Below are 88,454 nucleotides of genomic sequence, written 5' to 3'. Positions count from 1 at the left end.
ACCGACTAGTGACCAAAAAATTTTTAGTGGACACTAGTGATAATACTTTAAAAATTTAACTTCACCTACGTTTTTTAAAAGCTTTTGGTTTTCAATGAAGTTTTGTCCGTATTTTAGCCAACGTTTGGTAAATCTTTTGAATTTAGTACATGGGAAATCAGAACACTGGAAACAATGTGTTATTCTTTTTTCCAAGCAACATAAATGGAATGTTTTACATTTTTCACAGCGAGAACCATTCTGTTCTGCTCCTTTGCAGGGACTTTTTTCTCTTGTGTATATGGGACAACCACCACAAAAGACACCACAAGCAGGAATACGTCCGTTATACGATTTCATTCAGCCAGCCTTTTCGCCATCCAAAAATTGGTGAGATAAAGTTGGTTGGCTTTGCGTTTCTGTTCCACTTCTACTATATAGCCTCTTTTCTCAAAGAATGGACGGGCTGTCAGGCTTACTTCTGATGTAATTCGCATGATTCCTCTTGCGGTTGCATACCGTTCTATCTCATTTAGAAGTATGGTAGCAATGCCTTTACCTTGAAAATCTTTATGAATAAACATAGAATGCAAATATCCTTGGTGGGTAATGGATGAAAAGCCGACAATCTGTGACTGTTGATTGGTTGCCACAATAAAATAATGTGTCTTAATCATGTCTTTTATGTGGGAGAGGTCGTTTCCGCACGATGCCCAATCTGCCACTTCTGCTTCTGAATAGTCACGTTTGTTTATATGGAGGACTGTCTCTTGAAACAAACTCATAAGTTCAAGGGCATCAGACTGTTGGGCAATTCTAATTGTAAAATCTGTATTCATGTTTTTAAGTGCTAAAATGTATGCTTTTAGATGTTCCATGTTCTAACAGAAAGTCTTTCAATGTATTTATTGTGTTTGCAAAGATAATTTTTTCATTTCTAATTTATTGGTTTAGGAAACCAAGTTGTTGATTCTCTGCTTCGAATATAAAAAGTATGCGAATTTTTTATGAAGCATGGGAATCTGCTTTCAATCGCCAGCCAATGGCTGATGAATTTAACCGGGTAGATTTCTTGTCAATCGGTTTCAGACCTGCTTATAAGAACAATTTATAACAAAGTACTCCCAATAAAAGCAAGACTAAAGCACATGCTGCAAGAATCGTCTTTGCCCTGAATAGATGTTCTTTATCTGATAATTCCTTTTCAGTAGTATTTCTTCGGATTTCTTCTATTTCCTCAATGGTTACATCGGCTCTCTCAGGACCTTTCCTTTTTACAAGGTATTTGTAGTGCTCCCGCATCCGTCCTCTGCTCAACTTGCGGAGAGCACGGTTCTCTTTATCCCTTTGTAGCATGTCATTGATGCAGCCTAATGTTCCCATAAGCAGATTTTTATCATGTGTAAGCAAAATGGTCTGCTTGCACGTGTACTAAGATACGGCATTTATGTCGCTTTCGCAAGCGATTTTGTGTTTTTTGATATAAACTGATGTGACGATACGATTTTGATAGTTATGTTAACTCATTGTCTGCCAGAGAGTAATTTTGCCAACCCATTGTCATGCTTTTGGCAAACTTTTGCCATGCCTATGGCAAAGTCTTGCCAATAGGGTGGCAAAATCTTGCCAACTTGTCGGCAAGAAAGACACACACTGTTCCCTATACCTTTATTATAGTGTGATAGTGTGAGAAGTGTTTTTCCTTTTTAAAACTTTTGTGTAGAATGATGATGGGCTTCTTTTATTCTGTTTTGCCGGACGGCATCAGCAGTTCTTCTTCATTGTAGCGCGGTCGGTCCTTCACCTCAATGTATATTTTGCCGATGTATTCGCCTACAATCCCCAGCGACACAAGTATCACACCTCCTACCAGCCAGACGGAAATCATCAGTGATGACCATCCGGGGACGGCGTTATGCTGTGTGTAAGAGTGAAGTGTCCATCCGGTGACACACAGTGCCACAAGAATAAAGATGCAGCCTATCCAAAAAATCATACGGACCGGTTTGACGGAAAAGGAAGTGATACCGTCGATGGCAAAATTAAGCATCTTCCGGAAAGGATACTTTGATTCTCCGGCAAAACGCTTGTCACGATTGTAGTACACGCTGTCCGTCTGGTAGCCGATGAGGGGAACCAGTCCCCGAAGAAAAAGGTTGCGCTCGCGGAAGCGGCATAGGTGTTGTACAGCCCGCTGGCTCATCAGGCGGTAGTCGGCATGATTGTAGACGGATTTTACCCCCATTGCCTTCATCAGCCGATAAAAGACCAAAGCGGTGTTGCGTTTGAAGAAAGTGTCGGTCTTCCGTTCTTTACGTACGCCATAAACGATGTCATTGCCCGCTTTATAGCTGTTTATCATGTCCGGAATCACCTGGATGTCATCTTGCAAGTCTGCATCAATGGAAATGGCTATCTCGCAACGGTCTTTTACTGCATTGAGTCCTGCCAGCAGGGCATTCTGGTGTCCTACGTTTCCTGCCAGGTTCAGTCCGCAGGCATAGGCCGTATTTTGGTGCAGTTCTTTGATGATAGCCCATGTCTGGTCGGTGCTTCCGTCGTTTACATATAATATATAGCTTTCCGGGGAAATTTGCCGGGCTTGTATCAGCCGGTCGAATAATTGGCTCAATCGTTTATGGGTTTCATGCAGCACTGCCTCTTCTTTGTAGCAAGGTACGACAACGGCGAGTATGGGAGAGTTTTCCATCATAGAACAAATCTTTTTGCAATATTCGTAAGAAATCGGGAGAAAAACAAATTATCACTCTTTTCTTTTGAAAACGAAACGTACGAGTAAGAAGTTGACCGGAATGGCGATGGCGAAAACCGGAATGGGGGCCAGAGGTTTGGGGATGCCCATCCAGAGAGAGAGGTTCAGCAACCCCATGTGTAGCAGATAGCTGCATAAGTGTGCTCCTCCAAATCCGAAGGCTTTTCTCCATGAGGGCTTTCGGCCGAAGGTAAAGTAAGCGGTCAGATAGAAATTGGCGATGAAGCTGAGAGCATATCCCAGTGTATAGGCTATGTTTACATTGATAACCCGTTGTAATACAAAATACAATCCGTAGTGCAGAGCTGTCGCAAAGATGCCCACCATTACGAAGCGTACAAATTCCGGTAGTTGTTTCAGCCGCTTCATCTTAACATTAAATATCTACTCTCTGTTGCCATTATCATTGGGGCGGCAAAGTTAGGCATTGTTTCAGAATTATTTGTAATTTTGCTTTGCGAAATTAAGCTGCATCTCAGCAAATTGCAAATAAATTTGCATCTGCTTTCGGTTTGCGCTATCTTTGCGTCCAGAAAACATAAAAAACAAATAAGGTATGTCGGACAGAAAGAAGGCGTTCTGGTTTATTGCGCTGCTGAGTGTGCTTGTGGTTGTTCCCTTTCTGGGAGAAACCATTTTTTATTCCAAGGGGGAACCGCGGGAGGCGATTGTTGCCCTTTCTATGCTGGAAAGTGGAAACTGGATACTTCCGGTGAACTATGGTACTGATATTGCTTATAAACCCCCTTTCTTCTACTGGTCAATAGCCGCCGTCTCTTCCCTTTTTGGAGAGGTGACGGAGTTTTCTGCCCGTTTCCCGTCTGCATTGGCTTTTTTAGCCATGCAGTTAATGTTCTTTGCCTTTGTGGCAAAACGTAAAAACGTTCAAACGGCGTTTCTGGCCTCTATTCTTCTTTTGTCTTCTTTCGAGGTGCATCGGGCGGCTGTCGCTTGTCGGGTCGATATGGTTCAGGTTGCCTTTATCGTTATTTCCCTTTGTCTGCTGTTCCGCTGGGATGAGAAGGGATGCCGCGGAGTGCCTTGGCTTGCGGTGTTGCTGATGGGATGTGCCACGTTGACCAAAGGGCCGGTAGGCTCCATATTCCCTTGCGCGTGTATCGGTGTGTATCAGTTGTTGCGCGGACGTTCTTTCTGGAAAGCGTTTTTCTCGTTGGTAGGTATCGGCTTGCTTTCTTTTGTTCCTTATTTAGCTTGGGTATACGTAGCTTACAGACAAGGTGGACAACCGTTCCTCGATTTGGTTCTGGAGGAGAATACCAGGCGGTTTATGGGCAAAATGTCCTACGAGTCCCATGAAAATCCTATATGGTATAATTTCCTGACTTTGATTTGGGGATGGATTCCCTGGACGTTGGTTCTGGTAGTTTCCTTGTTTGGCTTGAAGTGGAAAAACATGCGTTGTCTGCCGGAAGGGGAGACCCTGCTGTTGCGGTTGAAGAAGGGCTGGACTGCTTTCCGCAACCAGTCTCCGGTACAATTGTTCACGTGGCTGGTCATTCTGATAATCTTTGTCTTCTACTGCATCCCCAAGAGTAAGCGGAGCGTTTATCTGCTTCCCATCTATCCGTTTATGGCAGTGCTGATAGCTGAGTATCTGTTGGCTTTGGTACAAAAGGGGGCACGAGTTTTCAGGATTTGTGCAATCATCTTTGCTTCTTTGGGCTTGTTGCTTACGCTTGTTTTTGTCGTAGTTCGTCTCGGCCTGGTTCCCGACAGCGTTTTTGGAAGTGGACGCCATGCCGCTGAGAATGTAGCCTTTATGCATGCGTTGGAGGATGTGGCTTTGTCTGTTCCCAAGTGGCTCCTGGTAGCGCTTCCCGTAGTAGCCGCTGTCTGCACATTATGTATGGTGGTAAAGCGTGCGGATAGCCGGTCATTATTATATGGTATAGCAGGATGTATGCTTTGTCTTTTCGTATCATTGGATTCGGTTTATCAGCCCACGGTGCTGGCTGTGAAATCAGATAAACATTTGGCTGAAAGGGTCAATACGTATGTTCCGGAAGGTGTGGTCTATTCTTACTCGAAAATGAGTTTCTATGGTGTTAACTTCTATCTGAAAGACCGCATGCGGCACATTGAAAAGGAACGTCCGTCCAGCGGGGAGGGCTATTTGTTGGTTCCCGTAAAGGAGGAGGAGAATATGTTGGGAGAGCTGGAACAGACGTATCATCTGGAAAAGATATTCCGTACAGACAGACGCAGTTGTGATATGCGTAATGAAATCTGCATGTATAAATTTAGGGCGATTGACATTCATAACCCATAATTTATAACTCATAACTTAAAATGAATCCGATAGATATCATTAACAAATATTATCCGGAAGAGAATGAGTTGCGGCATATACTGTTGACGCACAGCCGTTCCGTAGCCGACAAGTCGTTATGGATTGCCGACCGCCATCCGGAACTTTCATTGGATAAGGATTTTCTGTACGAGGCTGCCATGCTGCACGATATAGGCATTTTTCTTACAGATGCGGCAGGTATCCATTGTTTTGGCGACAAGCCTTATATCTGTCACGGTTATTTGGGAGCCGACCTGATACGCGGCGAAGGCTATCCCCGCCATGCTTTGGTTTGTGAACGCCATACGGGTGCCGGACTTTCATTGGAGGGAATCATTGCGCAGGATTTGCCCGTACCGCATCGTGAAATGGTTCCGGTCAGCTTGGAAGAACAAGCTATCTGTTTTGCCGATAAGTTTTATTCAAAAACTCATTTGGAAAAGGAGAAAAGTGTAGAAAAAGCCCGAAAAAGTTTGGAACGTTATGGTGAAGAAGGGGTACGGCGCTTTGATAATTGGTGCGAACAGTTCTTGTAGCAATCTAAATTTCTTTAAAAAGGGAGATTATCCGTATAAATTATGTACTTTTGCCCCTCCAAGCGTAAACTATTAGTTAATGACGCCATTGAAAGCAAATACATTCATATCATTCATACTACTATTCGTCTTGCTTCTTCTCTCCGGTGGGGCTGCTTCTCAGCGCCGTAGAGCGAAGGTTGCGCCTCCGAATATTCAGCGGACAGACACGTTGCAGGTAGGGGATAGTTTGCAGATGGGAGACTCCCTGCAAGGGGGAAAGGGGCTTCCTGCCGATTCGTTGCAACAAGATACGGTAGCGGCTGCGCCTCCCAAGAAGGATGCATTGGATGCTCCCGTAGCCTACGAAGCCAATGACTCCATTGTATTTACGCAGAGTGGCTTTGCCCATCTTTACGGCCAGGGAAAGGTGAGTTATCCGGGTGCTGACCTGGAGGCTGATGTCATCTCTATGGATATGGACAACAGTACGGTTTTTGCCCGTGGCGTGGTCGATTCTGTAGGAACAGCCAAGGGAAGACCGGTCTTCAAAGACGGGGACACCTCCTACGAAACCGATACTATCCGTTATAACTTCAAGAGTAAAAGAGGTCTTATCAGCAATGTTGTCAGCCAGCAGGGCGAGGGATACGTGACCGGTAATAATGCCAAGAAAGGGAATAATGATGAACTCTATATGAGGAGCGGTCGTTACACGACTTGTGACCATCATGACCACCCCCATTTTTATATGCAGATGACTTATGCCAAGGTACGTCCGAAAAAGAACGTGGTGACGGGACCTGCCTATCTGGTAGTAGAGGATGTGCCGCTTCCGCTTGCCGTTCCATTTTTCTTTTTCCCGTTTTCTAGCAGTTACCAGTCCGGTTTTCTGATGCCTACCTATATGGATGACTCCAATCGTGGCTTCGGTCTGACGGACGGTGGATATTACTTCGCCATCAGTGACCAAATGGACTTGAAGCTGCGGGCGGATATCTTCACGAAAGGTTCTTGGGCGCTGAATATGGAGTCGAACTATGTGAAGCGTTACAAATATTCCGGTTTGCTGCAGGCAAGCTATCAGGTGACCAAGACCGGTGACAAAGGCTTGCCCGACTACTCGGTTGCCAAAGACTTCAAGGTGGTGTGGTCTCACCGGCAGGACCCGAAAGCGAGTCCGAATTCTACCTTTTCTGCCAGTGTGAACTTTGCTACCAGTAGTTATGAGCGTACCAATATCGGCAATATGTACAACTCCCAGGCAATGTCGCAGAATACCAAGACTTCCAGTGTCAGCTATTCGCGTAACTTTCCCGACCAGCATCTGAGCATCTCCGCTTCAGGTAATATTGCCCAGACCATGCGCGACTCCTCTATCGCGGTGACTTTACCGGACATGACCATTTCCTTGAGTACCATTTTCCCTTTCAAGCGTAAACATGCAGTGGGAGATGAAAAGTGGTATGAGAAGATTTCCGTTCGCTATACTGGCCGTGTGAAGAACAGTATCAAGACGAAGGACAATCTGTTGTTCAAGAAGAACCTGATACGCGATTGGGAGAACGGTATGCAGCATGAGATTCCGGTAAGTGCCACGTTTACTTTGTTCAAGTACTTCAATGTGACGCCTACCGTAAACTATACGGAGCGTTGGTACACCCGCAAGGTGAAGAAGGACTGGGACGATGAGCAAGGCAAGGAGGTGAATGATACGACCTACGGTTTTCACCGTGTATACGACTACAGTGCCAGTCTGGGTATCAATACCAAAGTTTATGGTATGTACAAGCCATTGTTTATGAAGAAGAAGGAGATACAGATACGTCACGTCATCACTCCCTCCATCAGTTTCAGCGCTGCACCCGATTTCACTTCGTCCCGTTTTGGCTATTATGACTCTTATATAAAAGACCAGAACGGCATTCGCGATACCGTGCAGTATTCCTATTATGCCGGTCAGGTGTTCAGTCCGCCAAGTGGAGGAAAGCAGGGGCTTATCAGTTTCAATATCTCCAATAACCTTGAAATGAAGTTCAAGGATAAGAATGACTCTATCCGCAAGGTGAGCCTGATTGACGATTTGAGTATGGGTATCAGTTACAACACGGCTGCCCAGGTGCGTCCTTGGAGTGACTTGAGCTTTAATCTCCGTCTGAAGTTGAGCAAGAGTTATACGTTGAGTATGAGCTCTACCTTTGCCACTTATGCTTACGAGTTTGATGAGAACGGAAGGGTGGTGCCCGGTAACCGTACGGAATGGTCGTATGGCCGTTTCGGTCGTTGGTCGGGATATGGTACGTCGTTCAGTTGGACCGTGAACAATGATTCGTGGAAGAAAATAAGGAACTTCTTCACCGGTCAGAAGGATGACGAGGAGCAGGGCCAAGACCAGAATGCCTCGACGGAGGAAGACGGTGACATGGAGGGGGAAACTACCGAGGACGGCACTCCGAAGAAGAAGAAGGAAAAGGCTGCTGCCGATGCTGACGGCTATCAGGTATTCAAGATGCCTTGGTCTATCAACTTCAGTACCGGTTTCAATATTACGGAAGACACCAGTAAGCCCATTAATCGTAAGAACATGCGCTATCCGTACAAATTCAGCCTGAATTCCCTTAATATAAACGGTAACGTCAAGCTTACCAATAAATGGGCTGTCAGCTTCAATTCCGGTTATGACTTCAATGCGAAGGAGATAACGCAGACCGCTTTCAACATCACACGTGACCTGCACTGTTTCAGCATGACGGCTGCCATATCACCTTTCGGACGCTGGAAATACTATAACTTTACCATCCGTGCCAATGCAAGTATCCTGCAAGACTTGAAATGGGAACAGAGAAGCCAGACTCAGAGTAATATTCAGTGGTATTGATGTTTACCAAATTATTTCCGTCTCTCCATGTTCCCGCAAATACTCGTTTGTTTTGCTGAAATGCTTGTTCCCGAAGAAGCCGTTATAAGCGGATAGGGGAGATGGATGTGCCGAGGTGAGTACCAGATGTCGGCTACGGTCGATGAATGCCCCTTTACGTTGGGCGTAGGCTCCCCAAAGAATAAATACAAGATGCTCTTTTTCTTCGGCGAGAATGCGGATAGCCGCATCTGTAAATGTTTCCCAACCTCGGTTTTGGTGAGAACCGGCTTGGTGTGCACGTACGGTGAGGGTAGCATTGAGCAGCAATATGCCTTGCTCTGCCCAGCGTGTCAGATTGCCGGTAGTGGGGGCATCAGTGCCAATGTCATTTTTTATTTCCTTGAAAATATTAAGTAAGGAAGGAGGGAAAGGAACACCGTCATTTACGGAGAAACAAAGTCCGTGTGCTTGTCCCGGACCATGATAGGGGTCTTGACCGATTATCACGACTTTTACTTTGTCAAAAGGGCATAGGTTGAATGCATTGAATATCAGCTTTCCCGGAGGATATATTGCATATTTCCCATATTCGTCCCGTACAAAATCAGTCAATGTACGGAAATAATCTTTCTCAAATTCAGGTTGCAGATGTGCTTTCCAGCTTTCTTCTATTTGAACATTCATAATTGGATCTGTTAGTAGTTTCGGATGCTAAAGTACAAAATAAAAAATAAAGTCCAACCTTTTGAGGGGGTGAACTTTATATTATATGACGGGATAAATGTATATCAAATCAGGTGTATATTGTGTTCCTTGCACTCTTTGCGCATATCTTCCGGCCAGATACTGGCTTGTATCTCACCGATATGCGCCTTGCGCAGATAGAACATACAGAGGCGGGACTGCCCTATACCGCCACCGATGGAAAGCGGCAGTGTATCATTCATCAAGCGTTTGTGGAAGTAAAGTTCCAGGCGTTCCTCTTCGCCTTCCTCTTTGAGCTGGCGAAGCAGGGCTTCCTTGTCTACGCGGATACCCATGGAGGAAAGTTCGATGCTGCGTTGCAGGATGTGGTCCCATAGCAGGAGGTCACCGTTCAGTCCGGGGAGGTCGTTCAGCCCTTTGCTGGTATAGTCGTCGTAGTCCGGGGCGCGTCCGTCGTGCTTCTTGCCGTCGCTCAGCTTGCATCCGATACCGATGATGAACACTGCACCGTATTTCTTGCAAATGGCATGTTCGCGGCATTTGGGTTCCAAGTCCGGATACAGTTGGCGCAATTCTTCGGCATGGATAAAGTGAAGTTTCTGGGGCAGGCAAGGCTTGATTTGCGGATACATCTCATATACCATATATTCTGTGCGCACCATAGCTGCATAGATACGGGTTACTATCTCCTTGAGGAATTCCACATTGCGGTCTTCGGCAGTAATGACGCGTTCCCAGTCCCACTGGTCTACATAAAGGGAATGCAGATTGCCCAGTTCTTCATCGGCACGGATGGCATTCATGTCTGTGTAGATGCCATATCCCGGTTCGATATGGTATTCGGCAAGCGTGAGGCGTTTCCATTTGGCGAGGGAGTGCACCACTTCAGCTTTGGCGTCGCCCAAATCTTTGATAGGGAAAGTTACGGCACGTTCCACTCCATTGAGGTCGTCATTGATACCCATTCCTTTCAATACGAACAGTGGAGCTGTCACACGTCGCAGGCGCAGTTCGGAAGAGAGGTTCAATTGGAAGAACTCTTTAATTTGTTTAATCCCTAATTCAGTCTGTTTTAGGTCCAATAAAGGTTTGTAACCTTCAGGTGTTATCAGGTAGCTCATAAATTTATTCAGTATAACTTCTATTAAATTGCTCGGCAAAGATAGGAATAATATTGATACTTGCTTCTGTTTTGTGGGAAAAAAGAACAAAATGTTTGTGTAATTGCGGTTAGTCTTCTCAAAGTAATAATAAAAATATTCCTCGGTTTGATATAAAAAGCGTTTGAATGTTAGGAATCTGCTAATTTTTTTATACTTTTGCATCCACATTTGGCTCCGTAGCTTAGTGAATAGAGCGTCAGATTCCGGTTCTGAAGGTCGTGCGTTTGAATCGCACCGGGGTCACAAAGAAAGGAACTCCCTTTGCATGAATACTTTGCAAAGGGAGTTTCTTTTTATACAATACATCCAGAAAAGTCAACCATACGGTTCTCTTTCTTGTTATAATTTCCATAGAGTTAGAGGTATGAAACAAATAATATTTATTTTTGCAATGTTAATGACTTGTCTGTCCTATGCCGGTAAGCCGGAAGGACGGTCAGAAAGGAGAACAGACATGAAACCAATGAAAGAGATTTATCTGGCAGGAGGATGTTTTTGGGGTACCGAACATTTCCTGAAACAAATAGAAGGTGTGGAGGCTACCCAGGTGGGATATGCCAATGGAAATATAGCCAATCCTACCTATCAGCAGGTATGTACCGGTACCACGGACTTTGCCGAAACCGTAAAAGTACAGTATGATCCCGATGAGGTGGACTTGCCTTTCCTTATCGACCTTTATTTCAAAACGATTGACCCTACCAGCCTCAATAAGCAAGGGGGGGATAGAGGTACACAGTATCGCACGGGTATCTATTATACGGATACCGCCGACCTGCCCGTTATTCGTGAAACCGTTGACCGGCTGGCTGCCAACTACTCCCGTCCGTTGGTTGTAGAGATAGAGCCTTTGAAGAACTTCTATCTCGCCGAAGATTATCATCAAGACTATCTGGACAAAAATCCTGGTGGATATTGCCACATTAACCCCACCTTGTTCGACCTGGCACGTAAAGCGAAGATGAAGAAAGAAGGAGATGGCGAGTATTTAAACCTGGAAAAGTAACGGACAATGGATATACTGTTAATAAGTAATGAAGATACGTGCCGCAGCCGTATCGCGCAGGAACTCCTGCATGCATTTGGCAGGGGAATGAATATCTCTACGGCAGGAATTATGGAGGGGAACTGCGTTCCCGATGCCGTGTGCAATGTGATGGAACAGAATGGTTTCAGCGTGTCTCGCAAGAAACCGTCTGGTGTCGGGACCTATACGCACCGGTCGTGGGACTACGTGATTACCCTATGTAAAGAAGCCGGAGAAGAACTGAAGTTTATCACTCTGGATGCCAAGCAGCAGGTGCATTTTGATTTTGAAGATCCCTTTAAAAATCGTTTTCAAAATGAAAGTGAGCAGGAGAAACAAGTTGCCTCACTCTATGAAACCATGTACCGGCGGCTGTATGAATTTTACCGCGATGAACTGAGTGAGCAGCTGTTGCCTCGTTGTACGTGCGGTGCAAACACCTATTGCCGTTGTGAATAGTGAAATATGTGTTTTTTTTGAAGCAATCTCTTGACTCGTCCCTAAGGGCAGGACCTATCTTTGCTTCATAAACAAAATGCGCATGAGTTTATGAAGAATAAAATGAAGTTTAAAATCGGAGAGTTTTCCAAACTTTGCCAAGTGACCGTTAAGACGCTTCGTCATTATGAAGAGATAGGATTGATGATACCCGTTGAAGTGGATGAGTGGACGGGGTATCGCTATTACGACATCAGCCAGCTCCGGTGTATGAGCCGTATTGTTTACCTCAAGCAATTAGGGTTCAGCCTCGAAGAGATATCCGAGTTGTTTGCCGATGGCAAGGAATTTCCGGATGCTGAATTGTTGAAGGTTAAAATAGAACGTTGCAAAAACGAGATTGAACACTTGATATGGCGGCAGACCGAACTTGCCAAATTGGAAAATTTACTCCATAAACAAGAGAATGTTATGGAAAAAGTGTTTAAGAAATCCCTCCCTTCAAGAATTTTTGCTACCCATCGCCGTAAAATAGACTCTTATCAGGAACTGTTCAATCTTTGTCCGAATATTATCGGGCCTGAAATGTACCGTTTGGGTTGTGAATGTCCTGCCCCGGAATATTGTTTCACGGTGGAATATAATGAGGAATATGGGGTTGATATTGATATCGAGTTTTTTGAAGCGGTGGCTGAACGCAAGGAAGATTCGGAACTGATTAAATTCAAGGAACTTCCGGAAGTACCGGTTGCGCTCTGTGTCAACCATTACGGTGCTTATGAGCATATGCCCGAAACTTTCGCCGAGCTTTTTGCGTATGCCGAGGCAAATGGATACGAGGTCATTGACCGTCCCCGGTTTTGCCATATTGACGGCATTTGGAACAAAGAAACGGTGGATGAATGGATGACGGAAATTCAGTTGCCCATCAAACTTTCTTAATCAGCCTTTGATTTTTGCGGAAAGCTTTCAACCGTGAGAATACCTAAAAATAGGGATAGGTAGTCAACTTATTTTCTGCGAACTTTGCAGACTGAAAAAAGAATTGAAATGAGAAGCCTGCATATTCTGTTTATATTGGTAGTTGTCACTTGGCTCGGTTTTCCGCTGAGAGCGCAAGAAGCTATTTCTATCGGGACTCGCCACACTTTGTTTTCGCATGTCTTGAATGAGGCTAGAGAATATTGGGTGTATGTACCTGCAACCCGCCCGGGTGAAAAAGAGGAAAGTTATCCGGTTCTTTATTTGCTGGACGGTGATTCTTTTTTTCATTCGGTGGTAGGTTTTACTCGCTTGTTTTCCACCTCCAAAGTTTCTTCCTTACCGCCCTGTATCGTTGTGGCTGTCCTGAATACAAACAGAACCAGAGACTTTACGCCAACCTGTTCCGCTGCCCGGCGTGACGGAACTGTCCGTCCGGGCGATAAACCGGAAGGGGGTGGGGCAGGACAATTTTGCCGTTTTCTGACGGAGGAGCTACGCCCCGCAGTGGAACAAGACTTGCCGGTGAATGGACAACACTTGTTGGCCGGACATTCTTATGCCGGGTTGTTCACGCTGCATGTTTTGCTGAATTATCCCGGTGCATTTGATACATACATCGCCATAGACCCCAGTTTATGGTGGGATAAAGGATATTTTCAGAAACAGGTAGAACGGCAGGTGGATAAGGTTGACTTTTCAGGAAAGCAACTGTATGTTGCGTTTGCCACTCAGCCGCGTCTTGATAGGAAGCTGATCCACTTTCCCCTGACAGATGATTTTATAGGGAGTGCAGTTCCTCGTATGGAGAAGCGGCATTTGCGGGTGGTATCAAAAAAGTTCCCGGAAGAGACGCATGGAACGGTTGCTCTTCCGGGATTTTATGACGGACTGAAAACGTTGTTCTTCCGTTCTGCGGTTGGAATTTCTCTGCCGAACAAACCTCTCTGAAAAAAACTTTATTTTTCAGTAAGCTGAATGATATGCGCCATTGTACTAAGGGGACTACCTATACCATGGTGAGGTCTGCCGAAATCCTGAAAGCGTCATAGCCTGAGTCGCCTTCCGGCAGGAAGCGCCGAGAAGCGCCGTTTCCTTATAAATCAGTATTTTCAGCTCCGGAGAAGGTTGAGTGTCCTTCTCCGGACACACTGATTAAAAAACTGCAAAAGTGCAGCCGGGGCTTCGTTGACTCCGGGCAATTGGAATAGTAGTACAACCACTGTTGTACAATGAGCGCAGCACCATATGCCCTGCTACCGTACGGAAGTGCATAAAAAAAACAGTTGCCTGGAGAAACCCTCTCCAAGCAACTGTTTTCAGCTTCTTGATACTTTACTTTATAATCTACATATTCTAAATCTTTCTTGTCATCAATCGTCAATGTCAATCACCCTCATTTTAGAGTCAAATGTAATTTCCCAACGATTAGACAACTTTATCTCATACTCATTGTCATCGTACTCAATCTGAAGAATTCTTGCATCCGGATAATTGGTCTTTACATAGTTACGTATCGCTTCCGGTACAATCTGTGCAGGAACTTCACTTTGTCTGCATCGTACCTCCTTCCATTCTCCCGATTTATCAAATTCTACCTTCTCCCCATTCGTGAACACCACATCATAGCTTTTATAAAACATTCCCGACTCCAATTTAGCCATTGCCACCTTATGGTCTTTAAAATAAGTCTTGATAAATGTCTGCGCCTTCGCCGGCAACTGGCTCACCTCTATCGGCTTATCATTATCTGCCATTACCATTGTGTGCACTGCAAACATACAAACCAACATCATAACTAACTTTTTCATACTTTTCTATTTTTAATAATTAATACTTTATTTGTTTTCTGTATTGCAAAGATGGGAAGGAAATCTGGAAAGAATTGGGAAAAAAACTCTATTTTTGGAAATGAAAAAAAATCTATTTTTGAAAATGGGTGTTGCGGCTCTTCACCTATGAATTTTTGTTTGCAATGAATATTATTTAAAGACACAATAGACTATTATGGCTATGAAAATATTAAATCAGTTTATCGATGATTTTGTAGGTGTTTTCCAATATCGGTTTATGGATACCTTTCAATATTTTAAAGAAAGGAAGAAAAGTAAATATTTAGGAGATAGATTTGAGGAATGGGTTGTGAAGAACTCCAATATTAGTAAAGATGGTTATTCGGATCTATGTGATAAGAAAATATTTTGGCGGCTTTTAGATTGGAGAGGTGATAAATACATTGAGGGGTATAGGCCTCTGTCTTCATCATCTCCGGATTTGTTGATGGAGTGTGTTACCACAACGAGTACCATTCATGAAGTTGGAGATATAATAGCTGTAGAATGTAAATGGCGAAGTAAGATAGGTTTTTATCTCGATATAAAAGACATTGAAAAGTACGAGGGGTATATGAATTCCAATCTGTTGAACCGTCCGATAAAAAACTTGTTTTATGTTTTTGGCTTTGGATGGTGTGGTGACAGTCCGGAATCTGTTTATGTAGTTCCTGCCAGAGAATTGTATGATTATGATAAAGATACCTGTAGAATAACGTTCCCTATTAAAGAAACCGAGAAGGAGAAAATGGGTAGATTGGAGCGCTTTAAGAAGAAAGACAATAGATGTCTTCTGTATATCAAGTAATGGTATTACTTGGTTATATAAGCTCCAATCAACTGTTATATTGTTTGGGTCGCCGTCAATCTTTGTGGCGAAGGCTATTACTGGCATCTAATGCGGTTTGCAACCTTTCCCAGTCGTCACAAAGCGCCTGCATGGACGGAAACAATAAATCTGCTCCGGCATCCAGTAATACCTGCCTGTCCAGCGGACCGGTATTGACTGCCACAGTGAATATGCCGGCTGCTGTTCCGGCTTGTACTCCGATAGGTGCATTTTCTACAACTATAGCTTCGTTGGCTTGTACTCCGGCTTTTTCCAGTCCCATTAGATAAGGCTCAGGATGAGGCTTTCCGTATTTCACATCAAAGGCGGTCACCATGTGGTCGCGCTGAAACATACCAGGGAAGTTGTGGGCAAGGCGGTTCAGCAGGGAGTGTTGGCCCGAACCGGTGACAAGTACCGGAATAAGTCCTGCCGCTTTTACCTTTTGCAGCACTTCCCAAGCACCCGGCATACGTTCCGGTTCCGGGTGGGTACTGAATTCGGCGCTTTTCTCTGCATAGATGCTTTCTATCATCTCGGGAGTGGCATCCTTGCCATACTGGCGTTGATAAACGATGTTGATGGTGGAGGCTCCGGTACGTCCCTCGTGCATGTATGCCTCTTCACGGCTCAAGTGCAGGCCATGACGTTCCATTACTTTATGCCAGGCATCGGCATGGTAGGGCATGGAGTTGAATAACACACCGTCCATGTCAAAAAGAACGGCTTTCAGTTGGATGTAGGGGTGCCCGTGCTTTTCCAGATAACGGGCGATAGAGTTTTCGAACACTTGGTAGATTGGGGATTGAGAATTTAAAAATGCGGGGTAGATAAATAGAGAGTTGAGAATCGGGGAACGGTTCTCTTCGCACTTGTTGTGCAGCCATTTCTCAATTCTCAACTCTCAATTCTTAATTTATCAAAGTCTTGCCTGGATAGCTTTGGACTCTTCTTCGTAGCCGGGCTTGTTCAGCAATGCAAACATATTCTTCTTGTATGCTTCCACACCCGGTTGGTTGAACGGATTGACTCCCAAAATATAACCGCTGATACCGCAAGCTATTTCAAAGAAGTAGAGCAGACCTCCGATGCTTTCTTCATTCAGTGCAGGGATAACGATGCGCATGTTGGGTACGCCGCCGTCAACGTGGGCAAGCTGTGTGCCCAATTCAGCCATCTTGTTCACTTCGTCCACGTGCTTGCCTGCCAGGAAGTTCAGTCCGTCGAGGTTGGCTTCGTCCGAAGGTACTTGCAGGGAGTGCTGTGTCTTCTCCACGGAGATGACAGTTTCGTAGATGGTACGTTCGCCTTCCTGAATCCATTGTCCCATGGAGTGCAGGTCGGTGGAGAAATCTACGGCAGCAGGGAAGATACCCTTGTTTTCCTTACCTTCGGATTCACCATAAAGCTGCTTCCACCATTCGCTTACGTAGTGCAGTTTGGGATTGTAGTTTACGAGGATTTCAATTTTCTTACCGTTCTTGTAGAGCTCGTTACGCGTAGCTGCATAGATGGCAGCAGGATTTTCTGCAAACGGAACATCTTTTCCACAAGCCTTTTCCATGGCAACTGCACCTGCAACCAGTTTCTCAATGTCGAAACCTGCTATTGCGATGGGCAGCAAGCCTACCGGAGTCAGTACGGAGAAACGTCCGCCCACGTTATCGGGGATGATGAAGGATTTGTAGCCTTCGTTGTCGGCCGTTACGCGGGCAGCGCCCTTTTTGGCATCGGTGATGGCAACGATAACCTTCTTTGCCATATCCTTGCCGCGTTGGTCTTCGCATTGCTTTTTCAACAGACGGAACGCCAAGGCCGTTTCAGTGGTAGTACCGGATTTGGAGATGTTGATAACACCGAATTTCTTGTCTTTCAAGTATTCGGTGAGTTCATATAGATAATCTTCACCGATATTGTGTCCTGCATACAGAATGACCGGAGCCGTTTTCTTGTCTTGCAACCAAGTGAAGCTGTTTGACAAAGCCTCTATCACCGCACGTGCACCGAGGTAACTTCCGCCAATACCGGCAACTACTACTACCTCGCAGTTGTCACGCAACGTCTGTGCGGTAGTCTTTAGGTCGGCCAGGTGCTCTTTAGTGATGGAAGAGGGGAGGTGCAGCCAGCCTAAGAAGTCGTTGCCCTTACCGGTACCATTCTCTAATGCTTCCTGTGCAGCCTTTACTTGGGCTTCATAGGCGAAAACGTTTTCTTTGGAGATGAATCCAAGAGTCTTTTCAATGTTCAAACTAATCATAATATTCTAGGTTTTAAATTCAGTATTTCGTTTTATCTTTTTTCGCGCTTACCGGAATGAATCGGTAAGCAGCTTGATTTCAATCGTCGGCGAGATACGCTCATACAGAATGTTGTATACTGCATCTACAATAGGCATGTTGACATGATAATGCTTGTTGATTTCCTTGATACATTTTGTACCGTAATATCCTTCAGCAATCATTTCCATCTCAATCTGCGCGCTTTTCACGGAGTATCCCTTGCCAATCATCGTACCGAATGTGCGGTTGCGGCTGAAATTGGAATATCCCGTCACCAGCAGGTCACCTAAATAAACGGAATCACTTACGTTTCTGTTCAGCGGATGTACCGTTTGCAGGAATCTGTTCATTTCCTGTATGGCATTGGACATGAGCACAGCCTGAAAGTTGTCGCCATATTTCAGACCGCTGCAGATACCGGCTGCAATGGCATATACATTCTTCAGCACCGAACTGTATTCAATGCCGGCAACGTCATTACTGACAGAGGTCTTGATGAATGAACTGGCCAGTTTGCGGGCAATGGTGCAAGCCTTGTCGGTGTCGGGACAAGCAATGGTCAAATAAGAAAGGCGTTCCAGAGCCACTTCTTCCGCATGGCAGGGACCTGCCAATACAGCAATATTCTCAGCTGGGACGCCATATTCCTTAGTGAAATATTCCGAGACAATCAAGTTGTCATCGGGCACAATACCTTTAATGGCAGTGATGATGAATTTATCCTTAATCTTAGTCTTCAGTTTCTTCAGGTGAACCTTCAGATAAGGGGAAGGTGTAACGAAGATGAGCGTATCAGATTCTTTCACGACATCATTGATGTTGGAGTTGAAGTTGATACGCTTGGTATCAAACTTGACGCCCGTCAGGTAGGCAGGGTTATGACCAAGCCGTTTGAAGTCGGCAATACGGTCATCGCGTCGCATGTACCAATTTATAGACTCCGCTTGTGACAGAACCATTTTTGCAATGGCAGTTGCCCAACTTCCTCCGCCCATGATGGCTATCTTACCGGGTAGTTTCATATCGAAATTAATAATTAAAAATTAAAAATTAAAAGAGGGGAAAGGAGTACCTTCCTCCTCCTCTTATCTTTAATCTTGCCTATTTAATTCTTTAATTTTTAATTCTTAATTCTTCCGACCCAGTCAGCAACTTCGTTTACGGTCGGGTTTGCCAGTTCCAATTTATATTTCTTGTTGATACCGCAGATGTCCATGTGGAGTTTTTGCGGATTCACATCTTTCATGTCACTCACCAGGTTGTAGCCGGCTTTCTGGATTACAGCCACCCAGTCTTCGGGGATGCCCAGCTCTGTGTATCGTGCAGGAGCATCTTTGGGGATAACCTTTTCCGGACGCATCTGCGGGAAGAAAAGTACTTCTTGGATAAAGGATTCGCCCGTCATTAACATGGTCAGACGGTCGATGCCGATACCGATGCCCGATGTGGGAGGCATACCGTATTGCAATGCTTTCAGGAAGTCCTGGTCGATGAACATCGCTTCGTCGTCTCCCTTTTCGCTCAAGCGGAGTTGGTCTTTGAAGCGTTCTTCCTGGTCTATCGGGTCGTTCAGCTCGCTGTAAGCGTTGGCAAGTTCCTTGCCGTTCACCATCAGCTCGAAACGTTCGGTCAGTCCCGGCTTGCTGCGGTGCATCTTGGTCAGCGGGCTCATCTCTACGGGATAGTCGGTGATGAAAGTGGGCTGTATGAAAGTACCTTCGCAGAATTCTCCGAAGATTTCATCAATCAGCTTGCCCTTGCCCATGGTGTCGTCAATTTCCATATTCAGTTCCTTGCACACCTGGCGGATTTCGTCCTCGCTCTTGCCTTCGAGGTCGTATCCGGTCTTTTCCTTGATGGCTTCCAGGATGGGCAGACGGCGGTAGGGAGCTTTGAAGCTAATGCTCTTGCCGTCTATCTCGGTTTCTGTGCAGCCGTTTACGGCGATACAGATGCGTTCCAGCAATTTCTCCGTAAAACTCATCATCCAGTTGTAGTCCTTGTACTGCACGTACAGCTCCATACAAGTGAATTCCGGGTTATGGTTCTTGTCCATACCCTCGTTACGGAAGTTCTTGCCTATTTCATATACACCTTCGAATCCGCCCACAATCAGTCGCTTCAAGTAAAGCTCGGTGGCGATACGCAGGTAGAGGTCTATATCCAGAGAGTTATGGTGGGTGATGAACGGACGGGCGCTTGCTCCACCGGGGATGGATTGAAGAATCGGCGTCTCCACTTCCGTGTAGCCGGCTTCATCCAGCACAGCACGCATGGTCTTGATGACGGTGGCGCGCTTCAGGAATTTTTCTTTCACGCCGTCGTTCACGATAAGGTCTACATAACGCTGGCGGTAGCGGAGTTCGGGGTCTTCGAAAGAGTCGTAAGCCACGCCGTCCTTATATTTCACGATAGGCAGGGGCTTGATACTCTTTGCAAGTACGGTCAGCTTCTTGGCATGGATGCTGATTTCGCCCATTTGGGTACGGAATACGAATCCTTCAATGCCGATAAAGTCGCCTAAATCGAGCAAACGTTTGAACACGGTATTGTACATCTCCTTGTCCTCGTCCGGACAGATGTCATCGCGGGTGATATATACCTGGATGCGTCCTTTGGAGTCCTGCAATTCGATGAAAGATGCTTTACCCATGATACGGCGGCTCATGATACGTCCGGCAACGGACACTTGGCGAGGCTCTGCATCGTCGTTGAATTCAGCTTTAATATCGGTAGAGAAAGCATTTGTTACATACTCTGCTGCGGGATAAGGCTCAATGCCCATCGCGCGAAGTTCATTCATACTGTTGCGACGAATGATTTCTTGTTCACTTAGTTCTAATACGTTCATTTCGCTATATTTCACTCAATTTGGGTACAAAAGTACGAAACATTTTTCAGATAGCGAACCTTTTGACGGAAAATACGTACCTTTGCACCCGGTAAAAAGAAATAGGTATATAGTATGACAGCACAAAAGACACCCACAGCGTTGGGTACGGAGAGCATCGGAAAACTCTTGATGCAGTATGCCGTGCCGGCAATCATTGCCATGACGGCATCTTCTTTATATAATATGGTAGATAGTATTTTCATCGGTCACGGTGTGGGGACCATGGCTCTGTCGGCATTGGCACTGACTTTCCCGTTGATGAACCTCGGGGCTGCTTTCGGTGCATTGGTAGGCGTAGGTGCTGCTACACTGATTTCGGTAAAGCTGGGACAGAAGGATTATGATACGGCGCAACGGGTGCTGGGCAATGTGTTTGTACTGAATATTTTGTTGGGTTTGGCGTTTACCGTTATAGTCTTTCCTTTTCTTAATCCTATCCTTTATTTCTTTGGTGGCAGTGATGAGACGGTGGAATATGCGCGGCAGTTTATGGAGATAATCTTGTTGGGCAACGTTGTTACCCATCTCTATCTGGGTCTGAATGCGGTGCTGCGTGCTTCGGGACATCCCAAGCAGGCGATGTATGCCACTATTGCTACGGTGGCTATCAATACGATATTGGCTCCTATTTTTATATTTATGTTCGACTGGGGGATTCGCGGGGCTGCCATTGCTACGGTGTCTGCGCAGGTCATTGCCTTGCTGTGGCAACTCAAGCAGTTCAATAACGCCAATGAATTGCTGCACTTCCGCCGGGGTATCTTCCGTCTGAAGCGTAAGATTGTATTTGATTCACTGGCTATCGGTATGTCTCCTTTTCTGATGAACCTGGCGGCTTGCCTTATTGTAATCCTTATCAATCAGGGATTGAAGAAGTACGGAGGCGACTTGGCTATCGGTGCCTTTGGTATTGTGAACCGCTTGGTGTTTATCGTAGTTATGATTGTGATGGGATTAAACCAGGGAATGCAGCCCATTGCCGGATATAACTTCGGAGCAAAGTTGTACGACCGGGTGAACAAGGTACTGAAACTGACAATAATCTATGCCACCTGTGTGACAACCTTTGGCTTCTTGGTAGGGATGCTGGCACCTAATCTGGTGGTGGGTATCTTTACATCAGACGCAGAATTGACGGAACTTTCGGCTACGGGATTGCGTATTACGGTGATGTTCTTCCCCATTATCGGTTTCCAGATGGTAACCTCCAATTTCTTCCAAAGTATAGGGATGGCGGGCAAGGCGATATTCCTTTCACTTACGCGGCAGATGCTGATTCTGCTTCCTTGTCTGCTTATTCTGCCGCACTTCTTTGGCGTGGCCGGGGTGTGGTATAGTATGCCGGTATCCGATTTGCTTGCAAGCTTGATAGCACTGGTGATGCTGGTTTATCAATTCCGTAAGTTTAAGACTGCTGCAGCACATTAAAATAAAATTTTTCATATGCTTTCTGTAGATATTCCGTAAGAATATTTATATTTGCTATCTGCAAACTAATAGATTAACAAGCATATGGACAATAATTTTATAGTCAATATAGGCCGTCAGTTGGGTAGTGGTGGACGGGAGATAGGCGAGAAGCTGGCTACCCGTCTGGGAATTGATTTTTATGATAAGGAGCTGATTAGGCTGGCTTCCGAAGAGAGTGGACTATGTTGTGAGTTTTTTGAAAAAGCTGATGAGAAAGCTTCACAAGGCATTATTGGAGGGCTCTTCGGCATGCGTTTCCCTTTTGTCAGTGACGGGGCTATCCCTGCTACGAATTGCCTGAGTAATGATGCTCTGTTCAAAGTGCAAAGTGACGTGATACGCCGATTGGCGGAGGAGAAGTCCTGCGTGTTCGTGGGACGTTGTGCTGATTATATTCTTCGGGATAATCCACGCTGTGTCAATGTTTTCATTTCCTGCTCCAATGAAGAGCGCATCAAACGCCTTTGCCGAATGCATTCCATTTCTGAGCGTGAAGCGGAGGAGATGATGAACAAAGCGGATAAGAAACGCGCCGAATACTATAACTACTACAGCTATAAAAAATGGGGGGCTGCCGAGACATATCATTTGTGTATCGATTCCTCTGTATTGGGAGTTGAGAGAACGACGGATTTCATCGAGGAATTTGTGAAACAGAAACTCAATCTTAGGTGAACTGAGTGCTCGGTATGTCACGATTGGGATTCCTCTTACTGCTGTGGGTGTTCTTTCTGCCGGGTATAAAGGTATACGGAAGTTCCGAGACTTCGGCAAGTGTGGACCGGATGTCTTTCAATGCACACTGGAATACTCCTATCGAATCAATGAACGGTACACTAAACCTGGCGGATGACTATTACCTGACGGACGGTACTCCGGTGACCGACCGTAACTACGGGGAAATGAACAATGGAGTATTGGATGTGACGCGCCCCAATGCCGCCCATTTTGCCAACCGTGACCCACGGCTTTACAGCACTTTGTTTGTACGCGGCATGTCGTGGAACGGCAAGGGCGGGGAAGGCAATTGGTACGGTGGCGCAGCCGCTTCTTTGTCCATGGTCTACGTCATGAAATATTTCGACCCTAAGGACACCGGTAACTCCTGGAACAATGGGCAGGACTTCTACGTGGTACGCTATAATATCAGTATCGGCGATGGTATTCGTCCCAAAGAAACCCGTGCAGGGATGTTTTCGCCGAGCATACATGTTGCCGGTCCTGCGAAACATGTGCTGGTAGAACACAATATTATTCATGCCAATGCAAAGCCGGCTGCTAACGTGGACCGTACGATGATTACTTCCGATTCTTGGGATGGTTTTGCTGATGACACGTTTTTCAAACAGAATACTTTCTATGCTGCCGAGGCAAGCAGATTCTCTATGACAAGCTCTACAAACAATCTGTTTGACGGCAATTGGTACATTGGTACTTACCAGCAATTGCCTGCTGACGAAAAGGCGCATACCGTTTCAGAAACCTATCAGAAGGAGGTGCTGGATGTGGACCGGAATGGGTATGAAGGGTTGCTTATGAACAACCGCATGGTATGCGGGGTGAAAGGCTACTTTGTGGATAAGGAGGCGATAGAATCTTTCTTTGATCGTTGCCGTTGATGGATAATCTTCAAAATAAAGCCTCCAGTCTTTTCAAAACTATAATATGAAAAGACCGGAGGTTTTATTTTAAGGAGGTTATTGCATTTCCTATTACATCATTGTCAGCAATATCATCTGCCCCGCCAAAATACGCAGGAACATAGTCAACGGATATACTGTAGAATAGCCTACTGCCGGAGCGTCATTGCCCGATGTCTGGTTGGCATATGCCAATGCAGGAGGGTCTGTGTTACTACCGGCAATCAGACCCATTAACGTGAAGTAGTTCACCTTGCAGTAGAAGCGGGCAATCATACCGATTATCAACAAAGGAATAACGGTTATCAGGAAACCATATCCCACGTACAGCAATCCGCTGCCTTCTACCACGGTCTGCACAAAATGCTCACCGGCTTCTATGCCGACGCTGGCAAGGAAGAGCACGATACCGATTTCACGCAACATCAAGTTGGCACTCATGGTGGTGTATGTCACAAGATGCATTTTGTGACCGAAACGTCCGATGAGGATGGCCACTACCAGCGGACCACCAGCCAAACCTAACTTAACCGGTGTCGGCATACCCGGGAATGCGATAGGCAGACTACCCAGCAGGATTCCCAAAAAGATTCCCACAAAAATAGTTACGATATTCGGAGTGTCCAAACGTTTCAACTGATTACCCAATACGCCGGCTACACGTTCTACGGCATCCTGCTGGCCGACCACCATTACACGGTCACCTACCTGAAGTACCAGATTGGGATCGGCAAACAAGTCCATACCCGAACGGTTGATACGGGTTACATTTACACCGTACATGCTGCGGAAGTGGAGGCTTCCCAACTTCTTGCCATTGATTTCGGACTTGGTGACGAGGATACGGCGGGAAACCATCGGAGTGTCCTGCTTTTCCCAGTCTACGTGTATTTCTTTTCCGATAAAGGCAGCCACCGCTTCGGCATCTTCTTCGGAACATACGATGAAGAGCTGGTCTCCTACGTGGAATATTGTTTCATGATTGGGGATACTGACGTGCCCCTCGTGGCGTATGCGCGAACATACAAACGGACGTCCCAGGAAATCCTTTATCTGGAGCAGGGTCTTTCCGGAAATTGATTCATTGCGTACTTCGAGGTGAAGCATGTGCGGCTGATGCTTAACATCGGCTTCCTGCGTATTGAGTTCCTGTTCCTCTTTCTTGAGGTTCACCCGGCAGATATAGCGGATGGCTATGATGGAACCTATGATACCTACCACACCAAGCGGATAGGCGCAGGCATATCCCAGTGCAATGGGGTCTCCCGTATAGTTTATCTGGTTCAGGGCTTCTTGTGCGGCACCCAGACCCGGAGTATTGGTTACGGCACCATAGAGAATACCTACTATCATTGGCAAGTCTATCCCTCCGTCAATGAAGTAGATGCTCAATGCTACTGCGATATTCAGCAATACGATGCCGACAGCAAGCATGTTCAGCCGCATACCCCCTTTCTTAAAGGAAGAGAAGAAGGAGGGCCCGACTTGCAGACCGATACAGAATACAAATAAAATCAAACCGAATTCGCGGATGAAATGCAAAATGTGTGTTTCGCCCGTGAAGCCAAAATGGCCCATCAGGATACCGGCAAAGAGGACGAATGTAACCCCCAACGATACCCCGAAAATCTTAATCTTACCCAGCAATACGCCCACAGATATTACGAATGCATACAAACAAACGATGTGAGCGACAGATGAAGGGTCCCATAGCAAGCTTTCTAACCAATTCATAGTACCTTATTAATATGTCGTTTTTTAAATTTCGCGCAAAATTACTTAATAAAAAGGAGGTAGCAAAGGCTTTGTGGTACTTTTTGCTATATCAACTTTGCAAAAGTAGAGTATGCTTCCGGTGAATACGCTGAATCCGTATGGACACGGAGTCATCTGTAAGTGCAATTTTCTCTAAAAAAAGATTTTGTTCTAAGTATTTGTTTATATTTGCAAGTCTCTTGATGACAAAAATGAATAGTATTCATCTATTTAAATTTTAAATAAACTATGGCAGACAGTAAAGAAAAACTCTTCTCCGACTTTTCTCCCGTTTCCACTGAGCAGTGGATGGAGAAAGTTACCGCAGACCTGAAAGGGGCGGATTTCGAGAAGAAGCTCGTTTGGAAGACAAACGAAGGATTTAAGGTGAAACCTTTCTACCGTATGGAGGACCTGGAAGGTTTGAAGACGACAGATGCCCTTCCCGGCGAGTTTCCTTATCTCAGAGGTACCAAGAAAGACAACAATGAATGGCTTGTTCGTCAGGAAATCAAAGTGGAATGCCCCAAAGAGGCCAATGCCAAGGCGTTGGATATCTTGAATAAAGGTGTAGATTCACTCTCTTTCCATGTAAAGGCCAAGGAATTGAACGCAGAGTATATTGAAACTTTGTTGAAAGATATCTGCGCGGAATGTGTCGAGTTGAATTTCTCTACCTGCCAGGGGCATGTGGTGGAACTTGCAGAACTTCTTGTCGCTTATTTCCAGAAGAAGGATTATGACTTGACGAAATTGCAGGGCTCCATCAACTATGACTACTTCAACAAAATACTGGCCAAAGGTAAAGAAAAAGGTGATATGGTGGCAACAGCCAAGGCGCTGCTCGAGGCTACCGCTTCCCTTCCGAAATACCGTGTATTGAATGTGAACGCGTTGACATTAAACAATGCAGGTTCTTATATTTTCCAGGAGTTGGGTTATGCTTTGGCTTGGGGTAATGAATATATGAATCAGCTGGTTGATGCCGGTCTGCCGGCTGCAATGGTAGCCAAGAAGATTAAGTTCAATTTCGGTATCAGTTCCAACTACTTCCTTGAAATAGCCAAATTCCGCGCTGCACGTATGCTGTGGGCTAATATTGTGGCTTCTTACAGTCCTGAGTGTCTGCGCGACTGCGACAACAAGGGTAAGGATAACGAGTGTCGCTGTGCAGCCAAGATGAAGATTCATGCGGAAACTTCTTCATTCAACTTGACTTTGTTTGATGCACACGTAAACTTGTTGCGTACGCAGACTGAGGCGATGAGTGCCGCCCTTGCTGGTGTTGACTCAATGACGGTTACTCCGTTCGACAAGACTTATGATGCTCCTAACGAATTCTCTGAGCGTATGGCGCGTAACCAACAATTGCTGTTGAAAGAAGAATCGCACTTCGATAAGGTTATAGACCCGGCTGCAGGTTCTTACTATATCGAGAACTTGACCGTCTCTATTGCCAAGCAGGCTTGGGACCTCTTCCTCACTGTAGAAGAAGACGGTGGTTTCTATGCTTCCGTGAAAGCCGGAAAAGTGCAGGCTGCCGTAAACGAGAGCAACAAGGCACGTCATGCTGCAGTCGCCAAGCGTAAGGAAGTGTTGCTGGGTACCAACCAGTTCCCCAACTTCAATGAAAAGGCCGGGGATAAGAAACCGGTTGAGGCTACTTGCTGTTGCGGCGGCGGACATACGTGCGAGAAAGATGTTCCGACACTGAACTTTGACCGTGCTGCCAGTGAATTTGAAGCGTTGCGTCTCGAAACAGAGGCTTCCGGCAAACGCCCGAAAGCGTTTATGCTGACTATCGGTAATCTGGCCATGCGCCAGGCACGTGCACAGTACTCTTGCAACTTTCTGGCTTGTGCCGGATACGAAGTTGTGGATAACCTCGGTTTCCCCACCGTAGAAGAAGGTATAGAAGCAGCTATGGCTGCCAAGGCCGACATCGTGGTATTGTGTTCAAGTGATGATGAATATGCAGAATATGCTGTTCCTGCCTTCAAGGCTCTGAATGGCCGTGCCATGTTTATCGTAGCCGGTGCTCCTGCTTGCATGGACGACTTGAAGGCTGCCGGTATCGAGAACTTTATCCATGTCCGTGTCAACGTATTAGAGACATTAAAAGAATTCAACGCCAAACTTTTGAAGTAAGCAACTTCAATCGTAAATCGTAAATCGTCAAATCGTAAATAACATGATGCGAAAAGATTTTAAAAACTTAGATATATATGCCGCTTTTCAGCCCGTCAACGGTGCTGAGTGGCAAAAGGCTAACGGCATCCATGCTGATTGGAAAACGCCGGAACACATTGAGGTGAAGCCTGTTTATACAAAAGAAGACCTTGAGGGAATGGAACACTTGGGCTATGCTGCCGGGCTTCCTCCTTATCTGCGTGGTCCGTACTCGGTGATGTATACGTTGCGTCCTTGGACCATCCGCCAGTATGCAGGCTTTTCCACAGCGGAAGAATCAAATGCCTTTTACCGTCGTAATTTGGCTTCCGGACAGAAAGGTTTGTCCGTAGCTTTCGACTTGGCCACTCACCGTGGCTACGACCCCGACCACGAACGTGTAGTGGGTGACGTTGGTAAGGCAGGTGTATCTATCTGTTCCTTGGAGAATATGAAGGTGTTGTTCGATGGAATTCCTTTGAACAAGATGTCCGTCTCTATGACTATGAACGGTGCCGTACTTCCTGTTATGGCATTCTACATCAACGCAGGTCTGGAGCAGGGTGCCAAGTTGGAAGAAATGGCTGGTACTATCCAGAACGATATCTTGAAGGAATTCATGGTGCGTAATACCTATATCTACCCGCCTGCATTCTCTATGAAGATTATCTCTGACATCTTTGAATATACTTCCCAGAAAATGCCTAAGTTCAACTCTATCTCCATCTCCGGCTACCACATGCAGGAAGCGGGTGCTACGGCAGACATCGAGTTGGCTTACACCCTGGCAGACGGTTTGGAATATCTGCGTGCCGGAACGGCTGCGGGTATTGACATCGATGCTTTCGCACCGCGTCTCTCTTTCTTCTGGGCCATCGGAACGAACCACTTTATGGAAATTGCCAAAATGCGTGCCGCACGTATGTTGTGGGCAAAGATTGTGAAGCAGTTCAACCCGAAGAATCCGAAGTCGCTGGCTTTGCGTACGCACTCCCAGACTTCCGGCTGGTCACTGACAGAGCAAGACCCGTTCAACAATGTGGGCCGTACTTGTATCGAGGCGATGGCTGCTGCATTGGGACATACTCAGTCACTGCATACCAACGCTCTTGATGAGGCGATTGCTTTGCCGACGGATTTCTCTGCACGTATTGCACGTAATACGCAGATTTATATTCAGGAAGAAACTTACATTTGCAAGAATGTAGACCCATGGGGTGGCTCTTATTATGTGGAAAGCCTGACTAATGAGTTGGCTCACAAGGCTTGGGAGTTGATTCAGGAAGTAGAGAAACTGGGCGGTATGGCAAAAGCCATCGAAACCGGCATTCCCAAAATGCGTATCGAAGAGGCTGCTGCGCGTACACAAGCTCGTATCGACAGCGGTTCACAGACCATTGTCGGTGTGAACAAGTATCGTCTGGAGAAAGAAGCTCCGATTGATATTCTTGAAATTGACAATACGGCAGTTCGTCAGGAACAGATTGAAAACCTGAAGCGTCTGAAGGAAGGACGTAACCAGGCAGAAGTAGACAAGGCGTTGGGAGCTATCACTGAATGCGTAAAGACTGGTAAGGGCAACTTGCTGGAACTGGCAGTCGAGGCAGCTCGTGTCCGTGCTACTTTGGGAGAAATCTCTTATGCTTGCGAAAAGATTGTAGGACGTTATAAAGCAGTAATTAGAACTATATCAGGCGTGTATTCATCAGAAAGTAAGAATGACAGCGACTTCCACCGTGCTTGTGAATTGGCGGAGAAGTTTGCGAAGAAAGAGGGACGTCAGCCTCGTATCATGGTAGCAAAGATGGGGCAGGACGGCCACGACCGCGGTGCCAAGGTTGTTGCAACCGGATATGCCGACTGTGGTTTTGATGTGGATATGGGACCCTTGTTCCAGACACCGGCCGAGGCTGCCCGCGAAGCGGTTGAGAACGACGTTCATGTAGTGGGAGTTTCTTCATTGGCTGCCGGACACAAGACATTGGTTCCGCAGATTATCGAAGAACTCAAGAAGTTGGGACGTGAGGACATCGTAGTGATTGCCGGTGGTGTAATCCCCGCACAAGACTATGACTTCCTTTACAAGGCAGGCGTAGCTGCTATCTTCGGCCCCGGTACTCCGGTTGCCAAGGCTGCTTGCCAGATATTGGAGATTTTGTTGGATGAAGAATAATCCGACACGTTAAATGTTAAAAAAGGACGGTGTGCGTTTGCATATCCGTCTTTTTTTCTTAATCTGTGTTATAGAACATACTTTTTTAGTTGGATAATTTGCAGATTTATCAGAAGTCCGTATCTTTGCAATGTGTTTTTCATAGTATTAGATTTAAGGTTAACAAAGGTTGGAGTACAGCGGTACTCCTTTTTTTATGTTCATATGTCAGCTTTTGGGGAGAAAAAATTACCAGGTCTATGTTATCGTTCCTTGCTTATCGTTTCGTTCTTGCCCCCTTTTTATTACCTTTGTCCCACTAAATAAAATAGCGAATGATAGTTTGTATTGCCGAAAAGCCCTCTGTGGCGCGTGACATAGCCGATGTATTGGGAGCGAGAGAAAAGAAAGATGGATACATCGAAGGAAATGGATACCAGGTGACCTGGACATTCGGTCATCTTTGTACGCTGAAAGAGCCGCATGAATATACCCCTAATTGGAAGTCATGGAGCTTGGGAAGCCTGCCCATGATACCTCCCCGTTTCGGCATTAAGCTGATTAGTAATCCCACATACGAGCGCCAGTTCCATACGATAGAGAACCTCATGCAACATGCCGATATGATTATAAACTGCGGTGATGCCGGTCAGGAGGGAGAATTGATACAGCGCTGGGTGATGCAGAAGGCCGGGGCGCGTTGCCCGGTGAAACGCCTCTGGATTTCTTCGTTGACGGAGGAGGCTATCCGCGAGGGCTTTGCCAAGCTGCGCGATGCGTCGGATTTCCAGCCTTTGTACGAAGCAGGCTTGTCGCGTGCCATCGGCGACTGGTTGCTGGGGATGAATGCCACCCGTCTTTATACCATAAAATACGGGCAGAACCGGCAGGTGCTTTCTATCGGTCGTGTGCAGACACCGACGCTGGCATTGATTGTAAACCGTCAGCTGGAAATACAGAATTTTGTTCCCAAGCAATACTGGGAGCTGAAGACCGTCTATCGAGATACCACTTTCTCCGCCATCCTCCGGAAAAGTGAGGAGGAACTGGTACTGGAAGCCGAGAAGCAGAAAGAGGCTATAGCTGCCGGGAAGAAACCTAAAAAAGAAGAAGAGAACCGGGGCATCGACCCCATTACCGACCGCGAACGTGGGCTTGTTTTATTGAACCAGATTAAGAATTCTCCTTTTACCGTGACGGATGTCACCAAGAAAGAGGGGAGGGAGGCGCCACTCCGCTTGTTTGACTTGACTTCTTTGCAAGTGGAATGTAATAGGAAGTTTGCCTATTCCGCTGATGAGACGCTGAAAATCATCCAGTCTTTGTATGAGAAGAAAGTGGCTACCTATCCACGTGTAGACACTACCTATTTGAGTGATGACATCTATCCCAAATGCCCTGGCATCTTGAAAGGTCTGCGTGATTACGAGACATTTACAGCCCCTTTGACAGGAACTGCATTGTTGAAGTCCAAAAAGGTTTTCGATAACTCGAAGGTAACAGACCACCACGCCATTATTCCTACCGGCCAGCATCCGCAGAATCTGACGGATATGGAGCGTCGCGTATTCGATTTGATAGCATGCCGTTTCATTGCTGTATTCTATCCCGATTGTAAGTTTGCCACTACCACCGTATTGGGAGAGGTAGAGAGCATAGAGTTCAAGGCCACCGGCAAGCAGATTCTGGAACCGGGTTGGCGTGTTATCTTCGGCACCCCCTCGGCACAATCGCAGGAGGAGAAAGAGGAAAAGGGAGAAGAGGAGAATGTGCTTCCGGCTTTTGTGAAAGGAGAAAGCGGGCCGCACGTTCCCGATTTATATGAGAAGTGGACGCAGCCGCCCCGGCCTTATACGGAAGCCACCCTGCTGCGTGCTATGGAAACGGCGGGCAAGCTGGTGGATAACGACGAACTGCGTGATGCGCTGAAGGAAAACGGTATCGGTCGTCCATCTACCCGTGCAGCCATCATCGAGACGCTGTTCAAGCGAAACTATATCCGCAAGGAAAAGAAGAACTTGATAGCCACCCCTACCGGTGTGGAGCTGATACAGATTATCCATGAGGAGCTGTTGAAGTCGGCGGAACTGACCGGTATTTGGGAGAAGAAACTGCGTGAGATAGAAAAACGGACTTACAATGCCGGACAATTCTTGGAAGAATTGAAGCAGATGGTATCGGAAGTCGTGATGAGTGTACTTTCTGATAACAGCAACCGCCACATCACCATCCAAGCGCCTGCTCCCGAAAAGGGCAGTAAGGCTTCTGCCAAGACAGAGGCTGCCGATAAGCCGAAAAAGGAGCCGAAGAAAAGAGCACCGAGAAAGTCTGCCGCCGCAGGTAAAAAGACGGAACAGGCTTCGGGCGCTGTGGCAGCTTCAAGTGTGGAGGTTCCCGTACAAGCTGACGATTTCGTCGGTCAGCCTTGTCCGATTTGCGGAAAAGGTACCGTTATCAAGGGGAAAATGGCTTATGGTTGTTCCGAATGGAAATCCGGATGCACATTCCGCAAGCCGTTTGAATAAGGGTAATCACATTAAATAATTCTCTCCGCCATGTATTTCCAGAGGGGAGCAGCCATCAGCGCCTGGCGGATGCTTCCTTGCTGCAGCAATTCCTTGACCTCTTGCAAGGAAAGCAGGTGTACGGTCAGGTTTTCCGTATCTTCCAACTGTTGCTCGGAGATTTTCTCCACGTCCGTAGCCAGGAAACAGTAGGTAATGTTGGTGTGGGTACTTGGATTGGGAGAGATTTGCATGAACTCTTTCCATACTCCGTTCCCATAGCCGGTTTCTTCCAAAAGTTCCCGTTGTGCGGAAACCATCGGAGAGCCGTCCTCTTCTTCGCATACCCCTGCACAGAGCTCATAGGACGTTTCTTGTATGCCATGCCGGTATTGGCGGATAAAGACAAATTGTCCATCACGGGTGATGGCAATGGTATTCACCCAGTTTGGATATTCCAATATATAATAGGAGGGGATGTGGTTGCCGTTGGGCAGCACTACATGGTCCTTACGCACAGTGAGCCACGGAGCCCGATGAAGGTATTCGCTGGATAAGACGGTCCAGGTGTCTTTTGATTTTTCCATAATGGTAAAATTGACTATATTTTAAACAGCATCCCTCCGATATTATCTGTCGTGGCTCCCGTCACCGAGGCGAGGCATCCGGGTGTGTCCGCCATATAGAGGGCACCCAGGAAAGCAAAGATTAGGGCTTCCTTGTATTCTATGATTTGCCGGCTGGGAATCACGATTTCACACGGACACAAGGCGTCGATACGTTCTATGAGGAACTTGTTGAATGCACCTCCGCCGGTAATCAGCAGTTTTCCGTTACCATCGGGCAAGGGGCGGGCGGTGATGATGCGTGATATTTGCCAGGCGGCATGCTCGTAAAAGGTACGTAGCATATTCTCCATACTCAAGCCATAACGCTCGAGCATGGGATATACCAGCGTTTCCACCCACTCCCGTCCCAATGACTTCGGTCCGGACTGATGGTAGAAATCCATTCCGTTCAGTTCGTCCAGCAGTTCTTGGCAGATGTTGCCTTGCCGTGCTATCTCGCCGTCACGGTCAAATTCCAATCCTATTTGCCGGCAGTAATGGTTGATGACGTAATTCACCGGACTGATGTCAAAAGCGATGCGCCGCTCGTCCTGCTCGAATGAGATGTTGGAGAAGCCGCCGATATTCAAACAGAAGTCGTAGTCGGCAAAAAGCAACCGGTCGCCAATAGGTACGAGTGGAGCGCCCTGCCCACCCAGCATGATGTCCAGCCGCCGGAAATCCGAAACGGTAGGTATACGGGTTTCAGCGGCAATGGCGGCTCCGTCACCTATTTGGTACATGATTCTCTTTTGAGGCTCATGGAAGATGGTATGCCCGTGGGAGGCGATAATATCGGGGTGGACTCCAAATTCTTGCATGAACTCGTTGACACGTTCACCGAGAAACTTTCCATAGGAGCTGTGGAAAGTGATGAACTCCAAAGCACTCATTGTCTGTGCACCGGTACCCAATATCTGCTTCATGGCGTCGGGGTAGCTATAGCCTTTTGCACAGTCTATGTGGAAAGACCATTTTCCGGCTTGCTGCCGGAAAGTGCAACAACATACGTCCAGCCCGTCAAGGGAAGTGCCGGACATCAGGCCGATGGCTTGAATTTGGAAGTCTTTCATCCTGATTTTCTTGTTTTATTTATAATTGAGGTAGAATTCGACAACAGCTTCTATTCCTTTACGGAAGATGTCCAACGGTATATTCTCATTAGGTGAGTGGATGGCGTTGGATTCGAGCCCGAAGCCCATCAGAACGGTTTTGATGCCCAGTACTTGCTCGAAAGTGGAGATGATGGGGATACTTCCACCCCGACGCACTGCCAGCGGTTTCTTTCCAAAAGCTTTTTCAAAACCTTTTTCGGCGGCTTGGTAGGCGGGTAGGGTGATGGGACATACATATCCTTGGCCTCCATGCATCGGAGTGACTTTTACCTGTACTGAATCCGGCGCTATGTCCAGAATGTAGTCGGCAAAGAGCCGGGATATCTTGTGGTGGTCCTGGTGGGGAACCAACCGGCAGGATACCTTGGCGTATGCCTTGGATGGGAGCACGGTCTTGGACCCTTCACCCGTATATCCGCCCCAGATGCCGCATACGTCGAAAGACGGACGGCAACTGTTACGTTCCAGCGTACTGTAACCTTTCTCTCCGAAAAGTGCTTTTACATGGATAGCCTTTTTGTATTTCTCTTCGTCGAAAGGAATGCGGGCTATCATGTCGCGCTCGGCTTGGGGAACTTCTTCCACATCGTCATAGAAGCCCGGTACGGTGATACGTCCCTCTGCGTCCGTCACTTGGCTGATTATCTGGCAAAGTACATTGATGGGGTTGGCAACAGCACCGCCGAAGTGACCGCTGTGTAGGTCGCGGTTGGGGCCGGTCACTTCTATTTCCCAATAGGCTAGTCCGCGCAGTCCGGTGGTCAGTGAAGGCAGGTCTGCACCAAGCATGCTGGTGTCCGAAACCAGAATGACGTCTGCTTTCAGCAACTCTTTGTGCTCCTGGCAGAAGCTTTCTAAGCTGGGCGAACCGATTTCTTCTTCTCCTTCGAAGATGAATTTTACGTTGGTTTGCAGCAGTTCGTTGCGTACGAGGTATTCAAACGCTTTCACTTGTATGAAAGATTGCCCTTTGTCATCATCAGCACCACGTGCCCAGATATGTCCGTCGCGTATTTCCGGCTCAAAGGGGTCGCTTTTCCAAAGTTCGAGAGGTTCGGCTGGCATCACGTCGTAGTGGGCATATACCAATACGGTCTTGGCGTCCGGGTCTACGATTTTCTGTCCAAAAACAATCGGGTTACCTTTGGAGGGCATTACGAGGGCTTCATCCGCTCCGGCTTCGAGCAGCAACTGTGCCCAGCGTTCGGCGCAGGCAAGCATATCGTCGTGATGCTCGGGTTTGGCACTGATGCTTGGAATGCGAATGAGGCTGAACAAGTCTTCCAGCATTTTAGGCTCGTTCTCGGTGATGTATTTCTTTATTTCCATGGGTGAATATTATAGTTGTGTTGTTCTGTCAATCAGGTAATAATCCAACAATGTCATTGCTGTCATTGCTTCCACGATGGGTACTGCGCGTGGCAATACGCACGGGTCATGGCGTCCTCGGGCTTTCAGGGTGGTGTCTACACCGTCAATGTTCACGGTGTGTTGCTCCATCAGTACGGTTGCCACGGGTTTGAAGGCTACACGGAAATAGATGTCTTGCCCGTTACTGATTCCACCTTGTATACCGCCCGAATGATTGGTGCGGGTCTCGATACGTCCGTTATTGTTGTAGAACACATCATTCTGCTCCGAGCCTTTCTGCTTTAATCCCTTGAAACCGTCTCCATACTCGAATGCTTTTGCTGCATTGATGCTGAGCATGGCTGCTCCAAGTGCTGCATGGAGCTTGCCGAATACGGGTTGTCCCAGTCCGATGGGGCATCCTTTGACGACACAAGTCACCACTCCTCCGATGGTATCTCCTTCTCCCTTTATCTTGAAGATGAGTTCTTCCATTTCTTTTGCCTTCGCCGGGTCGGGGCAGCGGACCGGATTGGTCTCTATCAGGTCGAGGTCGTATGCGGTATAATTTTCTTCAAGGCGGATAGGACCTACTTGTGAAGTGTACGCCGTGATGTGTATACCCAGCTGCTTCAGCGCCAATTTGGCCAGGGCACCCGCTACTACACGCGAGATTGTTTCACGGGCTGATGAACGTCCACCTCCGCGGTGGTCGCGGATGCCATATTTCACTTTATAAGTATAGTCGGCATGTGACGGTCGGTAGACTTCTTTCAGATTATTGTAATCGTCAGAATGTTGGTTTTGGTTCCATACAATGAATCCTATGGGGCAGCCTGTGGATTTTCCTTCGAAGATGCCGGAGAGGAACTCCACTTTATCACCTTCTTTCCGGGCGGTAGTGATACGTGACTGTCCGGGGCGGCGTCGGTCGAGCTCTGCCTGGACGAAATCCATATCAATGACTATTCCTGCAGGGAATCCGTCTATCACTCCTCCCACGCCCTTACCGTGCGATTCCCCAAAACTGGTAAGACGGAGAATATTTCCAAATGAGTTGAACATATCAAATGCTTTAAAGGTTTATATATGAGGTTAATGTGCCAATACGCTTTATAAGAAATGCTTTTGACTTTATAAAGATAACAACTTTTTTTTGGATTCGTTTGAATAGAATGTATTTTTTTGCAAACAATAGGTTCCTTGTGGTGGCTATTTTGCAGTGTAGAGAGGCAAAAGAAGCGGTTCGGTACTAATCATATTAAAGATGAGCTGTGTTAAGTTGTTGAATATCATTTGTATATCGGTCCTAATGCAGTTCAATGTATTGGTACCTTCAGTGTCAATACTTGAAAACTCTACATTGATATAAGATCAACTTATGATTGATAAGAAGCGAACAATTGTTTTTTGTGGAATCCTTCTACTTGGATTAATAAGGGATATCTTAAAAATGGAACATCCTTTTTTTAGAAAAGACCTTGCTCAGTATTTCTAAAAAGTGTTCCTTTGCATTTTCTCTTTAAAATGGAGACAATTATCTCTTGGGAGATTTTTTTATTAACTAAATATGTTTTTTTAAGTATGAAAAAGAATTTGTTTTTTTTATTTGCGTTGATTTGCTCTATGAGTTTGTTCACTGCTTGTAGTGATGACGACGATGATAAGATTAAAGACCCGGTTATTGGTACTTGGAAAGTTCCGGCTGTTGAATTGGATGAAAATAATTCGGTGATCGGAGGTAGTGTTTTTATGACATGGGAGGCACCTGAGGACACATATCTATCATTTTTGCCGGTAAGTGCTATTCCGTCGTTAGCTATACAGATGGGGTCTGTGATATTGCCGCAGGTATTGCAGGATGTTACTTTGAGTGCTGACGGTAATATAGTGGCCACTTATTCTTCTGCAGGGATAGATCTTTCAGGTGAGAAGCCAATAACTCCGGTATGGGAGACTTCACCGGCAGATTATGCAACCTTTAAATTGCAGGGGAATGGTAAAATGTTGCTTTTCCTGAATCTGGAAAAAATAATAGCCGATGCTAATACTAAAGCTGATATAACTACTGTTATATCTCAATTGTTGGAACTTGTGAAGAATGGAATCCCTGTGAATTATGCGTTGTCTAATAATAATGAAGAAGTGAAAATCTTTATTGATAAAGAACTTATGACTACTATTGCTGCTATGGGACCGGCAATTGCAGAATTGATTCCTGATGATCCGGATGCATTAGGTAGTTTTGGTCCTATGATAAAAGCTATATTGGGAGACCTTCCGACTGCAATGTCAAAAACTACAAAGTTTGAATTGGGTTTGAATTTGAAAAAGTAATCTAATTTAGACAGGAAGATAACAACTTAAGATAGGGAATCCCACTATTAAGCAATGTCTTAATAGTGGGATTTATTTTATTCCTTCTATTCCTTCTATTATAGAATAAAATACATTACCTTTGTCTGCATCTAAATTGAATAAATATGACAAAAACGGAAAGACAACAGATTATTGATTTGGTTAAATCCGAGGTCGTTCCTGCTATAGGTTGCACAGAACCTATAGCTGTGGCATTGTGTGTGGCAAAAGCTGCGGAAGTATTGGGCAGACATCCGGAAAAGATAACGGTTCTTTTAAGTGCCAATATCTTGAAGAACGCGATGGGCGTAGGAATTCCCGGTACAGGAATGATTGGGCTGCCTATTGCAGTAGCGCTTGGTGCCTTAATCGGTAAATCGGAATATCAACTGGAGGTATTGAAGGATTGTAATCCCGATGCCATGGAAGAAGGAAGACGTTTTATAGATGAAAAGCGCATCCATATAGCACTGAAAGATGGCATTAAAGAGAAGCTTTATGTTGAAGTTTGTTGTGAGGTCGGGGATGAAAAGTCCACTGCTATCATTGCAGGTGGACACACTTCCTTTGTATACATGGCACGCAATGGGGAAGTGCTGTTGAACAAGCAGGCTGTTGCAAGCACAGAAAAGGAGGAAGGTGCGCTGGATTTAAGCTTGCGGAAAGTCTATGATTTTGCTTTGACGGCTCCGTTGGACGAAATTCGTTTTATCCTCGAAACGGCCCGTCTGAATAAGGCTGCCGCAGAAAGCTCTTTTGAGGGTGATTACGGACATGGCTTGGGAAAAATCCTTCGTGGTACTTACGAGCATAAGGTTATGGGGGACAGTGTTTTTTCCCATATTCTTTCTTATACTTCCGGTGCTTGCGATGCCCGTATGGCAGGAGCCATGATTCCGGTCATGAGTAATTCAGGAAGCGGTAATCAAGGTATATCCGCTACGTTGCCGGTTTTGATTTATGCCGAAGAAAACGGGAAATCAGAAGAAGAATTGATTCGTGCCTTGATGTTGAGCCATTTGACAGTAATCTATATCAAGCAGAGTTTGGGACGGTTATCCGCCTTATGCGGTTGTGTGGTTGCTGCCACTGGTTCCAGTTGCGGTATAACTTGGCTAATGGGGGGTACTTATGAGCAGGTGGCATATGCTGTACAGAACATGATTGCCAATCTTACCGGAATGATTTGTGATGGTGCCAAACCCAGTTGTGCATTGAAAGTAACTACCGGAGTTTCAACCGCAGTGCTTTCAGCCATCATGGCCATGGAAAACCGTTGTGTGACTTCCGTAGAAGGTATTATTGATGAGGATGTGGATCAGAGTATCCGTAATCTGACAAAAATCGGTTCTAAAGGAATGAATGAAACGGATAAATTGGTATTGGAGATAATGACAAGTAAATAATATAGAATTTGAAAATTAAAGAATTAAAAATTAAAGAATTACCATGCGGCATGCTTAATACTGTGTAGTCTGATTCTTTAATTTTTAATTCTTAATTCTTTAGTGGCAGCATCCGCCTCCACATTCATGGTCGCCGCATCCGTCGCCACAGTCACCACAACCGCAGCTGCCGCAACCGCCACCCATCATACGGGCAACTTCAGCAAGCTCTTCGTTCGTAGCCGGACGGCTTTCCACCACTTCTCCGGTAAAGTTCAAATCACAACCTGCGAGTGGATGATTCATGTCCATTACAACTACGTCTTCCTTTACTTCTACTACACTTCCATTGATGCGTTGACCTTCAGAAGTCATCAAGGGGATGACGGCGCCTTCCACTACACGGTCGCTGTCGAATTCTCCTTCTATCATGAAGATTTCTTTGGGGAGGTCAATAACATGGTCGTCGTCATATTCACCATAAGCTTCTGATGCCGGAATGGTAAAGTCGAATTTATCGCCTATCTGCAAGTCTTTTATCTGGGCTTCAAAGGGTTCGAGTGTCATTCCCAGACCTGAGATAAACTGAAAAGGATGCTCTACGGGTGCTTCTTCTTCGAAATCTTTTTCTCCGTTTTCGATTGAGTACAGCTTATATGCTACGGTGATGTACTTGTTTTCTACTGTTTCCATTAATTTTCTATCTTTATTTAATTAGTAAATACTTTTTTTTGAGTATTTGAAGAGACAAAGATACGAATTATTTGTTTCGGGATGTAGAGAGCCTTTGGTAATTTTCAGATTATTAAATGGTTTCAATGATTGGCAATACATTTACATTGGCTGTCTGAATGGTGCTATTTAGAACTGTTAAGTGATAAAATAGGATTTTAGGGCGATATTTTCTTACGATTATTCATATTTATCTTATTTTTTTCTTCAATTTGTTTGGAGATTATAAAAAAGCCCTTACCTTTGCAGCACGTTTGAAACAAAAAAGAAGAATTAAGTTATGAATTTACATACATCTATTAACCTGGCAGTCCTGCATATTATTCGCGTCGTGGTGGTGGCATCAAGAGCGTGAGAAAGGTTATGTATGTATTCGTACGTTAGAAGATAATTTATTAAGCCTTTCTCACTATAGTGGGAGAGGCTTTTTCATTAAAAGGAGATTTGAAAATGAAGCATCAGTTACGCAGCTCGTTCAGCACACAAGGTCGCCGCATGGCGGGAGCCCGTGCATTGTGGACGGCGAATGGTATGAAGAAGGAACAGATGGGTAAGCCCATTATCGCTATAGTCAATTCATTTACACAATTCGTCCCCGGGCATGTACATCTGCACGAAATAGGCCAGTTTGTAAAGGAAGAGATTGAAAAACTGGGGTGTTTTGCTGCGGAGTTCAATACGATTGCCATTGACGACGGTATCGCTATGGGACACGACGGTATGCTTTATTCCCTGCCTTCAAGAGATATCATTGCCGATAGTGTGGAGTATATGGTAAATGCCCATAAGGCAGATGCTATGGTTTGCATCAGTAACTGTGACAAGATTACTCCGGGGATGCTGATGGCGGCTATGAGGCTGAATATACCGACTGTGTTTGTTTCAGGCGGTCCGATGGAAGCCGGGGAATGGAACGGACAGCATTTGGATTTGATTGATGCCATGATTAAATCTGCTGATGAAAGTGTGGGCGATAAAGAGGTGGCACAGATTGAGCAACATGCCTGCCCCACTTGCGGATGCTGCTCAGGCATGTTTACCGCTAATTCCATGAATTGCTTGAATGAAGCGATTGGATTGGCACTGCCCGGTAACGGCACGATTGTAGCCACTCACGAAAATCGCAAGAAACTATTTGAGGATGCAGCCAGGTTGATTGTAGAGAATGCCTTTAGATATTATGAAGAAGGGGATGAGAGTGTACTCCCGCGCAGTATTGCTACCCGCGAGGCATTTTTGAATGCCATGACGCTGGATATTGCGATGGGCGGTTCCACTAATACGGTACTTCATTTGTTGGCTGTGGCTCACGAAGCCGGAGCGGATTTTAAGATGGACGACATTGACATGCTCTCCCGCAAGACCCCCTGCTTATGCAAGGTAGCTCCCAATACCCAAAAGTATCATGTACAAGACGTTAACCGTGCCGGTGGCATCATTGCCATCATGGATGAGCTTGCCAAGGGCGGATTGGTCGATACGAATGTCCACCGTGTGGATGGAATGACGTTGGCAGAGGCAATCGACCGGTATAGTATTACCAGCTCTAATGTATGTAAAGAGGCAATCAAGAAATACTCCAGTGCGGCAGCCGGAAAGTTCAATCTGGTACTCGGCTCACAAAATGCGTCTTATAAGGAACTCGATACGGACCGTGCGACCGGTTGTATCCGTGATTTGGAACATGCATACAGCAAGGATGGCGGTCTGGCGGTTTTGAAGGGAAATATAGCTCAGGACGGTTGCGTTGTCAAGACTGCGGGTGTAGACGAGAGTATCTGGAAATTTACGGGGCCAGCGAAAGTCTTCGACTCACAAGATGCGGCTTGTGACGGTATTCTGGGTGGAAAGGTGGTCAGTGGAGACGTCGTCGTCATCACTCACGAAGGGCCGAAAGGTGGACCGGGTATGCAAGAGATGCTTTATCCTACTTCTTATATCAAATCCCGCCATCTGGGTAAGGAGTGTGCATTGATTACCGACGGGCGTTTCAGTGGTGGTACTTCCGGACTAAGTATCGGACATGTTTCTCCCGAAGCGGCTGCCGGTGGTAATATCGGCAAGATTAAGGATGGGGACATTATCGAAATTGATATACCGAACCGTTCTATCAATGTGAAGTTGACGGATGAAGAGCTTGCAGCACGCCCTATGACTCCGGTAACCCGCAACCGTGAAGTCTCCAAAGCATTGAAAGCATATGCCAGTATGGTGAGTTCCGCTGACAAAGGGGCTGTGAGGCTGATTGATTAAAAGCCCCCCTTTCCGAAAGCGAGGGGAGGAGAGAATGAAACAAATTTTTCAAGCTACTATTGAGCTTTTAAATATAATGAATAGATAAAGTATGGCTGATAATAATAAAAAGAGTAACTTTTCCTCCCTCTCCCAAGGAGAGGGTCGGGGTGAGGCTCTAATAACAGGCGCAGAAGCATTGATGCGTTCTCTGGAGCATCAGGGAGTAAAGACTATTTTCGGTTATCCGGGAGGGAGCATCATGCCGGTATTCGATGCCTTATACGACCACCGGAAGGAATTGAACCACATCTTGGTTCGCCATGAACAAGGAGCAACCCATGCGGCACAAGGCTTTGCACGTGTATCAGGCGAGGTTGGCGTTTGTCTGGTTACCAGTGGACCGGGTGCTACCAATACTATCACGGGCATTGCAGATGCCATGATTGACAGTACGCCTATCGTTGTCATTGCCGGCCAGGTAGGGACGAACTTCTTGGGTACGGATGCATTTCAGGAAGTGGACTTGGTAGGCATTACTCAGCCTATCACGAAATGGAGTTACCAGATTCGTCGTGCAGAAGATGTGGCCTGGGCAGTGGCACGTGCTTTCTATGTGGCAAAGAGCGGACGTCCGGGACCGGTCGTGCTGGATTTTGCTAAAAACGCCCAAGTGGAGAAAACAGAATATGCGCCTACTAAGGTGGACTATGTCCGTAGCTATCTTCCCGTTCCCGAAATGGAGCCGGAGGCCATACGGCAGGCTGCTGAATTAATAAATGGTGCGGAACGGCCTTTGGTGCTGGTAGGACAAGGCGTGGAGCTGGGAGAAGCCCAGCAAGAGCTTCGTGCTTTCATTGAGAAAGCCGGAATGCCTGCCGGATGCACTTTATTGGGACTTTCTGCCTTGCCTACGGACCATCCGTTGAACAAAGGAATGCTTGGTATGCACGGTAACCTGGGGCCCAATATCAATACCAATAAATGTGATGTCCTTATCGCCGTAGGCATGCGCTTTGATGACCGTGTGACGGGTAAATTGGAAACATATGCCAAGCAGGCGAAGATTATCCACTTTGATATTGACCCTGCCGAAATAGATAAGAATGTAAAGACCGATGTTGCTGTCCTGGGAGATTGCAAAGAGACACTGGCTGCCGTTACCCAATTGCTGGAACCCGCCAACCATCAGGAATGGATTGACAGTTTCCGGCAATACGAGGAAGTGGAAGAGGAAAAGGTAATCCGTCCGGAATTACATCCGGCAGGAAAAGCGCTAAGCATGGGTGAGGTGGTGCGTGCTGTGAGTGAGGCTACCCATAACGAGGCGATATTGGTGACTGATGTCGGCCAGAATCAGATGATGTCCGCCCGTTATTTCAAATACAGCAAGGAACGTAGCATTGTTACTTCCGGTGGCCTGGGTACTATGGGCTTCGGCCTTCCGGCAGCTATCGGTGCCACTTTTGGACGTCCGGACCGCACGGTATGCGTATTCATGGGAGACGGCGGCTTGCAGATGAACCTGCAGGAACTGGGTACCATCATGGAACAAAAGGCTCCGGTGAAGATGATTCTGTTGAACAATAACTTCTTGGGCAATGTTCGTCAATGGCAGGCGATGTTTTTCAATCGTCGTTATTCGTTTACTCCGATGATGAATCCGGATTATATGAAGATTGCTTCGGCATATGATATTCCTGCACGCAGGGTAATGACCCGCGAGGAGCTGGCAAAAGCGATTGACGAGATGATAGCAACCGACGGACCGTTCCTGCTCGAAGCTTGTGTGGAGGAAGAAGGAAATGTAATGCCGATGACACCTCCGGGCGGTTCGGTCAATCAGATGTTGTTGGAATGCTGAAGTCATGCGAAATTAAAGAATTTACTCTATCTATGGATAAAAAACTATATACAATCATTGTTCATTCGGAAAACTTTGCCGGTTTGCTGAATCAAGTGACGGCTGTGTTTACCCGTCGGCAGATAAACATCGAAAGTTTAAATGTATCGGCCTCCTCCATCAAGGGGGTACATAAATATACCATTACCGCTTGGACGGACAAGGATACCATTGAAAAGGTGACCAAGCAGATTACCAAGAAAATAGATGTGCTGCAAGCCCATTATTTTACGGATGATGAAATCTATCAGCACGAGATTGCTCTCTATAAAATAACGACCCCTACGCTGGAAGAAAAACCGGAGGTGTCCAAAGTAATCCGTAAGTACAATGCCCGTATTGTGGAGGTGAATGCTGTATTTGCCATTGTTGAGAAGAATGGCATGAGTGAGGAAATAACCAATCTTTATGAGGAGTTGCGCCAGTTGGATTGCGTACTTCAGTTCGTCCGTTCGGGTCGCGTAGCCATTACGACCAGCTGCTTTGAGCGTGTCAATGAATATCTGGCGGACCGTGAAGCAAAATATCGTCAAAGTAAACACCAAGAATCATGATGAGCGAGAACAATAAGATAGGTACCTACAAGTTTGTTGCCGAACCGTTTCATGTCGACTTTACCGGACGGCTGACAATGGGAGTATTGGGCAACCATTTGTTGAATTGTGCGGGTTTCCATGCCAGCGACCGCGGTTTTGGCATCGCGACTCTAAACGAGGACAATTATACTTGGGTATTGTCCCGTCTGGCTGTCGAACTGGATGAAATGCCTTATCAGTACGAAGATTTCTCCATTCAGACTTGGGTGGAGAATGTCTATCGCCTTTTTACAGACCGTAATTTCGCTATCATCGATAAGGAGGGTAAGAAGATTGGGTATGCACGTTCCGTTTGGGCGATGATTAGCATGAATACCCGTAAGCCGGCAGATTTGCTGGCTCTTCATAGTGGCAGCATTGTAGATTATGTTTGCGATGAGCCTTGCCCGATAGAAAAACCTTCGCGGATAAAGGTGGCCTCAAAGGAACCGGTTGCTGCTTTGGTAGCCAAATACAGTGATATTGACATTAACGGGCATGTGAACAGCATCCGTTACATCGAGCATATCCTTGATTTGTTCCCGATAGAGATGTATAAGGAGAAGCGCATCCGTCGTTTTGAAATGGCATATGTAGCCGAAAGCTATTATGGGGATGAGTTGACTTTGTTCATGGATGATGCCGGTGAGGGCGTTTACGATGTGGAGGTGAAAAAGAATGGCAGCGAAGTGGTCTGTCGCTCTAAAGTGATATTTACAGAGAAATAAATAAATTTATCAACGTTGGCGTAAGCCACAAATAAAAATTAAAACAAAAAATGGCACAATTGAATTTTGGCGGTGTTATTGAGAATGTAATGACCCGCGAAGAATTTCCTTTGGAAAAAGCACGTGAGATTTTGAAAGATGAAACAATTGCAGTAATCGGTTATGGCGTACAAGGCCCGGGCCAGGCTTGCAACTTGCGTGATAACGGTTTCAATGTGATTGTAGGACAACGTCCGGGTAAGACATACGAAAAGGCTGTGGCTGACGGATGGGTACCGGGTGAGACTTTGTTCGGCATCGAAGAGGCTTGTCAGAAAGGTACTATCGTCATGTGTCTGTTGTCTGACGCAGCTGTAATGTCTGTATGGCCGACTATCAAACCTTACTTGACTTCCGGAAAGGCTCTTTACTTCTCTCATGGTTTTGCTATTACCTGGAACGACCGTACCGGCGTGGTTCCTCCTAAAGATATTGATGTTATTATGGTTGCTCCCAAAGGTTCCGGTACTTCACTTCGTACCATGTTCCTCGAAGGGCGTGGCTTGAACTCATCATATGCCGTCTATCAAGATGCTACGGGTAAGGCTTTTGACAAGACGATTGCACTGGGTATCGGTATCGGTTCGGGATATTTGTTCGAGACAACTTTCATCCGCGAAGCCACTTCCGACTTGACCGGTGAACGCGGTTCATTGATGGGTGCTATCCAGGGATTGCTGTTGGCTCAGTATGAAGTATTGCGCGAAAACGGCCATACTCCTTCTGAAGCATTCAATGAAACAGTGGAAGAGTTGACTCAATCTTTGATGCCATTGTTTGCCAAGAACGGTATGGACTGGATGTATGCCAACTGTTCTACTACGGCACAGCGTGGTGCGCTGGATTGGATGACCCCGTTCCATGATGCCATCAAGCCGGTTGTACAGAAATTGTATGCAAGTGTGAAGTCGGGCAACGAAGCCCAGATTTCTATCGACAGTAACTCCAAACCCGATTATCGTGAGAAGCTGAATGCAGAATTGAAAGCCTTGCGTGAAAGCGAAATGTGGCAGACAGCTGTTACAGTTCGTAAACTTCGTCCGGAAAACAATTAATCAGCTTTATATAAATAGGTGAAATACCCTCTTCGGTGTTACCGGAGGGGGTATTTCTTTATTATTGATTCCCTATATTTTGAATAAACTCCAATAGCTTCCGGTAAAAACCGTGATGTTTCAGCGTCTCTGCCTCTCCCAATATCACCAGCTTCATACGTGCCCGGGTGATGGCTACATTCATTCTCCTTAAATCATTCAGGAATCCTATCTGTCCTTCTTCGTTGGCACGGACAAGGCTGATGAAGATAACATCGCGCTCTTGCCCTTGGAAGCCATCCACCGTATTTACAGTGAACAAGCTGCGATAAGGCTTGAGTGAAGCGTCTGCCTTTATCTTGTTGCGGAGATATTGCACTTGTGCCTTGTAAGGGGAGATGATGCCGAAGTCTATTTTTTCTTCCAGAATGCGGCTGCCACCGATACGGTTGATGTAGATTTTCAGTTCTGATAGGAGCAGGTCCGCTTCCGCCTTATTAATGCGTCCGAAAGTCTCTCCCACAAATTCTTCTTTGAAATCCATTTCGGAGGTGTCAATCCAGTGGATAGGGGTATCCCAGTCCAGGATGCCCCGGTAACGCACTTCGGAAGCGGCTTCCAACTCGCCATTATAAAACCATTGGGAAGGAAATTTCATGATTTCCTCGTGCATGCGGTATTGCACTTTCAGCAAAGAGACAACGGCAGGTTTGTTGGACACCACTTTCTCCATCAATGTTCGTTCCAGACCTCCACGGGCGGCTTCGTGGCATTTTATGGTGGGCGGAAGTTGGCAGTGGTCACCCGCCAATACCACGCGGTCTGCTTTTCGGATAGCTATCCAGCAGGCAGCTTCTAAGGCCTGGGCTGCTTCATCAATGAAAAGGGTGCCGAAACGGCGTCCGTTCAGCAGCCGGTGATTGCTGCTTACTAGCGTGGAGGCTATGACATGTGCCCCATCAAAAAGCTCTGCATTGATTTGTATTTCCAATGCGGTGGCGCGGTCGCGCAGGCGGCTCATACGGCTGCGTACTCCTTCGCGTTCGTCATAGCTGCCACGGCGGGCACGGCTGCCCAGTTCACGGAGATTTTTCCGGATGCTCCACAGCTCCGGATAAAGCGGATGGTTCTCGAAACGACGCTCGTAGGTAAAGGAAAGCATCTTGTCGTTGACACGGGTCGGATTGCCGATACGCAGGACATTGACGCCACGGTCCACAAGTTTTTCCGAAATCCAGTCGACGGCAGTATTGCTTTGGGCACATACCAGTACCTGCGGTTCCCGATGCAGGGTTTCGTAGATGGCTTCCACTAAGGTGGTCGTTTTTCCGGTTCCCGGAGGACCATGTACAATGGCCACGTCGCGGGCACACAGCACTTTGTTTACAGCTGTCTCCTGCGTGGAGTTCAGCCAGGGAAACCGTACGGGGTAGAGCTCTCGGAAACCGGCTTTCGAGGTTCCCAGCAATATGTCCCGCAATTCGGCCAGGCGGTTGCCTTTGGAGCGTAACGTATCTTCCAAGGCTTCGAACATGGTCCGATAGGATGTTTCGTCGAAATAAAGTTGCACGCCGAGGTTGTCCGTTTCCTGCACTTCCATCACGGCACCGGCTCCGGGCATTATCGCTACCATCCGTGTCTCGTCGGCATAGCTTACGGTAGCGGTGAAGTTCATATAGGTTATTTTTCCATCGGCAGACTGGCGGAAAAAACATACGGGACGGCCGAACTCAAAATTATGTTCTATATCGGTATTTTCTGTGTGTGTAATTTCTATTACTAATTGATTCAGTGAATTATAGTAACTTCGTCCCGGAGTGGCAGGATACCAGCAAAGTCCCCGTTTCACTTTCCGGGCAATCCCCATGTTTTCGGTTTGGCGTTTGAATTCCTCTTTTTCGTATTCGTATTCCATGCGCAGCAAAAGTTGCTGCTGTTGGAGGTGAATAATAGGACTATTTGAATCTTGTTCCTTCATGGTTGCAAAGGTAATCATTCTTCGCTTCCGACGGAAAAAATGCTTTATTTTGTTAAACTATTCAGCCTTTTTATTTGTTTATGATATTAATTTGTAATCTTTACAATAATGAAAAACTAAAAAATAGTGGTTATGGTATATGATTTAACGATGCTCAAAACGTTTTATGCCGCTTATTCGGAGAAGATAGAACGCGTACGGAACGTACTGCGGCGTCCGATGACTTTAGCGGAGAAAATTTTGTATGCTCATTTGTATGATGGGGATAAAGTGAAGAACTACAGACGGGGAGAAGACTATGTGAATTTCCGTCCCGACCGTGTGGCCATGCAGGATGCAACGGCTCAAATGGCCTTATTGCAATTTATGAATGCAGGCCGTGAGCAGGTTGCCGTGCCTTCCACTGTGCATTGTGACCATTTGATTCAAGCATATAAAGGTGCAAAAGAAGATGTTGCGACTGCTACGAAGACCAACGAGGAGGTCTATAATTTTCTCCGTGATGTTTCTTCCCGCTATGGTATAGGTTTTTGGCAGCCGGGGGCAGGCATTATTCACCAGGTGGTATTGGAGAACTACGCATTTCCGGGTGGAATGATGGTAGGCACGGACTCTCATACGCCCAATGCCGGAGGTTTGGGCATGGTGGCCATTGGTGTGGGTGGTGCCGATGCGGTGGATGTGATGACCGGCATGGAATGGGAACTGAAAATGCCGCGTCTGATAGGCGTACACTTGAAGGGTAAATTGAGTGGCTGGGTAGCTCCCAAAGACGTTATTCTGAAGTTGGCGGGTATTCTTACTGTAAAAGGGGGAACCAATGCCATCATTGAATATTTTGGACCGGGAACCGCTTCATTGTCTGCCACTGGAAAGGCTACCATCTGCAATATGGGGGCAGAGGTGGGGGCGACTACCTCCCTTTTCCCTTACGATGAGCGCATGGGTACTTATTTGAAGGCTACCGGACGTGAAGAAGTGGCAAAAATGGCTGCTTCCGTAGCTGTCGACCTTCGCGCCGACGACGAAGTGCTGGCAAATCCGGAAAAATATTACGACCGCATCATTGAAATAGACCTCTCGCTGTTGGAACCGTATATCAACGGGCCCTTTACGCCGGATGCAGCAACACCGATATCGAAATTTGCCGAGGTAGTGATAACCAATAACTATCCCCGCCGGATGGAAGTCGGCCTGATAGGGTCGTGCACCAATTCGTCCTATCAGGATTTGAGCCGTGCGGCCTCCCTTGCCCGGCAGGTAAAGGAAAAGAATTTGAAGGTTGCTTCCCCGCTGATTGTCAATCCCGGCTCGGAGCAGATACGTGCTACTGCTGAACGCGACGGCATGATTGCCGCTTTCGAAGATATTGGCGCAACGATAATGGCGAATGCCTGCGGACCTTGTATTGGCCAGTGGAAGCGCCATACTGATGACCCCGAACGCAAAAATTCCATCGTCACCTCTTTTAACCGTAATTTTGCCAAACGTGCCGACGGCAATCCCAATACTTTTGCTTATGTGGCTTCTCCCGAAATTACCATGGCGCTGACCATTGCAGGCGACCTCTGTTTCGACCCCTTGCGGGATACGCTGGTCAATGCCAAAGGAGAGGTTGTGAAACTGTCCGAACCAGTCGGTGAGGAATTGCCGGCACACGGATTCATCGGAGGACAAAAAGGATATATTGCTCCAAACAAGGGACAGACGGAAATTACGGTCAATCCTCATTCACAGCGCTTGCAACTGCTGACTCCCTTCCCTGCCTGGGATGGCATGGACTTGCTGAATATGCCTTTATTGATTAAAGTGCAAGGGAAATGTACCACCGACCACATCTCTATGGCGGGGCCATGGCTCCGTTTCCGGGGACATTTGGAGAATATTTCGGACAATATGCTGATGGGGGCTGTCAATGCTTTCAATGGAGAGACGAACAAGGTTTGGAACCGCTCCACCAATACCTATGGAACAGTGTCAGGCACTGCGAAGCTGTATAAATCAGAAGGCATCCCTTCCATTGTCGTTGCCGAAGAGAATTATGGTGAAGGTTCCAGCCGTGAGCATGCTGCCATGGAACCACGCTTCCTGAATGTACGCGCCATTTTGGCGAAAAGCTTTGCCCGTATCCATGAGACGAATTTAAAGAAACAAGGCATGTTGGCGCTGACCTTTACGGATAAGGCCGATTATGACAAGATTCGGGAACGCGACCTGATTTCTGTCATGGGGTTGAAAGATTTTGCTTCGGGACGTACGTTGAAGGTGGTTCTTCATCACGAGGACGGGAGTAAAGAAAGTTTTGAAGTACAACATACGTATAACGAACAGCAGATAGCCTGGTTCCGGGCCGGTTCTGCACTTAATGCAAGATAGAATATGGAAAAAATTACTGTACCTTTTATTACCGGCGATGGAGTGGGAGCAGAAGTGACCCCATCCATGCAGGCTGTCGTGAATGCCGCTGTCAAGAAATCCTATGGTGACCGGCGTGGCATTGAATGGAAAGAAGTGCTGGCAGGAGAACGTGCTTTCCACGAAACCGGCTCCTGGTTGCCGGACGAAACCATGGAAGCCTTCCGCACCTATAAGGTGGGCATCAAAGGTCCTTTGACAACTCCCGTCGGTGGAGGTATCCGTTCTTTGAACGTAGCCTTGCGTCAGACGCTCGATTTGTATGTCTGCCAACGTCCGGTACGTTGGTATAAGGGCATTGTTTCTCCACTCAAAGAGCCACAGAAGGTGGATATGTGCGTATTCCGTGAGAATACCGAGGATATTTATGCAGGCATCGAATGGGAAGCCGGAACTCCGGAGGCTGAAAAGTTCTATCGTTTTCTCCGTGATGACATGGGGGTGACAAAAGTCCGTTTTCCCGAAACCTCCTCGTTTGGCGTGAAGCCCGTTTCAAGAGAAGGAACAGAGCGCTTGGTGCGTGCCGCCTGCCAATACGCCCTTGAGCATCATCTGCCTTCCGTGACCTTGGTACACAAAGGAAACATCATGAAATTTACGGAAGGCGGCTTCAAGAAGTGGGGGTACGAACTGGCAGAACGTGAGTTTGGTAAAGAACTGGCAGAAGGGCGTCTGGTCATCAAGGACTGCATTGCCGATGCATTCTTGCAGAACACGTTGCTTATCCCCGAAGAATATTCCGTGATTGCCACGTTGAATCTGAACGGCGATTATGTGTCCGACCAACTGGCTGCCATGGTAGGCGGCATCGGCATTGCACCGGGTGCGAATATCAACTATAAAACGGGGCATGCCATTTTTGAGGCTACTCACGGGACGGCTCCGAACATTGCCGGGAAAGACATTGTGAATCCCTGTTCCATCATCCTTTCCGCTGTGATGATGCTTGAATATCTGGGTTGGAAGGAAGCAGCCTCTCTTATAGAGAACGCCTTGGAGCAAAGTTTCACAGAAGCCCGTGCTACTGCCGACTTGGCCCGTTTTATGCCGGGTGGCGTCTCGCTGTCCACTTCGGCTTTCACCCGGGAGATTGTAAGGAGAATAGAAAATGGGAATAACGAATAAAACGAAACGATTATGAAGAAGGAGTATCTGATTTACAAGCTTTCCGAAGATTTGAAGGAAGCTACCCGGATTGAGAATGAACTGTTCAGGAAGTTTGATGTGAAGCGCGGTTTGCGTAATGAGGACGGCACGGGAGTCTTGGTGGGGTTGACCAAAATAGGCAATGTGGTCGGCTATGAACGCATCCCCGGTGGAGGGCTGAAGCCTATTCCCGGCAAATTGTTCTACCGCGGTTATGATGTGGATGACTTGGCACACGCCATCATCAAAGAGAAGCGTTTCGGTTTTGAGGAAATTGCCTACTTGTTGCTTTCCGGTCGCCTGCCCGACAAGGAAGAACTCTCTTCTTTCCGTGAACTCATCAACGACAACATGCCGCTGGAGCAGAAGACCAAGATGAATATCATTGAACTCGAAGGAAACAACATTATGAACATCCTGGCGCGCAGCGTGCTCGAGATGTATCGTTTTGACCCTGATGCAGATGACACTTCCCGCGATAATCTGATGCGGCAGAGCATTGAGCTTATTTCGAAATTCCCGACCATCATTGCGTATGCCTATAACATGCTTCGCCATGCCACCCATGGCCGTTCACTGCATATCCGCCATCCGCAGGAAAACCTTTCCATTGCCGAGAATTTCCTCTATATGCTGAAGAAGGACTACACGGAGCTGGATGCCCGCACGCTCGACCTGCTGCTGGTTCTTCAGGCCGAGCACGGTGGTGGTAACAACTCCACTTTTACCGTACGTGTCACTTCTTCTACCGGGACGGATACTTACTCTTCGATAGCGGCAGGTATCGGTTCCTTGAAAGGGCCGCTTCATGGAGGTGCCAATATCCAGGTTGCCGATATGTTCCACCATCTGCAGGAAAACATTCAGGACTGGACGAATGTGGATGAGATTGATACTTACTTCACCCGCATGCTCAACAAGGAAGCCTATAACAAGACCGGCTTGATATATGGTATCGGACATGCCGTCTATACCATTTCCGACCCGCGCGCCATTCTGCTGAAAGAGCTTGCCCGCGACCTTGCCCGCGAAAAAGGGAAAGAACGCGAGTTCGCTTTCCTTGAACTGCTCGAGGAGCGCGCCATTGATGTGTTTGGCCGTGTGAAGAATAATGGCAAGACGGTTTCGAGTAATGTGGATTTCTATTCGGGCTTTGTCTACGAGATGATTGGGCTGCCGCAGGAAATCTTCACGCCTTTGTTTGCCATGGCACGTATTGTCGGTTGGTGTGCACATCGCAATGAAGAATTGAACTTTGAAGGTAAGCGTATTATCCGTCCTGCCTATAAGAATGTTTTGGATGAGGTGGCTTATGTGCCCATTAAGAAACGGTAAGGATTAGACTTGTATCTTTTAAATCGTTCCATCACGGGGAAAAAATCGTTCCACCATGGTGGAACGATTTTTTCTCCATGGTGGAATGAAATTTACTCCATGATGGAACGATTAGATTTTCGTATCTCTACTGCTTAATCTTCTCAGTAAAAAACACTGGTTTTTGTATGAAAAAACAATTATCCGGGGAAAACGATTTGTTTGTTGTGAGTTTTCTTTATCTTTGCTTCGCATAAATAAAGAACTATGAATCAGGAAACTTTTCAGATATTTCTGTGGGTAATGAGTGCTGTGGCATTGGTTGTCTTTATTGCGCTCTATTTTGTCAAAGCGGGTTATGGCATGTTCCGTACTGCCTCGTGGGGAATCTCCATCAATAATAAACTGGCGTGGGTGCTTATGGAAGCGCCGGTATTCATCGTCATGTTTGGGTTGTGGGGGAAGAGTGGAGCGGGATTTGCCGTGCCGGTATATTTCTTTTTCCTGCTGTTTCAGTTGCACTATCTTCAGCGGGCCTTTATTTTTCCGTTCCTGCTGAAAGGTAAAAGCCGGATGCCGGTAGCTATTATGGCGATGGGTATCGTCTTCAACCTTTTGAACGGGATGATGCAGGCGGGCGGTTTGTTCTATTTTGCTCCCGAAGGCTTGTATGCCGATGGCTGGGCCTATTTGCTGAAACCTCATGCCTTGTTGGGAATCATTCTGTTTTTTGCGGGTATGTTCGTCAATTTGCATTCCGACTATGTGATACGTCATCTGCGCAGGCCGGGTGATACGAAGCATTATCTTCCCGGAAAAGGGCTTTACCGATACGTCACTTCTGCCAATTACTTCGGTGAGCTGGTGGAATGGACGGGGTTTGCCATACTCACAGCTTCTCCCGCCGCCTGGGTGTTCGTTTGGTGGACGTTTGCCAACCTTGTTCCCCGTGCCGATGCCATTCACCGCCGTTATCGGGAGGAGTTTGGCGATGAGGCGGTAGGAAAGCGCAAACGCATCATTCCATTTCTTTATTAATGGAAAATGGAAAGTTGAAAATGGAAAATGAATAATTCATAACTTATAATTCATAACTCATAACTCATAACTCATAACGATGGAATCCAAGTTATTCACACCCGTCACTTTCGGACCGTTGACCTTGCGTAACCGTACCATCCGTTCGGCTGCTTTCGAGAGCATGTGTCCCGGAAACGCTCCGTCGGACATGTTGCTCGACTATCATCGGTCGGTAGCGGCGGGAGGTATAGGTATGACTACTGTTGCTTATGCGGCAGTTACTCAGAGCGGCCTGTCTTTTGACCGCCAGTTGTGGATGCGTCCCGAGATTATCCCCGGACTCCGTAGGCTGACTGATGCCATACATGCGGAGGGGGCTGCGGCAGGCATCCAGTTGGGACACTGTGGCAATATGTCCCATAAGAGCATTTGCGGTTGTATGCCCGTCGGCGCATCTTCCGGTTTCAATCTTTACTCTCCTACCTTTGTGCGCGGACTGCGTGCCGATGAGCTGCCGGAGATGGCGCGTGCTTATGGGCGTTCGGTGAATCTGGCACGGGAGGCCGGATTTGATTCTGTAGAGATTCATGCAGGGCATGGCTATCTCATCAGCCAGTTCTTGTCCCCGTCCACCAACCATCGGAAAGACGAGTTCGGAGGCTCGTTGCAGAACCGTATGCGGTTTATGGATATGGTGATGGAAGAAGTGATGAAGGCTGCCGGCAGTGATATGGCTGTGCTGGTGAAGATGAACATGCGCGACGGTTTCCGTGGAGGGATGGAGCTGGACGAGACGATGCAGGTGGCGCGCAGGCTGGAGCAGTCGGGAGCACATGCGCTGGTCTTGAGCGGTGGGTTCGTCAGTAAGGCGCCGATGTATGTCATGCGGGGCGAAATGCCTATCCGCAGCATGACGCATTACATGACCTGCTGGTGGTTGAAATACGGTGTACGCATGGTAGGCAAATGGATGATACCGAGCGTACCGTTTAAGGAAGCTTATTTCCTGGAAGATGCCTTGAAATTCCGTGCCGCCTTGAAGATACCGTTGGTTTATGTGGGTGGCCTGGTTTCCAGGGACAAGATAGATGAGGTGCTGGATGACGGCTTCGAGGCTGTGCAAATGGCACGCGCTCTGCTCAATGAGCCGGGGTTTGTCAACCGCATGCGTGCCGAAGAGAATGCACGTTGCAACTGCCGGCATAGTAATTATTGCATTGCCCGGATGTATTCCATCGAGATGGCATGCCATCAGCATTTGAAGGAGGAGCTTCCACCTTGTCTGAAAAGGGAGATAGAGAAAATCGAAGCGAAAGGCTGATTTTTAGTTTTTAATTTTCAATTTTTAATTATTAAAGTGAATTTAGCTGTTATAACCGGGGCAGACGGTGGCATGGGCATGGAAATTACCCGCGCAGTGGCAACTGCCGGCTATCAGGTCATCATGGCATGCCGTGACCCCCAAGCTGCCGAACCCAAGCGGCAACTACTGATGCGTGAAACCGGTAATCCGCGTATTGAGACTGCTCCCATTGATTTGGCATCTCTGGCTTCAGTGGCCGCATTTGCAGAGCATCTGTTGAAGCGGGGAGAGCCGTTGGCGTTGCTGATGAACAATGCCGGAACCATGGAAACGGAACGCCGCATTACCGAAGACGGACTGGAACGGACGGTGAGTGTCAATTATGTAGGCCCTTACCTGCTGACCCGCAAGCTGCTACCATTGATGGGAGAGGGGAGCCGTATTGTGAATATGGTATCTTGTACGTATGCCATCGGTCATCTTGACTTTCCGGATTTTTTCCTCCGGGGAAGGAAGGGTGGCTTTTGGCGCATTCCTATATATAGCAACACGAAGCTGGCATTGACTCTGTTCACCATCGACTTGGCCAGTCGCGTCAAACACAAAGGTATTGTTGTGAATGCGGCCGACCCGGGGATTGTGTCTACCAATATCATCACCATGCATATGTGGTTTGACCCGCTGACAGATATACTTTTCAGGCCTTTTATCCGTACTCCCCGTAAGGGAGCTGCAACGGCTGTCGGCTTATTGCTGGATGAGGATGCCGGTAAACGTACGGGGACATTGAATGCCAGTTGCCGTCCCAAGTCTCTTTCGGAGAAGTACACCCGGCATGTACAGATGGAAGAACTGTGGGAGAGGACGGAAAGTATAGTGAAAAAATGGTTGTAAAAAACAGAGAAGGCGCATATGTCGCCTTCTCTGTTTATGGGGTATCTGAACTGTCTGTCATTAGATAGACAGTTCTCTCAATACATTTACAAGGTCTTTCTTGATGGGTTTGTCATTCTTGATGGCCTTCGTGAAGGGAACGTATACCACTTCATCGTGGTCAATGCCTATCATGACATTGCGCTGTCCTTCCATGATGGCGTCGATGGCGGCTGCGCCCAGACGGCTGGCAAGGATACGGTCGTGTGCCGTAGGGCTACCACCGCGTTGCAAGTGACCGAGGATGGTTACGCGTACGTCATATTGGGGGTATTCGTTCTTTACACGCTCTGCATAGTGCATTGCACCGCCGGTCAGTTCACTCTCGGCTACCAGTACGATACTGCTGTTCTTGGATTTCCGGAAACCGTTCTTGATGAATTCTTCCAGTTGGTCCACTTCCGTACTGAATTCCGGGATAATGGCTGCTTCTGCTCCGGAGGCGATGGCGCCGTTCAGAGCGAGGAAACCGGCATCGCGTCCCATGACTTCTACGAAAAACAAGCGCTCATGGGAAGTGGCTGTATCACGGATTTTGTCCACAGCATCCAGGATCGTGTTCAGCGCGGTGTCGTAGCCGATAGTGGTATCTGTTCCATAAAGGTCATTGTCGATAGTTCCCGGCAGCCCGATACAAGGCACGTCAAACTCTTGTGCAAAGATACGAGCACCGGTCAGCGAACCGTCGCCTCCGATAATCACTAAGGCGTCAATGCCTTCTTTCTTCATGTTGTCGTAAGCAATCTGGCGGCCCTCGGGAGTCGTGAACTCTTTGCAGCGGGCTGTCTTCAGGATTGTACCACCCAGCTGGATGATGTTGCTGACATTCTGGCTTTTGAATTCTTTGATTTCGCCGGTTACCAGACCTTTGTAACCTCTATATATACCTTTAACTGAAAGTCCGTTGTAAATAGCCGAACGTGTCACGGCACGTATGGCTGCGTTCATTCCCGGAGCATCACCTCCTGATGTCAAGATACCAATGCACTTAACTGTTCCCATAACAATCTTTTTGTTTAGTATTAATAATCATGATGAAAAATAGATTTGGACTATTTTTTCATGCCGCAAAGATAGTAAAAAGCTGAGGCGGTGACTAATAAATTACGTTAATTTGCTGTTCCAAAAGGATGACAAACTGTTATTTAAGTTTTGACTTTATGGCTTCTGAAATTTCTTCCATCAGCCATTTGGGGGTGGAAGTGGCTCCGCAGACACCGATGGAATTGGCACCGGCTAACAGAGAACTATCTATTTCTTCGGCACTGTCTATCAAATGTGAATTGGCATTGACTTTTTTACACTCACTGAACAGCATCTTGCCGTTAGAGCTTTTTTTGCCGCTGACAAAGAATATTAAATCATGGGAAGCTGCAAATTTCCGGATATTAGGTATCCGGTTTGCTACTTGTCGGCAGATAGTGTCATAGGACTCGAAAGTGACTTTCGGTGAGATATGTCCCTCTATGTATTTCACAATGTTTTGAAATCCGTCCAGAGACTTTGTGGTCTGGGAGTAGAGACGGATGTCTTTGCTGAAATCCAGTTTCCTTGCCTCTTCCTGCTTTTCGATGACGATGGCCTTTCCGGTGGTTTGTCCTACCAGACCCAGTACTTCGGCGTGTCCATTTTTGCCATAGATGACAATTTGCTTGTCGCGGTTGTCTTCCTGGACGTACTCTTGCTTAATCTTCTTTTGCAGGCGGAGTACGACCGGGCAGGTTGCGTCAATGATTTCTATATTGTTGCGGCGGGCAATGTCATAAGTTTCAGGGGGCTCTCCATGAGCACGCAGCAGCACTTTGGCGTTGTGGAGGTGGTTGAATTCCTCATGGTTGATGGTAATCAGCCCCATTGCCTTCAGGCGTTCCACTTCACGGCTGTTGTGCACGATGTCTCCCAGACAATAGAGGGTTCCTCCTTTCGCCAGTTCCTCTTCTGCCTTGTTTATTGCGGTGACAACTCCGAAACAGAAGCCGGAGCCTTCGTCTATTTCTACTTTTGCCATATCCGGTTCAGTTCTTCTCCTTTATAACCCGTTCGAATTGTTCCGCCAGCCATTCCTTTTGTTGGGAAATGCTCAGGTGGCTGTTGTCCAACAATAAAGCGTCAGAAGCTTTGCGCAGCGGACTTACATCCCGGTTTTGGTCAATATAGTCCCGTTGTTTCACATTTTCCAGAATTTCGTCAAAGCTGGCTTCTTCCCCTTTGGCCTTTAGTTCGTCATAGCGGCGTTGTGCCCGTATCTCGGGGGTGGCGGTTACAAAAATTTTCAGCTCGGCATCCGGAAAAACGGTAGTGCCGATGTCGCGCCCATCCATAACGATACCCTTGGCCTTGCCCATCTCTTGTTGCTGTGCTACCATAGCTTCGCGTACGAAATCCAATGTTGCAATGGGGCTGACACGTGAAGATACTTCCATGGTACGGATTTTGTTTTCTACATTTACTCCGTTCAGGTAGGTATCTGGGCGTCCGGTTTCGGGGTTCAGGCGGAAAGAAATATGTATATCCTTTATTAGACTTTTCAGTTTTTCGGCATCTATGCGGTCACCCTGGAAAATACCATTCTCTATACTATATAATGTTACTGCCCGATACATGGCACCACTATCTATATATATGTAACCGATTTCGCGGGCGAGGTCTTTGGCCATAGTGCTTTTCCCGCAAGAGGAAAAACCGTCGATTGCTATTGTTATCTTTTTCATGACTTTTATGCTATAGTTATATAGGTATAACACCTGCAAAACAGAAAATTTCAATATTTCATTTAAAATTCTTGCCAAAGATACGGTATTTTTAAAATATCTCGTTACATTTGTGGCACAAAAGCACATGGAGGTTTTTGAAGGATTAAAAAAATGAAAATGGAGCGCCTATTGTGTAAAAAAAAACAGCAGAGCGTGAACATTCTTGGGAAAAGTGCTATATTTGCCCCAAATGAGAAACACTAAAATTATATTATAAATTATGGAAATTAAGAAATCACCTAAGGCAGACCTGGAGAGTAAGAAGTCGACTTGGCTGCTTGTCGGTTATGTAATCGTGCTCGCTTTCATGTTTGTTGCGTTCGAGTGGACAAAGCGTGACATCAAGATTGACACGAGCCAGGCTATTACCGACGTATTTTTTGAAGAGGAAATCATCCCTATTACAGAACAGCCGGAGCAGGTTACTCCTCCGCCTCCCGAAGCCCCTTCAATTGCAGAGACGTTGACTATCGTTGAAGACGATGCTGACGTGGAAGAAACGGCCATTGTATCTTCTGAAGAATTGAACCAGGCAGTGGAAATCAAATATGTTCCCGTAGCAGTGGAAGAGGAAGAACCGGAAGAACAGACTATTTTCGAGGTGGTAGAACAGATGCCTGAGTTCCCGAATGGTGGTATGGCTGGTTTGATGCAGTATTTGAGCAAGAATATTAAATATCCTACTATTGCACAGGAAAACGGAACTCAAGGCCGTGTAACTGTACAGTTCGTGGTTAATAAGGACGGTAGTATCGTAGATGCTAAAGTTCTGAGAGGCGTTGACCCGTATTTGGACAAAGAAGCTGTCCGCGTGATTATGGGCATGCCGAAGTGGAAACCCGGTATGCAGCGTGGTAAACCCGTTCGTGTTAAGTATACCGTGCCTGTAATGTTTAGATTGCAGTAATAAAATATCTATAAGTGGGAGAGGCTGCCGGAATGCAGCCTCTTTTCATTATCCGCTATTCCCTAAATTCTGAAAATGCCATGTTTACAGCTTCCGAGCTTTTAGAAAGAATAAATTCTCATATTGCAGAATTGCAGTTTACCCGTACTCCTCAAGGTTTATATGCTCCCGTTACCTATGTGTTGTCCATGGGCGGAAAAAGAATCCGTCCGGTATTGATGTTGATGGCCTACAATCTGTATCAGGAGGATATTACCCGTATTTTTAACCCTGCAACGGGGATTGAAGTGTATCATAATTATACTCTTTTGCATGACGACTTGATGGACCGTGCAGACCGTCGCCGTGGTAAGGAGACGGTACATAAAGTTTGGGATGACAATGCTGCCATCCTTTCGGGGGATGCAATGCTTGTATTAGCTTATCAGTTTATGGCTCAATGCCCGGTTGAACACCTGAAAGAGGTGATGGATATATTTAGCCTGACTGCACTGGAAATCTGTGAAGGACAGCAGCTGGATATGGAGTTTGAACATCGGAAGGATGTGAAGGCAGAGGAGTATCTGGAAATGATTCGTCTGAAAACTTCGGTATTGTTGGCTGCAAGCTTGAAGATTGGCGCTCTTTTGGGAGGGGCTTCTTCTGAAGATGCGGAGCAGTTGTATGATTTTGGCATGAACTTGGGTGTCGCTTTTCAGTTGAAAGATGATTTCCTGGATGTTTATGGCGATGCTGCCGTCTTTGGAAAGAATATTGGAGGTGATATTCTGTGCAATAAAAAGACCTACATGCTGATAAAGGCTTTTGAACATGCGGATGAGGAGCAGTTGACCCGCTTGAATGCTTGGGTGGATGCTGTTGCATTCAACCCGGAGGAGAAAGTTGCTGCGGTGACGGAACTGTATAACCGGATTGGCGTCAAGGAACTGTGTGAGAAAAAGATGGAAGAGTATTGTGAACGCGCAATGGAAAGTCTGTTGGCGGTGAAGGTGGCAGATGAAAAGAAAGAGGAATTGAAGAACCTGATGGCTAACCTGATGCATCGGGAAGTATAACTTTAAATCCGGGAGAAAATGCCTTATAGAAGATTGCCTAATACAGATCAAGCGAGAATACGGGCGCTGAAAGCAGTGGTCGTCAAGGGTGATATATGTAATGTGTATGATTTGGCCGTATCTTTGAAGGCGTTGACTGATGCGCGGAATTTTCTTACAAAGTTTGAAGCTGCGCAAGCTTATTATGCCGACTGTTTTGAGCGGCAGGCTCGGGCGGGACGTAAGCATCAGGCTAATGTAAAGACTGCCCGTCTGTATATTTCTCATTTTATCCAGGTGTTGAATTTAGCTGTCATCCGTTCTGAAGTGCGTATTGCTCATAAGGAATATTACGGTTTGGACACAAGCAACAATAATGTGCCTGATTTATCGACAGAGCCTGCCTTGGCAGAGTGGGGGCGTAAAATCGTGGATGGGGAAAACAAACGTATATCCCAGGGAGGAATTCCCATTTATAACCCTACGATTGCAAAAGTGAGGGTGCATTATGATATTTTCATGGATAGTTATGAGAAGCAAAAGAATCTTCAATCTTTGACAGCCCGCAGTTTGGACACCTTGGCTTCGATGCGTGCAGAGGCGGATGGTTTGATTTTGGATATATGGAACCAGGTTGAAAAGAAATTCGAGGAGGTCACTCCCAATGAGAAACGTTTGGATTTATGCCGTGATTATGGAATAATCTATTATTACCGTACCGGTGAGAAACGCAAAGAGTAAGTTGAAGAATGAGATTGATTGATTCACATTCCCATCTTTTTTTAGAAGAGTTTGCAGAGGATTTGCCTCAAGTGATGGCTCGTGCCCGTGAGGCAGGAGTCACGCATATTTTTATGCCCAATATCGATAGTACCACCATAGGACCTATGCTTCGGGTGTGCCGTGAATATAAAGGGTATTGCTATCCGATGATTGGATTGCACCCTACCTCTGTGGGTGCGGATTATGAAAAGGAGTTGGAAATAGTGGCCCGGGAGCTGGCTTCACCGAATGAATTTGTTGCGGTTGGCGAGATTGGTATGGACTTGTATTGGGATAAGACTTTTCTTAGAGAGCAGCAAAGGGTGTTGGACAAGCAGATTGAGTGGGCTTTGGAATACGGTTTGCCGGTAGTGCTGCATTGTAGGGAAGCGTTTGACCATATATATAATGTGTTGAAACCCTATCAGCAGACTCCTTTGAAAGGAATTTTCCATAGTTTTACGGGAACCTCGGAAGAGGCCTGCAGGATTATGGAATTTGCGGATTTCATGATAGGAATAAATGGTGTGGTGACTTTCAAGAAATCAACTTTGCCCGAAGTCTTGAAGAATATTCCTTTGGAACGCATCGTGCTGGAAACCGATTCCCCTTATCTGACTCCGGTTCCCAATCGAGGCAAGAGGAACGAAAGCGCATATGTTAAGGATACTTTGGTAAAGGTGGCCGGAATCTATGGGAACTCTCCTGAAAAGGTGGCCCAGGTTACTTCTGATAACGCTTTAAAAGTGTTCGGAATGCTCAAATAAGCTCTTTAAGATTTTAAAGTTTATTAATTTTGAGATTTTATTTAATATAAAACGGGGAGAATGAGGCAGAACAACAAAAAAAAGAATACATTTGTAGCTGAAAACGCTGGTGGTTCGCATTTTTTTTGTAATTTGCACCCGATTTCAGAAAAGGCGTCTATTGGAGAGATGCTCGAGTGGTTGAAGAGGCACGCCTGGAAAGCGTGTATACCCCTAAAGGGTATCCGGGGTTCGAATCCCCGTCTCTCCGCAGTGTGATAAAATGGAGATAAAACAACAAATTATAATAAATAAATTAATTAATTAATCTTAAAAATTAGACACACAATGAAAAAGTTATTTGCAATTGTTGCTGTGATGGGAGTCTTAACATTTGGCTCAACTCAACTTGCTCAGGCTCAAGATGCTCCTGCAGCTGAACAAACTGAACAAGCAGCTGTAGCACCTGCTGCTGACGCTGCTGCTCCTGCCGCAATGGAAGCTGCAGAAGGTGGTATCCACAAAGAACTCAAAACTAAGTTTATTGAAGGTACTGCATCTTTCATGAGTTTGGTAGCTATCGCATTGGTTATCGGTCTTGCATTCTGTATTGAACGTATCATTTATTTGAGCTTGGCTGAAATCAACACAAAGAAGTTCTTGGCTGCTATTGAAGCTGCTTTGGAAAAAGGTGACGTTGAAGCTGCTAAAGACATCGCACGTAACACTAGAGGTCCTATCGCTTCTATCTACTATCAAGGTCTGATGAGAATTGACCAAGGTATCGACGTAGTAGAAAAGTCAGTAGTTTCTTACGGTGGTGTACAAGCTGGTTACCTGGAAAAAGGTTGCTCTTGGATTACACTGTTCATCGCTATGGCTCCGTCTTTGGGATTCTTGGGTACTGTAATCGGTATGGTGCAGGCATTTGATAAGATCCAGCAGGTAGGTGATATCTCTCCGACGGTTGTAGCAGGTGGTATGAAGGTTGCCTTGATTACAACTATCTTCGGTTTGATCGTTGCCTTGATTCTGCAGGTATTCTATAACTACATCCTGGCTAAGATTGAAGCTTTGACCAGCGAAATGGAAGATTCTTCTATCTCTCTGTTGGATATGGTTATCAAATATGACTTGAAATACAAAAAATAATTAAGATGGCTAAGTTATCATATAAAGTATCATACTATGCACTGTATGTCATGTTCGCTATCATCTTGGTAGTGTTGGGCATGTTCTTCTTCGGTGGAGATGCTCAGGGCGATGCAGTGTTGGCAAGCGTTGACGCAGAAATGTGGCAACCGGCTCATACAGACGCATTGATTTATTTGATGTACATTCTGTTCTTTGTAGCTATTATTGCTACCGTGGTTGGTGTTTTGTTCCAATTTGGAGCTGCACTGAAAGACAATCCGGGAGCAGCGTTGAAATCTTTGATTGGTTTGGTTATATTGGTTGCAGTTGTTGTTATTTCTTGGACTATGGGTAGTGAAGAACCACTTGTTATTCCGGGTTATAGCGGAACTGAGAACGTACCTTTCTGGTTGAAGCTTACTGACATGTTCCTTTATTCTATCTATATCTTGTTTGCTGGTACAGTCTTGGCAATCATTTTTAGTAGCATTAAGAAAAAATTATCATAATCAATTGAGGTAACTCAATTTAAAGATATAATTACAATGGCTAAAAAGAAAAGAGAAGTTCCTGAAATTAACTCAAGTTCTACTGCGGACATCGCTTTCTTGTTGCTGATTTTCTTCTTGATTACAACATCTATGGATACCGACCGTGGTTTGGCAAGACGTTTGCCGCCTCCACCGGAAAAGGACCAGAAGTTGGACGATGCAAAGAAGAAGGAACGCAACGTATTGCAAGTCTTCTTGAACATGCAGGACCAGTTAATGTGCGGGAATGATTATATTACTGTTGACCAATTGCGTGCAAAAGCAAAAGAATTTATTGCCAATCCGTATAACGAAGATACAAAACCGGAAAAGATTTCTAAGAATGTTCCTTTCTTCGGTACAGTACAAGTGACGGAAGGCCATGTGATTTCTTTGCGTTGTGACCGTGGTTCTTCATACAAAGCATATATGTCTGTACAGAATGAGTTGGTAGCAGCTTATAACGAGTTGCGTGATGAATTGGCTCAGGAAAAGTGGCAGAAGAATTATATGGAGTTGGATCAAGAACAACAAGATGCAATTCGTGAAATTTATTCTCAGAAGATTTCTGAGGCAGAACCTAAAAAGTACGGAGAAAAGAAGTAATGGGAAAATTTAATAAGACTGGTAAACGTGGAATGCCGGCGTTGAACACTTCTTCTCTGCCTGACCTTATCTTCACCTTGTTGTTCTTCTTCATGATTGTAACAACGATGCGTGAGGTAACATTGAAGGTTGAGTTTAAGGTTCCGCAAGCTACAGAATTGGAGAAACTTGAAAAGAAGTCTTTGGTTACGTTTATCTATGTAGGAAAACCTACTGCCGAATTTCGTAAGAAGTTAGGTAATGAGAGCCGTATCCAGTTGAACGACAGCTATGCTGAAGTTGCTGAAATTCAAGATTACATTATTGGTGAACGTGCCAGTATGAAGGAAGAAGATCAGCCGCAGATGACAGTGTCTTTGAAAGTTGACCAAGATACGAAAATGGGTATCGTAACAGATATCAAAGAAGCGCTTCGTAAGGCTTATGCTTTGAAGATTAACTATTCTGCGCAACCGCGTCAGTAAAAGTTAGTTTAATGATATAATAAAGGTCGTTTCATTTGTTGAAACGACCTTTATTGTTTTAAGTATATTGTTTTTTTAAGATTTCACATTATATACTTCGCGGTAGATGTGTTCCTTTACAGAGTCAAAATCCTTTCCACATTCTATATCTCCATAGGCCATGATGAGCATAGGCAGGTAGTTGTCGCCTGTTTTATAGGGTGGTTGTTGGTAGGGCTTTTCCCATAAGGAGAATCCTTGCCGTTGATAGAAGTTAATGCGGCGTTTAGCCATTTCTTCTTCGGGTATTTCCACTTCCAAGACGATGGGATGTTTTAAGAGTTGGCATAAATGGTTTAGTACGCTCTTTCCATATCCGCCGTTACGCTGTGCGGGGTCAATGGCAAAATGCTCTATATAGTAAAAATGTCCGAAATCCCAGTAAGTGATGAGACCTACCGGGGTGTTGTTATGGAAGATGATATTGTTATAGAAGTGCGTTTTGGTATCTGTATACTTGCGCAATTCCTCCAGTTCCCGGTACTCCTCTGAAGGGAATGATTGAGTCATTAATTTCTCCATGTAGCTGTACAAGTCTGTGTCAGCTGTTGTAATACGTTGAAGTCTGATCATAAGTTCTTTTAGTTTAGTTTGTTTTTATTCAGTATAAAATTCAATGACGCGGCAGATGGCCCGTTGGCAGACCGGGCAGAAAGTAGGGTATTCATTGGTGCGCATGCGGCAATTGTCTGCCGGACGGTAGATGCCTTTGGCAGAATAGCCAGCTCCTTCATATACGCCTACGGGATATGTTCCACTTTCAGAAGAGGGAGTAGGAACGGGAGTTCCTTGAGCAAGCATATCTTTCCATTTGGAAGTGAAATCGATTCTTGTGCTGATGTTCTGTTCCCAGGGTTCCACATCTAGTGGATAGGTATCTGTCATCACGTCATTGTCGTAGAAGTATTCATCGGCCAGTCCGCCAAAGCTATGCCCGAACTCATGTACCACAACGGGGCGGAACATGGGATGGTGGGCGGTAGTAAGGGTATAGGAATTATAGATTCCACCGCCTCCGTATTCTTCCGTATTGGCAAGGATGATGATGTGTTCATACGGTATTCCCGCCAGCGCATCGTGTATGGATTTGACACGGGAGGTTGTCAGATACCGGTCTGAATAGAATGTGCTGAAATGAGAGCTGAATGCTGTCCGTTTCCATTCTCCGAGGCGTGGTACGCTTACTCCGCTGTCTTCGGAGGGGCTGGCCACTGCTACAATGTTGAAGTGCTTTTTCATGGACCGGAAGGGTTCGTGGGCAAACAGACTTTCGCAGGCAATGGCTGCGTCTTCGTAGAATACCGGCATCTCTTCGGGAGTATATCCTTCTGCAAGGATGGCTACGTCGATGCATTTGGCCGTATTGCCGCTTTGCAGCAGATATTTATGTGGTGTGATGTGGGCAGTACCTTTCTGATGTATCAGGATGTCGTCGGGACTGACCGTATGTTTCATGCTTGCCCGTACATTTCTACGCGGGTCGAGAAGTGTTATTTCTATTTCTGCAGGACGGAGGGGATAGGGAAGGAGAAAGGTGTTTTCGAATCCTTTGGTCACCGCTTTGGCTTCATCCGTTTCCAGCCACTCCTGGAAGAGCGAAGAAAAGGATGTTTTGTAGATTACGCTGCCATTGGCTGCATCTCGCATAATGATTTGTCCGTTTCCTTGCAGGGGCAACTCAGATAAATGATGCTTCCTTCCTGCCCAAGAGGGGAGACAAGACAATCCGTCCAGGCATATCTCTTGTTTGGCTGCATTTCCGGTAAAGATATAGTCGACACGCAGGGTTTTATCTGCAAAATAATCGGCAAAACTTTGGGCATGCAAGGATATTGCTGCCATCAGGCATAATAGGAATAAGGAATACTTTTTCATAACGGTTCATTATTATTGCTACTACAAAGATAATATCTTTAAAGCTCATCTGCAATTTTCCGGTCGTGCGAGATGGAATTTTGCATATGCACTTTGAAATGCCTGATATGCGGTATTATTCTTTTTTTTGTAAGAAAAGTTATAAACCGTATTTTTATTGGCGAAAAAATAGCTAACTTTGCATGTTGCCGTATAGATATGCGGGAGATATAGTAATTTATTAATCATTAGAATTTGAAATGGGACATCATCAGTTGGATACTTTAGACGAACAGATTTTAAAACTTATAGCCGATAATGCACGCATTCCTTTCCTTGAAGTGGCTAGAGCTTGTAATGTATCGGGAGCAGCCATTCATCAGCGCATTCAAAAGCTGACAAACTTAGGTATATTGAAAGGTTCTGAATATGTGATTGATCCGGAGAAGATAGGATATGAAACATGCGCCTATATCGGTATCTATCTAAAGGATCCTGCTTCTTTTGATGCTGTAACGAGAGCATTGGAAGCTATTCCCGAGATTGTGGAATGCCATTTTACAACGGGCAAGTATGATATGTTCATAAAGCTTTATGCCCGCAACAACCATCATTTGCTGAGCATCATACATGATAAGTTGCAGCCGCTGGGACTGGCGCGTACGGAAACCTTGATTTCTTTCCACGAAGCCATCAAGCGGCAGATGCCTATAACGGTAGAAGAAGAGGAAGATTAATTTTACCGGTGGATATAATCGACGAATGCATAAGGGCAGGGATGCTTCTCATCTGCGGGATGGGACTCCCTGCTTTTTTCTTGCCATACAGTCGGAGCGACTTCGGGAAAGTAGGCGTCCACCTGAGGGGCTTCTGCATCCACTTCGGTCAGGCAGAGGGTATCTGCAAAGGGGAGTGCCTGGCGATAAACGCTTGCACCGCCGATGATGTAGACGTGTTCGTCGGGCTGGCAACTGCTTAGTGCTTCTTCCAATGAGGGAAAAACTTCTGTACCGGGACAGATCAAATCTTTTTGAGTGGACAGAACAACGTTGCGGCGGTTGGGAAGCGCACCTTTGGGGAGAGATTCAAAAGTCTTTCGGCCCATGATGATGGTATTTCCCGTGGTGAGGGCTTTGAAACGCTTCAAATCATTGGGAAGCCAGAATAACAACCGGTTCTGATAGCCGATACCTCTCTTTCTGTCTACTGCAGCAATAATACTAATCATATGTGTGTAAAATTCTTTTCTCTTTCTATCTTTTTATTGTAGGATTTATACTGACACTTTCCCTGCAATATGCGGATGCGGGTTATAGTTGACCAACTCAAAATCCTCGAACTTGAAATCGAAGATGTTTTTCACATCCGGATTGATTCTCATCTGCGGCAAATCCCGCGGTTCACGAGATAGTTGGAGCTTTACCTGCTCCAGATGGTTCAGATAGATGTGGGCGTCTCCTAAGGTATGGATGAAATCTCCGGCTTTCAGTCCGGTGACTTGCGCCATCATCTGCAGGAGCAGGGCATAGGAAGCAATGTTGAAGGGCACTCCTAAAAAAATGTCCGCACTACGCTGGTACAGTTGCAGGCTCAGCCGTCCGTTGGCGACATAGAACTGGAAGAAAGCGTGGCAGGGAGGGAGGTTCATGTTGTCCAAATCGCCTACATTCCATGCGCTGACTATAATCCGGCGTGAGTCGGGATTGTGCTTGATGGTTTCTACAGCTTCGCTGATTTGGTCGATGAATCCACCTTTATAGTTCGGCCAGGAGCGCCATTGATACCCGTAGATATGTCCCAGGTCACCGTTTTCGTCCGCCCATTCGTTCCAGATGCGTACACCGTTGTCCTGAAGATATTTCACATTGGTGTCTCCTTGGAGGAACCATAGCAGTTCGTATATGATTGATTTCAGATGCAGCTTCTTGGTAGTAAGGCAGGGGAAGCCTTCATCCATGTTGAAACGCATCTGGTGGCCGAATACGCTGATGGTGCCGGTACCCGTACGGTCGCTTTTCTCTACGCCTTCGGTCAGTACGCGGTTCAGCAGGTCTAAATATTGTTTCATGATGTAGCTCTGTTTTTATCCGAACGCAAAGGTAGGGGAATTAATTAATAATTAATAATTAATAATTAAAAATTAGAGGAAGGGGGTCATCAAGTTCCCCACCCAGCCTACGAATTTCTTCCATCCGGAACGCTTTTTCCAGACTTCGGGAGTGAGCAGTGTACTGTTTTGCACGTCCCGTTCGAACATGGCATTCAGCTCATTGGTGATCTTGGGGTCGAAGATGAAAGCGTTTGTCTCGTAGTCATAGCGCAGGCTGCGGCTGTTGAGATTGGCAGTACCCACCGTGCAGAAAGTGCTGTCTACCATCATTATCTTGGAATGGTGGAAGCCGCCGTTGAAGAGATATATCTTGGCTCCTTTCTTCATCAGCTTGTGTGCTATGTAGAATGAGGCATCCGGAGTAAAGGCTATGTCCGACACGGCAGGTATCATGATTTCCACTTCAGTACCTTTTTTCAGTGCGTTCTTGATTGCCTTGCGGATTGATTTGGTCGGAACGAAATAAGGATTCACGATTCGGATGCTCTTCTGTGCGGCTTGTATGGAAGCTGCATAGGCATGGCTGATGGAGCGTGGTGTTTCGCGTGGCGTGCGGTCCACGATGGCTATTTCTTCGGCAATACTGTCGGGCAGTTGCTGAGTATCCGGGAAGTAGGCAGGTCCACCTACGTGTTGTCCCGTTTCCCGGTTCCACATGGTCAGGAAGATGCCCTGCAGATAGCGCACGGCATCTCCTTCAAGATGTATGTGCATATCGTGCCATTTACCGATTTTAGGCAATCCGTTGATGTAGTAGTCGGCAATGTTCATGCCGCCGGTATAACCTATCTTTCCGTCAATCACTACTATTTTCCGATGGTCGCGGTGTATGGCATGATTCACCCAGGGAAAAGTGATAGGATCGAACTTAACGATTTCGATGCCTTGGGCGCGGATGGATTTCAGATGGCGTTCTTTCAATGGTTGGTTGTTGGACCAGTTGCCGAAGGCATCGAACATGGCGCGGACTTCAACTCCCTCCTTGACTTTCTCTGCCAGAAGGCTGAACAAGGCATTGGCTATGGAGTCGTTGCGGAAGTTGAAGTATTCCAAATGGATATGATGCCGGGCATGGCGGATATTCTCGAAGAGATCGACGAACTTGTCATGGCCGGTCATCAGCAATTTCACTTCATTGTTATAAGTGACGGGGGCGCCCATTTCCTTCAAGTAATTCATGACAATGGAATCGCTTGTTGCTTGCGCCCCGGCATTCCCAATAGAAAAAACGAATAATATGATGAATAGAATTTTTCTCAAAACTTTCTCCTCTTAGTTAGTTTTATGAGGGGACAAAGATACGATTTATCATTGAAAAACAACTATGCCATAGATGAAATCTTGCGGTAACCGAAATAGAGCAATACCACTCCGGCAATGATTAACGACTTGGGGTCAAGCTCCGAAGCTCCGCTCCGGATGGCAGTATCGAAGGTTTCGCGCAAGGTGTCCAGTATCAGCTGCACTCCGTCGAGGGAGACGAACAGTACGAGGGCCAGAGTAAAGCAGAATGCTGTCCATATCTGCGCCAAGTGGCGGCTACGGTCGGGCAGATGTCGCAGTACGCGGCGGCTGAACCCGTTATCGGCTATTTCCTGCCGGTGTTCGGCAAAGAATGAAGTCAGGAGTTTATCATCATTTTCCATCATAACCATTTTGTTTTAAGTAGGAAGCCATTTTGTCTTTCGCCCGCGAGAGGTGGCTTTTTACCGTTCCCGCCGGACATCCGGTGATACCTGCAATCTTTTCGATGCTTTGGTCTTCCATGTAGAAGAGCGTGATGCAGGTGCGTTCCATTTCCTTCAGTGTGGCCAGGGCACGGTAAATGTCCATGTGCTGTCCCACGTCCTGCTGCAGTGTGCTGCATTGAGCGTCCACTCGGTACGTATCCAAATCGTCCGTTTCTTTCCGGCTGCGAATATAATCATAAAAAACGTTATAGGCAATACGGTAGAGCCAGGTTGAGAAGCTGGACAGATTCTTGAACGAAGCGATGTTTGTATAGGCCTTGATAAACGTATCTTGTGCCAGGTCGTCACTCAACTCGCTGTCGCCGCAGGTCTGGTGCAGGAAGAACCGCCGCACGGGCGACTGGTACTTCTTTACCAACTGGTCGAAGGCCCTGGTGTTGTGAAACACCACGACCTGTGCGACTAACGATATGTCACCCATCTGACTCATTTTTCTTCGTTCTTCTTCTGTTGGCTGTAGAAAATCACCAATTGTCCGAAGCCGGTGAACATGACGAGTAAGCCGATACATCCGAGACCGAATTCTCCGGTAATGGCCCAAAGGAAGATGAACAGGCCGATGCCGACGAATATGTTGTTGATGCCTTTGCTGCGGATATCCGTTGCTGCGGCTTCTTTGAAGAAGTTTTCAGGCAGTTGCTGTCCGCTGGCCAGGGCCTGTTCCGCCAGGCGGTACTTGGCTTTCCGGTTTTTATAGCGGAAGAAGAATACTACGAATATGATGAGTAGCGGCAGTCCGAATACAAAGACGATGGCTGTTACGGCAATCACGGTCTCCGAGGTCTTGCTCCCGAGGTCGAACCCGTTCCAGTCCATACTGCTGTGGTGGGTTCTCCATTTTTCCGGAGCATCGCTACTGCCGGTACCGTTTTCATAAGTCATGATGCTGAGTGTGTCTGTTACGGTTTCTCCATTGATGACAGTGTCTCTCAATTCGATGACTCTTTTCTTGTTCCCCTGACCGTCGTTCTCTGTTACGGTTCTGTTTGCGCCTTGCACCAGTGTGCAGAACATCATGGCGAGCATTAATCCAAAAATGATACGTTTCATAATCTATGGTCTTTTAATTTGTTTCTTTGTTGGTTAGACGTGTCGTCACCTTTATAAAGTTGCAAAGAGAAGATATTTTTTTTAGAAAACCGGAAATAAGGCGATATTTTTCCGTGAAAATGTCTTATTGTCTTTTTTCCGGAATAACAAGAAGTAGGTATTTGCGACTGTAAATAGAGGTAAATATACAAACCGGGTTGTTTCTTATTGTAAATACTGTTATCTTTGCGCATCTGTTTTTATTGGGAAGTCTTGATGAAGTTGAGGAATATAATGAAGTGTTTCCTCCCTCTGCTGTTCATTGCCTATCTGGGAGGAATTACGCTGTTTACCCACTCGCATGTGGTGAATGGTGTTATCATTGTGCATTCCCATCCATTCAAGGGCCAGCATGAGCATACAGAGGTGCAGTTGGAAACCATTTTCTATCTAGCCTCTTTCGTCTCTTCTTCCCTTCCGTTGCTTCCGGTTGCCGCGACGGTTTTCCTTGTTTTGTTGTGTGTACTGAGCATTCTTACCACGGAATGCATCAAGTGTGTAAAGCTTCGTGGCGGTATTTGCCTGCGTGCTCCCCCTTCTTTTTTTCAAATCCGATAGATTAAGGCAATTCCGTTGTGGGATTGCGTCAACCTCATTGATTAACATATTATTTTAGAAGTACATGAAAAAATATATATTTTTTGTGGTGGGAGCAGTATGTCTGTTACTCTCATCAACCGTTTATGCCGAAGATTTGAAGAGTACCGATGCCAATATTGTCGGTCATGTAATAGAAAAAAGTACAAGGGAACATTTGCCTTATATGACAGTTTCGCTGAAAGGCACCACCATCGGGACCATGACCGATGCCACCGGTCACTATTTCCTAAAGAATCTGCCTGAAGGTGAGTTCACGTTGTCCGTCAGTGCCGTAGGTTATAAGTCGCAGGAGCGCAAAGTCGTTCTGAAACGTGGTAAGACCTTGGAAGAGAACTTTGAGTTGGAAGAAGACATGGTGGCACTGGACGGGGTGGTAGTCACAGCCAACCGCAATGAGACTGCCCGGCGCTTGGCACCCACTTTGGTCAAAGTGGTCACTCCTAAACTGTTTGAGCAGACAAACTCGCATACTTTGTCGCAAGGACTGGCCTTTCAGCCAGGTGTGCGGGTGGAGACCGATTGCCAGAATTGCGGTTATTCACAAGTGCGCATCAACGGGCTGGATGGGAAATATACCCAAATATTGATAGACTCACGTCCCATCTTTTCCTCTCTGGCCGGTGTGTATGGGTTGGAACAGATTCCCGCCAACATGATAGAGCGTGTGGAAGTGGTGCGTGGAGGTGGTTCAGCCTTGTTCGGTTCTTCGGCCATTGCCGGGACGGTGAATATCATTACGAAGGAACCGATTCGCAATTCCGGTTCTTTCTCGCATACCATTTCCAATTTCGACGGTTCCGGCTCGTTCGACAACAACACGACCCTGAATCTTTCCTTGGTTTCTTCGGACAGTAAGATGGGGGCTTATGTGTACGGCCAGAGCAGGCATCGTTCGGCATGGGACTCCAACGGAGACGGTTTTTCCGAATTACCGAAGCTGAAGAACCAGACTGTCGGTCTGAATGCTTACTACCGGACAAGTGCCTATTCCAAGCTGAGCCTTGAATACCATCATATGGAGGAATTCCGCCGTGGTGGAAGTGGCTTCAGCCTTCCCCCTCATATAGCCGAGGATGCCGGATTGAACGGTACCGGGGCGCCCGGACTGGTGGAACAGCTGAAACATTCCATCAACACGGGTGGGCTCAAGTTCACGGCTTTCTCCAAAAACCAGAAACATACGTTCAGTACCTATGCTTCGGCTCAGCACATCGTGCGCAATAGTTATTACAGCGCTTATGGAATGACTACGGACTTTACCGGTGTGCTGGGTGCCCAGTATATTTATCATTTTGACAAGTGTCTGTTTATGCCTGCCGATTTGACCGGAGGCATTGAGTTCAATCACGACAATCTGCATGACAAGGCAACGGACGTACAGAAGTATCGTGATGCTGCTTTGGCCGAAGATCCTACGGCAACGGGTGACCGCTTGCAACAACTGATTGAGAAATATACCCCCGCCCCGTTGAACCAAGTGGTGAATATAGCAAGCGTCTATGCCCAGAATGAGTGGAAGAACGAACAGTGGAGTTTCCTGATTGGCGGGCGCGTAGATAAAAACAGCATCATGGACAAGGCTGTTTTCAGTCCCCGTGCCAATATCCGTTACAATCCTACTCAGGATGTGAATATCCGTTTCAGTTATGCTGAGGGATTCCGTGCTCCACAAGCGTTTGATGAAGATCTGCATATCAGTAATGTGGGTGGAGAGTTGGTTTCCATTGTCCGCGCCAAAGGATTGAAGGAAGAGCGTTCGCGCAGCTTCAATGCTTCGGTAGATTGGTACCACTATTTCGGAGATTTCCAGGCAAACCTACTGGTGGAAGGCTTCTACACGAAACTTTCCGACCCGTTTGTCCTGACGCCTCCGGTGAAAGACCCGGATGGTAGCGCTTATCTGATACAGACCCGTATCAATGGTTCGGGAGCTAAAGTGTATGGCGGCACATTGGAAGGAAAGGTTGCCTATAAGGATAAGGTTCAGTTGCAGGCAGGGCTGACGCTTCAACGAAGTATCTATGACTCTCCCGAAGAATGGAGTGCGGATGAGGAGCACTTGTCGGAGAAAGAACGTTACAGCGACAAGATACTGCGTACTCCCGACGTCTACGGCTACTTTACAGCTACCTATATGCCGGTTAAAGCCTTCTCAATAGCTTTGAACGGCAATTATACCGGGCGGATGTACGTTCCCCATTTGCTTTCGGAGGTGAACGGTGAGGCGGATGTATTGGTAAAGAGTCCGGACTTCTTTGAGCTTGGAACAAAGATAGCTTACGACTTTGATTTTCAAGGGTTCTGTTTGCAGCTCAATGCCGGTGTACAGAATATATTCAATTCTTATCAGAAAGATTTTGATAAAGGAGCGAGCCGCGATTCCGGTTATATCTACGGACCGGGTGCACCGCGTTCCTATTTTGCAGGGGTGAAACTCAGTTTTTAAAAAGAGTATTGAACCGTGCTTTTTGTTTAGCCCCGTAGATTGGTGAAACGTATTTTGCACTATCTTTGCTGCCATAAAACAGTTCAAAGCATGAAGCTACCCTCATCTTTCACCGATTATACACGCGCCCTCTTGGGTGTGGAAGAATATGAAAAGCTGGCTGCCGCCCTGGAAGGGGAGCAGCCGGTCAGTATCCGACTGAATGAAGATAAATTACCGGAATCTTCATTCAGTCTTTTTCGTTCCTCTTTTAGGCATGTCCCTTGGTCTACTGCCGGATACTATCTGGACAAGCGGCTGACATTCACTTTTGACCCGCTGTTTCATGCAGGCTGCTACTATGTGCAGGAGGCTTCGTCTATGTTTGTGGAGCAGGCTTTGAGGCGGTATGTGGGCGAAGGACCGGTGGTGATGCTTGACCTCTGTGCGGCTCCCGGCGGGAAATCCACGCATGCCCGTAGCGTGTTGCCCGCAGGCAGTCTGCTGGTGGCCAATGAGGTAATCCGCAACCGCTCGCAGGTATTGGCGGAGAATCTTACGAAGTGGGGGCATTCCGGTGTGGTGGTCACTAATAATGACCCGGCAGATTTTTCTTCCTTGACGGACTTCTTCGACGTCATATTGACGGATGTCCCCTGCTCTGGCGAGGGGATGTTCCGTAAAGACCCCGTTGCGGTAAGTGAGTGGAGTGGGGAGAATGTGGAAATCTGCTGGCAGCGCCAGCGTCGCATCGTTACGGATATCTGGCCTTGCTTGAAGTCCGGAGGCATTCTCATCTACAGTACTTGTACCTATAATACAAAGGAAAACGAAGAGAACATCCGTTGGATACGGGATGAATTCGGGGCGGAGGTATTGCCGTTGGAAATTTCTACTGACTGGAATATTACGGGTAATCTATTGTCGGGAGAGGACTTTCCCGCCTATCGTTTCCTGCCCCATCGGACGAAGGGGGAAGGATTCTTTTTGGCAGTTCTCCGCAAACCGGGCGTGAGCGATGGGAATACCTGGGCCGGGCAGGTGAAATCCTGGGAAAAAGGAAGAAAACCTCAAGGAAAAGGAGCGAAAACTCCGGGTGTTTCCAAAGAACAGCTTTCGGCACTGCATGAGTGGTTTGCGGTTCCGGATAATTACGAATTTATCGTCAATGGCAACAACGTCAGCGCTTTCCCTAAAGCGTATCTCTCCGAACTGTCGGCTTTGCGTTCGTCACTCCGTATCGTGCAGGCTGGGGTAGATGTTGCCGAGTTGAAAGGAAAAGACTGGATGCCTGCTCATGGGCTCGCCATGAGTATAGCACTGAATCCGGATGCCTTTGCCCATGAAGAGATAGGCCGCGAGCAGGCCATCAGCTATCTGCGCAAGGAGGCTGTTGTCCTTTCGGAGACTGCTCCGCGCGGCATTGTCTTGCTCACCTACAAACAGATACCTCTAGGATTTGTCAAGAATATAGGTAACCGTGCCAATAATCTTTATCCCCAGGAATGGCGCATACGCAGCGGATATTTGCCGGAAGGGGTGCTGGAATTGGCAACAATAACCGGGTGAAATCAATCACGTTACTGCAAAGCTGCTGTATATATTTTGCAGTAGCACTGCAGAGCTGTTGCAGTGACACTGCAAATATATATGCAGCGCGACTGCAACACATATGCAGTGGTGCTGCAACACATATGCAGTGCGACTGCAAAAAATATGCAGAACTTTGCAGTATGATAATAGAGTAGGAATGTACTATTTTTTATTGTTTCTTCAATGCAGTATTTTGTTTGTTCAAGCATTTTCTATATATAGATAACTGTTTTAAAACTAATACTATTTGCTTATGCTTAAAAAAACGATTACTGCCTTAAGCCTACTTTGTATCCTTGCAGCCTGCCAGAGTGACGACAACTCTTCACCACAACCCAAGCCTCGCAAAGACATTGCCTTGACCCGTGCCGAGCAGGAGATGATGGATTTAGGAACGGATTTCGCTTTCCGTTTCTTTAATCAGGTTTGTAAAACTGAGGTGGAAAAGCCCAATCTGTTCATCTCTCCTTTGAGCGCTTCGCTCTGTCTGTCTATGATTGCCAATGGAGCGTTGGGAAACACACTATCTGAGATGACAGATGTCCTGGGCTTTTCGGGCTATTCGTTGGAAGAAATGAACAACTATAATAAGAAGCTGGTGGAGGCGTTGCTCGATTTGGACAATACCACACAGTTGGGAATTGCCAATTCCATCTGGATAAAGAAAGGGTTCGGTGTTCATGACGACTTTGTAAGCGTAAACAAAAAGATGTATGACGCGCAAGTGCAGGAGCTGGATTTTGCCTCTCCCAAGGCTCCGGACATTATAAACGGCTGGTGTGCCGGGAAAACGAATAATTGCATCCCCAAAGTCTTGAATGAGATTCCGGAGACGGCGCGTCTTTATCTGTTGAATGCGCTTTATTTCAAGGGGATTTGGAAGAATCAATTCAAAAAATCGGATACGGCAGAAGAGGCTTTTACGAATGCTGACGGAAGCAAATCGACTGTACACATGATGAATCTTCGTGACGAGAGATTCAACTATGCCGAGAATGAGTATTTCTCAATGGCAGAGTTGCCTTACGGCAATGAGGCTTTCAGTATGGTGGTGCTCTTGCCGGCAGAGGGAAAATCGTTGGATGAGTGCCTGCCGCAGCTGAATGACGAGCGCTGGGGGGAATGGAACAGTAGTTTATCAAGCTCTGCCTTGAACCTTAAGTTACCCCGGTTTGAAATGGAATATGATAAAGAACTCATTGACGATATGATGGCAATGGGAATGCAGGAGGCTTTTACTCCATCGGCCGATTTTTCCGGAATGGCGGATGAGGATTTGTTTATCAGTTTGCTGCAACAGTTCACTTATGTGAAAGTGAATGAAGAGGGGACGGAAGCTGCGGCTGTAACTGTCGGAGGAATGGACGTGGCCGCTCCCGGACCAAGTACGGTAATTCCGTTCTATGTGGACCGTCCTTTCATCTTTCTGATAAAGGAGAAGAGTACGGGAGTTATTCTGTTTATGGGTAAAGTCACAAAACTATAACTACAATATATTGAAATAGAAAGAGCTGTCTGTCAACCGCAGACAGCTCTTTCTATTTATAACCGGCTCTTGTATATCTGTGCCATTGCCTTCTGATACTGGTTTTCCAGTTGCAGGAGGTTTGTCTTGCTTTGATAGACAACCGATATTTCAACGAAGTATTCAATCATACTGATTTGTCCTCCCATAAGTGCTTGTTTCAGTAAAGAAAGGTCTTGCTGTTGATGGAAGGTGCGCTCGTATTCCTCCATGGAAGCGTGCAGGTTCTTGGCCTCTTCATAGAGTTGCCACAAGGCAGAGCTGGCTTGCAGTGCGGCGTTCTCCTTTTGGTAGTCAATGTTGAGCGCTTGTGTCTTGGCTATCTTGACCTTATTGCGGTTTTCGAAAAGCGGGAAAGAGAAGCCTACTACTACACCGTTTAGCGGATGCCCCGATTCGGTATTTCTACGGTAACCCAGTTCCAGTTTGGGCAGCCAGCCTTGCTTGCTTGCCGAAATCTGTTTCCGGGCGGCAGAACTTTCACCCTGCAAGGATTGCAGGGTGGGGTCTGAAGCCAGCAGTTCGTCGGCCAGCGGGTGGAAGTCGGCCGGCAACGGCACTGCCGGGTATTCTGTCAATCCGAGTGTTTGGGCGTCGGGTGTGGTATCGGGTCTGGGACGTCCCGGTGTGAGCGGCTGGTTTCCGTTGAGGACAAGCAGCTCTTTCAGTTTATTGTTAAGTGCCGTCTGGTTCATGCGGGCTTCCGTGCGTACATTCAGCAACTCCAGATTAATCTTGTTGGTTTCCAGTGCATTGGCATCTCCCGTTTCCAAACGCCGGGTGTACATGGCCGACAGTTCCTCCGCATTCTTCAACCGTTCGTCGAGCAGGGCTTGCTGGCGTTGCAGCATGATGATGTCCAAGCATACTTCCTTCGCTTGCAACAATATCTGCTGGCGGAAGGCGGTGGCTTGTGCATCCAGTGCATTTGTCTTGAGTCGGTTCATCTTCCCTCGGGTGGCGTAAAGCGTGGGGAAGTCGAAGCTTTGCGAGATGACCATTTCGCCGACTGTCTCGTCACTGTTCTTGGAGTCCCAAAGGTGGGCGTATGACAGTGTAGGGTCGGGGAGGTTGTTGTTTGTCTTGTTCTCCAGTTTTTGTGAGGAAATGAGGTGGGAGTTAGCCTGCAATTCCTTGTTGTTGGCCTCTATCTGCTGGAGCACGGCATCAATGCCGGACGTTTGTGCGCTCATCCCCGCAAAAGCGAGGATGGCGGCGCTGAATATGAAAAATCTTTTATTCATTGTCTGACGTTTTAGGTTGTTGGTTATGGTGCATCATCAGGTAAACAATCGGAATGATGAAACCGTTCAGGAACGTGGATGTTAAAAGGCCGCCCAAGATAACCTTTGCCATCGGGCTTTGTATCTCGTTGCCCGGCAGGTCGCCACTGAGAGCCAGCGGGATAAGTGCCAGTGCACTGGATAGGGCGGTCATCAGGATTGGATTCAGACGGTCGAGCGAACCGCGGATAACGCTGTCGTAGACGCCATAGCCTTCTTCCTGCTGCAAGTGGTTGTAATGGCTGATGAGCAGCATTCCGTTTCGGGTGGCGATACCGAACAGTGAGATGAAACCGATGATGGCGGGGATACTCACTTCTCCCGTTGTGATGAGCAGGGCGAATACACCGCCTATCAATGCCAGCGGCAGATTGATAAGGATGATGGCACTCTCCTTCACACTGCGGAATTCATGGTAGAGGAGCAGGAATATCACCACGATGGACATGAACGAAGTAAGTGCCAGCGTGCGGCTTGCTGCCTGCTCGCTTTCGAATTGTCCGCCGTATTCGATGTGGTATCCTTCCGGCAGTTTGATTTGTGCGTCTACCTGGGCTTGTATATCATTGACTACACTTCGCAGGTCGCGGTCGGCCACGTTGGCGGAGATGACGATTTTACGCTTTACATTCTCGCGGCTGATGGTGTTCGGACCCATGGCCGAGCGGATTTCCGCTACATAGTTCAGTGGAATTTTCTGTCCGTCGCCCGTATCAATCATCAAGTTGCGTATTTTTTCCATTTCGTCGCGTAGGTTGTCTTTCACGCGTACGGTCAGGTCGAAGCTCTTTCCCTTTTCGTAAACTTGGGAAACGGCTTCACCGGCCAGGCAGACATTGACAAACTCCGAAAATTCGGGCAGTGAAATGCCGTATTTGGCAAGCATTTCCCGTTTGGGTGAAATGACAAGTTGCGGACGCTCAATCTGCTGTTCCACGTTCAGGTCAGCAATACCGGGAATACCCTGGATGGCACTCTTGATTTCATTGCCCAGAGTGAACATGCGGTTCAGATCGTCGCCGAACAGTTTGATGGCGATGTTCGCCTTTGTACCGGATAGCATGGCGTCTATACGGTGGCTGATAGGCTGGCCTATTTCCACGTTTGCCCCTACAATGGTACCCAGTTTTTCGCGGACTTCTGCCACGAGCTCGCTGCGTGAGCGGTCTTTCAACTCAAACGGTGCCTCGATCTCAGAGACGTTTACTCCCAGAGCGTGTTCGTCCAGCTCTGCACGTCCCGTTTTACGGGCCACGGTCTGTATTTCGGGGATGGAGAGCAGCAGCTCCTCGGCACGGTGCCCCATCTTGTCGCTTTCTTCCAGGGAGATACCCGGAAGCGAGGAGATATTGATGGTGAACGAACCTTCATTGAAAGGCGGCAGGAACGAGCGGCCCAGGGTGAAGAAACAGCCGAGTGCCACTACAAATAGTCCGATAATACCTCCAAGTACCCCTTTCTTATGCCCCAATACAAAAGTCAGTGCTGAACCATACCATTGCTTCATCTTGCGTGCTACGGCAGAATCGCTGTTTTCGTTATTTTGTTTTTTCGTTTTCTCTTTTCCCAATAGATAGGAGCAAAGTACCGGCGTTACGGTCAGTGCCACAACGGTTGAAGCCGCCAATGCCACGATGAATGCAATGCCTAGTGGTACCAACATCCTACCTTCCATACCACTAAGGAAGAACAGTGGTACGAAGCTGACAATGATGATCAGCGTTGAATTGAGGATAGGCATACGCACTTCTTTCGAAGCATTGAACACCACTTCCAGAATAGGAAGTTGCTCGCCGGCAGGTTTCAGTCGGTTTTCGTGCAAACGCTTGTAGACATTCTCCACGTCCACGATGGCATCATCCACCAGCGAACCGATGGCGATAGCCATACCTCCCAGGCTCATGGTATTTATCGTAAAGCCCATATAGTGCAGGGCAAGGATGGAGGCAATCAGTGACAACGGCAGTGTCACCAGCGAGATGACTGTGGTACGTACGTTGGCAAGGAACAGGAAAAGCACGATGACAACGAAAATACCTCCCTCCAACAACGACTTCTGAACGTTTCCGATGGAACTTTCGATGAAACGGCTTTGACGGAAGATGTCTGTGGAAACCTTTACGTCCGCCGGTAGATTCTTCTGCAGGTCTTGCAGGGAAGCTTCCAGTTTGTCTGTAAGCTCCAGCGTGCTTGTGGCGGGTTGCTTGGTGACTGTCAGCAGTACGGCATGCTTACCGCGTTCCGAGGCGGTACCCAGTTTAGGAAGTTTGGCTCCGATTTGAACGTCGGCAATATCTTCCAGCAGGATAGGGGCGCCGGAGACTCCGTTGCTCCGCACCACGGCCTTGGCTATCTGGTCTACCTTGTCGGTAGAAAGTACGCCGCGTACGATATATTCATTGCCATATTCATAGAGTACTCCACCATTGGCATTCAGGTTCATTTCGCGGGTGATGTTCATCACTTCGCTCAATGTCACGCCGTAATGGCGCATCCGTTCCGGGTCCAGCTGCACTTGATATTCCTTGATGTCGCCACCCAGTACGGCAACTTGTGCCACACCGCCCGTAGAGAGCAGGCGGGGACGTATGGTCCAGTCGGCAATGGTACGCAAATCCAGCATAGAGGTCGAATCTGCTGTCAGACCTACAATCAGCATCTCGCCCAAAATGGACGATTGTGGGCCTAGTGTCGGCTTGCCTACGTTGGCCGGTAAGGATTCGCTGACGACTGCCAGCTTCTCACTGACAATCTGCCGGGCAAGATAGATATCTGTATCCCAGTCGAATTCTACCCAGACTACAGAAAAACCGTTCGTTGAGGAAGAGCGTACACGGCGCACACCCGTTGCACCGTTTACAGCCGTTTCTACGGGAAAAGTGACCAGCTGTTCCACTTCCTCTGCTGCCATACCATTTGCTTCGGTCATGATGACCACGGTCGGCGCATTGAGGTCAGGGAACACATCCACTTCCGTATGCATGGCGGTATAAGTACCGCCAATCAGCAACAGCACCGATGCTACCAGCACCAGGATGCGGTTCTGAAGAGAAAAACCAATTATTTTGTTTAACATCTTTTTATTTACTATTTACAATGTACAATTGGGCTGCGCAATGTCAGCCGCACTTGCTGTTTTATCTAATATTTCTTGTTTATCTGACTTTACACTCCCCATTCGTCACGTAGCCCTTATACTGCATAGCGAAATGGTACTTTGTAAATTGTCAAATTGTACATGAGATTAGTGTTCATGGCTATGTGCCGGAATAGCATTCGTTGCCGATGCCAGCTTCACTTGATAGGCTCCTTGGGTTACGACGCGATCGCCTGCTTTTATGCCGGAAAGGATTTGTACACTTTCGCCATTGTCGGCACCCAGGGTGACAAGCTGTTTTTTGTAGCCCTCTTCATCCAGTTGCAGGTAGACAAAGAAGCTGCCTTGTTCCTCGGTCAGCGCACTGTGAGGAAGAGACAACACGTTCTCCATTGGTGAGGATAATAGGAATACTTCTACAAACGAGCCGGGAATAACGTCTCCCTTATTGTCGAATTCAAAAGTTACGGGTACATAATATCCGTTCTCACCCGAAGCCTTTCCATAAGAAAGCATGCGCCCGCCCAGTTCTTTCAATGTATATACCTTATTATTATAAGGAGTACAGAAGTTGGCAGAACCGATGCTGTTTAGGTAAGGATAGTACTTTTCGGATACATCCGCACGCAGGAAAAGCTTGCGGTTCTGGGTGACGCTTACCAACGGCTGGCCGACGCTGACGTAGTCCCCTTCTTTCACCAACAGATTCTTCACATAACCGCTGATGGGAGAAACAACAGCCTGGCCGCTTGCCGAATGGTTCTTTGCGACTGCCTCGTAACTGATACGGGCATTTTCGTAAATCTGTTCGGCTTGCGCGAATTCCTTTTCAGATACGATTTTGTTGCCTACAAGCGCTTTCATACGCTCGTATTCTTTTTTGGAAACCTCGTAGGCTATCCGGGCTTTCTGCACCGGGTCTCCGTCGGCCATGTTTTTGGATGACAATACCACCAAAGGAGTACCTTTGCTGACACTCATTCCTTCGATAACTTTTCCCTTGAAGGAAACCACGCCTGCTACTGTAGCTACGGCTACGCTCTCGTCTCCCTGGGCTGCCATCACCTGGCCGCTGGTCTTGATGACTTGATGGAAACTACCCGGTTCAACAGTGCTGACTGCTACGCCGGCAGCTTGCGCCTTTGCTGGTGGCAGGATGATTTCATCGCTTCCTCCGGCATGGTTTTCCTGCTCTTCGTGCTCATGGTTGTGTCCCTCATGTTCGTGGTCATGTCCCTCGTGGTCATGTCCGTCATGATTGTGCTCTTCTGTTTCGTGATTATGTCCTTCGTGGCTGTCTCCGGACTTACTGTTACAGGAGCCTAAAAGGAATAATCCCAAGACTCCCATGAAAATAACTTTTTTCATGATGATATTTGTTCTTACTTTTTGATTTTGAATACAAAGTTAGGGCATAGGGCGTGCAACCAAATTGCATTGTTCCTTATGCCGGATAGAAATCTGTCCCGGTGATGTTCCGGTAACAGTTAAGCAAGAAGAGACGGAGGGGCACGAAGTCCCGTAGCACATATGATAAATGTGCTATGAAGAGATTCCAGATAGATATACTCCTGCCTGCTTATGTCAAACTCGGGTAGGATGAGTAACTTGGAAAAAGGTTCAATGAGTAGGGTGACTGCCCACAAGGCATCCGGATGTGCACACACATCATTGGAAGAGCTGGGCGTCTGTTGTACAAAGTGGGTTGTCATGCATCCCGTGTCGCAACAGCAGTGCTCGTTGCCCGGGCTATGACGGTGTCCGCAGCAATCGGCGGTGATATCATTCTTCATGCATATCATTCCGTCGGCATGATGATGGTGGGGAATGACGGGTATCACCAGCATTATCAAGCTGATGAAAAAAAGAATATAGGTTATGTACTGTTTCTTTTTCATTCCTCTATCTTTGGACGGATGCAAAGATAGAGGTTAAGGACTTAATTACCAAATAGAAAATGCTAAAAAGGTTTGAATAACATATTCAATCCCTCATTCATGCTGGGGTGGGTGAAAATGAAGTCCCGCAGGAAATGGTAACGCTGTCCCGTTTTCATGATTGATGCTACGGTATTGATTACTTCTGGTGCATCGGCACAAAGTAGGGTACAACCCAGAATCCGTCCGGTATGGATGTCTACAATAGCTTTGAGCATACCGTCTATGCTGTGTAGCGTACGGGCACGTGGAATCATGGCAGCAGGGATACGTGCCACATGTATGGAATAACCGTTCTTCATCGCTTCCTCTTCCGTCAGTCCTATATGTGCCAGCGGTGGGTCGGTGAAAATGGCAAAGGGGATTGGATACCGGTCTTTTGTACTCCTTTTTTTGTTTTCAAAGAGTTGATTACGGATGATACGGAAATCATCGATGGACAAGTAGTCGAACTGTTCGTCTCCTTTTACGTCCCCCAGGACCCATACGTGTGGGGCTGTAGTCCGTAATTGGTTGTCGACAACGATGGCTCCCCGCTTGTCTGTTTGTATACCCGCTTTTTCCAGATTCAGCTCTGCAGTCATAGGCTTGCGGCCGATGGCTACCAGCAAGGCATCTCCTTTCAGGTAGTAGGGAGTGCCGTTTGCACTGTCCGTATAGGTCAGAGTTATTCCTTCGGCTGTGTCGTACACGGATTGGACACGGGCGTTCAACCGGACATTGATACGTTTTCGGTTCAATGCTTCCAGCATGGAGGCGGCAATGTCGCGGTCCACTTTAGGCAGAAAGCGGTTTCCCGCTTCCAGCAGTGTGACATGGCTTCCAAAGCCTGCATACATAGTGGCAAACTCCAATCCGACAGCACCGCCGCCGATGACGAGCAGGTGTGCGGGCAGTTTGTTCGATTGCAGCAAGGTCTCACTGGTATATACGTACTTGCTCTCCTTGAGTCCGTCGATGGCAGGCAGGATAGGGGTGGACCCGGTGTTGATGAATATCTCTTTTCCCTCAAGAATCGTTTCGTCCTTGCCGGAGACTATACGGATTGTATTTTCGGACAAGAAAGAAGCAGTTCCGTCATAGAGGGTTATATTAGGCTTGTTTTTTACATTTTCATAATTTTTCTCACGCAGGAAGGATACAAGCTTGTCTTTCCGCGCCACGGCAAGTGCATACAGTTTGGACTGGTTCTTATAATCGTCATAGTATCTTTTTTCCGCATATTCCGATTCGTGAATCAGAGCTTTGGTAGGGATACATCCTACGTTTACACATGTTCCTCCGTACATCTGAGGGGAACGTTCCACGATGGCTACTTTCCAATTCCGTTCGGCCAGTTCGGCGGCCAATAACTTGCCGCCCTTGCCGAATCCTATTATGATGGCATCATATTGTTTCATTTTAATATCTCTTAGTTAAGTGTTTAGTAAAATGAAAACAATATGTATCGGCCATTTGTTCGGACGCCGGGTTTAGCAGATGCTTATCGTTCCAGTTCGCGGAGGGAGTCCATTTTCTTCTTTTCAAGGAATTCGTAGATGCCGCTCAAGTGCTCTTTCACTTGTTTGTTGCCGAATTCATATACCTTGCTTACCAGTCCGTCCAGGAAGTCACGGTCGTGGCTGACGAGGATAAGGGTACCGTCAAAATCCAGTAACGCTTGCTTCAGGATATCTTTGGTTTTCATGTCCAGATGGTTGGTCGGTTCGTCCAGTATCAGCAGATTCACCGGTTCGAGCAAAAGCTTTATCATGGCGAGGCGCGTGCGCTCTCCACCGGAAAGCACCTTGACCTTCTTCATGGACTCTTCGGGGCCACCGAACATGAAGGCACCCAGCAGGTCGCGTATCTTGTTGCGGATTTCTCCTTTTGCCACATCGTCGATGGTCTGGAATACGGTCAGGTTCTCATCCAACAATGAGGCCTGGTTTTGTGCGAAATATCCAATCTGCACGTTGTGTCCTATCGTGAGGGTGCCTTCATGTTCTATTTCCTTCATGATGCACTTCACTAACGTTGACTTTCCTTCACCGTTCTTACCAACGAAAGCAACCTTGTCTCCCCGTTCTATGGTGAGGTTGGCATTCTTGAAGACCACATGGTCACCGTAACTTTTCCCTACTCCCTCCATGATGACGGGATAATTGCCTGAGCGGGGAGAAGGAGGGAATTTGAGGCGTAACGCTGAAGTGTCTTCTTCATCCACTTCCAGCAGTTCCAGCTTCTCCAGCATTTTTACGCGGCTTTGCACTTGCAGGGTTTTGGAGTAGGTGCCTTTGAACCGTTCGATGAATTCCTTGGTTTCGGCAATGAACTTCTGCTGGTCGTCGTAGGCTTTCTGTTGCTGTTCGCGGCGTTCCTTGCGGAGTTCCAGGTATTTGGAGTAGTTTACTTTGTAATCGTATATCCGTCCCATGGTCACTTCAATGGTACGGGTGGTGATGTTGTCTACGAATTTACGGTCGTGGCTGATGACGATGACAGCCTTTCCATTGCTGATAAGGAAATCTTCCAGCCATTGTATGGATTCTATGTCCAGATGGTTGGTAGGCTCGTCTAGCAACAGCACGTCAGGTTTTTGCAGCAACAGCTTGGCAAGCTCGATGCGCATGCGCCATCCACCGCTGAAGTCACTGGTCTGGCGGTTGAAGTCTTCGCGTACAAAGCCCAGTCCGAGCAGTGCTTTTTCCACATCCTCTTCGTAATTGGTGGAGTCGATGGCATAGAACTTTTCGCTTAAGGCGGAGACATTATCGATAAGTTCCATGTAGCTGTCGCTTTCGTAGTCGGTACGCGTTTCCAGTTCCTTGTTGAGGCGCTCTATTTCAGCTTCCATTTCATGCAGGTGGGCAAAGGCTTGCGCCGCTTCCTGGAATACGGTACGTCCGTCTTCCGTCATAAGGTGTTGTGGAAGGTAAGCTATGACACTGTCCTTGGGGGCTGAGATTTTTCCACGGGTAGGTTGTCTTACACCTGCCAGGATTTTCAATAATGTACTTTTCCCCGCTCCATTTTTACCCATCAGGGCGATACGGTCTTTTTCGTTGATAACGAAAGATACGTCACTGAATAAAGTAGTTCCGCCGAATTCTACGGCGAGTCCGTCTATAGAAATCATTATATATTTTTTTAAATGAGGTGCAAAGATAGTGCAAATCTATTATTTTTTATATCTTTGCCCCTATATAAACAAAACGCATAGGTCATGGAAATAGAAAAAGTGTCAGGAGATTACCGTCCGCTTATTCTGGTTGCGGAAGATGATGATAGTAACTTTAAACTGATAAAGGCTATCATCGGCAAGAAATGCGAGATACTATGGGCAAAGAATGGTGAGGAGATTGTAAATTTGTTCGAAGAGAACCGGGGTAAAGCGGAAGCTATTCTGATGGATATAAAAATGCCTATTATGAACGGCCTGGATGCTACGGTAATTATACGTAGGGAGGATAAGAATCTTCCCATCATCATGCAGACCGCTTACGCTTTTACTGCCGACCGTGAAAAAGCTTTGGAATGCGGAGCCTCAGAAGTATTGGTGAAACCTATCACTTTGTCTGCTTTGCGTACGTGCTTGAGCCGTTATCTGCCTAAATTGGTTTGGTAAGATTTTACTGATATAAAGAGAATACTGGATGATGAAGCATGTAACTGTTTGTCATTCAGTTCTTTTTTTGTGCATTTGTTTGAATGGGTGATGGCATAAATATTAAAAACGGGGGGAGACAAATAGGTCTGCTACAGTTGTTGCAGAGTCTTTGCGGAACTTGGT

General features: G+C 46.8%; 77 protein-coding genes and 2 tRNA genes. 43 read left to right on the top strand and 36 right to left on the bottom strand.

Annotated elements, in window-relative coordinates:
• Positions 1-33: 33 nt before the first annotated feature.
• The 5 genes from DW096_RS14940 to DW096_RS14920 all read right to left on the bottom strand — a co-directional run bounded on the left by DW096_RS14940 (position 34) and on the right by DW096_RS14920 (position 3,121).
• Positions 34-339, bottom strand: a complete 306-nt coding sequence (locus tag DW096_RS14940; RefSeq protein WP_120028810.1) for a DUF3795 domain-containing protein — start codon at positions 337-339, stop codon at positions 34-36.
• Positions 336-818 carry a GNAT family N-acetyltransferase gene (locus tag DW096_RS14935; protein WP_005833190.1) on the bottom strand — a complete coding sequence of 161 codons (483 nt, stop codon included), beginning with the start codon at positions 816-818 and terminating at the stop codon, positions 336-338. Before DW096_RS14935 ends, DW096_RS14940 begins: the two co-directional genes overlap by 4 nt.
• Before the next feature lie 256 nt (positions 819-1,074).
• A complete protein-coding gene (locus DW096_RS14930) occupies positions 1,075-1,362 on the bottom strand; it encodes a hypothetical protein (RefSeq protein WP_005827260.1) in 288 nt (95 codons plus the stop codon).
• Positions 1,363-1,720: 358 nt separating this feature from the next.
• Positions 1,721-2,692, bottom strand: coding sequence for a glycosyltransferase family 2 protein (locus DW096_RS14925; RefSeq protein ID WP_098032134.1), 972 nt, complete (start codon positions 2,690-2,692; stop codon positions 1,721-1,723).
• A 51-nt stretch (positions 2,693-2,743) separates the two neighbouring features.
• Positions 2,744-3,121, bottom strand: coding sequence for a GtrA family protein (locus tag DW096_RS14920; RefSeq protein WP_005833184.1), 378 nt, complete (start codon positions 3,119-3,121; stop codon positions 2,744-2,746).
• 187 nt (positions 3,122-3,308) lie between these two features.
• On the opposite strand from DW096_RS14920, the gene DW096_RS14915 reads away from it, so the two are divergent.
• From DW096_RS14915 to DW096_RS14905, 3 genes are all read left to right on the top strand, one after another.
• Complete coding sequence (locus tag DW096_RS14915; RefSeq protein ID WP_117589117.1) at positions 3,309-5,042, top strand: glycosyltransferase family 39 protein; 1,734 nt, start codon at positions 3,309-3,311, stop codon at positions 5,040-5,042.
• 20 nt (positions 5,043-5,062) lie between these two features.
• On the top strand, positions 5,063-5,599 hold the full coding sequence (locus DW096_RS14910; RefSeq protein ID WP_005827246.1) for an HD domain-containing protein: 537 nt from the start codon (positions 5,063-5,065) through the stop codon (positions 5,597-5,599).
• A 79-nt stretch (positions 5,600-5,678) separates the two neighbouring features.
• Positions 5,679-8,456, top strand: a complete 2,778-nt coding sequence (locus tag DW096_RS14905) for a putative LPS assembly protein LptD (protein ID WP_005827242.1) — start codon at positions 5,679-5,681, stop codon at positions 8,454-8,456.
• Positions 8,457-8,459: 3 nt separating this feature from the next.
• Here DW096_RS14905 and ung read toward each other — a convergent pair whose 3' ends face one another.
• Together ung and asnA are read right to left on the bottom strand one after the other, a co-directional pair.
• Positions 8,460-9,122, bottom strand: coding sequence for a uracil-DNA glycosylase (gene ung / locus DW096_RS14900; protein WP_005827240.1), 663 nt, complete (start codon positions 9,120-9,122; stop codon positions 8,460-8,462).
• Positions 9,123-9,226: 104 nt separating this feature from the next.
• A complete protein-coding gene (gene asnA / locus DW096_RS14895; RefSeq protein WP_008664075.1) occupies positions 9,227-10,264 on the bottom strand; it encodes an aspartate--ammonia ligase in 1,038 nt (345 codons plus the stop codon).
• A gap of 212 nt (positions 10,265-10,476) precedes the next feature.
• Between asnA and DW096_RS14890 the strand changes: the two genes are divergently transcribed.
• From DW096_RS14890 to DW096_RS14870, 5 genes are all read left to right on the top strand, one after another.
• Positions 10,477-10,549 (top strand) — tRNA-Arg (locus DW096_RS14890).
• A gap of 211 nt (positions 10,550-10,760) precedes the next feature.
• Entirely contained in the window at positions 10,761-11,312 is a 552-nt protein-coding gene (gene msrA, locus DW096_RS14885) for a peptide-methionine (S)-S-oxide reductase MsrA (protein ID WP_225982599.1), read from the top strand.
• A 6-nt stretch (positions 11,313-11,318) separates the two neighbouring features.
• The gene (locus DW096_RS14880) at positions 11,319-11,792 is read left to right on the top strand and encodes a hypothetical protein (RefSeq protein WP_005827232.1); all 474 of its coding nucleotides are present in this window, start codon (positions 11,319-11,321) and stop codon (positions 11,790-11,792) included.
• A 90-nt stretch (positions 11,793-11,882) separates the two neighbouring features.
• On the top strand, positions 11,883-12,713 hold the full coding sequence (locus tag DW096_RS14875) for a MerR family transcriptional regulator (protein ID WP_005827229.1): 831 nt from the start codon (positions 11,883-11,885) through the stop codon (positions 12,711-12,713).
• Between the two features lie 108 nt (positions 12,714-12,821).
• Complete coding sequence (locus tag DW096_RS14870; RefSeq protein WP_117749123.1) at positions 12,822-13,703, top strand: alpha/beta hydrolase; 882 nt, start codon at positions 12,822-12,824, stop codon at positions 13,701-13,703.
• A 422-nt stretch (positions 13,704-14,125) separates the two neighbouring features.
• Here DW096_RS14870 and DW096_RS14865 read toward each other — a convergent pair whose 3' ends face one another.
• The gene (locus tag DW096_RS14865; RefSeq protein WP_005833165.1) at positions 14,126-14,563 is read right to left on the bottom strand and encodes a PepSY-like domain-containing protein; all 438 of its coding nucleotides are present in this window, start codon (positions 14,561-14,563) and stop codon (positions 14,126-14,128) included.
• Between the two features lie 202 nt (positions 14,564-14,765).
• Between DW096_RS14865 and DW096_RS14855 the strand changes: the two genes are divergently transcribed.
• Positions 14,766-15,392 (top strand): hypothetical protein, encoded by a 627-nt coding sequence (locus DW096_RS14855; RefSeq protein ID WP_008664066.1) that lies wholly within the window; start codon positions 14,766-14,768, stop codon positions 15,390-15,392.
• A 55-nt stretch (positions 15,393-15,447) separates the two neighbouring features.
• Here the strand turns inward: DW096_RS14855 and DW096_RS14850 are convergent, their stop codons facing one another.
• The 4 genes from DW096_RS14850 to lysS all read right to left on the bottom strand — a co-directional run bounded on the left by DW096_RS14850 (position 15,448) and on the right by lysS (position 20,543).
• Positions 15,448-16,203, bottom strand: a complete 756-nt coding sequence (locus DW096_RS14850) for an HAD family hydrolase (protein WP_008664065.1) — start codon at positions 16,201-16,203, stop codon at positions 15,448-15,450.
• 129 nt (positions 16,204-16,332) lie between these two features.
• Positions 16,333-17,670 (bottom strand): glucose-6-phosphate isomerase, encoded by a 1,338-nt coding sequence (locus DW096_RS14845; protein ID WP_008664064.1) that lies wholly within the window; start codon positions 17,668-17,670, stop codon positions 16,333-16,335.
• Between the two features lie 48 nt (positions 17,671-17,718).
• Entirely contained in the window at positions 17,719-18,714 is a 996-nt protein-coding gene (locus DW096_RS14840; protein ID WP_009037944.1) for an NAD(P)H-dependent glycerol-3-phosphate dehydrogenase, read from the bottom strand.
• 98 nt (positions 18,715-18,812) lie between these two features.
• On the bottom strand, positions 18,813-20,543 hold the full coding sequence (gene lysS, locus DW096_RS14835) for a lysine--tRNA ligase (RefSeq protein WP_009037945.1): 1,731 nt from the start codon (positions 20,541-20,543) through the stop codon (positions 18,813-18,815).
• 114 nt (positions 20,544-20,657) lie between these two features.
• On the opposite strand from lysS, the gene DW096_RS14830 reads away from it, so the two are divergent.
• The 3 genes from DW096_RS14830 (at position 20,658) to DW096_RS14820 (ending at position 23,674) form a co-directional block, all read left to right on the top strand.
• Positions 20,658-22,013, top strand: coding sequence for an MATE family efflux transporter (locus DW096_RS14830; RefSeq protein WP_009037946.1), 1,356 nt, complete (start codon positions 20,658-20,660; stop codon positions 22,011-22,013).
• 84 nt (positions 22,014-22,097) lie between these two features.
• The gene (locus DW096_RS14825; RefSeq protein ID WP_016273014.1) at positions 22,098-22,730 is read left to right on the top strand and encodes an AAA family ATPase; all 633 of its coding nucleotides are present in this window, start codon (positions 22,098-22,100) and stop codon (positions 22,728-22,730) included.
• A gap of 14 nt (positions 22,731-22,744) precedes the next feature.
• Positions 22,745-23,674, top strand: a complete 930-nt coding sequence (locus DW096_RS14820; protein ID WP_057255860.1) for a RagB/SusD family nutrient uptake outer membrane protein — start codon at positions 22,745-22,747, stop codon at positions 23,672-23,674.
• 93 nt (positions 23,675-23,767) lie between these two features.
• Here DW096_RS14820 and DW096_RS14815 read toward each other — a convergent pair whose 3' ends face one another.
• Complete coding sequence (locus DW096_RS14815) at positions 23,768-25,429, bottom strand: putative transporter (RefSeq protein ID WP_016273012.1); 1,662 nt, start codon at positions 25,427-25,429, stop codon at positions 23,768-23,770.
• A gap of 270 nt (positions 25,430-25,699) precedes the next feature.
• Between DW096_RS14815 and mutA the strand changes: the two genes are divergently transcribed.
• The 3 genes from mutA (at position 25,700) to DW096_RS14795 (ending at position 32,296) form a co-directional block, all read left to right on the top strand.
• Positions 25,700-27,598 (top strand): methylmalonyl-CoA mutase small subunit, encoded by a 1,899-nt coding sequence (gene mutA, locus DW096_RS14810; protein ID WP_118931094.1) that lies wholly within the window; start codon positions 25,700-25,702, stop codon positions 27,596-27,598.
• Positions 27,599-27,644: 46 nt separating this feature from the next.
• Entirely contained in the window at positions 27,645-29,792 is a 2,148-nt protein-coding gene (scpA, locus tag DW096_RS14805; protein WP_117963686.1) for a methylmalonyl-CoA mutase, read from the top strand.
• Positions 29,793-30,106: 314 nt separating this feature from the next.
• Positions 30,107-32,296: a DNA topoisomerase 3 gene (locus DW096_RS14795; RefSeq protein WP_118931093.1), complete on the top strand. Its 2,190-nt coding sequence runs from the start codon at positions 30,107-30,109 to the stop codon at positions 32,294-32,296.
• Between the two features lie 11 nt (positions 32,297-32,307).
• Here the strand turns inward: DW096_RS14795 and DW096_RS14790 are convergent, their stop codons facing one another.
• From DW096_RS14790 to aroC, 4 genes are read right to left on the bottom strand one after another with little or no spacing between them, the layout of a single operon-like run.
• Entirely contained in the window at positions 32,308-32,862 is a 555-nt protein-coding gene (locus tag DW096_RS14790) for an NUDIX hydrolase (protein ID WP_005827192.1), read from the bottom strand.
• Positions 32,863-32,876: 14 nt separating this feature from the next.
• Positions 32,877-33,956, bottom strand: coding sequence for an anhydro-N-acetylmuramic acid kinase (locus DW096_RS14785; protein WP_009037952.1), 1,080 nt, complete (start codon positions 33,954-33,956; stop codon positions 32,877-32,879).
• A 15-nt stretch (positions 33,957-33,971) separates the two neighbouring features.
• Positions 33,972-35,327 (bottom strand): dipeptidase, encoded by a 1,356-nt coding sequence (locus tag DW096_RS14780; RefSeq protein ID WP_008664054.1) that lies wholly within the window; start codon positions 35,325-35,327, stop codon positions 33,972-33,974.
• A 9-nt stretch (positions 35,328-35,336) separates the two neighbouring features.
• Positions 35,337-36,413, bottom strand: a complete 1,077-nt coding sequence (gene aroC, locus DW096_RS14775; RefSeq protein WP_008664052.1) for a chorismate synthase — start codon at positions 36,411-36,413, stop codon at positions 35,337-35,339.
• A gap of 519 nt (positions 36,414-36,932) precedes the next feature.
• On the opposite strand from aroC, the gene DW096_RS14770 reads away from it, so the two are divergent.
• The gene (locus DW096_RS14770; RefSeq protein WP_087331999.1) at positions 36,933-37,685 is read left to right on the top strand and encodes a DUF4925 domain-containing protein; all 753 of its coding nucleotides are present in this window, start codon (positions 36,933-36,935) and stop codon (positions 37,683-37,685) included.
• Positions 37,686-37,831: 146 nt separating this feature from the next.
• Positions 37,832-39,112, top strand: coding sequence for a serine dehydratase subunit alpha family protein (locus DW096_RS14765; RefSeq protein ID WP_118931092.1), 1,281 nt, complete (start codon positions 37,832-37,834; stop codon positions 39,110-39,112).
• Between the two features lie 99 nt (positions 39,113-39,211).
• Here the strand turns inward: DW096_RS14765 and DW096_RS14760 are convergent, their stop codons facing one another.
• Positions 39,212-39,784, bottom strand: coding sequence for a peptidylprolyl isomerase (locus DW096_RS14760; RefSeq protein WP_005833142.1), 573 nt, complete (start codon positions 39,782-39,784; stop codon positions 39,212-39,214).
• Positions 39,785-40,273: 489 nt separating this feature from the next.
• Between DW096_RS14760 and ilvD the strand changes: the two genes are divergently transcribed.
• The 5 genes from ilvD (at position 40,274) to ilvC (ending at position 46,355) form a co-directional block, all read left to right on the top strand.
• The gene (ilvD, locus tag DW096_RS14755; RefSeq protein ID WP_117680589.1) at positions 40,274-42,076 is read left to right on the top strand and encodes a dihydroxy-acid dehydratase; all 1,803 of its coding nucleotides are present in this window, start codon (positions 40,274-40,276) and stop codon (positions 42,074-42,076) included.
• 91 nt (positions 42,077-42,167) lie between these two features.
• Positions 42,168-43,919, top strand: coding sequence for a biosynthetic-type acetolactate synthase large subunit (gene ilvB, locus DW096_RS14750; RefSeq protein ID WP_005827165.1), 1,752 nt, complete (start codon positions 42,168-42,170; stop codon positions 43,917-43,919).
• 32 nt (positions 43,920-43,951) lie between these two features.
• Positions 43,952-44,512 carry an acetolactate synthase small subunit gene (ilvN, locus tag DW096_RS14745; RefSeq protein ID WP_005833135.1) on the top strand — a complete coding sequence of 187 codons (561 nt, stop codon included), beginning with the start codon at positions 43,952-43,954 and terminating at the stop codon, positions 44,510-44,512.
• Positions 44,512-45,261, top strand: coding sequence for an acyl-[acyl-carrier-protein] thioesterase (locus DW096_RS14740; protein ID WP_034523242.1), 750 nt, complete (start codon positions 44,512-44,514; stop codon positions 45,259-45,261). The genes ilvN and DW096_RS14740 overlap by 1 nt, the downstream gene beginning before the upstream one ends.
• Before the next feature lie 50 nt (positions 45,262-45,311).
• Positions 45,312-46,355 (top strand): ketol-acid reductoisomerase, encoded by a 1,044-nt coding sequence (gene ilvC, locus DW096_RS14735; protein WP_118931091.1) that lies wholly within the window; start codon positions 45,312-45,314, stop codon positions 46,353-46,355.
• A gap of 61 nt (positions 46,356-46,416) precedes the next feature.
• Here ilvC and DW096_RS14730 read toward each other — a convergent pair whose 3' ends face one another.
• The gene (locus tag DW096_RS14730) at positions 46,417-48,312 is read right to left on the bottom strand and encodes an AAA domain-containing protein (protein ID WP_117963477.1); all 1,896 of its coding nucleotides are present in this window, start codon (positions 48,310-48,312) and stop codon (positions 46,417-46,419) included.
• A 132-nt stretch (positions 48,313-48,444) separates the two neighbouring features.
• On the opposite strand from DW096_RS14730, the gene DW096_RS14725 reads away from it, so the two are divergent.
• From DW096_RS14725 to DW096_RS14700, 6 genes are all read left to right on the top strand, one after another.
• Complete coding sequence (locus DW096_RS14725; protein ID WP_044468479.1) at positions 48,445-50,688, top strand: aconitate hydratase; 2,244 nt, start codon at positions 48,445-48,447, stop codon at positions 50,686-50,688.
• 3 nt (positions 50,689-50,691) lie between these two features.
• Positions 50,692-51,852, top strand: a complete 1,161-nt coding sequence (gene icd / locus DW096_RS14720; protein WP_117600023.1) for an NADP-dependent isocitrate dehydrogenase — start codon at positions 50,692-50,694, stop codon at positions 51,850-51,852.
• A 12-nt stretch (positions 51,853-51,864) separates the two neighbouring features.
• Positions 51,865-53,208, top strand: a complete 1,344-nt coding sequence (locus tag DW096_RS14715; RefSeq protein ID WP_009037962.1) for a citrate/2-methylcitrate synthase — start codon at positions 51,865-51,867, stop codon at positions 53,206-53,208.
• 246 nt (positions 53,209-53,454) lie between these two features.
• A complete protein-coding gene (locus DW096_RS14710; protein WP_005827144.1) occupies positions 53,455-54,225 on the top strand; it encodes a DUF1295 domain-containing protein in 771 nt (256 codons plus the stop codon).
• A gap of 79 nt (positions 54,226-54,304) precedes the next feature.
• The gene (locus DW096_RS14705; protein ID WP_008664036.1) at positions 54,305-55,528 is read left to right on the top strand and encodes an NADH:flavin oxidoreductase; all 1,224 of its coding nucleotides are present in this window, start codon (positions 54,305-54,307) and stop codon (positions 55,526-55,528) included.
• 36 nt (positions 55,529-55,564) lie between these two features.
• Complete coding sequence (locus DW096_RS14700) at positions 55,565-56,404, top strand: SDR family oxidoreductase (RefSeq protein WP_005827139.1); 840 nt, start codon at positions 55,565-55,567, stop codon at positions 56,402-56,404.
• Between the two features lie 60 nt (positions 56,405-56,464).
• Here DW096_RS14700 and pfkA read toward each other — a convergent pair whose 3' ends face one another.
• The 3 genes from pfkA to cmk all read right to left on the bottom strand — a co-directional run bounded on the left by pfkA (position 56,465) and on the right by cmk (position 59,154).
• Positions 56,465-57,445, bottom strand: coding sequence for a 6-phosphofructokinase (pfkA, locus tag DW096_RS14695; RefSeq protein WP_005827137.1), 981 nt, complete (start codon positions 57,443-57,445; stop codon positions 56,465-56,467).
• A gap of 139 nt (positions 57,446-57,584) precedes the next feature.
• Positions 57,585-58,451 carry a 4-hydroxy-3-methylbut-2-enyl diphosphate reductase gene (locus DW096_RS14690; RefSeq protein WP_005827134.1) on the bottom strand — a complete coding sequence of 289 codons (867 nt, stop codon included), beginning with the start codon at positions 58,449-58,451 and terminating at the stop codon, positions 57,585-57,587.
• 7 nt (positions 58,452-58,458) lie between these two features.
• Entirely contained in the window at positions 58,459-59,154 is a 696-nt protein-coding gene (cmk, locus tag DW096_RS14685) for a (d)CMP kinase (RefSeq protein ID WP_034525522.1), read from the bottom strand.
• 262 nt (positions 59,155-59,416) lie between these two features.
• Between cmk and DW096_RS14680 the strand changes: the two genes are divergently transcribed.
• The 9 genes from DW096_RS14680 to DW096_RS14640 all read left to right on the top strand — a co-directional run bounded on the left by DW096_RS14680 (position 59,417) and on the right by DW096_RS14640 (position 65,379).
• Entirely contained in the window at positions 59,417-60,103 is a 687-nt protein-coding gene (locus DW096_RS14680; protein ID WP_005827130.1) for an energy transducer TonB, read from the top strand.
• An 80-nt stretch (positions 60,104-60,183) separates the two neighbouring features.
• Complete coding sequence (locus DW096_RS14675; RefSeq protein WP_034525526.1) at positions 60,184-61,158, top strand: polyprenyl synthetase family protein; 975 nt, start codon at positions 60,184-60,186, stop codon at positions 61,156-61,158.
• Between the two features lie 18 nt (positions 61,159-61,176).
• On the top strand, positions 61,177-61,878 hold the full coding sequence (locus DW096_RS14670; RefSeq protein WP_005827126.1) for a hypothetical protein: 702 nt from the start codon (positions 61,177-61,179) through the stop codon (positions 61,876-61,878).
• Between the two features lie 8 nt (positions 61,879-61,886).
• Positions 61,887-62,666, top strand: a complete 780-nt coding sequence (locus tag DW096_RS14665; RefSeq protein ID WP_005827124.1) for a TatD family hydrolase — start codon at positions 61,887-61,889, stop codon at positions 62,664-62,666.
• A 162-nt stretch (positions 62,667-62,828) separates the two neighbouring features.
• Positions 62,829-62,916 (top strand) — tRNA-Ser (locus tag DW096_RS14660).
• 77 nt (positions 62,917-62,993) lie between these two features.
• Positions 62,994-63,797, top strand: coding sequence for a MotA/TolQ/ExbB proton channel family protein (locus DW096_RS14655; protein WP_009037966.1), 804 nt, complete (start codon positions 62,994-62,996; stop codon positions 63,795-63,797).
• Positions 63,798-63,802: 5 nt separating this feature from the next.
• Positions 63,803-64,288, top strand: coding sequence for a hypothetical protein (locus DW096_RS14650; RefSeq protein ID WP_005827118.1), 486 nt, complete (start codon positions 63,803-63,805; stop codon positions 64,286-64,288).
• A 36-nt stretch (positions 64,289-64,324) separates the two neighbouring features.
• Positions 64,325-64,915, top strand: coding sequence for a biopolymer transporter ExbD (locus tag DW096_RS14645; protein WP_005827116.1), 591 nt, complete (start codon positions 64,325-64,327; stop codon positions 64,913-64,915).
• Positions 64,915-65,379 carry a biopolymer transporter ExbD gene (locus DW096_RS14640; protein WP_005827114.1) on the top strand — a complete coding sequence of 155 codons (465 nt, stop codon included), beginning with the start codon at positions 64,915-64,917 and terminating at the stop codon, positions 65,377-65,379. The genes DW096_RS14645 and DW096_RS14640 overlap by 1 nt, the downstream gene beginning before the upstream one ends.
• Before the next feature lie 75 nt (positions 65,380-65,454).
• On the opposite strand, the gene DW096_RS14635 is transcribed toward DW096_RS14640, so the two are convergent.
• Both DW096_RS14635 and DW096_RS14630 read right to left on the bottom strand, forming a co-directional pair.
• Positions 65,455-65,991, bottom strand: coding sequence for a GNAT family N-acetyltransferase (locus DW096_RS14635; RefSeq protein ID WP_005827111.1), 537 nt, complete (start codon positions 65,989-65,991; stop codon positions 65,455-65,457).
• Positions 65,992-66,015: 24 nt separating this feature from the next.
• A complete protein-coding gene (locus DW096_RS14630; protein WP_005833095.1) occupies positions 66,016-67,293 on the bottom strand; it encodes an IgA Peptidase M64 in 1,278 nt (425 codons plus the stop codon).
• Positions 67,294-67,532: 239 nt separating this feature from the next.
• Here DW096_RS14630 and DW096_RS14620 point away from each other — a divergent pair, with 239 nt between their 5' ends.
• Positions 67,533-68,009 (top strand): Lrp/AsnC family transcriptional regulator, encoded by a 477-nt coding sequence (locus DW096_RS14620; protein ID WP_005827104.1) that lies wholly within the window; start codon positions 67,533-67,535, stop codon positions 68,007-68,009.
• 2 nt (positions 68,010-68,011) lie between these two features.
• On the opposite strand, the gene DW096_RS14615 is transcribed toward DW096_RS14620, so the two are convergent.
• From DW096_RS14615 to DW096_RS14590, 6 genes are all read right to left on the bottom strand, one after another.
• Positions 68,012-68,500: a dihydrofolate reductase gene (locus tag DW096_RS14615; protein ID WP_008664019.1), complete on the bottom strand. Its 489-nt coding sequence runs from the start codon at positions 68,498-68,500 to the stop codon at positions 68,012-68,014.
• 45 nt (positions 68,501-68,545) lie between these two features.
• Positions 68,546-69,340, bottom strand: a complete 795-nt coding sequence (locus DW096_RS14610) for a thymidylate synthase (protein ID WP_005827101.1) — start codon at positions 69,338-69,340, stop codon at positions 68,546-68,548.
• A 72-nt stretch (positions 69,341-69,412) separates the two neighbouring features.
• On the bottom strand, positions 69,413-70,642 hold the full coding sequence (gene cls, locus DW096_RS14605) for a cardiolipin synthase (RefSeq protein ID WP_005833088.1): 1,230 nt from the start codon (positions 70,640-70,642) through the stop codon (positions 69,413-69,415).
• Positions 70,643-70,704: 62 nt separating this feature from the next.
• Positions 70,705-71,031 (bottom strand): DUF5056 domain-containing protein, encoded by a 327-nt coding sequence (locus tag DW096_RS14600; protein WP_005827095.1) that lies wholly within the window; start codon positions 71,029-71,031, stop codon positions 70,705-70,707.
• Entirely contained in the window at positions 71,018-71,563 is a 546-nt protein-coding gene (locus DW096_RS14595) for an RNA polymerase sigma factor (protein ID WP_009037971.1), read from the bottom strand. Before DW096_RS14595 ends, DW096_RS14600 begins: the two co-directional genes overlap by 14 nt.
• Positions 71,560-72,183, bottom strand: coding sequence for a DUF6249 domain-containing protein (locus DW096_RS14590; protein WP_005833085.1), 624 nt, complete (start codon positions 72,181-72,183; stop codon positions 71,560-71,562). Before DW096_RS14590 ends, DW096_RS14595 begins: the two co-directional genes overlap by 4 nt.
• A 255-nt stretch (positions 72,184-72,438) precedes the next feature.
• On the opposite strand from DW096_RS14590, the gene DW096_RS14580 reads away from it, so the two are divergent.
• The 4 genes from DW096_RS14580 to DW096_RS14565 all read left to right on the top strand — a co-directional run bounded on the left by DW096_RS14580 (position 72,439) and on the right by DW096_RS14565 (position 78,326).
• Positions 72,439-72,780 (top strand): hypothetical protein, encoded by a 342-nt coding sequence (locus tag DW096_RS14580; RefSeq protein WP_008664012.1) that lies wholly within the window; start codon positions 72,439-72,441, stop codon positions 72,778-72,780.
• Between the two features lie 64 nt (positions 72,781-72,844).
• Positions 72,845-75,268 (top strand): TonB-dependent receptor, encoded by a 2,424-nt coding sequence (locus DW096_RS14575; RefSeq protein ID WP_005827082.1) that lies wholly within the window; start codon positions 72,845-72,847, stop codon positions 75,266-75,268.
• A gap of 90 nt (positions 75,269-75,358) precedes the next feature.
• On the top strand, positions 75,359-76,816 hold the full coding sequence (locus tag DW096_RS14570; RefSeq protein ID WP_005827081.1) for an rRNA cytosine-C5-methyltransferase: 1,458 nt from the start codon (positions 75,359-75,361) through the stop codon (positions 76,814-76,816).
• 277 nt (positions 76,817-77,093) lie between these two features.
• Entirely contained in the window at positions 77,094-78,326 is a 1,233-nt protein-coding gene (locus DW096_RS14565) for a serpin family protein (protein ID WP_005827075.1), read from the top strand.
• A gap of 56 nt (positions 78,327-78,382) precedes the next feature.
• Here the strand turns inward: DW096_RS14565 and DW096_RS14560 are convergent, their stop codons facing one another.
• The 6 genes from DW096_RS14560 to DW096_RS14535 form a co-directional block, all read right to left on the bottom strand.
• Positions 78,383-79,609: a TolC family protein gene (locus DW096_RS14560; RefSeq protein WP_005827073.1), complete on the bottom strand. Its 1,227-nt coding sequence runs from the start codon at positions 79,607-79,609 to the stop codon at positions 78,383-78,385.
• Positions 79,602-82,724, bottom strand: a complete 3,123-nt coding sequence (locus DW096_RS14555) for an efflux RND transporter permease subunit (RefSeq protein WP_005827071.1) — start codon at positions 82,722-82,724, stop codon at positions 79,602-79,604. The genes DW096_RS14560 and DW096_RS14555 overlap by 8 nt, the downstream gene beginning before the upstream one ends.
• 168 nt (positions 82,725-82,892) lie before the next feature.
• The gene (locus DW096_RS14550; RefSeq protein WP_005833077.1) at positions 82,893-84,113 is read right to left on the bottom strand and encodes an efflux RND transporter periplasmic adaptor subunit; all 1,221 of its coding nucleotides are present in this window, start codon (positions 84,111-84,113) and stop codon (positions 82,893-82,895) included.
• A 119-nt stretch (positions 84,114-84,232) separates the two neighbouring features.
• Positions 84,233-84,643 carry a DUF6769 family protein gene (locus DW096_RS14545; RefSeq protein WP_118931089.1) on the bottom strand — a complete coding sequence of 137 codons (411 nt, stop codon included), beginning with the start codon at positions 84,641-84,643 and terminating at the stop codon, positions 84,233-84,235.
• 62 nt (positions 84,644-84,705) lie between these two features.
• Positions 84,706-86,082, bottom strand: coding sequence for an FAD-dependent oxidoreductase (locus tag DW096_RS14540; protein ID WP_118931088.1), 1,377 nt, complete (start codon positions 86,080-86,082; stop codon positions 84,706-84,708).
• An 83-nt stretch (positions 86,083-86,165) separates the two neighbouring features.
• A complete protein-coding gene (locus DW096_RS14535; RefSeq protein WP_118931087.1) occupies positions 86,166-87,800 on the bottom strand; it encodes an ABC-F family ATP-binding cassette domain-containing protein in 1,635 nt (544 codons plus the stop codon).
• A gap of 87 nt (positions 87,801-87,887) precedes the next feature.
• On the opposite strand from DW096_RS14535, the gene DW096_RS14530 reads away from it, so the two are divergent.
• Positions 87,888-88,289, top strand: coding sequence for a response regulator (locus DW096_RS14530; protein ID WP_118931086.1), 402 nt, complete (start codon positions 87,888-87,890; stop codon positions 88,287-88,289).
• Positions 88,290-88,454: the final 165 nt, after the last annotated feature.

The sequence above is a fragment of the Bacteroides sp. AM07-18 genome (assembly GCF_003602695.1).
GTDB lineage: Bacteria > Bacteroidota > Bacteroidia > Bacteroidales > Bacteroidaceae > Bacteroides > Bacteroides uniformis.
Note: the sequence above shows the minus strand (reverse complement) of the source record. Positions and strands in the feature narration are given on the sequence as shown.

What these genes read in the sequence shown, in the direction of transcription:
- DW096_RS14940 (WP_120028810.1), bottom strand. Translation starts at nt 339, where the DNA reads ATGAAATCGTATAACGGACGTATTCCTGCTTGTGGTGTCTTTTGTGGT.
- DW096_RS14935 (WP_005833190.1), bottom strand. Translation starts at nt 818, where the DNA reads ATGAATACAGATTTTACAATTAGAATTGCCCAACAGTCTGATGCCCTT.
- DW096_RS14930 (WP_005827260.1), bottom strand. Translation starts at nt 1,362, where the DNA reads ATGGGAACATTAGGCTGCATCAATGACATGCTACAAAGGGATAAAGAG.
- DW096_RS14925 (WP_098032134.1), bottom strand. Translation starts at nt 2,692, where the DNA reads ATGATGGAAAACTCTCCCATACTCGCCGTTGTCGTACCTTGCTACAAA.
- DW096_RS14920 (WP_005833184.1), bottom strand. Translation starts at nt 3,121, where the DNA reads ATGAAGCGGCTGAAACAACTACCGGAATTTGTACGCTTCGTAATGGTG.
- DW096_RS14915 (WP_117589117.1), top strand. Translation starts at nt 3,309, where the DNA reads ATGTCGGACAGAAAGAAGGCGTTCTGGTTTATTGCGCTGCTGAGTGTG.
- DW096_RS14910 (WP_005827246.1), top strand. Translation starts at nt 5,063, where the DNA reads ATGAATCCGATAGATATCATTAACAAATATTATCCGGAAGAGAATGAG.
- DW096_RS14905 (WP_005827242.1), top strand. Translation starts at nt 5,679, where the DNA reads ATGACGCCATTGAAAGCAAATACATTCATATCATTCATACTACTATTC.
- ung (WP_005827240.1), bottom strand. Translation starts at nt 9,122, where the DNA reads ATGAATGTTCAAATAGAAGAAAGCTGGAAAGCACATCTGCAACCTGAA.
- asnA (WP_008664075.1), bottom strand. Translation starts at nt 10,264, where the DNA reads ATGAGCTACCTGATAACACCTGAAGGTTACAAACCTTTATTGGACCTA.
- msrA (WP_225982599.1), top strand. Translation starts at nt 10,761, where the DNA reads ATGAAACCAATGAAAGAGATTTATCTGGCAGGAGGATGTTTTTGGGGT.
- DW096_RS14880 (WP_005827232.1), top strand. Translation starts at nt 11,319, where the DNA reads ATGGATATACTGTTAATAAGTAATGAAGATACGTGCCGCAGCCGTATC.
- DW096_RS14875 (WP_005827229.1), top strand. Translation starts at nt 11,883, where the DNA reads ATGAAGAATAAAATGAAGTTTAAAATCGGAGAGTTTTCCAAACTTTGC.
- DW096_RS14870 (WP_117749123.1), top strand. Translation starts at nt 12,822, where the DNA reads ATGAGAAGCCTGCATATTCTGTTTATATTGGTAGTTGTCACTTGGCTC.
- DW096_RS14865 (WP_005833165.1), bottom strand. Translation starts at nt 14,563, where the DNA reads ATGAAAAAGTTAGTTATGATGTTGGTTTGTATGTTTGCAGTGCACACA.
- DW096_RS14855 (WP_008664066.1), top strand. Translation starts at nt 14,766, where the DNA reads ATGAAAATATTAAATCAGTTTATCGATGATTTTGTAGGTGTTTTCCAA.
- DW096_RS14845 (WP_008664064.1), bottom strand. Translation starts at nt 17,670, where the DNA reads ATGATTAGTTTGAACATTGAAAAGACTCTTGGATTCATCTCCAAAGAA.
- DW096_RS14840 (WP_009037944.1), bottom strand. Translation starts at nt 18,714, where the DNA reads ATGAAACTACCCGGTAAGATAGCCATCATGGGCGGAGGAAGTTGGGCA.
- lysS (WP_009037945.1), bottom strand. Translation starts at nt 20,543, where the DNA reads ATGAACGTATTAGAACTAAGTGAACAAGAAATCATTCGTCGCAACAGT.
- DW096_RS14830 (WP_009037946.1), top strand. Translation starts at nt 20,658, where the DNA reads ATGACAGCACAAAAGACACCCACAGCGTTGGGTACGGAGAGCATCGGA.
- DW096_RS14825 (WP_016273014.1), top strand. Translation starts at nt 22,098, where the DNA reads ATGGACAATAATTTTATAGTCAATATAGGCCGTCAGTTGGGTAGTGGT.
- DW096_RS14820 (WP_057255860.1), top strand. Translation starts at nt 22,745, where the DNA reads ATGTCACGATTGGGATTCCTCTTACTGCTGTGGGTGTTCTTTCTGCCG.
- DW096_RS14815 (WP_016273012.1), bottom strand. Translation starts at nt 25,429, where the DNA reads ATGAATTGGTTAGAAAGCTTGCTATGGGACCCTTCATCTGTCGCTCAC.
- mutA (WP_118931094.1), top strand. Translation starts at nt 25,700, where the DNA reads ATGGCAGACAGTAAAGAAAAACTCTTCTCCGACTTTTCTCCCGTTTCC.
- scpA (WP_117963686.1), top strand. Translation starts at nt 27,645, where the DNA reads ATGCGAAAAGATTTTAAAAACTTAGATATATATGCCGCTTTTCAGCCC.
- DW096_RS14795 (WP_118931093.1), top strand. Translation starts at nt 30,107, where the DNA reads ATGATAGTTTGTATTGCCGAAAAGCCCTCTGTGGCGCGTGACATAGCC.
- DW096_RS14790 (WP_005827192.1), bottom strand. Translation starts at nt 32,862, where the DNA reads ATGGAAAAATCAAAAGACACCTGGACCGTCTTATCCAGCGAATACCTT.
- DW096_RS14785 (WP_009037952.1), bottom strand. Translation starts at nt 33,956, where the DNA reads ATGAAAGACTTCCAAATTCAAGCCATCGGCCTGATGTCCGGCACTTCC.
- DW096_RS14780 (WP_008664054.1), bottom strand. Translation starts at nt 35,327, where the DNA reads ATGGAAATAAAGAAATACATCACCGAGAACGAGCCTAAAATGCTGGAA.
- aroC (WP_008664052.1), bottom strand. Translation starts at nt 36,413, where the DNA reads ATGTTCAACTCATTTGGAAATATTCTCCGTCTTACCAGTTTTGGGGAA.
- DW096_RS14770 (WP_087331999.1), top strand. Translation starts at nt 36,933, where the DNA reads ATGAAAAAGAATTTGTTTTTTTTATTTGCGTTGATTTGCTCTATGAGT.
- DW096_RS14765 (WP_118931092.1), top strand. Translation starts at nt 37,832, where the DNA reads ATGACAAAAACGGAAAGACAACAGATTATTGATTTGGTTAAATCCGAG.
- DW096_RS14760 (WP_005833142.1), bottom strand. Translation starts at nt 39,784, where the DNA reads ATGGAAACAGTAGAAAACAAGTACATCACCGTAGCATATAAGCTGTAC.
- ilvD (WP_117680589.1), top strand. Translation starts at nt 40,274, where the DNA reads ATGAAGCATCAGTTACGCAGCTCGTTCAGCACACAAGGTCGCCGCATG.
- ilvB (WP_005827165.1), top strand. Translation starts at nt 42,168, where the DNA reads ATGGCTGATAATAATAAAAAGAGTAACTTTTCCTCCCTCTCCCAAGGA.
- ilvN (WP_005833135.1), top strand. Translation starts at nt 43,952, where the DNA reads ATGGATAAAAAACTATATACAATCATTGTTCATTCGGAAAACTTTGCC.
- DW096_RS14740 (WP_034523242.1), top strand. Translation starts at nt 44,512, where the DNA reads ATGAGCGAGAACAATAAGATAGGTACCTACAAGTTTGTTGCCGAACCG.
- ilvC (WP_118931091.1), top strand. Translation starts at nt 45,312, where the DNA reads ATGGCACAATTGAATTTTGGCGGTGTTATTGAGAATGTAATGACCCGC.
- DW096_RS14730 (WP_117963477.1), bottom strand. Translation starts at nt 48,312, where the DNA reads ATGAAGGAACAAGATTCAAATAGTCCTATTATTCACCTCCAACAGCAG.
- DW096_RS14725 (WP_044468479.1), top strand. Translation starts at nt 48,445, where the DNA reads ATGGTATATGATTTAACGATGCTCAAAACGTTTTATGCCGCTTATTCG.
- icd (WP_117600023.1), top strand. Translation starts at nt 50,692, where the DNA reads ATGGAAAAAATTACTGTACCTTTTATTACCGGCGATGGAGTGGGAGCA.
- DW096_RS14715 (WP_009037962.1), top strand. Translation starts at nt 51,865, where the DNA reads ATGAAGAAGGAGTATCTGATTTACAAGCTTTCCGAAGATTTGAAGGAA.
- DW096_RS14710 (WP_005827144.1), top strand. Translation starts at nt 53,455, where the DNA reads ATGAATCAGGAAACTTTTCAGATATTTCTGTGGGTAATGAGTGCTGTG.
- DW096_RS14705 (WP_008664036.1), top strand. Translation starts at nt 54,305, where the DNA reads ATGGAATCCAAGTTATTCACACCCGTCACTTTCGGACCGTTGACCTTG.
- pfkA (WP_005827137.1), bottom strand. Translation starts at nt 57,445, where the DNA reads ATGGGAACAGTTAAGTGCATTGGTATCTTGACATCAGGAGGTGATGCT.
- DW096_RS14690 (WP_005827134.1), bottom strand. Translation starts at nt 58,451, where the DNA reads ATGGCAAAAGTAGAAATAGACGAAGGCTCCGGCTTCTGTTTCGGAGTT.
- cmk (WP_034525522.1), bottom strand. Translation starts at nt 59,154, where the DNA reads ATGAAAAAGATAACAATAGCAATCGACGGTTTTTCCTCTTGCGGGAAA.
- DW096_RS14680 (WP_005827130.1), top strand. Translation starts at nt 59,417, where the DNA reads ATGGAAATTAAGAAATCACCTAAGGCAGACCTGGAGAGTAAGAAGTCG.
- DW096_RS14675 (WP_034525526.1), top strand. Translation starts at nt 60,184, where the DNA reads ATGTTTACAGCTTCCGAGCTTTTAGAAAGAATAAATTCTCATATTGCA.
- DW096_RS14670 (WP_005827126.1), top strand. Translation starts at nt 61,177, where the DNA reads ATGCCTTATAGAAGATTGCCTAATACAGATCAAGCGAGAATACGGGCG.
- DW096_RS14665 (WP_005827124.1), top strand. Translation starts at nt 61,887, where the DNA reads ATGAGATTGATTGATTCACATTCCCATCTTTTTTTAGAAGAGTTTGCA.
- DW096_RS14655 (WP_009037966.1), top strand. Translation starts at nt 62,994, where the DNA reads ATGAAAAAGTTATTTGCAATTGTTGCTGTGATGGGAGTCTTAACATTT.
- DW096_RS14650 (WP_005827118.1), top strand. Translation starts at nt 63,803, where the DNA reads ATGGCTAAGTTATCATATAAAGTATCATACTATGCACTGTATGTCATG.
- DW096_RS14645 (WP_005827116.1), top strand. Translation starts at nt 64,325, where the DNA reads ATGGCTAAAAAGAAAAGAGAAGTTCCTGAAATTAACTCAAGTTCTACT.
- DW096_RS14640 (WP_005827114.1), top strand. Translation starts at nt 64,915, where the DNA reads ATGGGAAAATTTAATAAGACTGGTAAACGTGGAATGCCGGCGTTGAAC.
- DW096_RS14635 (WP_005827111.1), bottom strand. Translation starts at nt 65,991, where the DNA reads ATGATCAGACTTCAACGTATTACAACAGCTGACACAGACTTGTACAGC.
- DW096_RS14630 (WP_005833095.1), bottom strand. Translation starts at nt 67,293, where the DNA reads ATGAAAAAGTATTCCTTATTCCTATTATGCCTGATGGCAGCAATATCC.
- DW096_RS14620 (WP_005827104.1), top strand. Translation starts at nt 67,533, where the DNA reads ATGGGACATCATCAGTTGGATACTTTAGACGAACAGATTTTAAAACTT.
- DW096_RS14615 (WP_008664019.1), bottom strand. Translation starts at nt 68,500, where the DNA reads ATGATTAGTATTATTGCTGCAGTAGACAGAAAGAGAGGTATCGGCTAT.
- DW096_RS14610 (WP_005827101.1), bottom strand. Translation starts at nt 69,340, where the DNA reads ATGAAACAATATTTAGACCTGCTGAACCGCGTACTGACCGAAGGCGTA.
- DW096_RS14600 (WP_005827095.1), bottom strand. Translation starts at nt 71,031, where the DNA reads ATGATGGAAAATGATGATAAACTCCTGACTTCATTCTTTGCCGAACAC.
- DW096_RS14595 (WP_009037971.1), bottom strand. Translation starts at nt 71,563, where the DNA reads ATGAGTCAGATGGGTGACATATCGTTAGTCGCACAGGTCGTGGTGTTT.
- DW096_RS14590 (WP_005833085.1), bottom strand. Translation starts at nt 72,183, where the DNA reads ATGAAACGTATCATTTTTGGATTAATGCTCGCCATGATGTTCTGCACA.
- DW096_RS14580 (WP_008664012.1), top strand. Translation starts at nt 72,439, where the DNA reads ATGAAGTTGAGGAATATAATGAAGTGTTTCCTCCCTCTGCTGTTCATT.
- DW096_RS14575 (WP_005827082.1), top strand. Translation starts at nt 72,845, where the DNA reads ATGAAAAAATATATATTTTTTGTGGTGGGAGCAGTATGTCTGTTACTC.
- DW096_RS14570 (WP_005827081.1), top strand. Translation starts at nt 75,359, where the DNA reads ATGAAGCTACCCTCATCTTTCACCGATTATACACGCGCCCTCTTGGGT.
- DW096_RS14565 (WP_005827075.1), top strand. Translation starts at nt 77,094, where the DNA reads ATGCTTAAAAAAACGATTACTGCCTTAAGCCTACTTTGTATCCTTGCA.
- DW096_RS14560 (WP_005827073.1), bottom strand. Translation starts at nt 79,609, where the DNA reads ATGAATAAAAGATTTTTCATATTCAGCGCCGCCATCCTCGCTTTTGCG.
- DW096_RS14555 (WP_005827071.1), bottom strand. Translation starts at nt 82,724, where the DNA reads ATGTTAAACAAAATAATTGGTTTTTCTCTTCAGAACCGCATCCTGGTG.
- DW096_RS14550 (WP_005833077.1), bottom strand. Translation starts at nt 84,113, where the DNA reads ATGAAAAAAGTTATTTTCATGGGAGTCTTGGGATTATTCCTTTTAGGC.
- DW096_RS14545 (WP_118931089.1), bottom strand. Translation starts at nt 84,643, where the DNA reads ATGAAAAAGAAACAGTACATAACCTATATTCTTTTTTTCATCAGCTTG.
- DW096_RS14540 (WP_118931088.1), bottom strand. Translation starts at nt 86,082, where the DNA reads ATGAAACAATATGATGCCATCATAATAGGATTCGGCAAGGGCGGCAAG.
- DW096_RS14535 (WP_118931087.1), bottom strand. Translation starts at nt 87,800, where the DNA reads ATGATTTCTATAGACGGACTCGCCGTAGAATTCGGCGGAACTACTTTA.
- DW096_RS14530 (WP_118931086.1), top strand. Translation starts at nt 87,888, where the DNA reads ATGGAAATAGAAAAAGTGTCAGGAGATTACCGTCCGCTTATTCTGGTT.